General features: G+C 67.4%; 120 protein-coding genes, 1 tRNA gene and 2 riboswitches (2 of these 123 only partly in view). Of the genes, 67 read left to right on the forward strand and 54 right to left on the reverse strand.

Features of this window, described 5'->3' with window-relative positions; genetic code table 11:
- Positions 1–523 carry the 3' portion of an SGNH/GDSL hydrolase family protein gene (locus ACYVG2_RS01500; RefSeq protein WP_460779365.1) on the forward strand. It extends 287 nt beyond the left edge of the window, so 523 of the gene's 810 nt are visible here — the last part of the coding sequence; its start codon lies off the left edge, out of view; the stop codon is at positions 521–523.
- Here ACYVG2_RS01500 and ACYVG2_RS01505 read toward each other — a convergent pair.
- Entirely contained in the window at positions 498–1,010 is a 513-nt protein-coding gene (locus tag ACYVG2_RS01505) for a VOC family protein (RefSeq protein ID WP_460779366.1), read from the reverse strand. The two genes, ACYVG2_RS01500 and ACYVG2_RS01505, sit on opposite strands and share 26 nt — an antisense overlap.
- An 81-nt stretch (positions 1,011–1,091) precedes the next feature.
- On the opposite strand from ACYVG2_RS01505, the gene ACYVG2_RS01510 reads away from it, so the two are divergent.
- The gene (locus ACYVG2_RS01510) at positions 1,092–1,865 is read left to right on the forward strand and encodes an AraC family transcriptional regulator (protein WP_460779367.1); all 774 of its coding nucleotides are present in this window, start codon (positions 1,092–1,094) and stop codon (positions 1,863–1,865) included.
- Between the two features lie 19 nt (positions 1,866–1,884).
- Here ACYVG2_RS01510 and ACYVG2_RS01515 read toward each other — a convergent pair whose 3' ends face one another.
- Complete coding sequence (locus ACYVG2_RS01515) at positions 1,885–3,114, reverse strand: APC family permease (RefSeq protein WP_460779368.1); 1,230 nt, start codon at positions 3,112–3,114, stop codon at positions 1,885–1,887.
- Between the two features lie 37 nt (positions 3,115–3,151).
- On the reverse strand, positions 3,152–3,625 hold the full coding sequence (locus ACYVG2_RS01520; protein ID WP_460779369.1) for a DUF4442 domain-containing protein: 474 nt from the start codon (positions 3,623–3,625) through the stop codon (positions 3,152–3,154).
- A gap of 106 nt (positions 3,626–3,731) precedes the next feature.
- On the opposite strand from ACYVG2_RS01520, the gene ACYVG2_RS01525 reads away from it, so the two are divergent.
- The 9 genes from ACYVG2_RS01525 to ACYVG2_RS01565 all read left to right on the forward strand — a co-directional run bounded on the left by ACYVG2_RS01525 (position 3,732) and on the right by ACYVG2_RS01565 (position 12,003).
- Positions 3,732–4,082, forward strand: coding sequence for a GntR family transcriptional regulator (locus tag ACYVG2_RS01525; RefSeq protein ID WP_460779370.1), 351 nt, complete (start codon positions 3,732–3,734; stop codon positions 4,080–4,082).
- Complete coding sequence (locus tag ACYVG2_RS01530; protein WP_460779371.1) at positions 4,079–5,083, forward strand: DUF1648 domain-containing protein; 1,005 nt, start codon at positions 4,079–4,081, stop codon at positions 5,081–5,083. The genes ACYVG2_RS01525 and ACYVG2_RS01530 overlap by 4 nt, the downstream gene beginning before the upstream one ends.
- Positions 5,080–6,036, forward strand: a complete 957-nt coding sequence (locus ACYVG2_RS01535; protein ID WP_460779372.1) for a lysostaphin resistance A-like protein — start codon at positions 5,080–5,082, stop codon at positions 6,034–6,036. The genes ACYVG2_RS01530 and ACYVG2_RS01535 overlap by 4 nt, the downstream gene beginning before the upstream one ends.
- 60 nt (positions 6,037–6,096) lie before the next feature.
- The gene (locus ACYVG2_RS01540) at positions 6,097–6,765 is read left to right on the forward strand and encodes an O-methyltransferase (RefSeq protein ID WP_460779373.1); all 669 of its coding nucleotides are present in this window, start codon (positions 6,097–6,099) and stop codon (positions 6,763–6,765) included.
- 158 nt (positions 6,766–6,923) lie between these two features.
- Positions 6,924–7,952, forward strand: coding sequence for an NAD(P)-dependent alcohol dehydrogenase (locus tag ACYVG2_RS01545; RefSeq protein WP_460779374.1), 1,029 nt, complete (start codon positions 6,924–6,926; stop codon positions 7,950–7,952).
- 41 nt (positions 7,953–7,993) lie between these two features.
- The gene (locus tag ACYVG2_RS01550) at positions 7,994–8,899 is read left to right on the forward strand and encodes a carbohydrate ABC transporter permease (RefSeq protein ID WP_441896674.1); all 906 of its coding nucleotides are present in this window, start codon (positions 7,994–7,996) and stop codon (positions 8,897–8,899) included.
- Positions 8,900–8,910: 11 nt separating this feature from the next.
- A complete protein-coding gene (locus tag ACYVG2_RS01555; RefSeq protein ID WP_460779375.1) occupies positions 8,911–9,828 on the forward strand; it encodes a carbohydrate ABC transporter permease in 918 nt (305 codons plus the stop codon).
- Positions 9,829–9,871: 43 nt separating this feature from the next.
- Positions 9,872–11,257, forward strand: a complete 1,386-nt coding sequence (locus tag ACYVG2_RS01560) for an ABC transporter substrate-binding protein (RefSeq protein ID WP_460779376.1) — start codon at positions 9,872–9,874, stop codon at positions 11,255–11,257.
- On the forward strand, positions 11,257–12,003 hold the full coding sequence (locus ACYVG2_RS01565) for a glycerophosphodiester phosphodiesterase (protein WP_460779378.1): 747 nt from the start codon (positions 11,257–11,259) through the stop codon (positions 12,001–12,003). The genes ACYVG2_RS01560 and ACYVG2_RS01565 overlap by 1 nt, the downstream gene beginning before the upstream one ends.
- Before the next feature lie 51 nt (positions 12,004–12,054).
- Here ACYVG2_RS01565 and ACYVG2_RS01570 read toward each other — a convergent pair whose 3' ends face one another.
- Both ACYVG2_RS01570 and ACYVG2_RS01575 read right to left on the reverse strand, forming a co-directional pair.
- Positions 12,055–12,753, reverse strand: a complete 699-nt coding sequence (locus ACYVG2_RS01570; RefSeq protein WP_460779379.1) for an MgtC/SapB family protein — start codon at positions 12,751–12,753, stop codon at positions 12,055–12,057.
- A 9-nt stretch (positions 12,754–12,762) separates the two neighbouring features.
- Positions 12,763–13,455 (reverse strand): HAD-IA family hydrolase, encoded by a 693-nt coding sequence (locus tag ACYVG2_RS01575; RefSeq protein WP_460779380.1) that lies wholly within the window; start codon positions 13,453–13,455, stop codon positions 12,763–12,765.
- An 89-nt stretch (positions 13,456–13,544) separates the two neighbouring features.
- Between ACYVG2_RS01575 and ACYVG2_RS01580 the strand changes: the two genes are divergently transcribed.
- The 6 genes from ACYVG2_RS01580 to ACYVG2_RS01605 all read left to right on the forward strand — a co-directional run bounded on the left by ACYVG2_RS01580 (position 13,545) and on the right by ACYVG2_RS01605 (position 19,843).
- Positions 13,545–14,474, forward strand: coding sequence for a sugar-binding transcriptional regulator (locus ACYVG2_RS01580; RefSeq protein WP_460779381.1), 930 nt, complete (start codon positions 13,545–13,547; stop codon positions 14,472–14,474).
- 92 nt (positions 14,475–14,566) lie between these two features.
- Positions 14,567–15,847: a phosphopyruvate hydratase gene (eno, locus tag ACYVG2_RS01585; protein WP_448965100.1), complete on the forward strand. Its 1,281-nt coding sequence runs from the start codon at positions 14,567–14,569 to the stop codon at positions 15,845–15,847.
- Positions 15,848–15,895: 48 nt separating this feature from the next.
- Positions 15,896–16,432 (forward strand): FtsB family cell division protein, encoded by a 537-nt coding sequence (locus ACYVG2_RS01590; protein WP_460779382.1) that lies wholly within the window; start codon positions 15,896–15,898, stop codon positions 16,430–16,432.
- Positions 16,433–16,494: 62 nt separating this feature from the next.
- Positions 16,495–17,013, forward strand: a complete 519-nt coding sequence (locus tag ACYVG2_RS01595; RefSeq protein ID WP_460779383.1) for a DUF501 domain-containing protein — start codon at positions 16,495–16,497, stop codon at positions 17,011–17,013.
- The gene (locus ACYVG2_RS01600) at positions 17,010–18,323 is read left to right on the forward strand and encodes a S8 family serine peptidase (RefSeq protein ID WP_460779384.1); all 1,314 of its coding nucleotides are present in this window, start codon (positions 17,010–17,012) and stop codon (positions 18,321–18,323) included. Before ACYVG2_RS01595 ends, ACYVG2_RS01600 begins: the two co-directional genes overlap by 4 nt.
- Before the next feature lie 35 nt (positions 18,324–18,358).
- The gene (locus ACYVG2_RS01605; protein WP_460779385.1) at positions 18,359–19,843 is read left to right on the forward strand and encodes an NAD(P)/FAD-dependent oxidoreductase; all 1,485 of its coding nucleotides are present in this window, start codon (positions 18,359–18,361) and stop codon (positions 19,841–19,843) included.
- Between the two features lie 121 nt (positions 19,844–19,964).
- Here ACYVG2_RS01605 and ACYVG2_RS01610 read toward each other — a convergent pair.
- Positions 19,965–20,037: transfer RNA gene (locus tag ACYVG2_RS01610), tRNA-Leu, on the reverse strand.
- A gap of 57 nt (positions 20,038–20,094) precedes the next feature.
- Here ACYVG2_RS01610 and ACYVG2_RS01615 point away from each other — a divergent pair.
- The 3 genes from ACYVG2_RS01615 to ACYVG2_RS01625 all read left to right on the forward strand — a co-directional run bounded on the left by ACYVG2_RS01615 (position 20,095) and on the right by ACYVG2_RS01625 (position 23,276).
- A complete protein-coding gene (locus ACYVG2_RS01615; protein ID WP_460779386.1) occupies positions 20,095–21,330 on the forward strand; it encodes an alanine racemase in 1,236 nt (411 codons plus the stop codon).
- A complete protein-coding gene (locus ACYVG2_RS01620; protein ID WP_460779387.1) occupies positions 21,327–22,640 on the forward strand; it encodes a D-arabinono-1,4-lactone oxidase in 1,314 nt (437 codons plus the stop codon). Before ACYVG2_RS01615 ends, ACYVG2_RS01620 begins: the two co-directional genes overlap by 4 nt.
- Positions 22,641–22,709: 69 nt before the next feature.
- Positions 22,710–23,276 carry a LemA family protein gene (locus ACYVG2_RS01625; protein ID WP_206476778.1) on the forward strand — a complete coding sequence of 189 codons (567 nt, stop codon included), beginning with the start codon at positions 22,710–22,712 and terminating at the stop codon, positions 23,274–23,276.
- 4 nt (positions 23,277–23,280) lie between these two features.
- Here the strand turns inward: ACYVG2_RS01625 and ACYVG2_RS01630 are convergent, their stop codons facing one another.
- The gene (locus tag ACYVG2_RS01630; protein WP_460779388.1) at positions 23,281–24,168 is read right to left on the reverse strand and encodes a hypothetical protein; all 888 of its coding nucleotides are present in this window, start codon (positions 24,166–24,168) and stop codon (positions 23,281–23,283) included.
- Positions 24,169–24,178: 10 nt separating this feature from the next.
- Complete coding sequence (locus ACYVG2_RS01635; RefSeq protein ID WP_460779389.1) at positions 24,179–25,441, reverse strand: winged helix-turn-helix domain-containing protein; 1,263 nt, start codon at positions 25,439–25,441, stop codon at positions 24,179–24,181.
- An 80-nt stretch (positions 25,442–25,521) separates the two neighbouring features.
- Here ACYVG2_RS01635 and ACYVG2_RS01640 point away from each other — a divergent pair, with 80 nt between their 5' ends.
- Both ACYVG2_RS01640 and ilvA read left to right on the forward strand, forming a co-directional pair.
- Complete coding sequence (locus ACYVG2_RS01640; RefSeq protein ID WP_460779390.1) at positions 25,522–26,715, forward strand: AI-2E family transporter; 1,194 nt, start codon at positions 25,522–25,524, stop codon at positions 26,713–26,715.
- Positions 26,712–27,941 (forward strand): threonine ammonia-lyase, encoded by a 1,230-nt coding sequence (ilvA, locus tag ACYVG2_RS01645; RefSeq protein WP_460779391.1) that lies wholly within the window; start codon positions 26,712–26,714, stop codon positions 27,939–27,941. The genes ACYVG2_RS01640 and ilvA overlap by 4 nt, the downstream gene beginning before the upstream one ends.
- A 21-nt stretch (positions 27,942–27,962) precedes the next feature.
- Here ilvA and greA read toward each other — a convergent pair whose 3' ends face one another.
- Positions 27,963–28,454 carry a transcription elongation factor GreA gene (gene greA / locus ACYVG2_RS01650; protein WP_448965087.1) on the reverse strand — a complete coding sequence of 164 codons (492 nt, stop codon included), beginning with the start codon at positions 28,452–28,454 and terminating at the stop codon, positions 27,963–27,965.
- 117 nt (positions 28,455–28,571) lie between these two features.
- Positions 28,572–28,958 carry a DUF4307 domain-containing protein gene (locus ACYVG2_RS01655; RefSeq protein WP_460779392.1) on the reverse strand — a complete coding sequence of 129 codons (387 nt, stop codon included), beginning with the start codon at positions 28,956–28,958 and terminating at the stop codon, positions 28,572–28,574.
- 68 nt (positions 28,959–29,026) lie between these two features.
- Here ACYVG2_RS01655 and ACYVG2_RS01660 point away from each other — a divergent pair, with 68 nt between their 5' ends.
- Complete coding sequence (locus tag ACYVG2_RS01660; protein ID WP_460779393.1) at positions 29,027–29,329, forward strand: hypothetical protein; 303 nt, start codon at positions 29,027–29,029, stop codon at positions 29,327–29,329.
- A 7-nt stretch (positions 29,330–29,336) separates the two neighbouring features.
- Here the strand turns inward: ACYVG2_RS01660 and ACYVG2_RS01665 are convergent, their stop codons facing one another.
- From ACYVG2_RS01665 to trhA, 3 genes are read right to left on the reverse strand one after another with little or no spacing between them, the layout of a single operon-like run.
- Positions 29,337–30,104 (reverse strand): SDR family NAD(P)-dependent oxidoreductase, encoded by a 768-nt coding sequence (locus tag ACYVG2_RS01665; protein WP_460779394.1) that lies wholly within the window; start codon positions 30,102–30,104, stop codon positions 29,337–29,339.
- Positions 30,104–30,577 (reverse strand): S-ribosylhomocysteine lyase, encoded by a 474-nt coding sequence (locus ACYVG2_RS01670; RefSeq protein WP_448965083.1) that lies wholly within the window; start codon positions 30,575–30,577, stop codon positions 30,104–30,106. The genes ACYVG2_RS01665 and ACYVG2_RS01670 overlap by 1 nt, the downstream gene beginning before the upstream one ends.
- Positions 30,578–30,635: 58 nt before the next feature.
- Entirely contained in the window at positions 30,636–31,370 is a 735-nt protein-coding gene (trhA, locus tag ACYVG2_RS01675; protein ID WP_460779395.1) for a PAQR family membrane homeostasis protein TrhA, read from the reverse strand.
- 99 nt (positions 31,371–31,469) lie between these two features.
- Between trhA and ACYVG2_RS01680 the strand changes: the two genes are divergently transcribed.
- The 3 genes from ACYVG2_RS01680 to ACYVG2_RS01690 all read left to right on the forward strand — a co-directional run bounded on the left by ACYVG2_RS01680 (position 31,470) and on the right by ACYVG2_RS01690 (position 35,003).
- Positions 31,470–32,252: an isoprenyl transferase gene (locus tag ACYVG2_RS01680; RefSeq protein WP_448965081.1), complete on the forward strand. Its 783-nt coding sequence runs from the start codon at positions 31,470–31,472 to the stop codon at positions 32,250–32,252.
- Positions 32,253–32,346: 94 nt separating this feature from the next.
- A complete protein-coding gene (locus ACYVG2_RS01685; RefSeq protein ID WP_460779396.1) occupies positions 32,347–33,456 on the forward strand; it encodes an aminotransferase class V-fold PLP-dependent enzyme in 1,110 nt (369 codons plus the stop codon).
- A 185-nt stretch (positions 33,457–33,641) separates the two neighbouring features.
- Positions 33,642–35,003 (forward strand): PhoH family protein, encoded by a 1,362-nt coding sequence (locus ACYVG2_RS01690; RefSeq protein WP_448965079.1) that lies wholly within the window; start codon positions 33,642–33,644, stop codon positions 35,001–35,003.
- A gap of 186 nt (positions 35,004–35,189) precedes the next feature.
- On the opposite strand, the gene ACYVG2_RS01695 is transcribed toward ACYVG2_RS01690, so the two are convergent.
- From ACYVG2_RS01695 to xseA, 6 genes are all read right to left on the reverse strand, one after another.
- Entirely contained in the window at positions 35,190–36,023 is an 834-nt protein-coding gene (locus tag ACYVG2_RS01695; RefSeq protein ID WP_460779397.1) for a DUF559 domain-containing protein, read from the reverse strand.
- A 213-nt stretch (positions 36,024–36,236) separates the two neighbouring features.
- Positions 36,237–37,658 (reverse strand): class II fumarate hydratase, encoded by a 1,422-nt coding sequence (locus ACYVG2_RS01700; protein WP_460779398.1) that lies wholly within the window; start codon positions 37,656–37,658, stop codon positions 36,237–36,239.
- Positions 37,655–38,329, reverse strand: a complete 675-nt coding sequence (locus ACYVG2_RS01705) for a carbonic anhydrase (RefSeq protein ID WP_234000530.1) — start codon at positions 38,327–38,329, stop codon at positions 37,655–37,657. The genes ACYVG2_RS01700 and ACYVG2_RS01705 overlap by 4 nt, the downstream gene beginning before the upstream one ends.
- Entirely contained in the window at positions 38,326–38,967 is a 642-nt protein-coding gene (locus tag ACYVG2_RS01710) for a DUF4245 family protein (RefSeq protein WP_460779399.1), read from the reverse strand. Before ACYVG2_RS01710 ends, ACYVG2_RS01705 begins: the two co-directional genes overlap by 4 nt.
- The gene (locus ACYVG2_RS01715) at positions 38,964–39,221 is read right to left on the reverse strand and encodes an exodeoxyribonuclease VII small subunit (protein WP_460779400.1); all 258 of its coding nucleotides are present in this window, start codon (positions 39,219–39,221) and stop codon (positions 38,964–38,966) included. The genes ACYVG2_RS01710 and ACYVG2_RS01715 overlap by 4 nt, the downstream gene beginning before the upstream one ends.
- A 19-nt stretch (positions 39,222–39,240) precedes the next feature.
- On the reverse strand, positions 39,241–40,518 hold the full coding sequence (xseA, locus tag ACYVG2_RS01720) for an exodeoxyribonuclease VII large subunit (RefSeq protein WP_460779401.1): 1,278 nt from the start codon (positions 40,516–40,518) through the stop codon (positions 39,241–39,243).
- A 149-nt stretch (positions 40,519–40,667) separates the two neighbouring features.
- Between xseA and ACYVG2_RS01725 the strand changes: the two genes are divergently transcribed.
- Genes ACYVG2_RS01725 through ACYVG2_RS01735 form a run of 3 tightly spaced genes read left to right on the forward strand, consistent with a single transcriptional unit; the run spans position 40,668 to position 42,807 of the window.
- A complete protein-coding gene (locus ACYVG2_RS01725; protein WP_460779919.1) occupies positions 40,668–41,672 on the forward strand; it encodes a 4-hydroxy-3-methylbut-2-enyl diphosphate reductase in 1,005 nt (334 codons plus the stop codon).
- A 50-nt stretch (positions 41,673–41,722) separates the two neighbouring features.
- Positions 41,723–42,256, forward strand: a complete 534-nt coding sequence (locus tag ACYVG2_RS01730; protein WP_460779402.1) for a DUF6264 family protein — start codon at positions 41,723–41,725, stop codon at positions 42,254–42,256.
- On the forward strand, positions 42,253–42,807 hold the full coding sequence (locus ACYVG2_RS01735; protein ID WP_460779403.1) for an MOSC domain-containing protein: 555 nt from the start codon (positions 42,253–42,255) through the stop codon (positions 42,805–42,807). The genes ACYVG2_RS01730 and ACYVG2_RS01735 overlap by 4 nt, the downstream gene beginning before the upstream one ends.
- Before the next feature lie 12 nt (positions 42,808–42,819).
- On the opposite strand, the gene ACYVG2_RS01740 is transcribed toward ACYVG2_RS01735, so the two are convergent.
- Positions 42,820–43,041 carry a DUF1918 domain-containing protein gene (locus ACYVG2_RS01740; RefSeq protein ID WP_460779404.1) on the reverse strand — a complete coding sequence of 74 codons (222 nt, stop codon included), beginning with the start codon at positions 43,039–43,041 and terminating at the stop codon, positions 42,820–42,822.
- Between the two features lie 107 nt (positions 43,042–43,148).
- Positions 43,149–44,177, reverse strand: a complete 1,029-nt coding sequence (gene fbaA / locus ACYVG2_RS01745; RefSeq protein WP_460779405.1) for a class II fructose-bisphosphate aldolase — start codon at positions 44,175–44,177, stop codon at positions 43,149–43,151.
- Positions 44,178–44,364: 187 nt separating this feature from the next.
- On the opposite strand from fbaA, the gene glpX reads away from it, so the two are divergent.
- Together glpX and ACYVG2_RS01755 are read left to right on the forward strand one after the other, a co-directional pair.
- A complete protein-coding gene (gene glpX / locus ACYVG2_RS01750; RefSeq protein WP_206476759.1) occupies positions 44,365–45,351 on the forward strand; it encodes a class II fructose-bisphosphatase in 987 nt (328 codons plus the stop codon).
- 156 nt (positions 45,352–45,507) lie between these two features.
- Positions 45,508–45,798 carry a hypothetical protein gene (locus ACYVG2_RS01755; RefSeq protein ID WP_206476758.1) on the forward strand — a complete coding sequence of 97 codons (291 nt, stop codon included), beginning with the start codon at positions 45,508–45,510 and terminating at the stop codon, positions 45,796–45,798.
- Here the strand turns inward: ACYVG2_RS01755 and ACYVG2_RS01760 are convergent.
- The 3 genes from ACYVG2_RS01760 to ACYVG2_RS01770 form a co-directional block, all read right to left on the reverse strand.
- Entirely contained in the window at positions 45,795–47,090 is a 1,296-nt protein-coding gene (locus tag ACYVG2_RS01760) for a DNA recombination protein RmuC (RefSeq protein ID WP_460779406.1), read from the reverse strand. The genes ACYVG2_RS01755 and ACYVG2_RS01760 overlap by 4 nt on opposite strands.
- A 65-nt stretch (positions 47,091–47,155) precedes the next feature.
- A complete protein-coding gene (locus tag ACYVG2_RS01765) occupies positions 47,156–47,563 on the reverse strand; it encodes an ankyrin repeat domain-containing protein (RefSeq protein WP_206476756.1) in 408 nt (135 codons plus the stop codon).
- Positions 47,564–47,601: 38 nt separating this feature from the next.
- Positions 47,602–48,195 carry a 3'-5' exonuclease gene (locus tag ACYVG2_RS01770; RefSeq protein WP_460779407.1) on the reverse strand — a complete coding sequence of 198 codons (594 nt, stop codon included), beginning with the start codon at positions 48,193–48,195 and terminating at the stop codon, positions 47,602–47,604.
- Between the two features lie 59 nt (positions 48,196–48,254).
- Here ACYVG2_RS01770 and ACYVG2_RS01775 point away from each other — a divergent pair, with 59 nt between their 5' ends.
- Together ACYVG2_RS01775 and ychF are read left to right on the forward strand one after the other, a co-directional pair.
- Positions 48,255–48,995, forward strand: coding sequence for a class I SAM-dependent methyltransferase (locus ACYVG2_RS01775; RefSeq protein WP_460779408.1), 741 nt, complete (start codon positions 48,255–48,257; stop codon positions 48,993–48,995).
- A 34-nt stretch (positions 48,996–49,029) separates the two neighbouring features.
- Positions 49,030–50,103: a redox-regulated ATPase YchF gene (gene ychF, locus ACYVG2_RS01780; RefSeq protein WP_460779409.1), complete on the forward strand. Its 1,074-nt coding sequence runs from the start codon at positions 49,030–49,032 to the stop codon at positions 50,101–50,103.
- A 12-nt stretch (positions 50,104–50,115) separates the two neighbouring features.
- On the opposite strand, the gene ACYVG2_RS01785 is transcribed toward ychF, so the two are convergent.
- The 4 genes from ACYVG2_RS01785 to ACYVG2_RS01800 form a co-directional block, all read right to left on the reverse strand.
- Complete coding sequence (locus tag ACYVG2_RS01785; RefSeq protein WP_460779411.1) at positions 50,116–50,883, reverse strand: MerR family transcriptional regulator; 768 nt, start codon at positions 50,881–50,883, stop codon at positions 50,116–50,118.
- 39 nt (positions 50,884–50,922) lie between these two features.
- Complete coding sequence (locus ACYVG2_RS01790; protein WP_460779412.1) at positions 50,923–51,831, reverse strand: DUF2268 domain-containing putative Zn-dependent protease; 909 nt, start codon at positions 51,829–51,831, stop codon at positions 50,923–50,925.
- A gap of 238 nt (positions 51,832–52,069) precedes the next feature.
- On the reverse strand, positions 52,070–52,672 hold the full coding sequence (locus ACYVG2_RS01795; RefSeq protein WP_460779413.1) for a GNAT family N-acetyltransferase: 603 nt from the start codon (positions 52,670–52,672) through the stop codon (positions 52,070–52,072).
- Positions 52,669–53,274 carry a TetR/AcrR family transcriptional regulator gene (locus tag ACYVG2_RS01800; RefSeq protein ID WP_460779414.1) on the reverse strand — a complete coding sequence of 202 codons (606 nt, stop codon included), beginning with the start codon at positions 53,272–53,274 and terminating at the stop codon, positions 52,669–52,671. Before ACYVG2_RS01800 ends, ACYVG2_RS01795 begins: the two co-directional genes overlap by 4 nt.
- A 474-nt stretch (positions 53,275–53,748) precedes the next feature.
- Here ACYVG2_RS01800 and ACYVG2_RS01805 point away from each other — a divergent pair, with 474 nt between their 5' ends.
- Positions 53,749–54,102 carry a DUF1801 domain-containing protein gene (locus ACYVG2_RS01805; protein ID WP_460779415.1) on the forward strand — a complete coding sequence of 118 codons (354 nt, stop codon included), beginning with the start codon at positions 53,749–53,751 and terminating at the stop codon, positions 54,100–54,102.
- 25 nt (positions 54,103–54,127) lie between these two features.
- Here the strand turns inward: ACYVG2_RS01805 and ACYVG2_RS01810 are convergent, their stop codons facing one another.
- On the reverse strand, positions 54,128–54,787 hold the full coding sequence (locus ACYVG2_RS01810) for a hypothetical protein (protein WP_460779417.1): 660 nt from the start codon (positions 54,785–54,787) through the stop codon (positions 54,128–54,130).
- A gap of 182 nt (positions 54,788–54,969) precedes the next feature.
- Between ACYVG2_RS01810 and ACYVG2_RS01815 the strand changes: the two genes are divergently transcribed.
- The gene (locus ACYVG2_RS01815) at positions 54,970–55,884 is read left to right on the forward strand and encodes a hypothetical protein (protein ID WP_460779418.1); all 915 of its coding nucleotides are present in this window, start codon (positions 54,970–54,972) and stop codon (positions 55,882–55,884) included.
- A complete protein-coding gene (locus ACYVG2_RS01820; RefSeq protein ID WP_460779419.1) occupies positions 55,881–56,702 on the forward strand; it encodes a hypothetical protein in 822 nt (273 codons plus the stop codon). Before ACYVG2_RS01815 ends, ACYVG2_RS01820 begins: the two co-directional genes overlap by 4 nt.
- Before the next feature lie 10 nt (positions 56,703–56,712).
- Here ACYVG2_RS01820 and ACYVG2_RS01825 read toward each other — a convergent pair whose 3' ends face one another.
- Together ACYVG2_RS01825 and ACYVG2_RS01830 are read right to left on the reverse strand one after the other, a co-directional pair.
- Positions 56,713–57,660, reverse strand: coding sequence for a hypothetical protein (locus tag ACYVG2_RS01825; protein WP_460779420.1), 948 nt, complete (start codon positions 57,658–57,660; stop codon positions 56,713–56,715).
- A 200-nt stretch (positions 57,661–57,860) separates the two neighbouring features.
- The gene (locus ACYVG2_RS01830) at positions 57,861–58,295 is read right to left on the reverse strand and encodes a hypothetical protein (protein WP_448965058.1); all 435 of its coding nucleotides are present in this window, start codon (positions 58,293–58,295) and stop codon (positions 57,861–57,863) included.
- Positions 58,296–58,500: 205 nt separating this feature from the next.
- Here ACYVG2_RS01830 and ACYVG2_RS01835 point away from each other — a divergent pair, with 205 nt between their 5' ends.
- Complete coding sequence (locus tag ACYVG2_RS01835) at positions 58,501–59,082, forward strand: alpha/beta fold hydrolase (RefSeq protein ID WP_460779421.1); 582 nt, start codon at positions 58,501–58,503, stop codon at positions 59,080–59,082.
- 41 nt (positions 59,083–59,123) lie between these two features.
- Positions 59,124–59,690: a HEAT repeat domain-containing protein gene (locus tag ACYVG2_RS01840; protein ID WP_460779422.1), complete on the forward strand. Its 567-nt coding sequence runs from the start codon at positions 59,124–59,126 to the stop codon at positions 59,688–59,690.
- A gap of 13 nt (positions 59,691–59,703) precedes the next feature.
- Here the strand turns inward: ACYVG2_RS01840 and arfB are convergent, their stop codons facing one another.
- The gene (gene arfB / locus ACYVG2_RS01845) at positions 59,704–60,147 is read right to left on the reverse strand and encodes an alternative ribosome rescue aminoacyl-tRNA hydrolase ArfB (protein WP_460779423.1); all 444 of its coding nucleotides are present in this window, start codon (positions 60,145–60,147) and stop codon (positions 59,704–59,706) included.
- Positions 60,148–60,206: 59 nt separating this feature from the next.
- On the opposite strand from arfB, the gene ACYVG2_RS01850 reads away from it, so the two are divergent.
- Positions 60,207–61,871, forward strand: coding sequence for an ABC-F family ATP-binding cassette domain-containing protein (locus ACYVG2_RS01850; protein WP_460779424.1), 1,665 nt, complete (start codon positions 60,207–60,209; stop codon positions 61,869–61,871).
- Positions 61,872–61,875: 4 nt separating this feature from the next.
- Here the strand turns inward: ACYVG2_RS01850 and ACYVG2_RS01855 are convergent, their stop codons facing one another.
- From ACYVG2_RS01855 to ACYVG2_RS01865, 3 genes are all read right to left on the reverse strand, one after another.
- The gene (locus tag ACYVG2_RS01855; protein WP_448965053.1) at positions 61,876–62,217 is read right to left on the reverse strand and encodes a LysR family transcriptional regulator; all 342 of its coding nucleotides are present in this window, start codon (positions 62,215–62,217) and stop codon (positions 61,876–61,878) included.
- A gap of 73 nt (positions 62,218–62,290) precedes the next feature.
- Positions 62,291–62,857 carry a carboxymuconolactone decarboxylase family protein gene (locus tag ACYVG2_RS01860; protein ID WP_460779425.1) on the reverse strand — a complete coding sequence of 189 codons (567 nt, stop codon included), beginning with the start codon at positions 62,855–62,857 and terminating at the stop codon, positions 62,291–62,293.
- 135 nt (positions 62,858–62,992) lie between these two features.
- Positions 62,993–63,292: a Fe-S cluster assembly protein HesB gene (locus tag ACYVG2_RS01865; RefSeq protein WP_206476727.1), complete on the reverse strand. Its 300-nt coding sequence runs from the start codon at positions 63,290–63,292 to the stop codon at positions 62,993–62,995.
- Between the two features lie 188 nt (positions 63,293–63,480).
- Between ACYVG2_RS01865 and ACYVG2_RS01870 the strand changes: the two genes are divergently transcribed.
- A complete protein-coding gene (locus ACYVG2_RS01870) occupies positions 63,481–63,900 on the forward strand; it encodes a pyridoxamine 5'-phosphate oxidase family protein (protein WP_460779426.1) in 420 nt (139 codons plus the stop codon).
- Positions 63,901–63,932: 32 nt separating this feature from the next.
- Here the strand turns inward: ACYVG2_RS01870 and ACYVG2_RS01875 are convergent, their stop codons facing one another.
- Both ACYVG2_RS01875 and ACYVG2_RS01880 read right to left on the reverse strand, forming a co-directional pair.
- Positions 63,933–64,508, reverse strand: a complete 576-nt coding sequence (locus tag ACYVG2_RS01875) for a 1-acyl-sn-glycerol-3-phosphate acyltransferase (RefSeq protein ID WP_460779427.1) — start codon at positions 64,506–64,508, stop codon at positions 63,933–63,935.
- A gap of 18 nt (positions 64,509–64,526) precedes the next feature.
- Positions 64,527–65,042, reverse strand: coding sequence for a DUF6328 family protein (locus ACYVG2_RS01880; RefSeq protein ID WP_460779428.1), 516 nt, complete (start codon positions 65,040–65,042; stop codon positions 64,527–64,529).
- A gap of 80 nt (positions 65,043–65,122) precedes the next feature.
- Between ACYVG2_RS01880 and ACYVG2_RS01885 the strand changes: the two genes are divergently transcribed.
- The gene (locus tag ACYVG2_RS01885) at positions 65,123–65,254 is read left to right on the forward strand and encodes a hypothetical protein (RefSeq protein WP_448965048.1); all 132 of its coding nucleotides are present in this window, start codon (positions 65,123–65,125) and stop codon (positions 65,252–65,254) included.
- A 16-nt stretch (positions 65,255–65,270) separates the two neighbouring features.
- On the opposite strand, the gene ACYVG2_RS01890 is transcribed toward ACYVG2_RS01885, so the two are convergent.
- Positions 65,271–66,680 (reverse strand): DHA2 family efflux MFS transporter permease subunit, encoded by a 1,410-nt coding sequence (locus ACYVG2_RS01890; RefSeq protein WP_448965251.1) that lies wholly within the window; start codon positions 66,678–66,680, stop codon positions 65,271–65,273.
- Between the two features lie 241 nt (positions 66,681–66,921).
- Here ACYVG2_RS01890 and ACYVG2_RS01895 point away from each other — a divergent pair, with 241 nt between their 5' ends.
- Complete coding sequence (locus tag ACYVG2_RS01895; RefSeq protein ID WP_460779920.1) at positions 66,922–68,970, forward strand: ABC transporter ATP-binding protein; 2,049 nt, start codon at positions 66,922–66,924, stop codon at positions 68,968–68,970.
- 8 nt (positions 68,971–68,978) lie between these two features.
- Here ACYVG2_RS01895 and ACYVG2_RS01900 read toward each other — a convergent pair whose 3' ends face one another.
- From ACYVG2_RS01900 to ACYVG2_RS01930, 7 genes are all read right to left on the reverse strand, one after another.
- A complete protein-coding gene (locus ACYVG2_RS01900) occupies positions 68,979–69,752 on the reverse strand; it encodes an SDR family NAD(P)-dependent oxidoreductase (RefSeq protein ID WP_460779429.1) in 774 nt (257 codons plus the stop codon).
- A 31-nt stretch (positions 69,753–69,783) separates the two neighbouring features.
- Positions 69,784–70,731: a glycosyltransferase family 2 protein gene (locus ACYVG2_RS01905; RefSeq protein ID WP_460779430.1), complete on the reverse strand. Its 948-nt coding sequence runs from the start codon at positions 70,729–70,731 to the stop codon at positions 69,784–69,786.
- Between the two features lie 45 nt (positions 70,732–70,776).
- Positions 70,777–71,916, reverse strand: a complete 1,140-nt coding sequence (locus ACYVG2_RS01910) for a cysteine desulfurase family protein (RefSeq protein WP_460779431.1) — start codon at positions 71,914–71,916, stop codon at positions 70,777–70,779.
- Between the two features lie 16 nt (positions 71,917–71,932).
- Positions 71,933–72,784: a carboxylating nicotinate-nucleotide diphosphorylase gene (nadC, locus tag ACYVG2_RS01915; RefSeq protein WP_460779432.1), complete on the reverse strand. Its 852-nt coding sequence runs from the start codon at positions 72,782–72,784 to the stop codon at positions 71,933–71,935.
- Complete coding sequence (nadB, locus tag ACYVG2_RS01920) at positions 72,784–74,271, reverse strand: L-aspartate oxidase (RefSeq protein WP_460779433.1); 1,488 nt, start codon at positions 74,269–74,271, stop codon at positions 72,784–72,786. Before nadB ends, nadC begins: the two co-directional genes overlap by 1 nt.
- A 131-nt stretch (positions 74,272–74,402) precedes the next feature.
- Positions 74,403–75,713 (reverse strand): quinolinate synthase NadA, encoded by a 1,311-nt coding sequence (gene nadA, locus ACYVG2_RS01925; RefSeq protein ID WP_460779434.1) that lies wholly within the window; start codon positions 75,711–75,713, stop codon positions 74,403–74,405.
- Positions 75,710–76,450 carry an NUDIX hydrolase gene (locus ACYVG2_RS01930; RefSeq protein ID WP_460779435.1) on the reverse strand — a complete coding sequence of 247 codons (741 nt, stop codon included), beginning with the start codon at positions 76,448–76,450 and terminating at the stop codon, positions 75,710–75,712. The genes nadA and ACYVG2_RS01930 overlap by 4 nt, the downstream gene beginning before the upstream one ends.
- A 214-nt stretch (positions 76,451–76,664) precedes the next feature.
- Between ACYVG2_RS01930 and ACYVG2_RS01935 the strand changes: the two genes are divergently transcribed.
- From ACYVG2_RS01935 to ACYVG2_RS02000, 14 genes are all read left to right on the forward strand, one after another.
- Positions 76,665–78,359 carry an ABC transporter substrate-binding protein gene (locus tag ACYVG2_RS01935; RefSeq protein WP_460779436.1) on the forward strand — a complete coding sequence of 565 codons (1,695 nt, stop codon included), beginning with the start codon at positions 76,665–76,667 and terminating at the stop codon, positions 78,357–78,359.
- A gap of 45 nt (positions 78,360–78,404) precedes the next feature.
- Positions 78,405–79,400, forward strand: a complete 996-nt coding sequence (locus ACYVG2_RS01940) for an ABC transporter permease (protein WP_448965040.1) — start codon at positions 78,405–78,407, stop codon at positions 79,398–79,400.
- Positions 79,393–80,379, forward strand: a complete 987-nt coding sequence (locus ACYVG2_RS01945; protein ID WP_460779437.1) for an ABC transporter permease — start codon at positions 79,393–79,395, stop codon at positions 80,377–80,379. The genes ACYVG2_RS01940 and ACYVG2_RS01945 overlap by 8 nt, the downstream gene beginning before the upstream one ends.
- Complete coding sequence (locus ACYVG2_RS01950) at positions 80,376–81,245, forward strand: ABC transporter ATP-binding protein (protein WP_460779438.1); 870 nt, start codon at positions 80,376–80,378, stop codon at positions 81,243–81,245. Before ACYVG2_RS01945 ends, ACYVG2_RS01950 begins: the two co-directional genes overlap by 4 nt.
- Positions 81,246–81,247: 2 nt before the next feature.
- On the forward strand, positions 81,248–82,075 hold the full coding sequence (locus ACYVG2_RS01955; RefSeq protein WP_448965248.1) for an ABC transporter ATP-binding protein: 828 nt from the start codon (positions 81,248–81,250) through the stop codon (positions 82,073–82,075).
- Between the two features lie 28 nt (positions 82,076–82,103).
- Positions 82,104–82,199: riboswitch (glycine riboswitch) on the forward strand.
- Positions 82,200–82,296: riboswitch (glycine riboswitch) on the forward strand.
- A 54-nt stretch (positions 82,297–82,350) separates the two neighbouring features.
- Positions 82,351–83,457, forward strand: a complete 1,107-nt coding sequence (gene gcvT, locus ACYVG2_RS01960; RefSeq protein WP_460779439.1) for a glycine cleavage system aminomethyltransferase GcvT — start codon at positions 82,351–82,353, stop codon at positions 83,455–83,457.
- A complete protein-coding gene (gene gcvH, locus ACYVG2_RS01965) occupies positions 83,454–83,831 on the forward strand; it encodes a glycine cleavage system protein GcvH (RefSeq protein WP_460779440.1) in 378 nt (125 codons plus the stop codon). Before gcvT ends, gcvH begins: the two co-directional genes overlap by 4 nt.
- Before the next feature lie 61 nt (positions 83,832–83,892).
- The gene (gene gcvP / locus ACYVG2_RS01970) at positions 83,893–86,709 is read left to right on the forward strand and encodes an aminomethyl-transferring glycine dehydrogenase (protein WP_460779922.1); all 2,817 of its coding nucleotides are present in this window, start codon (positions 83,893–83,895) and stop codon (positions 86,707–86,709) included.
- 144 nt (positions 86,710–86,853) lie between these two features.
- Positions 86,854–88,485, forward strand: coding sequence for a peptide ABC transporter substrate-binding protein (locus tag ACYVG2_RS01975; protein ID WP_460779441.1), 1,632 nt, complete (start codon positions 86,854–86,856; stop codon positions 88,483–88,485).
- 79 nt (positions 88,486–88,564) lie between these two features.
- Positions 88,565–89,497, forward strand: coding sequence for an ABC transporter permease (locus ACYVG2_RS01980; protein ID WP_448965034.1), 933 nt, complete (start codon positions 88,565–88,567; stop codon positions 89,495–89,497).
- Positions 89,484–90,428, forward strand: a complete 945-nt coding sequence (locus tag ACYVG2_RS01985) for an ABC transporter permease (protein WP_305686658.1) — start codon at positions 89,484–89,486, stop codon at positions 90,426–90,428. Before ACYVG2_RS01980 ends, ACYVG2_RS01985 begins: the two co-directional genes overlap by 14 nt.
- Entirely contained in the window at positions 90,425–92,071 is a 1,647-nt protein-coding gene (locus tag ACYVG2_RS01990; protein ID WP_460779442.1) for a dipeptide ABC transporter ATP-binding protein, read from the forward strand. The genes ACYVG2_RS01985 and ACYVG2_RS01990 overlap by 4 nt, the downstream gene beginning before the upstream one ends.
- Positions 92,071–92,628, forward strand: a complete 558-nt coding sequence (locus ACYVG2_RS01995; RefSeq protein WP_460779443.1) for a PH domain-containing protein — start codon at positions 92,071–92,073, stop codon at positions 92,626–92,628. The genes ACYVG2_RS01990 and ACYVG2_RS01995 overlap by 1 nt, the downstream gene beginning before the upstream one ends.
- 22 nt (positions 92,629–92,650) lie before the next feature.
- Positions 92,651–92,959, forward strand: a complete 309-nt coding sequence (locus ACYVG2_RS02000) for a TFIIB-type zinc ribbon-containing protein (RefSeq protein WP_460779444.1) — start codon at positions 92,651–92,653, stop codon at positions 92,957–92,959.
- A gap of 2 nt (positions 92,960–92,961) precedes the next feature.
- Here ACYVG2_RS02000 and ACYVG2_RS02005 read toward each other — a convergent pair whose 3' ends face one another.
- The gene (locus ACYVG2_RS02005; RefSeq protein ID WP_460779445.1) at positions 92,962–93,768 is read right to left on the reverse strand and encodes a CPBP family intramembrane glutamic endopeptidase; all 807 of its coding nucleotides are present in this window, start codon (positions 93,766–93,768) and stop codon (positions 92,962–92,964) included.
- Between the two features lie 111 nt (positions 93,769–93,879).
- Here ACYVG2_RS02005 and typA point away from each other — a divergent pair, with 111 nt between their 5' ends.
- Positions 93,880–95,793: a translational GTPase TypA gene (gene typA, locus ACYVG2_RS02010; protein ID WP_460779446.1), complete on the forward strand. Its 1,914-nt coding sequence runs from the start codon at positions 93,880–93,882 to the stop codon at positions 95,791–95,793.
- Between the two features lie 122 nt (positions 95,794–95,915).
- Here the strand turns inward: typA and ACYVG2_RS02015 are convergent, their stop codons facing one another.
- Positions 95,916–96,461 carry a helix-turn-helix domain-containing protein gene (locus ACYVG2_RS02015; protein WP_448965026.1) on the reverse strand — a complete coding sequence of 182 codons (546 nt, stop codon included), beginning with the start codon at positions 96,459–96,461 and terminating at the stop codon, positions 95,916–95,918.
- Between the two features lie 95 nt (positions 96,462–96,556).
- Between ACYVG2_RS02015 and ACYVG2_RS02020 the strand changes: the two genes are divergently transcribed.
- The 6 genes from ACYVG2_RS02020 to ACYVG2_RS02045 all read left to right on the forward strand — a co-directional run bounded on the left by ACYVG2_RS02020 (position 96,557) and on the right by ACYVG2_RS02045 (position 100,917).
- Positions 96,557–97,270, forward strand: a complete 714-nt coding sequence (locus ACYVG2_RS02020; RefSeq protein WP_460779447.1) for an AzlC family ABC transporter permease — start codon at positions 96,557–96,559, stop codon at positions 97,268–97,270.
- The gene (locus ACYVG2_RS02025; RefSeq protein ID WP_448965024.1) at positions 97,267–97,581 is read left to right on the forward strand and encodes an AzlD domain-containing protein; all 315 of its coding nucleotides are present in this window, start codon (positions 97,267–97,269) and stop codon (positions 97,579–97,581) included. Before ACYVG2_RS02020 ends, ACYVG2_RS02025 begins: the two co-directional genes overlap by 4 nt.
- Positions 97,582–97,621: 40 nt before the next feature.
- A complete protein-coding gene (locus tag ACYVG2_RS02030; RefSeq protein ID WP_448965023.1) occupies positions 97,622–98,005 on the forward strand; it encodes a histidinol dehydrogenase in 384 nt (127 codons plus the stop codon).
- Between the two features lie 9 nt (positions 98,006–98,014).
- Positions 98,015–98,335, forward strand: coding sequence for a ferredoxin (gene fdxA / locus ACYVG2_RS02035; protein ID WP_188435959.1), 321 nt, complete (start codon positions 98,015–98,017; stop codon positions 98,333–98,335).
- A 6-nt stretch (positions 98,336–98,341) separates the two neighbouring features.
- Positions 98,342–99,454, forward strand: a complete 1,113-nt coding sequence (gene dapC / locus ACYVG2_RS02040; RefSeq protein WP_460779448.1) for a succinyldiaminopimelate transaminase — start codon at positions 98,342–98,344, stop codon at positions 99,452–99,454.
- Positions 99,455–99,621: 167 nt separating this feature from the next.
- Complete coding sequence (locus ACYVG2_RS02045; RefSeq protein ID WP_448965021.1) at positions 99,622–100,917, forward strand: citrate synthase; 1,296 nt, start codon at positions 99,622–99,624, stop codon at positions 100,915–100,917.
- Positions 100,918–100,977: 60 nt separating this feature from the next.
- Here the strand turns inward: ACYVG2_RS02045 and ACYVG2_RS02050 are convergent, their stop codons facing one another.
- Together ACYVG2_RS02050 and dapD are read right to left on the reverse strand one after the other, a co-directional pair.
- Entirely contained in the window at positions 100,978–102,417 is a 1,440-nt protein-coding gene (locus tag ACYVG2_RS02050; protein ID WP_460779449.1) for a DEAD/DEAH box helicase, read from the reverse strand.
- Positions 102,418–102,681: 264 nt separating this feature from the next.
- Entirely contained in the window at positions 102,682–103,635 is a 954-nt protein-coding gene (dapD, locus tag ACYVG2_RS02055) for a 2,3,4,5-tetrahydropyridine-2,6-dicarboxylate N-succinyltransferase (RefSeq protein ID WP_460779450.1), read from the reverse strand.
- A gap of 56 nt (positions 103,636–103,691) precedes the next feature.
- Between dapD and dapE the strand changes: the two genes are divergently transcribed.
- The 3 genes from dapE (at position 103,692) to ACYVG2_RS02070 (ending at position 106,225) form a co-directional block, all read left to right on the forward strand.
- Positions 103,692–104,765: a succinyl-diaminopimelate desuccinylase gene (dapE, locus tag ACYVG2_RS02060; protein ID WP_460779451.1), complete on the forward strand. Its 1,074-nt coding sequence runs from the start codon at positions 103,692–103,694 to the stop codon at positions 104,763–104,765.
- Positions 104,747–105,964, forward strand: coding sequence for a hypothetical protein (locus ACYVG2_RS02065; RefSeq protein ID WP_460779452.1), 1,218 nt, complete (start codon positions 104,747–104,749; stop codon positions 105,962–105,964). The genes dapE and ACYVG2_RS02065 overlap by 19 nt, the downstream gene beginning before the upstream one ends.
- 93 nt (positions 105,965–106,057) lie before the next feature.
- Entirely contained in the window at positions 106,058–106,225 is a 168-nt protein-coding gene (locus ACYVG2_RS02070) for a DUF3117 domain-containing protein (RefSeq protein WP_084595462.1), read from the forward strand.
- Positions 106,226–106,291: 66 nt separating this feature from the next.
- On the opposite strand, the gene ACYVG2_RS02075 is transcribed toward ACYVG2_RS02070, so the two are convergent.
- On the reverse strand, positions 106,292–106,927 hold the full coding sequence (locus ACYVG2_RS02075; protein WP_460779453.1) for an O-methyltransferase: 636 nt from the start codon (positions 106,925–106,927) through the stop codon (positions 106,292–106,294).
- 89 nt (positions 106,928–107,016) lie between these two features.
- On the opposite strand from ACYVG2_RS02075, the gene ACYVG2_RS02080 reads away from it, so the two are divergent.
- Positions 107,017–107,421, forward strand: a complete 405-nt coding sequence (locus ACYVG2_RS02080; RefSeq protein WP_460779454.1) for a Sec-independent protein translocase family protein — start codon at positions 107,017–107,019, stop codon at positions 107,419–107,421.
- Between the two features lies 1 nt (position 107,422).
- Here ACYVG2_RS02080 and ACYVG2_RS02085 read toward each other — a convergent pair whose 3' ends face one another.
- The 4 genes in view from ACYVG2_RS02085 to ACYVG2_RS02100 are tightly spaced (at most 31 nt apart) and all read right to left on the reverse strand, a layout consistent with a single transcriptional unit that may run on beyond the window.
- Positions 107,423–107,926, reverse strand: a complete 504-nt coding sequence (locus ACYVG2_RS02085; protein ID WP_448965014.1) for a YcxB family protein — start codon at positions 107,924–107,926, stop codon at positions 107,423–107,425.
- Positions 107,927–107,957: 31 nt separating this feature from the next.
- On the reverse strand, positions 107,958–109,097 hold the full coding sequence (locus ACYVG2_RS02090) for an Mrp/NBP35 family ATP-binding protein (RefSeq protein ID WP_460779455.1): 1,140 nt from the start codon (positions 109,095–109,097) through the stop codon (positions 107,958–107,960).
- Positions 109,094–109,648 (reverse strand): DUF1003 domain-containing protein, encoded by a 555-nt coding sequence (locus ACYVG2_RS02095; protein WP_448965246.1) that lies wholly within the window; start codon positions 109,646–109,648, stop codon positions 109,094–109,096. The genes ACYVG2_RS02090 and ACYVG2_RS02095 overlap by 4 nt, the downstream gene beginning before the upstream one ends.
- Positions 109,648–110,596: the 3' portion of a magnesium transporter MgtE N-terminal domain-containing protein gene (locus ACYVG2_RS02100; RefSeq protein WP_460779456.1), read on the reverse strand. The gene runs 314 nt beyond the window's last position; the window shows 949 of its 1,263 coding nt (coding positions 315–1,263); the start codon falls outside the window, past its right edge — the gene reads right to left on this strand; the stop codon is at positions 109,648–109,650. Before ACYVG2_RS02100 ends, ACYVG2_RS02095 begins: the two co-directional genes overlap by 1 nt.

Raw genomic sequence — 110,596 nt, forward strand, 5'->3', positions numbered from 1 at the left:
GTCGCCCGTGCGGCTGCGCACGGGTGCGGTCGTCGGCTCGGAGTCGTCCGCGCTCTCCGGTCAGCTCGACGCCCTCCCCGAGGGGTACCGTGCCGACGTCGCGGTGATCGTGGTGGGTGGCAACGACGTCACGCATACGATCTCGCCGTCTGCGGCGGGCGAACGGCTGGAGCAGGCGATACTCCGGCTCAGGGCTGCGGGCACAGCCGTCGTCGTCGGCACCTGCCCCGATCTCGGCACGCTCCAGCCGGTGCCGCAGCCCCTGCGCGCTCTGCTGTCGAGGATGTCGCGCCGCCTCGCGCTGGAGCAGACCAAGGTCGCGTGGCGCACCGGCGCCGTCCCCGTCGATCTGCGACAGGTGCTGGGCCCGACCTTCCACGAGCAGTCGGAGGAGATGTTCAGCCTCGACCGGTTCCACCCCAGTGCCGCGGGCTACCGCGCCACTGCCGACGCGCTGCTGCCGGCGGTGGTCACGGCACTCGTCGCCGGAGCGGAACTCACCCCGCAGGCTGCTCCGCACTGAATGAGGCCGCCCACTCCTCGACGCGCCTGGCGCTCTCTTCGGGACTGAGGTCCTCGACGCGGCTCATCAGTGACCAGCGCACGCCGAAGGGATCGCGGATGCTCGCGAAGCGATCGCCCGAGACGAAATCGGACGGCGCCTCCCTCACGGTCGCTCCCGCGGCCTCCGCGCTCTCGCATACCGCGTCGACGTCGGATACGTACAGGCCGAGCGAATAGCAGTCGCCTTCACCCGCAGGCGGAGGTACGAGGTGGTAGTCCGGGCTGGGCTCGCCGAGCTGGAGCAGACCGAACCCGAAGTCGAGATCCGCATGGACGACGACTCCGCCCATCTCGGTGACGTCGATGACCGTCGCACCGAAGACATCGCGGTAGAACTCGATCGCGCCGGCTGCCCCGGGGATCGCGAGGAACGGGGTGAGGGAACTCGCGTTGTTCGGACGGCCGTTCGTGGTGTGAGTGCCTGTGAGGCCTGATGTGATGTTCATGCTTTCACGCTACGAAGCATGCCGGGGACGGCGCTTGGAGATTCACGACACGTTGTCGGATGCTGCGACTACGGTCAGAACATGATCGACGCTCGGCGGGGGATTCTGTATCCGGCGCGGATGCCGGAGTTCCACCGGCTCCCGCCGCCGGCAGAAGCCGCAGACCTCGTCGAATGGTTCTGGATCCCTGAGTGGAGCATCGAACCGGGTCGCACATCGCGCCAGCATGTCGTCGCCTATCCTGCACTCAATCTCGTCGTGGAGCCGGGCGGCGTCGAGCTCGTCGGCGCCTCCACTGTGGCGACGCATCGCGATCTGGTGGGCCGAGGATGGGCCGTGGGAGCGCTGCTGAAGCCGGCGTCCGTGGCAGCCCTCGTCGACGATCCGTCGGCGCTCCGTGACGATTCGACGACGTTCGAAGCTCCCGATCTGCTCGCCGCGGTGACGCAGGCGATGGAGACCGGCGATGGCCTGCATCGCGAGCGCGCGGCGCAGGTGTTCGCCGACTGGCTCGTCGAGCAGATCGGCCAGGTCGCACCGGCTGCTCATCAGGCGAACGAGATGGCGAGATTGCTGATGGCGGATGCCGCGATCACCAGCGCCGAGGACGCAGCGGCGCGCCTGTCGATGTCGTTGCGGACGCTGCAGCGCCTCGCGCACCGGCACGTGGGCCTGCCGCCCTCAGCGATGATCCGACGTCGACGGCTGCAGGAGGCAGCCCAGCGGGTGCGGGAACAGCCGGAGATCGACCTGTCCACGCTCGCCGCTGACCTCGGCTATGCCGATCACTCGCATCTCACGAACGACTTCCGCGCGGTGCTGGGTATGGCGCCGAGTGCTTACCGCTCGTCCTGAGCGCGCGCACGCGTGTCACTCAGCGACGCAGTGAGCGCAGCCGCAGCATCCGATACGCCACCCCGATGAGAACGACTCCCGTGCCGATCAACGATGCGAGGATCGGCAGCGTGTTGACGAGGACCAGGCAGCCGAGCACGCCGATCACCTGCAGCGCACGCGGGTAGCGCCGGGCCGCTCCCTTCTGCCGGAATGCCGAGGCGTTCGCGATCAGATAGTACAGCAGAACGCCGAACGACGAGAAGCCGATTGCGCCTCGCAGGTCGGCGAACAGCACGATGACGATCACGATCAGGGCGATCGCGATCTCGGCGCGCTGCGGCACCTTCCACCGCGGATGGACGGCGGCGAGGAAGCGCGGCAGGTCGGATTCCCTGGCCATCGCGAGGGTCGTGCGGCCGATTCCGGTGATCAGCGCCAGCAACGCGCCGAGGGATGCCGCCGCCGCGGCCACGCGCACGACAGGGGCGAGTGCCGTCCAACCGGCGGCATCGACCACCGCGGCGAGCGGCGCGGACGTGGAACCGGCATCCGCCCCGAGGGTGAGCATCACGACCACGGCGACGAGCGCGTAGACGACGACCGCACCGGACAGCGCGATCGCGATCGCGCGCGGGATGGTGCGCGCGGGATCGACGACCTCTTCGCCCATCGTGGCGATCCGTGCGTAGCCGGCGAATGCGAAGAACAGGAGCCCCGCGCCCTGCAGTACGCCGTAGGCGGTGAGGTCGGGGAGGGGAGCGGGAGCTGCGGTCGGCGATGCGGCGAAACCGCCGGCGACCACCACGGCCAGTCCGATCAGCGAGACGATCACGAGGATGCGGGTGAGCGCCGCTGTCCGTGTCACACCGAAGCAGTTCACCGTGGCGAGGCCGGCGACCGCGATGATCGCCACCGGCACCTGCCAGCCCTCCGGTGCGGCGTATGCCGCGAACGTCAACGCCATCGCGGCGCAGCTGGCGATCTTGCCGATCACGAAGCACCAGCCGGCGACGAAACCCCACCACGGGCCGATCTCCGCCCTGGCGTAGGCGTAGGTGCCGCCCGAGACGGGATGCACCGCCGCGAGCTGCGCGGACGAGGTCGCATTGCAGAACGCGACGACCGCGGCGATCGCGAGAGCCGCGAGCAGCCCCGAGCCGGCGACGTCGATCGCGGGTCCCCACACGGAGAACACACCTGCACCGATCATCGATCCCAGGCCGATGGCGACGGCATCGGTGAGCGTCAGGCGACGTGCGAGTTCCACTCGGTCATCGTGGCACGCGATGGTGAACGGATGGGGTTCAGGCCTGGCGCGCCGCCGTGACGCGCTTCTTCTCGCGGATATAGACCTCGCGGCGCACCCGCGCGACGACGTCGCCGTCACGGTCGGTGATCACGGTCTCGAACCACTCGAGAACCTTCGCGCCGCCCTCAGCGCGTTCGCGGAGTTCGGCCACCTTCTCCGGAGAGACGTGGAACTCCGCCGTCAGAACGCCGCGGCCCGGCTTCACGAACTCGATCTCCCCGCGGGTGTCCCAGACGACGTAGTCGCGCCCGAGCTGATGCATCACGAGCATGAAGAAGTACGGGTCGGTCATTGCCGACATCGAACCGCCGAACGCCGTCTTGACGTAGTTGCGGGTGATGACGTTCACGTGCAGCTCGACGGTGGCGTGCGTCCAGTCCTCGCTGAAGCGACGGATGCGGATGCCACTGAACAGATTCGGAGCCCACAGGCTCATGCCGGTGGCGAGGCGACGGGGAGTGATGCGCATGACGCCAGTGTCGCCCAGCCTGCTGCGGCGGACGAAGAGTCATGGAGGGTTGCGACAATTGTTCTATTTTGACTAGAATTAGGCTAATTGAACGAGAGGGTCGGATGTGCTGATCAGAATCGATGCGGAGAGTTCGAGACCGTTGTTCGAACAGGTCGCGTCCTCGGTGCGCGGCGACATCCTCGCCGGGCGCCTCGTCCCCGGTGATCGGCTGCCGTCGGCGCGAGAAGTGGCGGACGCCCTGGACATCAATCTGCACACTGTGCTGCGCGCGTACCAGCAGCTGCGCGACGAAGCGCTGATAGATCTGCGCCGTGGGAGAGGAGCGGTCGTGTCCGCTTCGGCCGCGCCGCTCGCCGAGCTGGCCGACGAGGTCGCCGCGCTCGTGCGCCGCGCCTCTTCCCTCGGGGTCTCACCCGCCACCCTCGCCGCCCTCGTCACGGAGATCGAATCATGAACACCACCGCCATCGCTCAAGACATCCGTCGCGCTCGTCGCGCGTTCCTTCTCGTCGGACTCGTGCTTCCGGTCGTGCTGACGGCGATCGCCGTGGGGTTCATCGTCGCCTGGTTGCCCGACCTTCCAGAGACGATCGTCACCCACTGGGGTCCGGAGGGCCCCAACGGCTACTCCAGCGCCGTGCTGTACGTCTGGGTCCAGGTCCTGCTGGGGCTGGGGATCCCTCTGCTGTTGACGCTGCCCATCCTGACGCTGATGAAGAACTCCTGGGGCGTCACGTGCCGGTTGCTCGCCGCGATCTCGGCGGGCACGTCGGCGCTGCTCTGCGTCGTCTTCGTCGGTTCCGTGGCGATGCAGCGCGAATCGATCAGCACCGGGCTGAGCATCGGGGCAGTGCTGGCGCTCGGGTTCGGGGCTCTCCTCGTGCTCGGGTTCATCGGCTGGTTCGTGCAACCGAGTGTGATCAGGTCGACGACGCAGGCGTCCGACGCGGCTTCGCCCGATCTGCGGCTCGCGCCGGGCGAGAAGGTCGCCTGGTTCGGGACGGCGGCGATGGGCAGGCCCGGCATCATCAGCCTTGTGGTGTCGGTGCTCATCCTCTGCGCCACCACGGTCTGGGTGTTCATGATCGGCGACGGCTCCTGGTGGATCCTCGCGATCGTCACGCTGCTGCTCGTCGCACTCATCGCGGTGACCCTCGTCTTCCGCGTGCGCGTCAACGCGGCGGGCCTGCGCGTGCGCTCCATCATCGGCTGGCCTCGGTGGAACGTCGCCGCATCGGAGATCACCGACATCCAGGTCGTGCAGGTCGATCCGATGGCGGAGTTCGGCGGATGGGGACTGCGCATCGCCGTCGACGGGCGCATGGGCATCGTGCTGCGCACCGGTGAGGCACTGCAGGTCACACGCAGCAGCGGGCGCGTGTTCGTCGTCACGATCGATGATGCCCGCACCGCGGCATCCGTTCTCACCACCGCCATGAAGGAGGCCCACTCATGACCCGCATCCGTCCCTCCGCCACGATCGCGTTCGTGCTGCTCGCCTGCACGCTGGCGTGGCTCGTCGCCCTGCCGATGTGGGTCGATCGCGGCCTCGCGCATCCGCTCTCGTCAGTGCTGATCTCCGTGATGATGTTCACGCCCGCGCTCGCTGTCGTGATCGTGATGCTCGTGATGAGGCCAGTGCCCGCGGGTGAGCGGTTGCGGTTCCTCGGCATATGGCCGCTGCGTCCGGCGAAGCGCGTGATCTGGATGACGGTGCTCGGCCTGTTCGGACCCATACTGCTCGTGGCGCTCAGTGTCGTCGTCGCCGCGCTGCTCGGGTGGGTTTCGGTTGACCTCGTCCATTTCTCGGGGTTCGCGGCGCAGCTCGAGGCGTCCCTTCCCGTCGGGGTGCCCGCTCCTCCCGTGATCGTCGTGATCCTGTCGCAGCTGGCGCTGCTCCCGATCGCCGCCGCCACGATCAATGCCGTGCTCGCGTTCGGCGAGGAGCTCGGTTGGCGGGGGTTCCTCGTGCCCGCCCTGCGCCAGTACGGCACCTGGCCGGCCCTGCTCGTCAGCGGTGCGATCTGGGGGCTGTGGCACGCGCCCGTGATCCTGCTGGGATACAACTTCGGCCGCACGGACATCACGGGGCTGCTCCTGATGACGGCAGGGTGCGTCGCGTGGGGTGTGCTGCTCGGGTGGCTGCGCTTGCGGTCGGCGTCGCTGTGGCCGGCAGTGTTCGCGCACGGTGCGATGAACGCCGCAGGCGGGATGATCATCTGGTTCCACGCGGCGGGGACGACCATCGACCCTGCGCTCGCCGGAATCCTGGGTGCCGCGGGCTGGATCACCTGTGCACTCGTCGTGGCGGTGCTGATCGTCACCGGTCAGTTCCGCAGGCAGCCCGAACTCGAGGGCGCCGTGGGGCGGATGCTGTCGGCACCCCGACGCGAGGTCGACTCGCGGTGACGCCCCACCGCGCGGCATCCGGCTATTGACGCCACCGGAGCGGGGGAGTTGGGTGGAGCCATGGCTGAATCGAACGCCGACAACTGGCGCCGCACCGACGAATACCTCGCCGAGACCCTCGTGGGGCATGACTCCGCGCTGGAGGCCGCGCTCGCCGCGCAGCGCGCCGCCGGGCTGCCGGACATCGAGGTGGCCCCGGTCAGCGGCAAGCTCCTGAACCTCGTCACGCGGATGTGCGGCGCGCGCAGAGTGCTCGAGATCGGCACTCTGGGCGGCTACTCCACGATCTGGCTCGCGAGGGCCGTCGGCGAGGACGGCACGGTGACGACGATCGAGGCGGAGCCGGGCAACGCGGCGATCGCTCGCGCCAGCATCGACGCTGCGGGAGTGGGCGAGCGCGTGGCGATCCGCATCGGTCGTGGCGCGGATGTGCTGCCGACGCTCGAGGGCTCCGAGCCGTTCGATCTCGTCTTCATCGACGCCGACAAGGAGTCGAACACGATCTATCTCGACTGGGCGGCCCGGCTCGGCCGTGCAGGCACCGTGATCGTTCTCGACAACATCGGGCGAGAAGGGGAGATCGTCCGAGACGACACCACCGACCCGCGTGTGATCGGCACCCGAGATGCGCTGCGGATGCTGGGGGAGGATCCCCGCTTCGATGCGACGGCGCTGCAGACCGTCGGTCTCAAGGGCTGGGATGGCGTCGCCCTTGCCGTCGTCGTCTGAACGACAGGTGTACTGACGCTTCATCGGACGTGAATATTCGCTCCTATGTGATCGAGGAGCGCTCCTTTGAGCAGAGCGGTTTCTCGTGTACGTCATCCGGTTAGCGTGACTTCTGATCACGAACGGGCGCATCAGCGCCTGACGGAAGGACACCAACGATGGCGAATCTCGCGGCGGTCATGCCCACGCTCGGAGCGATCGAGCTGCAGGAGGTGCCGCTTCCTGATCCGCTTCCCGGTCAAGCGATCGTCAGAGTCGAAGCCGTGGGCATCTGCGGCTCGGACACGGCGTACTACCGGGTCGGCTACATCGGTGACTGGAAGGTGACGGGACCGATCATCCTCGGTCACGAGGCATCCGGAACGGTTGTCGCGACCGGTGACGGCGTGACGAATGTCGCGACCGGCGACCGTGTCGCCATCGAACCGGGCACGCCGTGCCGCAACTGCGAGGAGTGCCTGGCCGGCAGGTATCACCTGTGCCCGGACTTCATCTTCCTCGCCACTCCGCCGTATGACGGCGCGCTCGTGCAGAATCTCGCGATCGATGCGCGCAATCTGTTCGCGATCCCCGACTCGATGTCTTTCGAGGCCGCGGCGCTGTGCGAGCCGCTCTCCGTCGGCCTCTGGGCGTGCCGGCGCGCCGGGCTCCTCCCCGGTGATCGCGTGCGTGTGACGGGGGCCGGCCCGGTCGGCATCCTCGCAGCTCAGGTCGCGCGCGCCGAAGGCGCAGCCGACGTCGTCGTCTCCGACATCTCCGACTTCCGTCTCAGCGTCGCCGAGAAGCTCGGCTTCCGCACAGAGAGGGCAGGAGCTCTGCCGGAGGGTCCAGGTCATGAGGACGCCGATGTTCTCCTCGAGTGCTCCGGTGCGCCCGGCGCTCTCGCTGCAGGACTCTGGCGCCTGCGCAACGGCGGGAGGGCAGCGATGGTGGGACTGCCGAAGCAGGACGTCGCACTGGCATTGTCCCGACTGAACGTCAAGGAGATCTCGATCTCCCTCGTGAATCGCTATGCGCATACCTGGCCGACCGCCATTGCGTTCGTGGCGAGCGGACGAGTCGATGTGGAATCACTCGTCACGCACCGTTTCGAGCTCGCCGACGCCGAGGCAGCGCTCACTCTGGCCGCAGACGTACCCGATTCGCTGAAAGCGGTCGTCTACCCCAACGGCATCCCGACTCGCTGATGTCCTCCGCAACCGTCACGCCTCCCGAGGCGCCGCTTCGCGTGTCTTCGAAGCGGAGTTCGCCCGCCATCCGGCGCCGCCGGCGCCGTGGGTACGCCCTCTTCGCGCTGTTCGCATTCCCCAACCTCGCTCTGATCGCGGTGTTCGCCTATTGGCCGATCATCGAGAACCTCTATCTCAGCCTCACCAGCTGGGACTTCATCTCACCGGAGCCGTTCTTCGTCGGCTTCTCGAACTACACGGCGCTGTTCGCCTCGGAGTCCTTCCAGCACGTGCTGTGGATCACCGTCGTGTGGGTCGTGGTCGTGGTCGGGGTCAGTCTGGTGCTCGGCCTCGGCCTGGCCGCGTTGTTCTCCATGAAGCTGCCGGGCACGACGGCGGTGACAGGCATCGTCTTCGCACCTCACGTGATCTCCGGCGCCGCGATCGCTGCGGTGTGGCTGTTCATCTTCGATCAGAACTACGGCCTCGCCAGAGTCGCCTTCAACATGTTCGGGCTGGACTCCCCGGCCTGGACGACGGATGCGAACTGGGCGCTGGCTGCGCTGCTCATCGTGTCGATCTGGAAGGGCGTCGGCTTCGTCGCGATCGTCTACCTCGCCGCCATGCAGGGGCTCCCGTCCGAAGTCCTCGAGGCCGCGCGTATCGACGGGGCGAACCGGTGGCAGACGTTCTGCAGGATCACGCTGCCCCTGCTCTCGCCGACGACGTTCTTCCTGGTCATCACCCAGACGATCAGCGCGTTCCAGGCGTTCGACATCATCGCGGTGATGACGGGCGGCGGCCCGGCATCCGCGACCACGACGCTCAGCTGGTTCATCTACGACCAGGCGTTCCAACGGTCGAACGTCGGGTACTCGGCAGCAGCGGGAACAGTCATGTTCGTGATCCTCATGGTCATCACTGCGCTGCAATTCAAGTTCATCGAGAAGAAGGTGCACTACTGATGGCCGCGATCATGACTGCACTTCGGGACCAGCCCGCCAAGGACGACACCGTGCCTGCGGACGCTATGACGACCCGTGATCGCAGGCGGCATCGCAGGAAGGCGAATCTGGCGCGAACGTGGTGGGGGTACCTGCTGCTGATCGCCGCGGGTCTGGCCTTCGTCCTCCCTCTCTACATCCTCGTCACGACGGCCTTCAAGACCAACGGCGAGATCTACACCTGGCCCATGAAGTGGCTGCCCACCCAGTTCACCTGGGACAACCTCGTCGCCGCGTGGGAGCTCGCGCCGTTCGACGCCTTCATCACGAACTCGGTGGTCGTCACGGTCATCGGTGCGACCGCGAAGATCGTGCTCGCGGCGTTCACGGCGTACGCCTTCGCGTATCTGCCGTTCCCCGGCAAGAATGTGCTGTTCCTCGTGATGCTCGGCGCCCTGATGGTTCCCGGACACGTCACGCTGCTGGTGAACTACATCACCATCGGGAACATGGGGCTGATCAACACCTACGCAGGGTTGATCCTGCCCGGAGTGGCATCCGCATTCGGAACCTTCCTGCTGCGCCAGCACTTCCTGTCGCTGCCGAAGGAGGTGTTCGAGGCCGCGGAAGTCGACGGAGCAGGACACCTGCGAAAACTGTTCTCCTTCGCACTTCCGATGTCGATCCCGGCCGTGGCGACGGTCGGACTGATCGCGGTGATCGATGAGTGGAACAACTTCGTGTGGCCGCTCATCATCACCAACTCGGTCAATATGCGCACTCTCCCGATCGGCCTCATGTATCTGAAGGCGAACGACGGCCTCACCTCGTGGGGCGTGCTGATGTCGGGCACGCTCGTGGTCGTGCTGCCCATGCTCGTGGTCTTCCTCTTCGCGCAGCGCTTCATCGTCACCGGACTCACGGGCGCAGCAGCCGGAAGCGGCCGCTGACGCCCCACGCCTGCAACCTTCCCCACCCCATATAAGGAGAATCATGCACCTGTTCGATCGGCAGCCTGCGCCGCGCAGCGGACTCGCCTCTCTCAACGTCACTCGGCGTCAAGTGCTCGCCGGGGGCCTGCTCGCGGCGAGCGCGCCCCTGCTGGCAGGGTGCTTCAACGGCGGCGGCGGCGGAACCGTGTACGGTCAGCCCAGCGGTGACACGCCCAAGCAGTACAAGGATCGTCAGCGCGTCGTGATGTGGAGTCCGTTCACAGCGCACAACGCCGAGATCCTTCAGGCGAACATCGACGCCTTCAACGAGTCGCAGGAAGCGATCTTCTGCGAGGTGCAGATCTTCGAGGGCTACGACAAGGTCGAATCGAAGCTCGCGGCGAGTCTTCAGGCCAAGCAGGTGCCGGATCTGTCGGTGATGAGCGACATCGTCTGGAACCGCTTCTACCTCAACGACGCCCTCGAGCCGCTCTCCGGCTATTTCGACGACTCGTTCGGGACGGATTCCTTCCATGAGCAGTTCCTCAAGGAGGGCACGCTCAAGGACAAGATCTGGTGGGTGCCGTTCGGGCGCTCGACACCGCTGTTCTACTTCAACCGCGACATCTTCGCCGAGGTGGGGCTGCCCGACCGTTCCCCCAAGACGTACTCCGAGTACCGGGAGTGGGGCAAGGCACTCGCCGGATACTCGCGCAACGGGACGAAGGTGGCGATGCGCGGGTACACCGGGAACGACGACTGGTACTTCCAGGGCTCGTCATGGGCGTTCGGCGGGGGCTACTCGGACGGGCTGGACATGAGGTTCACATCGGAGGGGACGGTCAACGCCCTGGAGTTCGACCGCGCGTTCATCCACGACGACAAATCCGGATACCTCTCGGCGGACCCCGGTGGCGACTTCATCGCCGGCGCGACCGCGTCGATCACCGAGTCGACCGGGGCTCTGACCGGAATCGCAGCATCGGCCGATTTCGAGTTCGGTTGCGGCTTCCTCCCCAAGGAGGACGGCACCGGCGTTCCGACGGGCGGGGGAGGGCTGTCGATTCTCGGCTACGCCTCGGATGACCGGAAGAAGGCGGCCTGGGAGGTGCTGAAGTTCCTCTCCTCGGGCGATGCGGCGATCGAATGGACGCTCGGCACCGGCTACATGCCCACCACGAAGGCGGCGTTGGAGTCGGAGAAGGTCAAGGCCAAGGCGGATGAGAACCCGAACTATCAGGTCGCGATCGACCAGTTGGAGATCGCTCAGGGCCCGGACGTCGTGCGCAAGTTCGTGCCGGAGGCTGTGCCGGAGATGAAGGGAGCGATCCAGGCGGTCTACTCAGGGAACGCCGACGCGGAGAAGACGCTCAAGACGGTGCAGGCAAACCTCGAGCCCGCACTCGAGAAGGTCCGCGCGAAGTACGACGCGAAGGTGGGTGCCTGATGAGCCTGCTCGTCGTCGGACATCGCGGTGCGATGGCCCATCTGCCGGAGAACAGCCTGGCGTCATACGCGCTCGCCGAGGAGATCGGCGTCGACGAGATCGAGCTCGACGTGCGCCTCAGCAAGGACGAGCAGCTGTTCCTGCTTCATGATGCGACGCTGGACCGCACGGCCGGCGATGACTCGGCACGGCGCCTCGGGCCGGCGGCAGAGCTCACGCTCGAGCAATTGCAGCGGGCCACGCTCGATTCGGGCAGGGGAGTGGTGACGCTCGCAGAGATGTATGACGCGACGCGCACGTTCATCCAGCTCGAGATCAAGGATCCGGCCGTCGTGCCTCATCTCGCCCGATTCTTCGAAGAACGTCCTGAGGATGCTGCGCGCACGGTGCTCACGGGATTCGATGCGGATGCCGTGCGTCACGCCGCCGAGGCGATGCCGCACATCGGTCGACAGATCATCGTCACCGAGCTGGTCAAGGCGGAGGAGTACGAGGGCGGACTCTGGGCGCTCCTCGATCATGCGAAGGTCACGCGCTTCGCGAGCGGATTCGCCGGGCTCACACGCGAACTCGTCGAGCAGCTTCATGCGCGCGACATCGAGGTGCACGTGTGGCCGATGCGAACGATCGAGCAGATGCGCGAGGCACTCCGCCTGGGCGTCGACGGCGCCACGTCGGATGATCCGGCGCAGGCCATCGCATGGCGCGACCAGGTGCTCGCTGAGGAGGGTGCGACCGCGCGTTGAGGTGGATGAATGGGGTGGGCGCCGGGCGGCTCCCGCCCCATTCGCATCGAGTCAGTCGTCGTCGTCCGTGCCGGAGATCACTGATTCGACCCCGTCGATCTCGGAGAGCTGACCGACCAACGCAGGAAACTCGGAGAGGTCGCCGGTGAAGCGGAGCGTCAGCTCACGCAGCTTCGACTCGTCGTCGCTGCTCGCCTCCTCCAGTGCCGAGTGGTATCCCTGACGAGCCGACATCTCCAGCACCTGCCTCAGGACGTTGTTACCGCGGCGATAACGGATCGTGAGGACGGGATCGGGAATGTCGGGGCTGATGAGCCTTCCGACGAACGTGAGCACGCCGACCGTCAGCAGATGCAGCGCCGTGGCCGCTACGGCGATGATCGGCATACCTGCACCGCATGCCATGCCGATCGCGGCGGTCACCCAGATCGACGCCGCAGTCGTCAGGCCGCTGACCGCGCCCCGTCGCACGAAGATCACGCCGGCGCCGAGGAATCCGATGCCGGAGACTATCTGCGCGGCGATGCGCGACGGATCGAGGATCACTTCAGCGCCGACGACGTTGCTGAAGCCGTACGCCGAGACGAGTGTGAAGACTGCAGAGCCGAGTCCGACCAGAGTGTGCGTGCGCAAACCGGCGCTCTTCAGCTTGCGTTGACGCTCGACGCCGATGATCGCCGAGAGCACGAAGGCGACGGCCAGCAATGCGATCTCAGTGAGCGTGGTCTCGGAGTACAGCTCGATGAGCATGAAGAACCTTCAGTCGAGTCGCACGAGCAGTCGATCGCCCGTGCTTTCGATGCGGACGGCCTCCAGAGTGTCCACGACGACGTGTGCGCATTCCTCCAGCTGCTCGCGCGTGTCGGTGCCGAGTATGCCGATCACCAGACATCCGGCGGCCGCCGCCGAGGTCGCACCGGCCACGGTGTCCTCGAACGCGACCACGACGCCGACGTGCCCCCGCTGGGCGAGCTGCTGGATGCCGAGCAGGAACGGTTCTGCCGCTGGTTTGCTCTGCGTGACGTCGTCGCCGGTCACTCTGAACGCCGGCGCGGTGAGCTCGGTGGCTCCGAGACGGGCCACGGCCACATCTCGCGCCGCAGAGGTCACGACGCCCCAGCGCCCGTCGGGCAGGGCAGCGAGCAGCCGCTGCGCCCCGGGGAGGGAGGTGAGCTTCTGCCCGGGTCGCGCCTCGATCGCTGCGAGCCGTGCCACTGCCCGTTCATGTGCGGAGCCGGAGATCCCGGATGCCAGGACGACGGCCCCCGCGGTCTTGCCGTGCATGGTCGAAGACGGGACGGGGACGCCGTGCTCCGCTGCCCAGATCCGCCAGGCACTCTCGACGGCGGCGATCGAATCGACGATCGTGCCGTCCATATCGAACAGCGCGCCACCGATCAGGATCGGTTCTCCCCGCTTCAAAGCGGCAGCGAGAGTGGTGAGGCGATTCATGCAGCATCCGTTCCTGTCGTGGCCGACGTGGTGCCGACAACGTCACCAGGCTATGGTGAAACGCTCATAAGTCGTCCTAGAGTGCACTTATGAGCAAGTCGCTGCCCCTGGATCAGCAGGTACTCCACGTCTATGTCGCGCTGCAGAACCTCGCGCACGGGCGCGCCGTCAACGACATCGCCGACGAGATCGGACGCTCCCGATTCGCGACCGCGCGCATGGTGCGCAGGGCACGCGAACTCGGCCTGGTCGAAGTGCGCGCGACGGTCGCAGACCCTGTCGATGTGGAGCTCTCAGCGCGACTCGCGCAGCGGTTCGGTCTGCGGTCCGCACTCGTCGTGGCGACCTATTCGACCAACGAGCTGAAGGTGCGCGAGGCGATCGCCGCGGTCACGGCCCGTGTCATCGTCGAGACCATCGAGGAGGACGATGTCGTGGGCTTCACGCCTGGGCGGACCCTCGTGCTCGCTTCTCGTGCGATCGCGCAGCTTCCCTGCGCCGACGTCGTGCAGCTCACCGGCATCGGACTGCCCCGACTCGAAGACGGCGTCGAGGTGATCTCCAACGTCGGCCGCGCAGCCGGCGGCGCGACCTATCCGCTCTACGCGCCGATCCTGATCGAGCCCGAGGCCCGCGCGATCCTCAAGCATCCGGTGATACAGCACACGCTCGCCCGTTTCGACCACGTGACGAAGGCGTTCCTCACCATCGGCGGATGGCCGAGCGCCTCACTGCTGGCGCAGCACCTCACCGAGACGGGGGAGCTGGACGGCCTCGCGGAGAAGGGGGTCATCGCCGAGTACGGGACATCATTGCTCGATGAGACCGGTCGCACAGTACCCGGGCTGGAGGGCCGATTCGTCGGCATCGCGGAGGAGCAGCTGCGTGACATCGGTCTGAAGGTCGCGATCGGCGGTGGCGAGGGTAAAGAACGCGCTGTCAGCGCCGTGCTGCGCTCCGGAATGGCGGACATCATCATCACGGACGTGCGCTCAGCGCAGCTCGCCCTCCAGGACTGACCCGCATGTGAACGACGGATGCCGCGCACTAGACTGACGGTGGATCGACGACGCTCCACCACAAACCCTTTCCCTGAGCAAGGAGCACATACGTGGCACTCATCGAGGCTGTAGGCGCACGCGAGATTCTGGATTCACGCGGCAACCCGACCGTCGAGGTGGAGGTGCTCCTCGACGACGGAATCGTCCAGCGTGCAGCCGTCCCCTCCGGCGCATCCACCGGCGCATTCGAGGCATATGAACTGCGCGACGGCGACAAGAGCCGTTACGGCGGCAAGGGCGTGCTGAAGGCCGTCGACGCCATCATCGACGAGCTCGGCCCGGCACTGGAGGGCGTCGAGGCGAGCGAGCAGCGCATCGTCGACGAGATCCTCAACGAGACCGACGGTACAGAGAACAAGCAGCGCACCGGCGCCAACGCCATCCTCGGCGTCAGCCTGGCCGTCGCGAAGGCCGCGGCCGACAGCGCCGACCTCCCGCTGTTCCGCTACCTCGGCGGTTCGAACGCGCACGTTCTGCCCGTCCCGCTGTTCAACGTCATCAACGGCGGCTCGCACGCCGACAACGGCATCGACATGCAGGAGTTCTTCCTCGCCCCGATCGGCGCGGAGACCTACAGCGAGGCGCTGCGCTGGGGCGTGGAGACCTACCACGTGCTCAAGGGCGAGCTGAAGGCGGCGGGCTTCGCCACCGGACTCGGCGACGAGGGCGGCTTCGCCCCCGATCTGCCCAGCAACCGTGACGGCCTCGAGTTCCTCATCAAGGCGATCGAGAAGGCCGGATTCACCCCCGGCACCGACATCGCCCTTGGCCTGGATGCTGCAGCCACCGAGTTCTACAACGACGGCGTCTACCGCCTCGACAACAAGGACTGGGACGCCGCGGCACTCACCGAGTACTACGTGGGCCTCGTGAACGACTTCCCGATCATCACGATCGAGGACGGCCTCGCCGAGGACGACTGGGACGGCTGGAAGGGTCTCACCGACGCGCTGGGCTCGAAGCTGCAGCTCGTCGGCGACGACCTGTTCGTCACCAACCCGGCCCGCCTGGCCGACGGCATCAAGCGCGGCGTCGCGAACTCGCTGCTCGTGAAGGTCAACCAGATCGGCACGCTGACCGAGACGTTCGATGCCGTCAGCCTCGCCCACCGCTCGGGGTACACCGCGATGCTCTCGCACCGCTCAGGAGAGACCGAGGACACGACGATCGCCGACCTCGTGGTGGCGACGAACTCCGGTCAGATCAAGGCTGGTGCGCCTGCTCGCAGCGAGCGCGTCGCGAAGTACAATCAGCTTCTGCGCATCGAAGAGGAGCTCGGCGACGCCGCGGTGTTCGCGGGTCGCTCGGCGTTCCCGCGTCTGCAGGGCTGATCGCCTGAGGGCTGAGCGCGACTGAGACGGAATCACGGAGGGGGAGTCATGGCGAGACGTCCGACTCCCCCTTCCGCATCCCGACCGAACGCGCGGCCCGTCCCGAGCGCGGCGAAACCGCGCTCGTCCCGAACATCCCGGACGGCAGCCCGTGAGGTCGACGTACGCGAGTGGGCGTCCGGCATCCGTCTGTCCGGATTCATGGTCATCATGCTCTCGCTCGTCGTGCTCGGCGCTTGGGTGCTGGTGCCGACGCTCGGCACGTACATCGATCAGCGGCAGAAGATCGCTGCGCTCGAGGCCTCGGTGAAGGTGAGCGCGGAAGAGATCGAGGCGCTCGAGCAGGAGCAGGAGCGCTGGGAGGACCCGGCCTACATCACCACCCAGGCACGCGAGCGCCTCTACTACGTCAAGCCGGGCGAGGTCGTCTACCTCGTGGACAACGACCTCGACCCCGCGTCCCTGCCACAGGAGCAGACGCCGGTGAGCGACGAGCTCGAGAAGACACCCGCCGATTGGATGCCGCAGCTTCTGCGCACGATCGCGGGGGCAGGGCTCGCTCAGAACGCCACGTCCGGCGAATGACAGACCCGCCAACGGGCGGTCACTGAGGGATCGCTCAGGCTCTCCTCCCGTAGGCTGGGCAGGTGCCGACTCCGCCCTTCGCTCCGCCCACACCTGCCGAGATCGACGTCGTATCCGCGCAGCTGGGTCGTCCTGCACGCGGCGTGGTCGGTGTCGCGGCGCGGTGCGTGTGCGGAAACCCCACCGTGGTGGCGACGAGCCCGCGTCTGCCGGACGGCTCACCGTTCCCGACCTTCTACTATCTGACCCATCCCGCGGCGACCGCGGCGATGTCGACGCTCGAGGCCACCCAGGTGATGCCGGAGCTCGCAGCGCTGCTGGAGGACGAGGACGTCGCAGCGTCGTACTCGGCAGCGCACGAGGCGTATATCGCCGACCGCGCGCAGTTCGGTGACGTCGCAGAGATCGCCGGCATCTCAGCAGGCGGCATGCCCACGCGGGTGAAGTGCCTGCATGCCCTGGCCGGTCATGCGCTCGCAGCCGGTCCCGGCGTCAATCCGATCGGAGACGTCGCACTCGCACGTTCCTCCTGGTCTCCCGAGCGGTGCCAGTGCGAAGTCCCCGGAGCTGCGACCGCATGAAGGTGAAGACGATGCTGCGCAGCACCGTCGCACTCGCGGCGGTGGCGGCATCCGTTCTGCTCACCGGCGCGACGGCGACTCCGACCCCGACGCCGACTCCAGGGCCCGTTCCGGACAATCCGAGCGATCCGGTACGGGCCTCGGAGTACTGGCTGGACGGGGCAGGCATCCGCGAGGCGTGGAAGACCACGCGCGGTGAAGGAGTGACGATCGCGATCATCGACACCGGCATCGGCAAGGTGCCCTCGGTGTTCGGCGACGCCGTCGTGGACGGCACCGACGTCTCGGGCAGCGGCACTCCTGACGGGCGAACCCCCGTCGGAGCCATCGACAGCGATCACGGCTCCTGGGTCGCGTCGCTCGCTGCCGGTCGTGGCAAGGCAGACGGCACCGGAATGATCGGCGTGGCGCCGGAGGCGGAGCTGCTGTCGGTCTCGGTCGGATTCGGCGCCGCAGCGGCGGTGCCGTTCGTCGAGCAGGTGCCGGAGGCCATCCGATGGTCGGTCGACCACGGCGCCGACATCATCAACATGTCCTTCACGACGAACACCCTCGATTGGGACAAGAGCTGGGACGATGCCTTCCTCTATGCCTTCGAGCACGACGTCGTCGTCGTGGTCGCCGCAGGCAACCGGGGCAGCGGCACCGATGTCATCGGAGCGCCGGCCACCATCCCCGGGGTGCTCACGGTCGGCGGCGTGGATCAGACGGGCACTGCCAGCATCGAGGCATCGACGCAGGGGATCACGATCGGCATCTCGGCACCCAGCGAGGGACTGCGCGGCGTCTCCGCCGACGGCGAGGTGATCCAGTGGCGCGGCACGAGCGGCGCGTCACCCATCGTCGCCGGAGCTGCTGCGCTGATCCGCGCGGCGCACCCCGATCTGGATGCCGCGAACGTGATCAACCGGATCATCCAGACGGCGCTGCCGGTGCCGGGAGTGACGGAGGCGCCCGACCCGCAGTACGGGTACGGGCTTCTGGACGCGTCTGCGGCGATCGCAGCATCCGTGCCCCTCGTCGATGAGAACCCCATGGGCGATCTTGCGGAGTGGGTGCGTCTTTATCGTCGTGCCGATGCGGAGCCGGCTCCCGAGCCCGAGGTCACGCCGGTCGAGATCGCCCCGCTGCCTGCGGCGGATCCGCCGACCGAACCGGGTTCTCCGCTGCTTCCGAGCGCCGATTCACTGCGATACGGCACGCTGCCGCTCATCGCACTCACCGTCCCTGGTATTCTTATCGCGCTAGGCGTCACCGCTGCTGCCCGGCGCATCCGATCGGCGCGCAAGCAAAGCACGCCAGCACCCTGACTAGGAGTTGTCCCTCTGTGCCTGAGAACAGCACTGTGCCCAAGATTCTGATCGTCGGTGGCGGCTACGCGGGCTTCTATACGGCTTGGAAGCTCGAGAAGCACCTCCGTAAGAACGAAGCCGATGTGACCATGGTCGATCCGCTGCCGTACATGACGTACCAGCCGTTCCTTCCAGAGGTCGCGGCCGGCTCGATCGAAGCACGTCACGCGGTCGTCGCGCACCGTCGCCACCTGAAGCGGACCCATGTCCTCACCGCGAAGGTGACGGGCATCGACCACGCGAACAAGGTCGCGACCATCACTCCTCCGGTCGGTGACCCCTACGAGTTCGCGTACGACCAGATCGTGGTCACCGCTGGTGCGGTCTCGCGCACGTTCCCGATTCCGGGGATCGCCGACAACGCGATCGGCCTGAAGACGATCGAAGAGGCCGTCGCAGTGCGCGACAAGCTGATGTCGAACTTCGACAAGGCTGCTGCGCTGCCGGCCGGTCCCGAACGCGACCGCCTGCTCACCACCGTCGTCGTCGGCGGTGGCTTCGCCGGCATCGAGGTGTTCGCCGAGCTTCGTTCGCTCGCCTCGTCGCTGCTGTCGAAGTATCCGCAGCTGCGCTTCGAGGACACCCACTTCCACCTCATCGAGGCCATGGGGCGCATCATGCCCGAGGTCTCGCTGAAGACGAGCGAATGGGTGCTGAAGGACCTCGCCAAGCGCGGGGCCAACGTGCACCTCGACACGCAGGTGCAGGGAGCAGTCGACGGCAACGTCGCCATCTCCACCGGCGAGGTCATCCCGACCGACCTGATCGTCTGGACCGCCGGTGTCATGGCCAACCCGACGGTGGTGCGCGGTGGCGACCTCCCCGTGGAGGAGCGCGGACGCATTCAGACCCGCGCAGACCTGCGCGTCGGCACGGCGGAGGAGTTCGTCGAAGGCGCATGGGCCGCCGGTGACGTCTCGGCCGTCCCCGACCTGTCCGGCGGTGGAGTCGGCGGTTACTGCGTGCCGAACGCTCAGCACGCGGTGCGTCAGGCGAAGCTGCTCGCGAAGAACCTCACTGCCGTCCTGCGCGGCGAGGAGACCAAGGACTACTTCCACAAGAACCTGGGTGCGGTCGCCGGCCTCGGCCTCTACAACGGCGTGTTCCAGTCGGGCAATCTCGCGCTCAAGGGCTTCGTGGCGTGGATCGCGCACCGCGGCTACCACGGGCTCGCTATGCCCACGTGGGAGCGCAAGTGGCGTGTGCTGTGGGACTGGTGGAACAACCTGTGGCTGGGCCGTGACCTGGTGAACCTGCAGACCGTGCAGAACCCTCGTTACGTCTTCGAGGAGTTCGCCGCACGTCCGCGTCCCGCGGCGGATGCTGCGCCCGCTGCTGCTGCGAAGCCTGCTGCTGCTGCGAAGCCTGCCGATGCGAAGCCCGCTGCCGAGCCCGCAGACGACAAGACCGAGAAGGCGGCTCCTGCGAAGAAGCCCGCTGCGAAGAAGCCCGCCACGACCAAGGCGTCGGCGAAGTAACGGGCGACTGCCGCTTCCGCATCCGGCCCATGCCGCGCATCACGCCGCGACATGGGTCGGTTGCGTTTCCATCCCGCGGCGGCCGTGCACGCGGGGTGTCGCGACCTGAGCCGCTGAGAAGTGCCCCCACTGGGACTCGAACCCAGACTGAAGCGATTTTAAGTCGCCTGCCTCTGCCATTGGGCTATGGGGGCCCGCATTCACAGCCTAGCTTCGCGGTCACGGGCGAGACGACGTCATAGGGTGGGGGAGTGCTCGACCTCACTGCTGACCTGAGCCGTACCGCCCCGCGCCCTCGCGACTGGGAGAACCCGGCGTCGTGGTGGCCCAGGCTGTCGGAAGCGACCTCGGATCTTCCGGCACCCGTCGCCGTGATCGACCTCGACGCGCTGCGCCACAATGCGATGGATCTGCTCGTGCGCGCCGGGGGGATCCCGATCCGTGTCGCCTCGAAATCAGTGCGCGTGCGCGCCGTGCTCGACGCGGTGCTGCGCATCCCCGGGTTCCGCGGCATCCTCGCCTTCACGCTCGCAGAAGCGCTGTGGCTCGCAGAGACCCACGATGACATCGTGCTCGGCTATCCGAGCGTCGACCGGGCGAGCCTCGAGAAGCTGGTGCACGACGACGAGGCCGCTTCGCGCATCACGATCATGGTGGACGACCTCGCCCATCTCGACCTGATCGACGCCATCGCGCCGCCGGGGAGGCGCGCGACGGTGCGGGTGGCGATAGACGCCGACGCCTCGTGGCGGTCGGCCGCCCTCGGACACATCGGCGTGCGACGCTCCCCGCTGTTCACCGCGGCCGATGTGGCCGGGGTCGCCCGAGCGATCTCTCGTCGACCGGGGTTCCGCGTCGTCGGGCTGCAGATGTACGAGGCGCAGATCGCGGGCCAGGGGGACAACGGCTCGGATGCGCCGTTGATACGGATGGTGCAGGCGCGCTCGCGCGCCGATCTCCGCACCCGACGTGCGGAGATCGCAGACGCCCTCACCTCCATCGCACCGCTCGAGTTCATCAACGGCGGCGGGACAGGGTCGCTGGAGTTCACCGGCAGTGATGAGTCGGTGACCGAGGCATCGGCCGGCAGCGGGCTGCTCGCGGGGCATCTGTTCGACGGGTACCGCTCCTTCCGCCCTGCGCCCGCGAGCGCGTTCGCCTTCGACGTCGTCCGTCGACCGGCTGCCGACATCGCCACGGTGCTCGGCGGCGGCTGGATAGCGTCCGGCCCTGCCATCGGTTCGCGCCAACCGCGTGCGGTCTGGCCGCAGGGCCTGCGGACGATGCCGCGCGAGGCCGCAGGGGAGGTGCAGACCCCTCTGCAGGGGACAGCGGCGCGAACGCTCGAGATCGGTGACCGCGTCTGGTTCCGCCATGCGAAGAGCGGTGAGCCGGCCGAGCGCATCGACGCGTACCATCTGGTCGCCGGGACAGAGGTGACCGATGAGCTGCTCACGTACCGCGGTGAGGGAAAGGCGTTCCTATGACCCGCCCCGGCGGCACGTGGCAGAACTGGGCGCGCTCGGCGAAGGTCAGACCGGCCAGCGTCGAGCGTCCTCGCACTCCGGAGGGCGTGCAGCGCGCCGTGCAGGCGGCGATGGCCCACCGACTCCCGATCAAGGCCGTCGGCGCCGGTCACAGCTTCACCGGAATCGCGGTCGCTCCCGGGGTGCTCCTCGAACTCGACGACATGCAGGGACTGGTGTCGGTCGACAGCGATCGCGCACGCGTGACGCTGCTCGCCGGCACCCGGCTGCACCGGATCCCTCGTCTGCTCGCTCCGCTCGGACTCGCCATGGAGAACCTCGGCGACATCGACCGTCAGTCGATCGCCGGGGCGATCTCGTCCGGCACTCATGGCACGGGGGCGCGATTCGGCGGACTCGCGACGCAGGTCGTCGGCGCGACGCTGATCACCGCTGACGGCGAGTTCCTCAGGGTGAGCGACACCGAGAACGCAGAGCTGCTTCCGGCTGTCGCTCTCGGACTGGGCGCGCTCGGCATCCTCGTCGATGTGACGCTGCAGTGCGTCCCCGCGTTCGTGATGCATGCCGTCGACGAGCCGGCTCCGCTCGAGGAGGTGCTGTCGACGCTCGATGAGCGGGTCTCGGCATCCGATCATTTCGAGTTCTACTGGTTCCCGCACACGGAGGTCGCTCTCACGAAGCGGCAGACCCGGTTGCCGGAGTCGACGCCGCGCAGGCCGCTGCCTGCAGCGGGCAGGTGGGTCGACGAGACCCTGCTCTCCAACGGCGTGTACCGGATGGTGTGCGCCGCCGGTCAGGTCGTCCCGGTCATCACCCCGCCGTTCAACCGCCTCGCGGTGAAGTTGACGGGAGACAGGGAGTACATCGACAGATCGCATCGCGTGCTCACTCAGAGCCGGAAGGTGCGATTCCGTGAGATGGAGTACGCACTGCCGGTCGAGAACGTCCTTCCCGCCTTCCAGGCGCTTCGACGGCTGATCGCGGACCGCCGCTGGAGGATCGAGTTCCCCGTCGAGGTGCGCTTCGCCGCCGCCGACGATCGCTGGCTCTCCACCGCCTACGAGCGTGCGAGCGGATACATCGCGGTGCACCGCTATTGGCGCGCCGAGCCCACCGCGTACTTCGAGGCGGTCGAACGCATCTGCCTCGAGTACGGCGGACGGCCGCACTGGGGGAAACTGCACACGCTGGACGCGGCGCGCCTGCGCGAGCGCTACCCGCGATTCGACGACTTCGTCGCGCTGCGCGATCGACTGGATCCGGAGCGGCGGTTCGCGAACAGATATCTCGACCGCGTGCTCGGACAGTGACGCGTCGCCCAGTTCACGCGCAGGCGCCGTGGTTAGTATGAATAAAACTCATGAAGGGGGTCATGTGCCATGGAATGGCTCATTCCAGTTCTGATCGTCGTCGCCGTACTGGTGCTCATCGGCATCTACTTCTGGGCGACCTACAACTCCCTCGTGCAACTGAACGTCCGCGTCGACGAGGCGTGGAGCGGCATCACGGTGCAGCTCAAGAGACGCGCCGATCTGATCCCCAACCTCATCGAGACGGTCAAGGGGTACGCGTCGCATGAGAAGGCCGTCTTCGAGAACGTCACCCGTGCGCGGGCGGAGACCCTGTCCGCGACGAGCCCCGGTGAGGCCGGAATCGCCGAGGGCCATCTGCAGCAGGCGCTGAAGAGCCTGTTCGCGGTCGCTGAGGCGTACCCGCAGCTGCAGGCGAGCCAGAACTTCCTTCAGGTGCAGCACGCCCTCGTCGACACCGAGGACAAGATCCAGGCGGCCAGACGCTTCTACAACGGCGGCGTGCGCGAACTGAACACCAAGATCAAGGTGTTCCCGAACAACCTGTTCGCACGAGGCCTCGGCTTCACCGAGCGGGAGTTCTTCGAGGTCGCCGACAACGCGGCGATCTCCGAGCCTCCGCGCGTGCAGTTCTGACGCGTCACCAGACGCTCAGCACGATGTCGTCGCCGGTGAATGTCACGTCGCCGCGCACGCTCCAGTCAGTCGTCCGATAGGTCAGCGACTTCGCCGATCCGTCGGGAGCGGTTCCTGCGACGGTGGCGACGAGGACGCCGCCGTCGGCATGGAACTCCGTCGGGGAGAGCACGATCTCCGGTGACTTCTCGATGCGATAGCGGATCCCGCTCACCGCGGCGAGATCGGCCGCCCAGGGGATCACGATGCCGCACGACGACGGAGTGCGCGCAGCGGGCGCGGTGCAGGTCTCGAGATGGTCGTCGAGCTGCGCCTGAGCGGATGCGGTGGCCGCCGGGCGGAGGGCGGCCTCGATGTCGACCTCCTGCGCGCTGCCTGGGTGCACCTCGATCGTCGCGCCCCCGTCGAGGAACTCCGCAGGCGCCGCCGCCACCTCGTACGCAGCGGGGAGCAGTGCGGCCCCTTCGGCCGGCAGCATGATGTCGCCGATGCTGACCGGCACGGCGAATCGCACCGAGCCGAGACCGGTCGCGGCGTCGGGCACCCAGCGTCCGTCGCGCTGCGCGAACTTCAGAGTGCTCTCCTGCCGCGTCCCTGCGAGTTCGTAGGACACGATTACGACCGCGGTGTGCTCGTCCGCGGTCGATGACTCGATCGCGCCGGCCGAGAGATGCTCGTCCGCGTCGACGAACGCGGCTGCCGCCGTCTCCGGCACGTCGAGTCCGGTGGCCTCCACCGCCGCGACATCGCCGTCGGCCAATGCGTGCAGGTACGCCAGCGCCTGATCGTGGGCGCTGGCTCGCGGCGCCAGCACCCACAGGAGAACGACTGCGGCCACGACCGCGACTGCCGCGACCGCCCCGATCGTGATCCACAGCGCGCGCCTGCTCACACCCGCTGCCTCACGCCGACTCCTGACGCGCGTGCACATGACGCAGGATGCCGCCGCGTTCGACGTGCAGGGCGCCCGCGACGGCATCTGCGGCATCACCCCAGCCGGAGACCGAGACGTTCTCCAGGCCCTGCCACGACGCGGCCAGCGCGAGTTCACGGGCGATCGGCTCTGCGTCTTCTGCGCGTGCCTGCGGCTCCCACCACGCCGACTGCACCTGCAGCGTGGACGATGCCCTGTCGGCCTTCAGATCGACGCGCGCGACGATGCGGTCGCCCACCAGCACTGGCAGCGAATAGTAGCCGTAGCGCCGTTTGTGCGCGGGCACGTAGATCTCGATGCGATAGTCGAGGTCGAATGCGCGCAGCGCGCGCTCACGGAACCAGACCACCGGATCGAACGGGGTCAGGATGGCCGCCGCATCGATCCGGCGGGGGAGCACGGTGTCGCGGTGCAGCCATGCGGGCACCGGACGGCCGCCGCGTTCCCATCCGCGCACCTGCACGGGCCGCAGTTCACCGCCGTCGACGAGATCGTCGATCGCCCGCCGGATGGCCGCACGATCGCGGATGCGGTAATAGTCGGCGAGATCGGATTCGGTCGCCACACCGGAGGAGGCCGCGGCGCGTCGGACGAGCTCATGGATCGCGTCCTCGCGCGGCACGACCCGCTCTCGCACCTCGGTCGGGATCACCTGCTCTTCCAGTGCGTATTGCCGCTCGAACCCGCGACGACCGCTGATGGCGACATCTCCGGTGCGCCACAGATGCTCGAGAGCGAGCTTCACATCGTCCCAGTCCCACCATGTGCCGCGCTCGCGCGGTGCATCCGCTCGCAACTGCGCCGGTCGCAACGGACCTCGAGTGCGCAGCTCGTCCTTCACCCACGCGATCGTGCGGGCGTTCTGACTCAGCCACGAGTCGGGATCGCGCTCCCAGCGGTTACGGAACGTTTCCATACGGAACCGCCACAGCGACCAGTCGTCGACCGGCACGAACGTCGCCTCATGCGCGAGGTACTCGACGTAGTGGGTGGTGCGCGAGAAGCAGACCCGATCGAGCAATGCCGGATCATAGGAGCCGAGCCGGGAGAACAGCGGCAGGTAGTGGCTGCGCGCGAACACGTTGACTGAATCTATCTGCAGCACCCCGAGCTGCTGCATCGTGCGATGCACGTGACGGGCCGAGACGACCGCAGTCGGGCGGCGCCGGGTGAACCCCTGAGCAGCCAGGGCGATGCGTCGAGCCTGGACGGCGCTGAGAGTCTCGGTCACGTCGTCAGCGTATCGTCCGCCTCCGACATGGACGACGACCCCTCGCAGCATCCGCCCAGCCCCGCAACTAGACTTACGCCATGACGGATGAGCAGCGCCCTCGCAAGCGTGATCTTCTGTGGGGTCGCATGCCGACAGACCGCACGGTGACGACGGAGGCAGACAACGCCGTACCGCTCTCGTTGCGCGTCGCGGCCGGTTACGCGTGGAGACTGCTGCTGATCGCGGCGGCCGCCGGCGTGATCATCTGGCTCGTGATCCAGCTCAAGCTGCTCGTGATCCCGCTGCTGATCGGCATCCTCATCACGGCACTGCTGTGGCCGGTGTTCGAGCTCATGCTGCGCAACCGCTTCCCACGGTGGCTCGCGATCACCATCGTGCTCATCGGCACCCTCGCGATCGTCGCCGGACTGCTGTGGCTGGTCGGATGGCAGGTGGCGCGCGAGTGGCCGTCGGTTCAGAAGAGCACCGTGCAGGCTCTCGAGGAGTTCCAGCAATACCTGATGGAAGGGCCTCTGCACCTGTCCGCGGGCCAGATCCAGGACTACATCGATCAGGGCTTCGCGCTGATCCAGGAGCAGGCGCAACTGCTCTGGTCGGGTGCCCTGGCCATCGGGTCGACGGCAGGCCACGTGGTAGTCGGCATGCTGCTGACGATCTTCATCCTGATCTGCCTGCTCGCCGACGGCGCGGGCATCTGGCGCTGGACGACGAAGCTCTTCCCTCGCGACGCTCGACCGGCCGTCGACGCGGCGGCCCGCAACGGGTGGCGCACGGTCGTCAGCTACGCCAAGACGCAGCTGCTGGTCGCCACGATCGACTCGATCGGCATCGGCATCGGCGCCTTCCTGCTCGGGGTTCCCCTGGCGATCCCGGTGGCCGTGCTCGTCTTCCTCGGCGCATTCATCCCGATCGTCGGTGCGGTTGCCACCGGCGCCGTCGCCGTCTTCCTCGCGCTGGTCTACAACGACCCGCTCAACGCGTTCTGGATGCTGGTCGTCGTGATCGGCGTGCAGCAGGTCGAAGGACACATCCTGCAGCCGATCCTGATGGGATCCGCCGTCAAGGTGCACCCGCTCGCCGTCGTCCTCGTGGTCGCCGGCGGCTCGATGATCGCGGGCATCCCCGGCGCTCTGTTCGCGGTGCCGCTCGCGGCGTTCGTGAACGTCGTGGCGGTGACGCTCAGCAGCGGTTCGTGGAAGACCGGCAGGCAGCCTGCCGGTGACCTGATCTGGAGTACAGTGCCGCGCGAGCGGCGACGGAGGAATACATGAGTGCAGTCCCCAGTCTGGCCGAGTTCGAGGAAGCCGCACGGGGGCTGGAGCGAGTGATCTCGCACACGCCGACGCTGCCGTCCAGGGCACTGTCCGACATCCTCGGTGAGCCCGTGGTGCTGAAGATGGAGAACCTCCAGCGCACCGGCTCGTTCAAGATCCGCGGTGCTGCGTACCGGCTCTCGCGCCTCACCGCGGAAGAACGCGCGCGGGGGGTGGTCGCGGCATCCGCGGGGAACCACGCTCAGGGCGTCGCGCTCGCCGCTCAGGCCCTCGGCATCCCGGCCACCATCTTCATGCCGCTCGGGGTTCCGGTCCCGAAGCTGCTCGCGACGCGCGGCTACGGCGCCGAGGTCGTGCTGGAAGGCGAGACCGTCGCGACGTCGCTGCGCCTTGCCGCCGAGTTCGCGGAGCGCACCGGTGCGGTGATGATCCACCCCTTCGACCACCGCGACGTCGTGGTCGGCCAGGGAACGCTGGGCCTCGAGCTGATCGCCGACGCCCCCGACGTCGACACGATCCTCGTGGGGATCGGCGGCGGCGGCCTGATCGCCGGTGTGGCGGCTGCGGCGAAGGCGGCCGCAGCGCAGGCGGGGCGCACTCTTCGAGTGATCGGTGTGCAGGCCGAGAACGCCGCAGCGATGCCTCCCTCGCTCGCCGAAGGGCATCCTGTCGAGATCGAGACGCATCCGACCATCGCGGACGGCATCCTGGTCGCCAAGCCAGGGGTCGTGCCTTTCGAGATCATCCAGGATCTCGTCGACGAGGTCGTCACGGTCACCGACGATGACATCGCCCGCGCGATCCTCGTGCTGCTGGAGCAGGCGAAGGTCGTCGTGGAACCGGCGGGTGCGGTCGGCGTGGCGGCCATCCTCGCCGGCAAGGTCTCCGGCACGGGCAAGACCATGGCCGTGCTGTCCGGCGGAAACATCGACCCGCTGCTGCTGCAGCGCGTCGTGTCGCACGGGCTCGCGGCATCCGGCCGTTATCTGACCATCCGCATCCCGTTGCCCGATCGCCCAGGTCAGCTCGCCAGAGTGTCAGAGCTCGTCTCGCAGGCCGGCGCGAACGTCATGGAGGTCATGCACACCCGCCACGGCCAGGGCCTGCAGATCAGCGAGGTGATCCTGCAGATGAGCATCGAGACCAGGGGAGCCGAGCACACCGAGCTCACCCTCGACACGCTGCGTCAGGCCGGCTACGACCCGATGGTCGTGCCGGACTGATCGCGAGCGGGGGCGCCGGGCTCAGCCTGCGTAGGTCTCGACGTTCGTGATCTCCACCGAGATCGACTTGCCGTTAGGAGCTTCGTAGCTGGTCTTCTCGCCGACCTTCAGGCCGAGGATCGCCTGACCGAGCGGGCTGGCCTCGCTGTATACGTCGACATCGCTTCCGGATGCCGCGATCTCGCGGCTGCCGAGCAGGAAGACCTCTTCGCCACCGGCGACGAGCGCCGTCACGACGGTTCCGGGCTCGACGATGCCGCGGCTGACCACGGCCTCGCCGACCTTCGCCGTCTTCAGAAGCTGCTCGAGCGTGCGGATGCGCGCCTCCTGCTTGCCCTGCTCGTCCTTCGCGGCGTGGTAGCCGCCGTTCTCCTTGAGGTCGCCCTCTTCACGGGCGGCTTCGATGCGCTTCGCGATCTCGTCGCGGCCGGTCGTGGACAGCATCTCGAGCTCAGCGACGAGCCGATCGTAGGCCTCTTGCGTGAGGAAGGGTACCTGAGCGTCTGTGGACACAGCGTGCTCCTTAGTCGAACGCCCTTCAGGGCGGTGTTGTCGAACGCCCTCGAGGGCGCGGGGGATATGCCAAGACGCCCCGGCAATTGGCCAGGGCGTCGGTCGTCTCACGGGAGTCTATGCGACCCAGCAGGAGTTCACCAAACCTGTCGTGGCTTCCGCGACGGTGGGCATGGTGGCTGTCAGCTGCTGCATGTGGCCGCCCGAGGCGGGGATCTCGACGATCTTCCAGCCGACCACACCGAACTCCTCGTCGAGCGCTTCGACGGCGCAGGCGAGGTCTCGTCCCTGCGGTGCGGTGACCTGGAAACGCACGGTGACGGTGTGCTCGTCGACGAGTTCGAAGCTCAGATCATCGGCGTCCACGGAGTTCATCGACTGCGCGATGGTCATCCATGACGCGACGATCACGACCACGAGAGCGATCGCCCCGCCGATGATCCACGACGTCCGCGTGCGGCGTCCGCGGCCGTATCGTTCGTCGAGCTCGAGTGCAGTCGTCACGGGTGGGGGCTTTCGGTCGTTAGGCTTGTGGTTCCAGGTTATGCGACCTGCGCAGGAAAGGCGGACACATGATCGTGCTGTTCGGAACTGAGACTCCGATTCCGACGCCGACGATGACCGTCGACCCCAATTCCGTCACGCCGGGACCCGCCGGATTCCTCGTGATCGTGCTGGTCGTGGTCGCGGTCGTGCTGCTGATCTGGGACATGAATCGCCGCATCCGCCGCGTGCGCTATCGCGAAGAGGTGCGCGAGGAGCTCGACGCCGAGGAGGCCGCGGCCAAGGATGCGCCCGCCTCGGATGCCGGCACCGCCGCGGATGCGGACGATGACGGCGACTCGGCATCAGGGAAGCACGAGCCCGGGCGCTGAGACCTGCTCAGTGCATGGTCATGCCGCCGGTGACATTGAGTCCCTGCCCGGTCATGTAGCCCGCCAGATCACTGGCGAGGAAGAGCGCGACGCCTGCGACGTCGTGCACGGTGCCGGTGCGCCCGAGCGGCACCTGCGAGCGGTCCTCGGCGGCCACTTCTTCGGCGGTCATGCCGCGGATCGCACCGCCCTCGATGCGCTCACGGTGCTTCATCGGCGTCTCGATGATGCCGGGGCAGATCGCGTTCACCGTGATACCGCGCGGTGCGAGCTCGACGGCCATGGTCTTCGTGACGCCCAGCACCGCGTGCTTGGAGGCGACGTACGCCGTCATGCCGCGATAGCCGTTCTTGCCGGCCTGCGAGGAGATGAAGATGATCCGGCCGGAGGTGCGGGCCTCGACGAGCCTGCGCGCGACGCCGCGGGCGACGAGGAACGACCCCTTCGCGTTGACGTCGATGTTGCGGTCCCATTCGGCGCTCGTGGTCTCGACGGCGAAACCGATGGTCGAGGTGCCCGCCGCCGTCACGACGACGTCGATCGTTCCCACCGCGGCGGCGACGGCATCCAGAACGCTCTCCACGGCGCTCTCATCGCTGACGTCGAGCCGGACGGACCACGCGCGCTCACCGGTCTGATTGAGACCTTCAGGCGCACTCAGGTCGGCGCTGACCACCGTCGCGCCCTCGCCGAGGAACGCGTCGACGATGCCTGCGCCGATGCCGCTGCCCCCACCGGTGACGAACACCACTCGCGAGCGGAGCTCGTCGAACATCACACTCCCACGCGCTCGAACGCGTCGAGGCTGATGCCCTGTTCGAGGATGTGCTTGGACCACTCCCGTGCGCTGTGCAGACTGTGGTCGCGGTAGTTGCCGCAGCTGACCGCGTCGACACCGGGCACGTCGTCCCACGTGATGTCCTCGGCGATCGCCGTGAGGCCGACACGAACGGCCGCGACGACCGCCGCGACGCTCGGCTCGCCCCATGTGATCAGGTGGAAGCCCGTGCGGCAGCCGAACGGCGAGATGTCGATGACGCCCTCGAGGTGGTCGCGCAGCAGACCGGCGAGCACATGCTCGATGGTGTGCAGACCAGCCGTGGGGATCTCGCCCTCGTTCGGCTGCACGAAGCGCACGTCGAAGTTCGAGATCGCATCGCCCTTGGGGCCGTGCTCGGTCTGGATCAGACGCACGTACGGGGCGCGGACAGCGGTGTGATCGAGTGTGAAGCTCTCGACCTCGGCCATGGGATCTCCTTCGTCGTTGCGGTGTTCAGTACTACTTCTATCAGCCGGGAAGGTGCTGTCAGCCGGGAAGGCCGAGCGACGGCGAGTACGGCGCGATCGAGATCAGCAGGCACGCCGCCCAGTGGCACAGGAAGGCCAGCACGGTGCACAGGTGGAAGATCTCGTGGAATCCGAAATGGCCCGGCCACGGGTTGGGCTTCTTCAGCGCGTACACGATGGCTCCACCGGTGTAGAGCAGACCGCCCACGCACACCAGCACCATCATCGCGACGTTCGCGTTCAGCAGGTCGACCATGTACATCACGGCCGCCCATCCGAGCACGAGGTACAGCGCGACGTACAGCCACCGCGGGGCGTTGATCCAGAACACCCGGAAGAGGATGCCGAGCAGCGCCCCGCTCCACACCAGGATCAGCAGGAGGGCGCCCTTCTCCGGCAGCAGGGCGTTCACGGCGAGCGGAGTGTAGGTTCCCGCGATCAGGAGCAGGATGTTCGCATGGTCGATGCGCTTGAGCACCAGTTTGGTCTTCGGACCCCAGTTGATGCGGTGATACAGCGCGGAGTTGCCGAACAGCAGCAGAGAACTCGCCATGAAGACGGCGGAGGCCCACTTCGCGGGGGCGCCTTCCGACAGCACGATCAGGACGATGCCGGCGGCGATCGCGACAGGGAACGTCCCGGCGTGCAGCCATCCACGCCAGGTCGGTTTGATCTCGACGACGGCGTCTTCGGTGGCGGCCTTCAGCAGGGGAAGCTTTGGGACCGGGACGGCGTTCGTCTCTGGGTTGGTCACGTGCTCACTCTAAGCCGCGGCGCATTCCGTTGGCTGTACATATCGGCGTCCACGGCCTGCTCACACGGTGAGCACGGACGCTCGCGATAACGTAGGCGAGTGAATGCACGTTCGAGTGAGGGCCGGGGGCCGCTGTACCGGCTGTACGGCAAGAGGCTCCGGCGACAGCTGGATCCGGCATCCGTCCCGCATCACGTCGCCATGATGATCGACGGCAACCGGCGCTGGGCACGGCAGCTCGGTCTTGAATCCCCCGCCGACGGCCATCGCGCAGGTGCGGAGAAGATGCGGGAGTTCCTGGGCTGGTGCGATGACATCGGAGTGCGTGTCGTGTCGCTGTACCTGCTCTCCAGCGACAACCTGCGAAAGCGCGACTCGAGGGAGATCGCCGACCTCATCGAGATCATCGCGGAGCTCGCCGAGTCGCTCGCGGCGAACGGCGACTGGCGGGTCAAGCACGTCGGTCGCTCCGACATCCTGCCCGACGAGCTCGCCCGCGTGCTGCGCGACGCGGAGGAGCGGACCACCGGCCATTCCGGACTGCACGTCAACCTCGCTGTGGGCTACGGCGGACGCAACGAGATCGTCGATGCCGTGCGCTCCATCATCGCCGAGCACGACGCCTCCGGCGGCACGATGGAAGACCTCGCGGCCCACCTCACGCCCGAGATGATCGGCGAGCATCTGTACACCGGCGGCCAGCCCGATCCCGACCTCGTCATCCGCACCAGCGGTGAGCAGCGGCTCAGCGATTTCCTGCTGTGGCAGAGCGCCCACAGCGAGTTCTATTTCGTGGAAGCCCTCGGGCCCGATCTGCGGCAGGTCGACTTCCTCCGGGCGATCCGCGACTACGTCGACCGTGATCGGCGCTTCGGGCGCTGAGCGACCGCTTCCGCAACTTCACGCGCTGAGCCGTCGCTTCCGCAACTTCACGCGCTGAGCCGTCGAAGGGGCGCCCGCGTGGGAGAATCCTTGCGTGAGCACTTTCGACGAGTACGTCGCGACATTCGACGGCGATCCCGGGTATCTGAACTGGGCGGCGTTCGGGCCGATATCTCCGACCGTCCGCGCAGAGGTGTTCGCCGACGCCGATCTGCTGGGCAGCGGCCGGCCGTCGTCGCTGGCGCTGGTCAGCGAACGGTTCGACGAAGCGCGTGATCTCGCGGCTGAGTTGCTCGACGTCGACGCCGAGACGGTGACGTTGCAGCCCTCGTCGACGCACGGACTCATGCACGCGCTCTACGGCCTCAAGGGGACGGTCATCGCCTCGTCGGCAGAGTTCCCGAGCATCAGCATGACGCTCGAACGCGCTTCGCAGGCGTCGGCCGGTGAGTTGGCTCCGCGCTGGATCGAGCCGGAGCACACCTTCGTGACACCGGATGCCGTTGCCGACGCTCTCGATGATGACGTGACCGCGCTCGCCGTCAGTCACGTCGACTTCCGCACCGGATATCGGGTCGATCTGGCCGCTCTGCGCGAGGTTCTGGGGCCGGATCGTCTCCTGATCGTCGATGCCGTGCAGTCGTTCGGCGTCGTCGACGACGACTACGCCGTGGCGGATGTCGTCGCGGGCCACGGCTACAAGTGGCTGCGCGCTGCGCGCGGCACTGGCTTCACCTCGTTCTCGGCGAAGGCCCGCGAGCGCATCGCACCGGTGCTGTCGGGTTTCGCCGGCGTGGAGGGCGGGCTGCCCGTCGACGAGCTGCCGGCGCCGGCGGCATCCGCGCGCGCCTACGCGGTGAACAACCCCGATCAGCTCGCCGTGGCCCGACTGGCCGTCGGCCTGCGCGACGTGCGCGACGCAGGAGTCGCGGAGATCGAGGCCGCCATCGGCGACCGCGTCGACCGTGCGTTCGAGATCGCGGATCGTCACGGCATCCCCGTGATCACGCCGCGCACGAGGGATCGACGTGCCGGCATCATCACGCTCGCACCCGAGGAACCGGCAGCGCTGTCGGCCGCGCTCACGAACGCGGGGGTCGTGGCGACCACCCGCGGCACCACCGTGCGGCTCGGAATCCACGCCGGCACGAGCGACGAGACGCTGCGCATGCTCGACGAAGCGATCAGGACGATCGGCGCCTGAGCCCGCCGAGAGTTCATCTGCGCTTAACATGCCCGCAGGGCGTGTCGCGTGCGCGGGGCGTCAGGGCGGTCGTACGTTCTAGGCATCGGGCACGGTGCCCGTTCGAGTCGGCCTTCGGATCACGACTCGTGGCCCCTGGTCGACTCGTGGCATAGCCGGGAAACATCCCGGGTCGGGAGTGGGTCGTGACCACACGTACAGCACAGCAGTCCACCCGTCAGTCCTCGCGTCGGGCGTCCTCAGGGGCGCCGGATCAGGACCTTCGCACCTATGTGCTCGACACTTCGGTGCTGCTGTCGGATCCGCAGGCGTTCTTCCGCTTCGCCGAGCACTCGATCGTCCTTCCGGTCGTGGTGATCACGGAGCTCGAGGGCAAACGTCACGATCCGGAGATCGGTTATTTCGCGCGGCAGGCGCTTCGGCATCTGGATGAGTTGCGCATCGAGCACGGACGACTCGACTTCCCTGTGCCGATCGGCGAGGGTGGGACGCTGCGTGTCGAGCTGAACAACACCGACGGCTCGGTACTGCCCAGCGGCATCCGTCTCGGCGACAACGACAGCCGTATCCTCGCGGTGGCCATGCATCTCGCAGAGGACGGGCAGGACGTCACGATCGTCTCGAAGGACCTCCCGATGCGCGTCAAGGCGGCGTCTCTCGGCTTGTCCGCTGAGGAGTACCTCGCCGAGCAGGCCGTGGACTCCGGCTGGACCGGCATCGCGAACCTCGACCTCTCCGGCGACGAGATCAGCGACCTGTACGAGAGCGAGGTCGGAATAAGCGAGGATGCGCGCGGGCTCCCGGTCAACACGGGCCTCATCATCCACTCGGAGCGCGGGTCGGCGCTCGGGAGGATCAGCGGCGACGGCGAGTACAAGCTGGTGCGCGGTGATCGCGAGCTGTTCGGGATGCACGGCCGCTCCGCGGAGCAGCGCATCGCGATCGACCTGCTCACCGACCCGGATGTCGGCATCGTCTCGCTCGGCGGTCGTGCCGGCACCGGCAAGTCCGCCCTCGCGCTCTGCGCCGGACTGGAAGCGGTGCTGGAGCGGCAGCAGCAGAAGAAGATCATCGTGTTCCGGCCGCTGTTCGCGGTGGGCGGTCAGGAGCTCGGCTACCTCCCCGGTGACCAGGGCGAGAAGATGGGCCCGTGGGGTCAGGCGGTCTTCGACACGCTCGGTTCGGTGGTCTCCGGGAACGTCATGGAGGAGGTCGTCGAACGCGGCATCCTCGAGGTGCTTCCGCTGACGCACATCCGCGGCCGTTCGCTGCACGACGCGTTCGTGATCGTGGATGAGGCGCAGTCGCTGGAGCGCAACGTGCTGCTGACGGTGCTGAGCCGGATGGGGCAGAACTCGCGCGTGGTGCTCACCCACGACGTCGGACAGCGCGACAACCTGCGCGTCGGCCGCCACGACGGCATCGCCTCGGTGATCGAGACGCTGAAGGGCCACGACCTGTTCGCGCACGTGACGCTGATGCGTTCGGAGCGCTCGGCGATCGCCGCCCTCGTGACGGAGCTGCTGGAGGGCGGGGAGCTCAACTGAGCTGGTGAGTCCGGTTGAGCCGGATGGGTGTTGCGCCTGTCGGCCGGGCCCGGCTTGGCGGACTGGCCAGTCCCGATCAGCTGACTTAGTCCCGATCTGCTGACGAATTCGTCGACAACATCCGCAGATCGGGACCGGGTCCGCAGATCGGGACTGGCCGGGCGGGCAGATCACGAGCTGTGGACGTCAGGAGTAGGCCTTCAGTCGCCGCAACGCGGCGATGATGGCAGCCTGCACAGTTGGCCACTCATGGAGGATCTGCGCGTAATCGAAGCGCAGAGTCTCGTAGCCGCGCGCAGAGGCGGCGGCATCCCGAACCAGATCCTTGTGCCGCATGACGCCGTCGTGATTGACCTTGCCATCGGCCTCCAAGATGAGGCGCCCACCGATCACGAAATCGACCTTTCCGACATCGTCGATGACGACTTGGCAGTCGAGTCGGATGCCGAGAACGTGAAGGCGAAGCCGCAGAAGAGACTCGAGACCGCTGTCGGCGTCACTGCGTGCGATATCGATGAGCCAACGAGCGGATGCCGGCATCGCGGCACGGAGACGCGCTCGCGCCGCCTTCGTCAACATTTTCAGCCGAAGCGCAGACTCGTATGCCGCGAAGAATGCTTCGTCGCCAGCGCAGCGCAAGAAGTGCAGCAACGCGGTCACCAGCGGCGCACGGCCCAATGGCGGCCGTCCGCGATAGTAATGCGACACGCACATGCAACTGTCGTGCGGGTGGGCGTGTCGGTCGAAGCCAAGCCATACGTGCGGCACGATCACGGGCACGAGCACCCAGATCTTGAACATCTGCAGCACGCTTGCGCACGTGAGAGCACCACCGTGTGCTGTCGCCGAACGGATGCCGTCGGGGATGGGCGGCACGGCGAACACGCCGTCGCGGATCCGCTGGATGTCTCCTCGTTGCACAGCTCGGGACAGCGCGCGCCGGGTGAAGCCGAGCTCCTGGAGGTGGGTGCCGCGGGCGAGACCGCCCAGTCGTCTGATCGTGTCGGGTGCTGACAGCATGCGTATCAGGATGCTCCAGCACGGGGCATCCGGTCGGCCGAGATCCCGGCATCCGGGGATGACCGCCTACCCGCAATGTCGGTGCAGGAAGACAAAGATGTCCCGATCTGCGGACGGCGTCCCGATCTGCTGACCATTTCGTAGAGAACGTCAGCAAATCGGGACCGGGTCCGCAGATCGGGACAAGTACAACCGGAGGTGGATGAACCGGGCTCAGCCCGGGTGGGTCATGCTCAGCAGGTCGAGCTTCTCGTCGAGCTGCTCCAGCGTCAGCTCGCCGCGCTCGACGTAGCCGAGGTCGATCACGGCGTCGCGCACAGTGACGCCCTGGGCGACGGCGTGCTTGGCGATCTTCGCGGCTTCCTCGTAGCCGATGAGCTTGTTCAGCGGAGTCACGATCGACGGGCTCATACCCGCGAACGCCGCCGCACGCTCGGTGTTCGCGACCAGACCGTCGATCGTCTTGTCGGCGAGCACGCGCGACGCGTTCGCGATCAGGCGGATCGACTCCAGCAGCGCCGTGCCCATGACGGGGATCGCGACATTCAGCTCGAACGCGCCGGATGCGCCGGCCCAGGCCACGGTCGCGTCGTTGCCGATCACGCGGGCGCAGACCATCAGGACGGCCTCTGGCACGACAGGGTTCACCTTGCCGGGCATGATCGACGAGCCGGGCTGCAGGTCGGGGATGTGCAGCTCGCCGAGTCCGGTGTTGGGCCCGGACCCCATCCAGCGCAGATCGTTGTTGATCTTCGTGAGCGAGACCGCGATGGTGCGCAGTGCACCGGATGCCTCGACCAGACCGTCACGGTTGGCCTGAGCCTCGAAGTGGTCCTTCGCCTCGGTGATGGGCAGCTCGGTCTCCTCCGCGAGCAGCGCGATGACCTTCTGCGGGAAGCCGAGCGGCGTGTTGATGCCGGTGCCGACGGCCGTTCCGCCCAGCGGCACCTCGGCGACGCGGGGGAGAGCGGACTGCACGCGCTCGATGCCGAGGCGGATCTGGCGGGCGTAGCCGCCGAACTCCTGGCCGAGGGTGACGGGCGTCGCGTCCATGAGGTGCGTGCGGCCCGACTTGACGGCATCCTTCCACAGCTCCGCCTTCGCCTCGAGGGCGACGGCGAGGTGGTCGAGCGACGGGATCAGCGTGTCGATGAGGGCCTGGGTGACCGCGATGTGCACGGAGGTCGGGAACACGTCGTTCGACGACTGCGAGGCGTTCACGTGGTCGTTCGGGTGCACTGCCGAGCCGAGGATGCTGGATGCGATGGACGCGAGCACCTCGTTCATGTTCATGTTCGACGAGGTGCCGGAGCCGGTCTGGTAGGTGTCGACCGGGAACTCGCCGTCGTGCGCGCCCGAGGCCACACGATCGGCGGCAGCGGCGATGGCATCTGCGATCGCGCCGTCGAGGGTGCCGAGTTCCTTGTTCGCGAGCGCCGCGGCCTTCTTGATGCGCGCGAGGGCAGCGATCTGCGCGGACTCGAGGCCCTTGCCGGAGATCGGGAAGTTCTCCACGGCACGCTGCGTCTGTGCACCGTACAGTGCATTGACGGGCACACGGACCTCGCCCATGGTGTCGTGCTCGATGCGGTAGCCCTGCGACTCTTCGCCGCTGCGCTGGTGAGTGTCGGTCACTGCGATCCCTCCTGGGTTGCGGGGACGTCCTCGACCCCGGTGTTGATTCCTACTGAGATGGCGGGCACGGCCGTGCCCTCGGCAAGACGGTAGTTGGCGCCCACGATGCCCAGGCGCCCCTCGGCGACCGCGTCGCTGATCAGCTCTGACGACTGCAGCAGGTTGGCGACCGTGTTGCGCAGGTGCTCACGCCCGACCTGCTCGGCATCGATGTCGGCGGGTGATGTGCCACCGTTCTGAGCCAGCACCTTGCGGGCGGCGGGGATGATCGGCGCGATGAGCTTCCAGATGTGCGGCGGGAGCGGGTCGGCGTCGATCGCGGTGCCGTCGATCGCGGCGCGCACGGCACCGCACTCGTCGTGCGCGAGGACGACGATCAGCGGCACCTTGAGGATCTCGACGGCGTACTCCAGGCTCCCGACGATCGACTCGCCGATCACCTGTCCGGCATTGCGCACCACGAACAGGTCGCCGAGGCCGAGATCGAAGATGATCTCTGCGGCCAGGCGCGAGTCCGAGCACCCGAACAATGTGGCGACCGGATTCTGCTGATGGGCCAGGTCGTGACGTCGCTCGACATCCTGGTTCGGATGCCGCGGCTCACCGTTCACGAATCGACGGTTGCCGTCGAGCATCTGCTGCCAGGCTGCTGTGGGGGTGAGCGTCGTCATGAGGCCTCCGCGATGACGTTGATCTGGGGGATGAGGGACTCCGCGAGCTCGGCCGTCGAATCGGCCGAACGCGAGCCGTACAGCAGGATGTAGTCGTCGCCGGCCTGGGTGCCGATGGCGTACGACACGTTGTCGTCGGTGTCGCCGCCGAGTTCGTACACGTCCCAGTCCAGCCCGCCGATCCGCGTGGTGTCGGTGGCGGCGGTGCCGCTCAGCATCTGCGGCGCCCACGAGGCATCGTCATCGAACGCCTGTGCGACGCGGATGAAACCGCGCTCGTCCTCGGCGGCGGGTGCCAGCGTGATGTTCCACACGACGGTCGCGCCGCCCTGCAGCTCGGCCGCGTTCACTCGCCAGAAGTCGTCCGGCTCTGGCACGAGGGCAGGGCTGCCCATGGTCGTCTCGACATCAGCGGCGATCGCGGCGACGTCCACCGTCGGCTCTGACGCCCGTTCTCCGCGCGGAACCGCGAAGATGACGACCGCGACCACGGCAAGGGTGATGAGGAGTGCAGCGACGAGGTTGCGGAAGTTCTGGCTCGCGCGGTAGCTCTTGCTGAACTCCGCCTTGCGGGCCGCGGTCTCCTCCGGCGTCTCGGGACGTCCGAGCTCGGCGACGATCGGAGGGTTCTTGCTCACGACTCGGCCTTGCCGGATGCGTCGGAAGAGTCGGATGCTGCGGCACGAGCCTCATCGAGGCGGCGCTTCGCGCCGAGGAGCCACTCCTCGCAGCGGGCCGCGAGAGCCTCGCCGCGCTCCCAGAGGGCGAGCGAGTGCTCGAGAGTCGGGGCGCCCTGTTCGAGTTCGGCGACCACCCGCACCAGTTCATCGCGAGCGGCCTCGAACGACAGGGTCTCGACAGGGGAGTCGGTCGGCGCAGTCACGGTTCCCATCCTACGTCCCGCACGCGCGTCACTCCGTCTCGGCGATCTCGCCCTCCGAGCGCGCGGCGAGCGAGCCGCGGTCGACCGTGATCGTCAACGCGGCACCGGCCGGAGCATCCGCCGCGTCGCGCAGGATCACGCCGCCGTCGAGGTGCGCGATCGCATAGCCACGTGCCAGCGTCGCTGCAGGTGAGAGCGCACGCAGTGACGCCCGCAGCTCTGTGGTCTTGCGCGCGGCGATGTCGAGGCGTCGCGTGATGGTGTCGCGTCCGCGTGAGACCTGCAGCCAGATATCCTGCGCACGGCCTTCGATGATCGGATCGGGGGAGCGCAGCACCGGGCGGCTGCGCAGCTGTTCGAGCTGCTGGATGTCGTGAGATATGCGTTGCGTCAGCCGCATGGTCGCGCGCGAGCGCAGCTGACCGATCAGTGCACGCTGCTCGCCGACGTCGGGAACCACCCGCTTGGCGGCATCGGTCGGCGTCGAGGCGCGGAGATCGGCGACGTCATCCAGAAGAGGATGGTCGTTCTCATGCCCGATCGCGGAGACGATCGGAGTGGATGCCGCGGCCACCGCGCGTACGAGGCGCTCGTCGCTGAACCCGAGCAGGGTCTGGGGATCACCGCCGCCGCGGGCGATGATGATGACGTCGACGTCGGGATCGGCATCGAGTTTCTTCAGGGCGGCCAGGGTGTCGGGTACGCAGCGATCGCCCTGCACCGCGGCGTACTCGGTGCGGAACCGCACCTGCGGCCAGCGCAGCTCAGAGTTGCGATGCACGTCCTTCTCGGCATCCGACCGCTCGCCGGTGATGAGGCCGATGACGTGGGGGAGGAAGGGCAGGGGCTTCTTGCGCGACGGATCGAACAGCCCCTCCTGACGCAGCTGGACGCGGAGCTTCTCGAGGCGCTCGAGCTGGTCTCCGAGCCCGACGTGCTTCATGGCCGACACGGTGAAGCTGAAATCTCCGGCCTTGACGAAGTAGTCGGCCTTCACCGCCGCGACGACATGATCGCCGATGCCGAGATCAGCGGGGATGCGTCCACGGACGCTCGACCAGATGCGGATGGAGATCTGCGCGTCGGAGAGGGTGTCCTTCAGCCGGGCGAACACGTTGCCGCCTCGCACGTTCCATGAGGTGATCTCGCCCTCCACCCAGACGACGTTCCACCGCGCGATGAAGTCGCGGATCGTGCCGTTGAGTCGGGCGACGGAGGTCGGGGCGTCTGCGGTCGAGTCGCGCGGAGCCACGGCATCCGCCGGGGGCGCCTCGCCCCGCGCCGGTGTCGCTTCGAAGACCGTCATCTGGCCCCTTCCGTGCTCGTGCGCCTGAGTGCCCGTCCAGGCCCGGCATGACCGTTCGAAGGTAGGATCGAAGGGTGAGCCAGGCCACCGTGCATCTTCCCGTTCCCCGCATCCCTCGATCGCGGGCGGCGCGGCTTCAGGATAACCCGGTGGACGGACACAAGCGGGTTCTGCTCGCCGCACCCCGCGGTTACTGCGCGGGCGTCGACCGTGCTGTCGTCGCCGTCGAGAAGGCGCTCGAGCGCTACGGCGCCCCCGTCTACGTGCGCAAGCAGATCGTGCACAACATCCACGTGGTCACCGAGCTCGAGGAGAAGGGTGCGATCTTCGTCGAAGAGGTCGACGAGGTCCCCTCCGGCGCGCACGTCGTTTTCAGCGCGCACGGCGTCTCCCCGGCGGTCGTGAACGCGGCATCCGAGCGAGGACTGCAAGCGATCGATGCGACCTGCCCGCTGGTGACCAAGGTGCACCGGGAGGCCGTGCGCTTTGCCCGCGACGATTTCGAGATCCTGCTCATCGGCCACGAAGGGCATGAAGAGGTCGAGGGCACGGCCGGCCACGCACCGGAGCGCGTGACCATCGTGAATTCGCCGGAGGAGGCTGACACCGTCGTGGTCAAGGACCCGTCGAAGGTCGTCTGGCTGTCGCAGACCACGCTCTCGGTCGACGAGACCATGGAGACCGTCAACCGGCTGCGTCTGCGCTTCCCCGAACTGCAGGCGCCGCCGTCCGACGACATCTGCTACGCCACCCAGAACCGCCAGGTCGCGATCAAGAAGGTCGCCGTCGACGCCGAGCTCGTGATCGTCGTCGGCTCGTCGAACTCGTCCAACAGCGTGCGCCTGGTCGAGGTCGCGCTGGAGTACGGTGCCAAGGCCGCATACCGGGTCGACTACGCCGACGAGATCAAGCAGGAATGGCTCGACGGCGTCGCCACGGTCGGCGTGACGAGCGGGGCATCCGTCCCCGAGGTGCTCGTGCGCGAAGTGCTCGAGACTCTTGCTGCCGCCGGATACGGCGATGTCGAGGAGGTCCGCACCGCTGAGGAAGATCTCATCTTCTCGCTCCCCAAGGAGCTGCGCCAGGATTCCTCCGGACAGCGCGATGCGCGTGCTCTCGGTGGCCGTACCGCGGGTGTGAGCGCGACGAACTGACCTGGCGCTGTCTGCGGTCGGTTCAAAGTGCGCCCCGCTAGCATTGCGGGATGACCGATCAGCGGCCCCAGTACGGCGAGTATGCGACCCCGGATGAACAGCGACGGCTGGCAGGCCTCCCGCCGCTGGATGCTGCGCCCGAGGCTCCCGCTGCCGCCCCGGTGATCGAGCAGACGGTGCAGGCGGAGCCGGCCCGTTCGATCACGCGGGCACGCCCGTGGGACCGGATCATCACGATCGCTCTGCTGGCCTACGGCCTCGTCAACGTCGTCATGACCGGGCTGTCGTACCTGGACCTGCCGACGGTCATGAACGAGAGCATGAGAATCCTCGGCGTCGAGGGCGAGTTCACGAACTTCGCCCAGGGCAAGCTGTGGGGCACGACCGCGGCCGTCCTCCTCGTCTTGGGCTGGGTCATCACGGCCTGGTTGTCGCTGCGGCGCCTGCGCACCGGGAAGCTCACCTGGTGGGTGCCTCTCGTCGGGGCGGCCGCGACCATGGTGATCGTGTCGATCTGCATCATGATCCCGATGATGGGCGACCCCGCCTTCATGACGTACGTCGACGGGATGGCAGGCCGTTGAACGCCGCGAGCGTGCTCGCCGTGTGCGCGGTGCACGCGCTGCGCCCGGATATCGGGAGCGTGGGCATCACCGCCATCGACAAGCGTCCGGTGTCGGGCCCGGTGCGCGTCGGCGCGTACGGGGTGTATGCGGATGTGCAGGCCGACCGCAAGAACCACGGGGGACTCGACCAGGCTGTGTACGCATACTCCCAGGAGGATGCCGCCTACTGGGAGCGCGAACTCGGGCGAGAGCTGCCTTCCGGCTGGTTCGGCGAGAACCTGCGCGTCGACGGCATCGACCTCAGCGGGGCCAAGGTCGGCGAACGCTGGCAGATCGGCAGGAGTCTGACGGTCGAGGTGACCACTGCGCGCAATCCGTGTCAGACGTTCGCGCGCTGGGTGGGCGGAGATGACGAGCGAGGCTGGGTCAAGCGCTTCGCCCAGGCTGGTCGCCTCGGTGCGTACCTGCGTGTCGTCGCGACGGGGCGCATCGAGGCCGGAGATGAGATCACCGTCCTGGAGCGGCCGGATGACGCCCCGACGATACTCGAGGTGTACCGGGCCAGGTAGGCGCCGGTCGCCTCAGCTCTCGGCGACGTGCGCGTCTGGTCCGGGATAGACCGTGCCCTCGTGCCCGTCGTCCCACCGCACCAGATACGGCGGTGAGCCTTCGTCGCCGTGCACTTCGACGATCTCGCCCTCTCGCCTGTGAGCGGTGTCCGTGCGTCCTTCGACGATCAATCGGTCACCGGGTTTCGCCTGCATCGTCATCACACCCTTCCCTCGCGGATCGGATGCTTCCACGATGCTCCTCGCGACGCCGTGTGGCAAGCACCTGCTGCATCGACCGCGCACGGGAACGAGAATGCCCCGACCCGAAAACGGGTCGAGGCATCCTCAGGATCTGCAGGTCAGCTCTTGGACTGGCCGTACGAGCCGAGCTGGCGGGTCGACCCGACCACTCGGGCGGCCATCGCCGACTCGGCGACCTTGCCCCAGGCGCGGGGGTCGTACAGCTTCTTGTTGCCGACCTCGCCGTCGACCTTCAGCACGCCGTCGTAGTTCTTGAACATGTAGTCGGCGATCGCACGCGTGTACGCGTACTGCGTGTCGGTGTCGATGTTCATCTTGATGACGCCGTTGGCGACCGCGAGGGCGATCTCCTCATCCGTCGAGCCGCTGCCGCCGTGGAAGACGAGGTCGAGCGGCTTGGCGCCGGTGCCGAACTTCGCCGCGATGCCTTCCTGGATCTCACCGAGCAGTTCAGGGCGCAGCTTCACGCCGCCCGGCTTGTAGACGCCGTGCACGTTGCCGAAGGTCAGAGCGGCGATGTAGCGTCCCTGCTCGCCGAGGCCGAGGGCCTCGACGGCCTGCGTGACATCGGCGATCGTCGTGTAGAGGGCCTCGTTCGAGCCCTCGTGCTGCACGCCGTCCTCTTCACCGCCGACGACGCCGATCTCGACCTCGAGGATCGCGTTGATCGCCTTCATGCGGGGGAGCAGGTCCTTCGCGATCTCGATGTTCTCGTCGAGCGGCACGGCCGAGCCGTCCCACATGTGCGACTGGAAGATCGGGTTGCGGCCGGCCTTCACCTCTTCCTCGGATGCCGCGATCAGCGGCTCGACGAAGCCCGCGAGGGCGTCCTTCGGGCAGTGGTCGGTGTGCAGGGCGACCGTGACGGGGTAGTTCTTCGCGACCTCGGTGGCGTAGCGCGCGAAGGCGAGAGCGCCCGTGGCGCGGGCCTCCACGGTGTGACCGGCGAAGTAGTCGGCACCGCCCGTGGTGACCTGGATGATGCCGTCGGATCCGGCCTCGGTCAGTCCCTGGAGGACGGAGTTGATGGTCTGCGAGCTGGAGACGTTGAACGCGGGATACGCGAAGCCACCGGCCTTCGCGCGGTCGAGCATTTCTGCGTACTGATCCGGAGTGGCGACGGGCATGAGGAACTCCTGCGATAGATGAAGCCGGGACAGCTTTCACTCTATCGGTGCAGGCGGGCGGATGCCGCGGGCCCGCGGGCCCGCATTGGCCCTGCGCTCTTCCTCATTGTTAAGAACTGCGATTCCTTCGCGTGAATTCGCGCGAAACACCCGCGATTCCACGCAGTTGCCTGGATAGGCTGACCACATGGTGAGTCTGACGGCCGATATGAGCCCCCTGCGTCCCGATCGAAACCTCGCACTCGAACTGGTGCGTGCGACCGAGGCCGCATCCATCCGGGCCGTGCCGTTCATCGGCCGTGGAGACAAAGAGGCAGCAGACGGTGCGGCGGTCGACGCCATGCGCGCGTTCCTCGGCACCGTGAACTTCCAGGGACGGGTCGTCATCGGCGAGGGCGAGAAGGACAACGCGCCGATGCTGTTCAACGGCGAGGAGGTCGGCGCTGGTCGCGGTCCCGAGTGCGACATCGCCGTCGATCCGATCGACGGCACCTCGCTCACCGCTGCAGGACGTCAGAACGCCCTCTCCGTGATCGCCGTCTCCGATCGGGGCACGATGCTCGACGCATCCAGCGTCTTCTACATGGACAAGCTCGTCACCGGACCTGCTGGCGTCGGCGTCGTCGACATCCGCCTGCCGATCGGGGAGAACATCCGATTGCTCGCCGGGGCGCTCGGCAAGCCCGTCGATGAGCTCGTCGTGTCCGTGCTTAATCGTCCGCGGCACGAGAAGCTCATCGAAGAGATCCGTGCGGCCGGCGCAGGGACGCGCCTGATGAGCGACGGCGACGTCGCCGGCGGCATCAACGCCGCGCGTCACGGTGCGCGCACCGACATGTGCGTCGGCGTCGGGGGGAGCCCTGAGGGAATCGTCACGGCGTGCGCGATCAAGGCGCTCGGCGGACACATCCAGGGGCGGCTCTGGCCCAGGGACGATGACGAGCGTCAGCGCGGCATCGACGCCGGACTCGAGATGGACCGCGTGTACGAGGCCGACGACCTGGTCAAGGGCGACAACACCATCTTCGTCGCGACCGGCGTGACCGACGGCCAGCTGGTCGCCGGCGTGCGCCGCGAAGGAAACTACGTGTACACGGAATCGGTCGTGCTGCGCGGCGCGTCCGGGACGCTTCGTCGCATCGCCTCAGAGCACCTCGTCTCCAAGTGGCTCTAAGGCCAGACGCCCCGTTTCCGCATTTCGCGCCGCGCTGATCGTTACCCAGCCGGTATACCAGCGCGGTGCTGCTACCGGTCTTACTCAGCCTTTGCTGGCACAATAGGCCCTGGGTTCGCCGCCGTCACAGTTCGTGACGGCATCCAGGAGGGTGAGATGACCACGGAGCAGACACGGGACGCGAAGTCACGGGCGACGGCTACGGTCACCACGAACACCGGCCGCATCCTTCGGATCACTCCCGAAGACGAGGCTGCGCGTGTCGCCGCTGCAGCGGCCGCGACAGTGGCGCCCCCGAACGTCGATCCTGCACGCCGTGCAGACGTGCTCTTCCGCGTGCGGCGGCCCGAGGGGCACGAACTCAGTTCGTGGTGGATGATCGGCGCGTTCGTCGTGAGCTCCGGCCTCGTGATCGCCCTGCTCAGCTGGGTGCCCGGTAACGCCTAACTCTCGTCCACACGGTGCCGCACGGCGTCGAGGTCGGCCTGGATCCCGTCCAGCTGTGCGTTCTCGAACAGTTCTGCGCGCTCCGCAGGTTCGGCGTTGCCGACCAGCTCCGGCGCGGTGAATCGGCGCGGTGTGGTCGTGATCGGCTGCGGAGCCGCCTCCAGCGCCGACGCGTCGATCCCGGGGAACTGGCGGGCGGTGACCAGCACGCGGCTCTCCAGCGAGCCGGCGAAGCGGTTGTAGCTCTCCACCGTGCGCTCCAGCGCTCGTCTCATGTCATCGGCGTGCCCGGCGACGACGCCGAGGCGGTCGAACAGCTGCGTTCCGAGGTTGAGCAGTGTGCGCGCCTCGGTCGAGACCTCCTGCTGGGTCCAGGTGAACGCGACGGTCTTCAGCACGGCCCACAGGTTCACAGGAGAGGCGAGCGCGACGCGCTTGCTGAACGCGTAGTCGAGCAGCGTCGGGTCTTCGTCGATCGCGGATGCGAGCAACGACTCGCTGGGCAGGAAGCAGATCACGAACTCCGGGCTCGCATCGAGGCCCGACCAGTACGCCTTCTTCGCCAGTGCGTCGATGTGCGCACGGACGGCCTTGACGTGCTTCTGCATGAACTGGCGGCGTTGCACTTCCTGCGCGTCACCGCCCGTCAGCGCACTCGCTTCGAGATACGCGTCGAGGGGCACCTTGGCATCGACGGCGATCGAGCTTCCTCCGGCGAGGCGGATCACCATGTCGGGGCGGCCCTGGCCGCGATCCGACGAGATCGTGGACTGCAGGTCGAAGTCGACGTGACGTGTGAGACCCGCCGCTTCGACCACACGGCGCAGTTGCGTCTCGCCCCACACTCCGCGGGTCGATGTCGAACGGAGCGCACCCGCGAGTGACTCGGTCGTCGCACGCAGCGCCTCATCAGACTCCTGCGCCCTGCGCAGCTGTTCCGTGAGGGTGCCGAACTGCGCATGCCGCTCCTGCTCGAGCGATGCGACCTTGCTCTGCATCTGCTGCAACGACTCGCGCACCGGAGCCAGCGCCGTCAGAACGGCGTTCTGCTGCTGCACGCGCTGCGCCTCCGCGCGCTGCTCGGTGCGGGAGTGCTCGACGGCGTCACGATACAGGTCGTACTGCCGGTCGCGATCGTCTCGGGCGGCGGCGAGCTCGGCCTGGGTTCGAGCGAGTTCGGTGGTGTCGCGAGTGTGCTCGGCGGCGTCACGCGCCGCACGTGCGAACCAGCCCACGACGAGGCCGATCGCGAGTGCGACTGCGGCGATGAGAGCGATCAGCGGAGCATCCATGGCTCCAGGGTGCACCCGGCCACCGACATCGTACGCACGCCGCTCCGCTCACGGCGCCGCTGGTGTCAGCGGCTCGCGTACTCGTCGAGGATCGCGCGCATCTCGGGCAGCGCGAACTGCTCGGTGATCGCGACGGCCGACAGAGGCCCGGCATCCGGATCGGCGCCCGCGTCGAGCAGCATGCGCAGCAGGGTCTCGTTCTTGCGGAACACCGCGCAGGAGATCGCGGTCTGACCCGCGGCGTTCAGCGCGTTCAGGTCGGCGCCGCGACGCACGAGATCTGCGACGGTGTGCTCCTGCTCGGCGTACGTCGCCACGATCAGCACGGTGTCGCCGCGCGGATTGCGCACGTCGATCGGCACACCGGCGTCGATCATCTCGCCGAGCGGGCCGGTCCGGCCCTGACGCGCGAGATCGAAAGTGCCCTCGATGACCTCGAGGCTGACGGGGGAGTCGCCGGTGGGATTCGTCATGCACTCATTGTGCCCTGGTGGGGCAGCGGCGCGCTGCGTCAGGCTACGGCGCGCTCCAGCACGCGCACGGGCGGTTCTGCGATGCGCAGGCCCAGGGCCAGGGCGAGCTCGTCGACGTCCGCGGCACCGGCGCGCGCGGCAGCGTCGATGACGATCTGGGCGCAGGCCCGAGCATCCGCCAACGCGTCGTGGTGGGAGAACTCGGCGAACCCTGCGGCAGCGGCGGCGACAGGCAGGCGGTACGAGTCGAGGTCGTAGATCTTGCGTGCGACCTGCAGGCTGCACAGTGAACGGTACGGCGGGCATTCGAGACCGGTGACGTCGGATGCCGTGCGCAGCACCTTCGTGTCGAAACCGGCATTGTGCGCGACGAGCACGTCGGCGCCGGCGAACGAGCACAGGCGGTCGAACTGCTCTTCCCAGGTCGCGGCCGTGCGCACCTGGTGAGGGTGGATGCCGTGGATCTTGATGTTCCAGTCCTGGAACTCGTCGTGCCCTTTCGGAGGACGTATGAGCCAGCTCGCGGTGGCGACGGCGCGGCCGTCGCGAACGCGGACGAGTCCGACGGAGCATGCCGAGGCGGGACTGGAATTCGCCGTCTCGAAGTCGATTGCGGTGAAGTCCAGGGGCACCTGACCACCTTCTCTCCGGGGTCATGCGCGATGCCGCAGACTCGCCGTAGGCTGGCGATATGAGCGATACGCGGGCGACTTCCTTCGGTGCGGCGGCCGACCACTACGAGGCTGCGCGGCCGGAGTATCCGTTCGATGCGGTCGCCTGGATGCTCGAGAACCTGCCGCACGGATCGCGCCGGATCGCCGACGTCGGCGCCGGCACGGGCAAGCTCACGCGCGTGCTCGTCGCGGCGCCGGATGCCGAGGTCGTCGCGATCGATCCTGACCCGGTGATGCTTGCGAAGCTGCGGGAGAGCGTCCCCGGCGTGCCGACCTTCACGGGCACTGCCGAGCACCTGCCGCTGCCGGATTCCGGTCTCGATGCCGTGGTGCTCGGCCAGGCATGGCATTGGGTGGATCCTGTCGCAGCGTCCGCTGAGATCGGGCGCGTCGTGCGCGACGGCGGCACGCTGGGGCTGATCTGGAACACGCGCGATGGCCGTGTGGAGTGGGTGCGTCGACTGACCGCGGCGATGCACCCGAGCGTCGCCGAGGAACTCCTCGAGGACGAGGGGCCCGTGGTGGCGGCGCCGTTCGGCGAACTGGAGTCTCAGCGATGGGAATGGATCCGACCGATGACCCGCGCGCAATTGCACCGCATGGCGGCATCGCGCAGTTACGTCATCACGGCGTCGGAGGACGAGAAGCGGCTCATCAGGCGCGCAATGGACACGTTGTTCGATGAGATCGGCCTCGACGGATCGGGAACGATCGACGTGCCCTATGTGACGCGAGCATTCCGCGCCTTGCGCGGCTGAGCCGCGGCATCCGCGCCGGGTAGACTCGTATCCCGTGGCTCTTACTATCGGGATCGTGGGCTTGCCCAACGTCGGCAAGTCGACTCTTTTCAACGCACTCACCAAGAACGACGTGCTCGCGGCGAACTATCCGTTCGCGACGATCGAGCCGAACGTCGGTGTGGTGAACCTTCCCGATTCGCGTCTCGATGTGCTGGCGGAGATCTTCGGCAGTGAGCGCATCCTTCCCGCGGCGGTGTCGTTCGTCGACATCGCCGGTATCGTGCGCGGTGCGAGCGAGGGTGAAGGGCTGGGGAACCAGTTCCTCGCGAACATCCGGGAGGCGGATGCGATCGCGCAGGTCGTCCGCGGCTTCGCCGACGACGACGTCGTGCACGTCGACGGTGCGATCAACCCCAAGGGCGATCTCGAGACGATCAACGCCGAGCTGATGCTCGCCGACCTGCAGACCGTCGAGAAGGCGATTCCTCGCCTCGAGAAGGAAGTGCGCGGCAAGAAGGCCGATCCTTCGGTGCTCGAAGCGGCGAACGCCGCGAAGGATGCTCTGGAACGCGGCATCCTGCTTTCGGTGAGCGGCATCGACCTCGCTCCGATCAAGGAACTCGGCCTGCTCACCTCGAAGCCCGTGATCTTCGTCTTCAACGTCGACGAGGCAGTGTTGACGGATGCTGCGCGCAAGGCGGAGCTCGAAGCTCTGGTCGCGCCGGCCAAGGCCATCTTCCTCGACGCGAAGATCGAATCCGAGCTCATCGATCTGGATCCCGAGGATGCCGCCGAACTGCTCGCATCGACCGGGCAGGACGAGTCGGGGCTCGACCAGCTCGCCCGTGTCGGCTTCGACACTCTCGGACTTCAGACGTACCTGACTGCCGGACCGAAAGAGGCTCGCGCCTGGACGATCCCCAAGGGGTCGAAGGCTCCGCAGGCTGCGGGTGTCATCCACACCGACTTCGAAAAGGGCTTCATCAAGGCCGAGGTCATCTCGTTCGACGACCTCGTCGCGACCGGATCGGTCGCCGAGGCCCGCGCGAAGGGCAAGGCCCGCCTCGAGGGCAAGGACTACGTCATGCAGGACGGCGACGTGGTTGAATTTAGGTTTTCAAACTAGCCTGATCGGCGATCAGCGCGAAGAAGCTTTCACGTTTCGAACGTGAAGTCTTAGTGCGCTGGCTGCGAATCCGGCGGCATCCGCTGTGCCGAAGGCAACGTGGAATTCGGTGTTCGTCTCGTACTGATCTGCGAGCCCACGGATCATGTCGAGAGATTTCGCGGTGTCGCCGGCGTGGGTGGGGGTTCCCGGAATCTCCTTGAACCACTGCGCGTGGACGGATGCGTGCGCTTGCGCGGCTTCGGAATCCGCGTCGTGTCCTTCTTCTTGGATCTGACGCCACCGCGCGAGCAGTGCCTCCGACCGTGTCTTCCACTCTCTCTGCTGGTGCAGGGACTTGCGATGCCACCACTGGTTGGAGGCCTCGAAAGCGTCCCGGCCCCAACGGGTCACAACTTCGGCCTCGTATCGATCGTTGAAGCCCTCGAGCATGACGTCTATGCGTGGCTGGCCTCCCTGACGCCGCATCTCCAGGGTGTGCTGCACCGCGTTGATACGTCGATCCAGGGTCTCGCGTTCTTTGGCGAGTTGATCCAAGTGTCCGGTGAGCGCTTCAATCTCCGTCTCCGGAGTGGCGCTCATCTCGAGTGCGGCCGCGATCTCGGTGAGGGGCATGCCTGTGTCGCGCAGAAGGAGAATCCTCTGCAATCGGGCAACCGCGTCGGGCCCGTAGTAGCGATAGCCGTTGGACCCGACGCGGTCTGGGAGGAGCAAACCGATCTGGTGGTAGTGGCGTATCGTTCGGCCGCTGATCCCAGCACGCTCTGCGATCTCGTTCACCGTCCACTCCACGGTTTACCTCCCTGTCCTGTGGTGTTCTCAGTCTTTTCCATCGAGGCTCAGGCCAAGTCGCGTCGCGGCGACGCGCAGAATCTCGTCTGTAGGCGATGTAACGGCCTGCGCCGCAGTGATTCCGGTGGCATCCAGGTACGCGCGCACGAGCCGGGTACCCGCCGCGTATCCTGCTCCGGTCGGCAGGCCAACAGGCTCTGCGCCAAGAAGCTGGGCGCTCGCGTCGCCATGAACCCACGCAGTGAAGTTCTGCATGCCGGTCACGCTGAGACCTCTTGCAACTTTCGCAAGGACTTCGTCATCGCCTCGGGTCTGATCACTGACGAAATGAGTGTAGCCACGGTCGCCGTACAGCTCGGCGGCGAACTCGTCGGCGAGACCTTCTGAGGTCACCTGTTCGCCGACAGTCACCGTCATCGGATCCCAGATGACGCCGCCGGGGGAGTAGCGCACGTTGTGGTGTAGTTCATGCACGGCAATCGCTTCGAGTCGGTTGAGTACCTGAGGGGTCGGCCAGACCGTGATGGGGATGTAGCCGCTGATGCCTCCAAACGCGGACAGCCCCTGAACCTCGTTCACGAAGTGCTCGTTGGCAGGATCACCTAGGACGAGAAGAACCTGAAGGTCCGGCACATCGATGGCAGGATTGGCCGCCTTCAACGCCGCAACGCCGCGCTGGAGTGCCACGGTGATGCGACGCCAAGCATCCGCTTCGATGAGCTTCTCAATGCCCTGCTCGACCAACGGGGTGGGGTTCTCCCAATCGAAGCCGAAGTTCTGCCGATGCACGGCGGCCATATCCACGCCTCCCGGGACGAAGTGGTACATCCCCGCGAGCGGGGACCACATTTCACGGACGAGGTCGGGGCGCGCGTCCGATGCTGCTTTGAGAACCTCACTCATGGCCGCGGCGCTGTCAATCACTGAAATGGTCATGGAACAGGACGCTAAACCTTGCCGTCGCGTCAAGGTCAAACCGGTGCGACTAGCGGCGGACGGGCAACGTCCGTCGCGAGGTGCGGGCATTGCCGGGCCCGCGTTGCGGCAAATGAACGGGCTGGGTCCGAGCGGTTGGTATGCACCGGAATGCGTCGAGTTTAGATCAGCGCTCCAGAACCCGGAGTCGAGGACAGCCCAGAAGCGAGCTTCCGGACCTGTCGAGTTCGAATGCTCTTCAAGCATCAGCTTTCGCGCGGCTGAGGCCCATCGAGACATACGCGGAGAACCCAGCTCGTTTCGCGAATTTGATGCGCCGTCGCTGCGTTTCGGTGAATCCGAGTTTGGCGTACAGTCTGAGGGCGGGGGTGTTGGTGTCCTTGATGTCGCGCAGCACGAAATCGTCGGAGGGCAGCTCCAGGAGTCGACGCATCAGCGCAGTGGCTATGCCTTTTCCCTGATACTGCGGCGCTGTCGTGACGAATGCAATCTCCGTCAGACCGGCGCGGGCACTGTCATAAGCCCCCATGAATTGACTTCGGATGATCCGATAGCTGATGATCCCGTGTATTCGCCCGAGCACGCGCTGGAGCTTGTGCCGATCCGGCTCGAAGCATTCCTGCTCGCCTTCGGTGACGACCGCGACCGCGGCGGGCTCGCCGTCGACGAGCGCGATATGGAAGCGCTCCAGGATGAGCATCGGGGCGAACGCGTCGGCACGCACACCGGGGTCTTTGGAAAAGAACGCGAAATCCTCGGCGAACCCTTGCGTGAGAACTTCCGCGATCCTGTGCCGATACCCCTCACCCAGTTCGTCTGCGCGCGCGACTTCGATCTTCATCGGGGTCCTCCTGTGAACATTCGTAGGATCAGGTCGACATCGGGCTCCGCAGATCCCTCCCGAAGAGCAACGTGCATCGTCGTCATACCGGCAAGCATGGCGAAGTAGTGAGCGGCCATTCGGGTTGGGTCTCCCGCAGTGATCTGGCCTGCGGCCTGGCCTCGACCGATGAGCAAGGCGAAGGCCCGCCAGAGCGCCCCCTGCGTTGCGGCCAGCCGCGCCGCAGTCCCCTCAGGAGTGTCCGTCGTAAAACCCTGGTTGATCACCATGTAGAACTCGGCCGCGCCGTTGTTCGCTGCGAGGTCCGCCACGTATACCTCGGTGAAGGATCGGATCATAGAGAGCGGGTCCCCTTCGGTCGAGAGCTGCGCGGTGACAGCCACGAGCCCGCGCGAGGCCTGTTCGATCAGTTCATCGAACAGCTCTTCCTTGCTCGCGTAGTGCCGGTAGATCGACCCGGTGCTGACCCCCGCTTCGGCGGCGATCTGGCGCATGTTCGTGGCCGCGAAACCGCGGTGCGCGAACACTCGGACGGCAGCCGTCTCCACAGCAGAGCGCGTGGCTGAGCGCAACGCTTCGTTCTGCTCCGTCGTCCGCGGCACGATGATCCTTTCAATGAACTTGTGTTCATTTTATGCAGCGATCGCACCGGGCGCAACTGGGTGCCCGACTAGGGTTGCTACGAGGTGCCTGGTGGGCAGTGGAATGATGCGCGGCCATGGGTCGACACTCAAAGGTTGGTACGTGTGGCGACGTGGTGGAGTTCAGGTTCAACGTCTAGAGCGTGGAGCCAACCGACGCGGGGCGTGCGGTGAACCGACGATCCATTGGCATCGAGGGTGATACCTCGTCTCTGGGCGGGGCGGTATTTCAGTCTGTTGCCCATCGAAATCCGTCTGAGTATCGGTTAGCCTGATCCCGGTGGTACGCCACCGACTGCGCTTCCACGTGGCGATCCACGTGAATCATCGCGGAGAGGCCTGAGAAGCTCAGGACATGTCCGGATGGGGTGCGGCGCACAGATGCGCCGACTTCATTGCGCCGATGCCATGCACCGGCTGACGAGAGGACAAGACATGTCATCGAAGGACGAGAAGAACCTGGCCCAGGTGCTCGAGAAGATCTCGAAGATGGAGGAGCCGAGGCGTTCTGTCATGCAGCGCGTGCATGACGTGATCGTGGCTGCGGCACCCGACCTCAAACCGCGGATCTGGTACGGGATGCCCGCCTATGCGAAGTCTGCGAGCGCTCCCGCACTCGTGACACTGCGCAACGACGAACGGTTGAATCTCGCGCTCACCGAGAAGGTGGATTTCCGAGCTGCAGGCGGCACGGAAGGGGACCTGATGCCGGCCGCGTGGTACTTCGAGACCGTGGATGAGAGCACGGAGAAGCGCATCGCCGAGATCGTCCGCTCAGTGCTCGACTGAGAACGTCCGTTCCTGCGGGTTCCTGTCATCGTCGATCGCCCGGGCGCTTGTTCCCCCAGCCGTCGAAGCGCACGTCGTAGAGATTGTCGGGATCGAGCGTGTTGTGGCGGAAACGGATCCGGCGACCTGTCCAGCGCTCCGGTGGGGGCCATCCGTCGTCCTCGCCCCAGTAGAGTCTCCGGTGCAGAACCACCGGGCCGGGGAGCTCAGCGGTGATCAGGAACTCGTAGGTGGTCTGGTCGTCGCCGCCGCCGGGGTGGGTGATCACCTCGGTCAGCCGGCCCTCGGATGCCTGACCATCGGCGTAGAGCGCGGTCATTCTGCGTTCCTTCGCACGCGAGCCGAGGATCGAGCCGATGATCATGAGTACGGCGGCGACTCCGACTAGTCCGAAGAGCGTCCACATCCCCGACGGCGCACGGTCGTCGAACGCGCCCCAGATCGCGGTGGCGAGCGCGAGAACAGGCGCTGCGAACGCGGCCGCGACTGCGCCCATCATCACCCAGAAGCTGAACGTCTCCCACCTCGACCACCGGCGGATCTCGGCTCTGGTCGCGGCAGTGCGCGCCCGGCTCTCCCATTCCGCGCGTTGCCGTGCGGCGACCGATCGTGCGCGCCGGCCGGGGTGCACAGGCTGCGCACTGCCGTGATCCCGCCACCATCCCTCGCTCTGCGGCCCGGTCACATCTCTCCCTGCTGAGGGGGCCAGCGCCAGCGCCCCTCGGCTTCCACAGTGCCCCATGAGCGCGCTCCCGATCACAGGAAGAGGCATTCTGCCGGGCGCCGGCGCCTGTGATCGGGAGGAGCGGAGCCCGCTGCATCATGAGAGCGCACAAGGGCGTGACACGCCAGACGAAGGAGGACACGATGCATCCCCTGAACTCGGTGTGGATTGCCGTGGCGAACGCGGGCGCATCGACCGATGGGACCTACCCGTCGGCCTGGGAGAGCGCGCTGGCGGTGCGTTTCCGCCGAGTCGGCGGTCGGAGCGACCCGCCGCGACCGGAGTCGGTGGAGGAGGTCGCACTATGGGAGGGCATCGGATCCCGTCGTGTCGATCTCATCTACGTTCCGGCGTTCAAGCTGCTGTTGCCGCTCGTCGCCCTCGGCTACCTCATCTGGGGCACGCTCACCAATCCCGGTGAGGCCTGGACGGGAAGTCTCTTCCATGACGACTCCGGTGATCTCTGGGTGTTCTGGGAGGCGTGGATCGGCGTCGGGATCTGGCTGCTGATCGCTGCCGGTGACCTCGCCCTGCGGCTGAGCGCCTATCCAGACCTTCGCGTCGAGGATCAGTGGATCTTCGAACACGGCGTCGCGCACTCACTCCACCGCACCTCCGTCGATTACGACGACAGCGAGGTCGGGATGCGCCCGACGTACATCGCCCTCGATCATCGTCTCGACAACCGGACGGCGGCGCAGATCTACGAGGCATTCGAGATCTGGTTGCGTGCCGGGCACATGCCGCCGTCGGGTTCGGAACCGATTTCGTCGACGACTCTGTTCGGCGCACAGGCAGAGGGTGGCTACTTCTTCCTCCATGTTCCCTTCAACGAATTTCCTGACGGGAGCGCGCAACATCGATGGATGCTCATCACCAAACCACGCGACGGTGGGGAGAGCATGATCGTGACGACGGTTCCTGACCGGACGGATTTTCAGAAGACACGCGACAGGGCACGTCATCTCAGCGAGAAGGCCCGGCTGAGAGCCGCGCGAAGAGCCCGGCGTGATCCGAACCTCTCGACATCGACCGAGCTGGTGAAGCGGGAACCATGAACAAGAAGATCAGGATCACGATGCGCGGGCGCGCCGTCGTCGTTCGAGAGGACGAGAACCGGCCGTTCTGGCTCGCGCACATCGTCCCCATCGTGTGCGTCGCCATCGCCGTGCTGATCGCGGGCATCGTGCTGCTCTCGTTCACGGATCGGGGCCGTGCCACCATGGTGTGGATCGGGCTCGGTCTCGGCATCATCCTCACCGTGTACCTTCTCATCGCCCCCGTTCGCGGCATCAGGCAGGGTGCGCACGTAGTCAGCTGGGCGGGCGGAATGCTCGTTGCGTTCGGATGCGGCGGCATCACCATCTCGCTGCTGGCAGGGATACCCTTCGTCGCCTGGGCAGGCTTGGGCGATGATCTGGACGGAGGGGCTTTCATACCAGGCGTGGGGTCGACGGTCTTCACCGCGGTCATGGGCATCGGAATGTGGATGCTGACGAGGGGGCCGCTGCCGGCGCTCGACCGGACGGCGCGCTCCGCGCGAGTGATGTTCAACACCGACGACGCGGAGGGAGCGCAGAGCATCACCGTGCAATACTGCGGCGCCGACGGTGAGGAGCACGAAGCGGAACTCGCCGACCTGATCGACGACTCCTGGCGGGATCGCTTCGCCCCGGGGACGATGTGGAAGATCTACGCCTTCCAAGATCCGGATCTCGCGGATGCCGTAGTTCTCCTCACCGAAGAGCATGAGGAAGTGTGGCGTGACGGCTACAAACTCAACGGGATACGGCTGGGCGGAGAGAGCGGGCCCGTGAAACCGGGGCCGGGGTCTCCGTTCCTGCGCGAGGGCGGGAAGTGGAGCTTCGAAGCATGACCTGACTCGGTCATGCTCTCGCCTTCCTCGTGGCCCTCCTGCGCAGCTTCACCCGGATCTTGCGCAGTTGCTTCGTCGCCGGCACCGGTGTCACGATGATGTCGCCTTCGTCGTCGCGCGGCTCGGTGATCAGCAACCACCGGTGTTCCGTGGTGACGCCGGACGTCTGCGACACCGGGAGATGGAGGAAGAGGTAACCGCCCTTCGCCTGCGCGCCGAACAGCGTCGTCGAGGAGATCGGGTCCGATCCCGATGGTGGCAGCCCTGTCGACGACAGCCACTGCTCGAATGCCTCATGGATCCTTGCCGCCTGCTGATCATCGAGCCGGCGGTCGAGAGCGATGTACGTCGGCCAGCTGGCCTCACCATCGTCATAATCGACGGACGTTCGGTGGATCGAGTGCGCGACGCCGTGTTCATAGATCCGCTGGTTCTCGAGCCGGAGGTCCGCATAGACGCTCAACCGCAGGGCAAGGACGCCGACGGCGATGAGCAGCCAGATCGCGACGCCGACCCAGACCTGCCAGAAATTCCACGGTTGACCGGTGCTTTCGTCGTCGAAGATGTTCCCCGTCCAGCCGTCGCCCGGATCGGTGATCGAACCCCAGATCAGGAAGCCGAGGGCGGCGAGGGGGAGCACCACCCAGAACACCGGGGCGGACACGAGCACGGTGCGGCGAAAGTCTTCGCTAGCGGACCACACCGAGACTTCCTCGACCGATTCCGGTCGTGGCACATCGACGGGACGCGCCAGCTCGGGGGTACGACCTTCCATGGCGTGCGCCCAGACCTCCGGGTAGGTCGGCGAGCCTGGCCCGGCAGTCGCCTGCGCAGGCGTGTCGGCCTGGCGGAACCCGCCGCGCCTCCACACCCAGATGATCCGGACGATGAGCCCGAGCACGAGGGCGACGGGGAAGAGCCAGGCCCACCAGGGCATATCGCCGCTGCTCGGATACACGTCGGCCACCTTTCGGTTCGTCTCGGAAGCGCCACGGTGCAGAACCGGTCACTTCCTCCACGATGAACCAGGAGCGGCGCTCCCGATCACAGGTGAGGGCTGAGCGTGCATCACGGCGTCGGGCGAAGCCGTCGCGCGCGAAGACCGCCGTCGGAACTCTGCCGCTCCGGATTCCCGTCGGCGCAACTTCGCGAATGCCCTCAGCCGGCGGCCCTGCGGATGTGCTCGGCGATCGTCTTCTCCGTCTCCGGAGTCAGTTTCAGCAGTGCGAACGACGTCACCCACATGTCGCCGTCGTCGAGTTGCGCCGATTCCTCGAACCCGAGCGTCGCGTAGCGGGTCGTGAATTTGGATGCCGCCTTGAAGAAGACGACGATCTTCCCATCCGCGTCGGCGTACGACGGGAAGCCGTACCAGGTCTTCGGCACCAGCTGAGGAGCGACCTCGCCGACGATGCGGTCGATGCCCTCAGCCAGTGCACGGTCCTCGTCCGGCAGTGCGGCGATCGCCTCGCGTACGGCTTTCTCGCCCGCCGCACGGGTCTTGCCGGCCTTCTCCTCGGCGCGCAGTTCGGCGGCGCGCTGCTTGACCGCGTCGCGCTCTTCCTTGGACAGTCCCGCAGTCTTCTCAGCCATGACGGCCCCTTCTCTCGTTCTGGTGCGACGTGCACCTGTGACCAAACTAGGACGAGGCGGCGTCCGCCGCTTCTCGATTCCTGATCGATCATGAGCGGGCGACAGCGACCGGGACAGGTCGGCGCGAGCTGCGGACAGTATCGTGGATGTCTGTGACGAATGCGGCCCCCGCCGGCCGCCACCAGCATCAGAGGGAAGACGACACATGACGCAGCAGAGCATTCATGACGCGGACGGTCGCGCGGTTCCGTACATCGAGGAGGGTGAAGGCCCGGTTCCCCTGGTGCTGATCTCTGGCCGTGCCCTCAGCGGAGACGGACTCGGAGTCGTCGCGCACTATCTCGCCGAAGAGGCGGGCTTCCATGTCGTTCGCGTCGGCCCGCGTGCGGAATCAGGCGGTCAGGATCGTGCAGCGACCCTGCAGGAGCGCGTCGAAGACGCCCTCGCAGTGATCGATCACCTCGGACTCGATCACACCTGGATCGGCGGTCACGCCTTCGGCGGTACCGCTGCACGCATCTTCGCCGCAGAGCACACCGACCGTGTCAACGGCCTGCTGCTGCTCGGCGTCGAGGACGATAAGATTCCGCTCGCCCCCGCGATCCCGGTGCTCATCGTGCAGGCCACCGAAGACCAGGTCACGCCCGCAGCAGCGGCAGAGGCACTGCAGTCCACCGCGCCGGAGCGGGCGAGCATCAAGATCGTCGACGGCGCCGATCACCTGTTCCCGGCCACGCATCCGATCGAGACCGCCGTGATCATCGAGGAGTACCTCGACTGGGACTAGGGATCGTCTCGCCGCGCTCCGAGAGAACCTATGGTTGAAGTGTGTCCCGAAACTCACCCGCATCCCCGGCTCCTGTTCCCGTCGACCTTCCTCTTGAGCGTCGTCTGGCGGTAGCCGTCGAGCGCTACGGCGAGCAGGCGGTCGTCTCGCGCTCCCTCTCCCTGCTCGCCGGGAACAACGAGGGCGCCGACTTCCTGCTGTTCGTCGGCGGCGAGCATGCACGTGGCATCATCGACGGCGCTCCTGTTCTGTACTGGCCGGAGCTCTGGGGTGCGCGTGCGCTGCTGCATGTCTGGGACGAGTCCGTCGTGGATGAATCCGCGATCGCGCTCCTCATCAGCACGCTGGCCAATCCCGCGTGGCGGGTGCGCGAGATGGGAGCCAGGCTCGCCGCCGCGCGCGACCTCGATGCCGCACCCGCGCTTGCCGACCTTCTCGGCGACGAGGTGCCTCGCGTGCGTGCTGCCGCGGCCAGGGCGCTGAGCGCCATCGGCACCGCTGCGGACATCGACCGGGTCCGGGCCCTGCTCAAGGATCCCGAGGTCGAAGTCCGTCGCGCGGCGCAGCAGAGCCTCGACACGCTGCGGTCGCGGACTCGGAAGGACTGAGGACGATCCGTCGCTAATCCTGACCGTTGGGTCGCCGGCGGCTCGATTTGGTCTGCGACCGCCGACTCTTCTCGTCCAACCGACGCCGCTGCGAACCCCTTGTGGGCTTGGTCGAGCGGCGGATGCTGCGCGGAGCGATCGCGTCGCGGATGAGCATTGCGAGCCGTTCACGCGCGGCGATGCGGTTCTGCCGTTGAGCGCGGTGCTCGCTGGCACTGATCGTGAGCACGGATCCGACCAGCCGCGAAGAGAGCCGTTCGACGACGCGCGCACGTTGCGTCTCGTTCAACGCGGTCGTCGTGCCGAGATCGAGGCTGAGCTGGACGCGCGAATCGGCGGTGTTCACACCCTGGCCGCCAGGCCCCGAGGAGCGAGAGAACTGCTCGAGCAGTTCGCTCGCAGGAATCACGAGTCCATGCGGCGCGCCCGGCCCGGGAAGCACACGCAGATCATCCACTCCACCATTGTCGCGCAGCGCGATGAACGATGTGATGCCGTCGATGGGAGAATCGTCTGATGACCGCAACTCTCGTGGCCCGAGGCGTCGCCGGGGGCTACGGCCACCGCACGCTGTTCGACGACCTCGACCTCACCGTCGCGCCCGGCGACGTCATCGGCGTCGTCGGCGCCAACGGCGCCGGCAAGTCCACGCTGCTGCGGCTGCTCGCCGGGATCGACGAACCGCAGGCGGGCTCGATCACCCTGGCGCCCTCCGATGCGTTCGTCGGGTGGCTCCCGCAGGAGCACGAGCGCGTCATAGGGGAGACCGTGATCGAGTACATCGGCCGCCGCACCGGCTGCGCCGCCGCGACAAGGGAGATGGATGCTGCGGCAGCGGCGCTCGGCGACCCTTCGCTCGCTGCGGACGGCGCCGACCCGGCCGATGCGTACTCGGCGGCACTCGAACGTTGGCTCGCGAGCGGCGCCGCCGATCTCGAGGAGCGCACCCCGGCGGTGCTCGCCGACCTCGGCCTCGTCTTCGAAGGCGCGCGCGCCGAGGATGCGCTGATGACGTCGCTCTCCGGCGGACAGGCCGCACGCGTCGGGCTGGCCGCGCTTCTGCTCTCGCGATTCGACATCGCACTGCTCGACGAGCCGACGAACGATCTCGATCTCGACGGGCTGGAACGGTTGGAAGCGTTCGTCCGTGGGCTCCGCGGCGGCGTCGTGCTCGTCAGCCACGACCGCGAGTTCCTCGCACGCAGCGTGACGCGCGTGCTGGAGCTCGACCACGCACAGCACTCGAACCGCGTATACGGCGGTGGCTACGACGCCTATCTCGAGGAGCGCGCCACGATCCGCCGTCATGCGCGCGAGAAGTACGACGAGTTCGCCGACAAGAAGGCCGACCTCGTCTCGCGGGCGAGAGTGCAGCGGGAGTGGTCGAGCCAGGGCGTGCGCAACGCGATGAAGAAGTCGCCCGACAATGACAAGATCAGGCGCAAGGCGTCCGTCGAGTCGAGCGAGAAGCAGGCGCAGAAGGTGCGCCAGATGGAGAGCCGGATCGCGCAGCTCGACGAGGTGGAGGAGCCGCGCAAGGAATGGCAGCTCGAGTTCACCATCGGCTCTGCGCCGCGCTCCAGCTCGGTGGTATCGACGCTCAGCAACGCCGTGCTCCGGCAGGGAGCCTTCACCCTGGGCCCGGTCTCGCTGCAGGTGAATGCGGGGGAGCGCATCGGCATCACCGGGCCCAACGGCGCGGGAAAATCGACGCTGCTTCGCGCGCTGCTCGGTCAGCAGCATCCGGATGAGGGCACGGCGAGCCTCGGCGCCAGCATCCGGATCGGCGAGATCGATCAGGCGCGATCGCTGCTGACCGGCGCCCGGCCGCTCGCCGAGGCTTTCGAAGCGCTGGTCCCGGAGCTCGCCTCAGGCGAGGTGCGCACACTGCTGGCCAAATTCGGTCTCAGGGCCGACCACGTGGGGCGCCCCGTCGACGAACTGTCGCCGGGGGAGCGCACGCGGGCGGCGCTCGCGCTGCTGCAAGCCCGTGGCATCAATCTGCTGGTGCTGGATGAGCCGACGAACCACCTCGATCTGCCGGCCATCGAGCAACTGGAGCAGGCACTTGAGTCGTATCGGGGAACGCTGCTGCTGGTCACGCACGACCGGCGGATGCTCGACACCGTGCAGACCGATCGGCGCTGGCGTGTCGAGGCCGGCCAGGTCGTGGAACTGTGAGCTCTCAGCGCCCCTGACGCTTCTTGTACGGCTTCGGCTGACCCTTCACGACGGGCGCGCGTCCTTTGCCCTTCGACGCCTTCGCCTTGCCACCGGCCTTCACCGGCTTCTTCTCCTCGGGCGGTGCCGCGGCGACTTCGCGCTGCGCCTCTGGCAGCAGGAGCAGACCAACGGATGTCAGCCTGGTCTCGCCCTCGCGGGCGACGAGGGGCTGGCCGACCTCCTCCTCGAGCTTGTCGATCGACGAGTACAGCGAAGCCAAGGGGATGCCGAGTTTCTGAGCAGCACGCGGGAAGTGCAGCTCCTCGGCGACGGCGACGAAACGTCGGAGCAGCGTGATGTTCACTGGGGGCCTTCCTGTCCGCGTCGATCGCGGCCGCTACTCAGCGTACGCGCTGTCCGCGATCGCGCGGACAGGCTCAGCGGGTCGTCAGCGCTGCGGCGGTCACGGGGTCGAGACCGGGCATGACGTCGACGGGGACGTCGAGGGCGAGCAGAGCACGGCTGAAGAAGTTGCGGGCGGCGGCGGCCAACGTGATGTCGACGATCTGACGGTCCGAGAACCCGACGTCGCGCAGGGCCTGAGCATCAGCATCCGTCATCGCGGAAGCATTCGTCGACAGCTGCTCCGCATATCGGATCACCGCCTGCTCCGCCGCGCTGAAACCGGAATCGTCACGGCCGGCGAACGCGCGCAGCCCTGCGTCATCGAGGATTCCCGCGCGCATCGCTCTGCGCCCGTGTGCGAGGAGGCAGTGCGGCGAGCCGATGGCGCGAGCCGCGCCGAGTGTCGCGGCCTCATAGACCTCGATGCCGATCGACGGAACGACCGCCTTGATCAGACGTTCGAAAGCCTCGTGCGCCGCGGGGTTGATCGCCATGACCTGGGTGTGGGCGAACACGAAGCCGTCGTCCTGGGTGTCGCTGTCGTACATCGACGCTGCGTGCCCTGTGACCTCCTCGGCAGACGGTGGGGTGATGATCATGATGCGTTCCTCTCCATTCGGCCGTGTCGGTCGGATGGACGCACGCTACTCCCTTGTCGTCGAACAGAGAAGGGCGCACGCATCGGGGGTGGGATGCGAGCCGCATCCCACCCCCGAGAATCCTCTGCCCGCGCGTCAGGCCGGTTGCGGCAGAATCGTGAAGCTGACCGCTCCCTCTTCATCGACACCGGCGTCGAGCACCTTGTCGGAGAGCGCCTCGGCGGCGTTCTCCTCGAGGAACACGCGGCTGCCGACCCCGTCGATCACGACGTCGGCGGGTTCCGGGGAGGGGACGACGTGAACGGCGAAACGTGATTCGCCGTTCGGGCCCTGTCCTTCCGCGGTCTGGATGCGAAGCCCCGCGTCTGCGCTGGCATCCTCGCGGCCGACGATCGTGGTGACGACGGCATCTGCATTTTCGGTCAGGGTGAGCACAGCGCTCTCCTTCCGGTTGCGGACATGCTCCGGTCAGAACATGTCCGGGCCACGATTCCGCACTCGAACGACACGTTCAACCTGAGCGGGATGATTCGGAGGGTCCTCACATGTTCGACGCAGCACGCCACTACGCTGGCCGCTCGGGCCCGTCGTGGACGGGGCCCATCGCTTCACGAGGAGAACTGATGAACGCCGAGATGATCGAACACGTGCGCTCCCATCCTGGCGGCGTCGTCGCCACCGTGAATGCCCACGGCACTCCGCAGGCGGCATACGTCGCCATCGCGATCACGGACCGCGGCGAACTGATCTTCGACGCGAAGCGGGACTCCCGAAAGATCGCGAATCTGCTCGGTGACCCGCGCATCGCGATCGTCATCGGCGGCGAGGACTCCACGACGCTGCAGTGCGAGGGCACCGCCGACATGCCGGACGGCGACGTGCTCGAGCGAGCTGCGAGCGCGTATCTGGAGGCGTTCCCGCAATTCGCCGAATCCCTTCGCAGCGGGGAGATCGTCGTGGTGAGGGTGCGCCCGACGTGGGTGAGATTGAGTGACTACCGCAGGGACCCTCCGGCCATCACCGAGACGCACGTGCGGGAGTGATCGGCGCAGCAAGGTTCGGCTCAGGTGAGCGGCTAAAGCCCGGCGCCGCCCTCTTCCCTCAGCCGAGGTTCGGTGCGCAAGCTCGGTCGGACCCCTGCCTTGTCGGCATAGAACGCGCGGATCCGGTCCATGTCGGCGGCCACGTCGCCGGTCAGCTCGAACGTCGGCCCCAGGCCGGTGGTCATGGTCGTGCGATCGACGTAGCCCAGAGTCACCGGCATCCCCGTCTGCAGCGCGATCCGGTAGAAGCCCGATTTCCAGTACGCGTTGTCACCGCGTGTGCCGTCCGGTGTCACTACGAGGGCGAACACCTCGCCGGAGTGCACCTGGGAGATCACGTCCGAGACGACCCGGCCGGGATTCTCCCTGTCGACAGGCACGCCGCCGATGCGCCGCATGATCGGGCCGCGCCAGCCGGCGAACAGGCTCTTCTTGCCGAGCCAGTGCACGTCGATGCCGAGTCGCCAGGCGATCGCGAGCATGAGTACGAAATCCCAGTTCGAGGTGTGCGGCGCCCCGATGAGAATCGTGGGGCGAGTCGGGACCTCGTCGCCCTTGAGCGTCCACCGACTGAATGTCCAGAAGACACGGGCGAGGAATCGTTTCACCTCATAACCGTAGGCCATTCACCTTCTGTCTATCAGCCGTGGCAGCAGCACCCACAGCGCGAGCACGACGATGGATGCGACGACCAGCACGACGGTCGCGGTCGTGCGATCGACGGTGAAGTCCACGATCAGCGTCGTGACCCCGATGCTCAGCAGACCGATCACGACCAGGTCGGCCTGCACCATGCGCGAGGCGAACCTGACGAGATCGGGTTTGCGATGACGTCCGAACAGGGATCGGTGCATCCCCACTGGCGCCAGCGCGAGCACAGTCGCGAGAGCTGCGAGGCCGACGAGCACGATGTAGAGCGTGCGCTGCAGATCATCGAGTTCGGTGAAACGCGGCTGAAAGGCCACGGCGAGCAGGAAACCGGAGAGCACCTGCGTGCCCGTCTGCATCACACGCAGCTCCTGCATGAGCTCGTCCCAGTTGCGATCCGCGCGCTCGTCGCGCGTCTCATCGCGACCGTCGCGTTTCGCGTCGGCTTTCGCATCCGTCGCGGTGCGGCTCCTCGCATCAGGAGAATCGTTCATACCCCCGAGTGTTGGCCACGCGCGACCCGGCTGTCCAGCCCCTTGACGCCATGATGCGCGTTCCGGCGTAGCATGGAGCCATGACCACTCGCGAGACCTCGGAATCGGCCCCGGCCGTCGACACGCTTGCCGCACCCGCAGGGCTGAATCTGCTGGGTGACGCGAGCGCCGGCGCGTGCTGCGCCGGCGACTCGTGCACCATTGCGGAGTAGTCGTTCCGCCGGTCGGTCAGTGACCGCCGTGGAAACCGTCGCCCACGTCATCCGCAGGCTTGCGGATGAATGCGCTCAACGCCACTGATCCCAACGAGATGATGGCCGCGATCAGGAACGCCATGCGTGCTCCGGGAGCGCCGGCGACGGCTGTCGTCAGTCCTTCGCTCTCACCGGCGTGCAGGATCGACGAGTAGGTCACTGTCAGCACAGCGACGCCGGCCGCGCCGGCGACCTGCTGGATCGTGTTCAGCACTGCGGAACCGTGCGAGTACAGATGACGCTGCAGCGATCCGAGCGACGCGGAGAACAGTGGTGTGAACGACATCGCGAGACCCACGGACATGAACGTCTGCGAGATCACGAGCAGCCACCACGGGGTGTGCTCGCCGACCGTCGAGTAGAAGAACAGCGCTGCGGACACCATGATCGTGCCGGGGATGAGCAGTGTGCGGGTGCCACGGGCGTCGTAGATGCGACCCATGATCGGGCCGAGAAGACCCATCAGGATGGATCCGGGAAGAAGGATCAGGCCGGACTGCAGCGCGTCCAGTCCCGCCACGTTCTGCAAGTACTGCGGCAGGAGCGTGAGTGTTCCGAACATCGACAGGGCGAGGATGCCCATCACGATGACGGCGATCGTGTAGTTGCCGGAGCGGAACACGCGCAGGTCGAGCAGAGCATCGTCGATGCGCTGCAGCACGAGCTGACGCCAGACGAAGAACCCGAGGGCGAGACCGCCGATCACGAGCGAGATGATGCCGATGGTCGCGCCGTTGGACTCGCCTTCGCCGCCGAACTGGCTGAGACCGTACACGACCCCGCCGAAGCCGAAGGCGGAGAGCACGATCGACAGCACGTCGACCGGAGCTTTCTTCGTCTCGCCGAGGTTGGTCATCCACTTCGCGCCCATGGCGAGGGAGACGAGGGCGATCGGCAGGACGATCGCGAACAACCAGCGCCAGCTCAGCGTCTCGAGCACGGCGCCGGCGAGCGTCGGTCCGATCGCCGGAGCGAGGGAGATGACGAGGCCGACACGGCCCATCATCCGGCCGCGCGACTGCGGCGGGACGACGTTCATCATCGTGGTCATCAGCAGCGGCATCATGATGCCGGTACCGCCGGCCTGGATCACGCGTCCGACCAGCAGCACCTCGAAGCCGGGCGCGATGAGGGCCACGAGGGTGCCGAGGGAGAACGCCGACATCGCGGCGATGAAGACCTGACGCGTCGTGAAGCGCTGCAGAAGGAAGCCCGTCGTGGGAATGACGATCGCCATCGTGAGCATGAACGCGCTGGTGAGCCACTGTCCGAGCTCCGGCGGGATGCCCAGGTCGGCGTTCAGATGCGGGATCGCGATCCCCATCGTCGTCTCATTCAGGATCGCGACGAAAGCGGCCACGAGCAGCAGCCAGATGACGCGCATGTCCGAGCGCGGGATGAACGGTTCTGCTTTCACGGTGGGAACCGAACCGGTGGAAAGAGTGGCCAAAGCGTCTCCTCAGTGGATGGGGGTGGCGGAAGGCCTACGACGGAGCCGGAGATGCGGCACCCACTCGTGGACAACGAATCATGGTAACGCAGCCTTACGTCCGGGCATTCCCGCTCCGACGAGATTCTCTCGAAGAGCCCGGAATTCCTCCCGAGGCTAGGCTGACCGCATGAGCATGGGCGGCGGACGAGGCGGTGGCGGCGGGTTCCGCGGGGTCGACGAGGCGGCGCAGAAACGACTGAACGCCGAGGCGCCGCGGATCTCCGGACTCGGACAGCGGGTCGTGGGCTTGTTCCGTCCCTATCTCGGGCGCATCATCATCACCGGCATCCTCGTCATCGTCGGGGCGGGCATCGCGGTCATCCCGCCGCTGATCGTGCAGCGCATCTTCGACGACGCGCTGTTCCCCGTCGACGGCGGCAGCCCGGAGATCGGCCTTTTGATCCGCCTGGTCCTGATCATGGTGGGTCTCTTCCTCCTGTCCGCGGTGCTCGGCGTCGGCCAGACCTGGCTCACCTCGACCGTCGGCAACAGCGTCACCGGTGACCTGCGCGTGCGGCTGTTCGAACACCTTCAGGCGATGGAGCTCGGCTTCTTCACCCGCACCAAGACCGGCGTCATTCAGTCGCGCCTGCAGAACGACGTCGGCGGCGTCTCCGGCGTGCTCACCAACACGGTCACCAGCATCCTCGGCAACGTCGTCACGGTGATCGCCTCGCTGGTCGCGATGATCCTCATCGACTGGCGTCTCACGCTCATCGCGGTCGTGCTGATGCCGTTCCTGATCATCGTGCAGCGCCGCGTCGGGCAGGTGCGGGCGCGCATCGCGGGCGAGACGCAGGAGTCGCTGAGCGAGCTCACCTCGATCACGCAGGAGACCCTGAGCGTCTCGGGCATGCTGCTGTCGAAGTCGTTCAACCGTCAGCGTGCCGAGTCGCAGCGGTATCAGCGGGAGAACCGCAACCAGGTCAAGCTGCAGGTGCGGCGTGCGATGAGCGGCCAGGGCTTCTTCGCGGTCGTGCAGGTGCTGATGGCGTCGGTTCCGGCCGTGATCTATCTCGTCTCCGGCTACCTGATCGCAGGAGGAGCGGGCGCGATCACCGCGGGCACCGTGGTCGCGTTCACGACCGTGCAGGCGCGACTGCTGCAGCCGCTGATGGGTCTCATGCGCGTCTCGCTCGACCTGCAGACCTCGCAGGCGCTGTTCGCGCGCATCTTCGAGTACCTCGATCTGGTCCCCGAGATCGAGGATGCTGAGGACGCGATCCCGGTGCAGCAGGCACCGGGACCCATGGGACGGGTGGCGTTCGACGAGGTCGTCTTCCGGTATCCGGATGCCGCGCCAGACGCGCGTCCCACCCTGCAGGGCGTGTCGTTCGTGGCGGAGCCCGGACAGCACGTCGCGTTCGTGGGGCCGTCCGGAGCGGGCAAGACGACGATCCTCTACCTCGCGCCGCGACTGTACGAGGCGCACGGCGGCGCGGTGCTGTTCGCCGGGGCGGATGTGCGCACGCTCACGCAGGAGTCGATCATCGACAACGTCGGCATCGTGTCGCAGGAGACGTATCTGTTCCACGCGACGATCCGCGAGAACCTCATGTACGCGAAGCCGGATGCCACGGAGGACGAGGTCATCGCGGCCTGCACCGCCGCGAACATCCACCACATCATCGCCGGCTTCGAACACGGCTACGACACCGTCGTCGGGGAGCGCGGCTACCGGCTCTCCGGTGGCGAGAAGCAGCGCATCGCCATCGCCAGGGTGCTGCTGAAGGATCCGCCGGTGCTGCTTCTGGACGAGGCGACCTCCGCCCTCGACACGGTGTCGGAACGGGTCGTGCAGGAAGCCCTCGACGAGGCCGCTCGCGGGCGGACGACGATCTCCATCGCGCACCGGCTCTCGACCGTCATGGGCGCCGATGTCATCCACGTGCTCGAGGCGGGGCAGATCGTCGAGTCGGGCACGCACGGCGAACTGCTGGCTCAGGGCGGACTGTATGCGGAGCTCGCAGCGCAGCAGGTCGCGGCATCCCGTGTGCTCGAGACCGAGACCGTCGTCGAGAACACGATCGGCGGCGGGGTCGCAGCCGCGTTCGCGAACCGTCGCGCCGACCGCGCGCCGGATGATTCCGCCGGAGCGGACGCCGTGGACGCGCTCACCTCGCCCGTGCCGCTGCTCGACGGCGCAGGCACGGATCAGCGCGTGTATCCGGCCGAGGGGTAGCGGCGCGCTCAGTGCGCCGACATACCGCCGTCGACGAACAACGAGTGGCCCGTCACGTAGGCGGAGCCCGCGCCGGCGAGGAAGACCGCGGCGGCGGCGAAATCCTCTGGCAGCCCGTTGCGACCGATCATCGTCCGCGCGGCGAGGGCGGCGATCTGCTCCGGGTCCTCCTGAAGACGGGCGTTCAGCGGGGTGAGCACGAAGCCGGGGACGAGCGTGTTGCTGGTGACTCCGTGCGCACCCCATGCCTCGGCCTCTGAGCGCATCAGCGATTCGATCGCGCCCTTGGAGGCGCCGTAGACACCGCTGCCCACGAAGGCGCGATGCGCCTGCTGCGAGCTGATGTGGATGATGCGTCCGAATCCTCGCTCGGCCATTCCCCGCGCGTAGCGCTGTCCGAGCAGGAACGGCGCGAGCGCGTTCACTGTCATCGTGGCGTCCCAGTCGGCCTCGGTGATCTCCGCATAGGGCGGGCGGATGTTGATGCCGGCGGAGTTGACGAGGATGTCCGGCTCTCCGAACGGTTCAGCCGCGGCCTCGGCGACCGTGCGGATGCCGTCGCGGGTGCCGAGGTCGCCGACGACGCCGGCTGCGCGGCATCCGGCATCCGTCAGCTCGCGCACCGTGTCATCGATGCGCTCGCCGCCACGGGCGACGATGACGACGGAAGCTCCTGCACGGGCGAGCGCGGTCGCGATGCCGCGGCCGATGCCGGAGCTGCCACCCGTCACGACAGCGGTGCGGCTTTCGAGCGAGAACAGGTCGGCGATGTAGTCGTTCACTGGGCGGATCCTCCGTCTGGGGCATGCACGCTCACCACGCGAGGGCGGCGGCGAGCTGAGGGTCGGGGTGGACGCCGGAGAACTCCGGCAGTGCGCGCAGCTCGTTCAGGAACGCCGTCACCTCGGATGCGTACGCGGGGTCGGGGTGGCTGCTGGCGATCTCGTGGAGCGGAGGCAGATCCATGGCGAGGATGAGATCGAGTCTGGCCGTGACCGCAGCCTCCGCACCGGCGGCATGCAGTACGCGGATGCCGCCGCGCAGGGCAGCGAGGTAGTCGCGCAGCACCGGCAGGCTCGACTTGCCCTGGGTGATCGAGGTGCCGTCGGCACGGAGGCGCCAGCGCACGACGACGTCGGGGATCACATCGAACGCCGTCGCGCGGGTGAGCATCTGCTGCGCGACGATCTGATCCTCGTATGCCACGCCCTCGGGGAAGCGCAGATCGTTCCAGAAGTCCGTCCGGCTGATCTTCGACCACGCGACGATGTTGCCCGAGGCCCGAGGGTGGTCGAAGATCGTCGTTCGCAGCCGCTGCGGATCGGTCGCGGCTGCCGTCCAGGGCTGCACGCGTCCGGGGACGTAGACATCACCGCGCAGCCGTGAGCGCACGTAGGCGCCGGCGACGAAATCACTGCCGGTCTCGCCCAGCGTGCCTGTCATCCGCGCGAGGGCGGTCGGGGTGAGTTCGTCGTCGCCGTCGAGGAATCCGAGGTACTCGGTCTCGACGAGCCCGAGTCCGACGTTCCTGGCCGCTCCCAGTCCACGGGATGCCTCGTGGCGGAGGAAGGTGAATCGCGGATCCGATGCTGCAGCATCCGCGAAGATGCCGGCGGTGGCGTCCCTGGATCCGTCATCGATCAGGATGGCGCGCCAGCGGGGCTCCGTCTGCACCAGTAACGACGCGACCGCGGCCGGGGCGAACGACTCGATGTCGCGACCGGGGACGATCAGCGTCACGATCGGGTCGGCGGCGTTCATCCCGATGATTCTATTGCTCGCAACGCGAAGACGATCCGTGAGGAGTCATGAACCGGAGACGGCCGACACCGCCGCAGCGACGAGCGCGGCGAGTCGCTCGGACGTATCGTCCGGCATCGGGGTCCTGCCGAACGTGAAGCGCACCGACGTCTGCGCCACCTCGGGCGGCACGCCGCAGGCGAGCAGCACGTGCGACGGCTCGTCGCTGCCGGCTGCGCACGCCGACCCGCTGGAGGAGATCACACCGCGCCGCTCCAGTTCCAGCAGCACCGCCTCACCACTCGTCCCGGCGAACGTGAAGCTCGCGGTGCCGGGAAGCCGGTTCTCGCGATCTCCGGTCAACGCGGCCTGCGGTACGGCAGCGAGAACGCCGTCGATGAACCGCGCGGTCTGCGTGCCGACGCGAGCGGCGACCGACTCGCGCTCCGCCTCGGCCAGCTCCAGCGCCACGGCCAGAGCGACCGCCCCCGCGACGTTCTCGGTGCCCGAGCGTCGACCGCGTTCCTGTCCACCGCCGTGCAGCAGCGGCTCGAGCGGAACGCGTCCGCGCACAGCGAGGGCGCCGATGCCCTTCGGCGCGCCGAGCTTGTGCCCGGCGATCGAAATCGCATCCGCTCCGAGTCCGGCGAGCGGCAGCCACCCTGCCGACTGCACGGCGTCGAGGTGCAGGGGTACCCCGGCGGCTGCGCTCACCGTCGCGATGGCCGCGGCATCCTGCACGGTGCCTATCTCGTTGTTGGCATGCCCGAGCGAGACCAGCGCGGTGTCGTCACGGAGAGCCTCGGCCACGGCATCCGGGTCGACTCGCCCGTCACGACCGACCGGGACATGCGTGACCTCGACCCCGTGGAAGCGTCGCAGGAAGTCCGCGGACTCGAGGATCGACTCGTGCTCGACCGGCGTGGTCACCAGATGGCGACGACCTCGTTCGAGGGCCGCGAGCACGATGCCCTTCACTGCGAGGTTGTTCGCCTCAGTGCCGCCGGCGGTGAAGATCACATCTCCCGTGCGCATGCCCAGAATCCTGGCGACGCGCGCCCTCGCGTCGTCCAGCGCGCTCGCCGCAGCCTCACCCGCCGTGTGGTGACTCGACGGGTTGCCGAACACCCCCGTCAGATAGGGGCGCATGGCCTCGAGCACCTCCGGACGCACCGGAGAGGTCGCGGCATGGTCGAGATAGAGCATCAGTCGAGGTCCTGCATCAGGCGATCCGCACATCCAGTCCGAGATCGAGCGCGCGGACGGAGTGCGTGAGCGCGCCGACGGAGATGACATCGACGCCGGTCTCGGCGATCGCGCGGACGGTGTCGAGATTCACGCCGCCGGATGCCTCGACCGTGGCCCGATCGCCGATCATGGCGACGCCTGCCCGCAGGTCGTCGAGCGAGAAGTTGTCGAGCAGCACGGTGTGTGCGCCGCCGGAGAGCACGGCCTCGATCTGGTCCAGCCGGTCGACCTCCACGACGACGTGGGCGGTGTGCGGCAGCCGCGACAGCGCGTCGCGCAGCGCCGTCGCGAGGTCGGCGCCTTCGCGCTGCAGCACCGCCAGGTGGTTGTCCTTGGCCATCACGGCATCCGACAGCGAATAGCGATGATTGCTGCCGCCGCCGGACACGACCGCGTGCCGCTCGAACGCGCGAAGTCCAGGCGTCGTCTTGCGGGTGTCGGCGATGCGCGCACCGGTGCCCTCGACCGCTGCGACGTACTGCGCGGTCAGGGTCGCGATGCCGCTCATCCGCTGCGTGAAGTTGAGCGCGACGCGTTCGGCGGTGAGGATGCTGCGCGCCGATCCGGACACGGATGCGAGCACGTCGCCCGGTGCGAACTCGTCGCCGTCGCCGACGTGCACATCGATCGTGACAGACGGGTCGGTGAGGGTGAACGCGGTCGCGAAGACGTCGCCGCCGCTGAGCACGCCGTGCTCGCGAGCGGTGAGGTCGGCGGTCGCTGTCGCGTCGATCGGCAGCAGCGTTGAGCTGGTGAGGTCGCCCCATGGCGCGTCCTCTTCCAGGGCGGCTCCGACGATGCGGGTGAGTGTGGCAGCGGTGAGCATCAGGCTCCGATCAGAGCTCGGGAGGCGGTGAGGTGGTGGGCGCCGACCGAGTCGGTGCGGGCGAGAGCGGCGGATGCCGTGGCTTCGGCGAGCAGCAGCAGACCGGCGTCTTCGTGCTCGGCGCGAGTGCGGGGTGCGGGGACTGCGGCGCGCCAGGCGCGGATCGTGTCGAGGGCCCCGGCCAGGCCCTCCTCTGTACGCAGCAGGCCGACGTGGTCCCACATCAGCTGCTGCAGTCGTTCGCGGGAGAAATCGTCTTTCAGGTCGCACTTCTCGTCGGCGCCACTCGCTGAAAGCGACGAGAAGTGCGACCTGAACGGGAAGGCGGTGGGTGCGGGAGCGCGCAGGGCCGCGGCGGCGCGAGCGCCGAACACGGCACCCTCCAGCAGAGAGTTCGACGCCAGGCGGTTCGCACCGTGCACACCGGTGCGGGCCACCTCGCCGACCGCGAGGAGTCCAGGCATCGAGGTGCGCCCGTCGAGGTCGGTGACGATCCCGCCCATCAGATAGTGCGCGGCCGGTGTCACGGGAACGGGCTCGCGCGCCCAGTCGAACCCCCGCTCGCGGGTGATCCTGTCGATGGTCGGGAATCGCTCGGCCAGGCGTGCAGCGCCGAGCATCGTCGCGTCGAGCAGCACCGGACCCTCCTGCACAGCGGCCTGCCTCGCGATCGCACGGGACACGACATCCCGAGGAGCGAGCTCGCCGTCGGGATGCGTGTCGAACACGAATCGCCGGCCCTCATCATCGAGCAGCGTGGCACCTTCGCCGCGCAGGGCTTCGGAGACGAGGAAGGCGGATCCTGCGGCGAGCACCGTGGGGTGGAACTGCACGAACTCCAGATCGCCGACCGCTGCTCCTGCCCTCATCGCTGCGGCGATCCCGTCGCCGGTCGCACCGATCGGGTTGGTGGTGCGGGCGTACAACTGCCCTGCGCCGCCGGTCGCCAGGATCACGGCCTCCGCCTCGATGTCGACGAGAGCATCGTGCCGCAGCATCCGAACGCCGCGAACCGCTCCGTCCTCGACCAGGAGGTCGACCACGAGGGCGTGCTGGATGACCTCGACCGGAGACTTTCGCACCTGCGCGATCAGCGCGCGGGAGATCTCCGCACCTGTCGCGTCGCCGCCCGCATGCACGATGCGCGCATGGCTGTGGGCGGCCTCGCGTCCGAGCAGCAGCGTGCCGTCGGGCGACCTGTCGAATGCGACACCGCGAGCGATCAGCTCGGCGATTCGGGCCGCACCGTCGGACACCAGCACGTCCACGGCGGCAGAGTCCGAGAGCCCGGCGCCCGCGCTCAGCGTGTCGGCGGCGTGCAGCTCGGGGGAGTCGCCGGGGCCGTAAATGCCCGCGACTCCGCCCTGCGCGAGCGGCGTGCATCCGTCTCCGAGCGCCCCCTTCGTCACGAGCGTCACCGCATGCCCCGCCTCGGATGCGTGCAGCGCTGCGGTGAGACCCGCGATGCCGGAGCCGACGACGATCACGCTCGCGTGTCCCGGTACAGATGTCAGTCGATCCGCACACTTGTCAGTGCGAAACACGGGATTCGCACTGACATCCGTGATCTGAGCCGACAAGTGTGACGGCGGCGGCGTGTGCGTCGGGGCCGGCTCGTTCATGACCGCGGCTTCGCTGCCAGCATCCGCTCCAGCGCGACGCGCGCCGGGGCCGCCACGTCGCCGGCGACCCGGATGCGGTTGGGCGTGCGTCCGGCGACGAGTTCCTCGAGCACCCAGGCGAGGTAGCCGGGGTGAATGCGGTACATCGTCGAACACGGGCAGACAACGGGATCCAGGCAGAAGATCTCGTGCTGCGGGTACTGGGCGGCGAGCCGCCTGACCAGGTTGATCTCGGTGCCGATGGCGAACGTCGTCGGCTCCGTGGCGCCGTCGATCGCGCGGCGGATGTAGTCGGTGGAACCGGCCTCATCGGCCGCGTCGACGACCTCCATCGGGCACTCCGGGTGCACAATCACGCGCACGCCGGGATGTTCAGCTCGTGCCTGCTCGATCTGCCCGACGGTGAACCGGCGGTGCACGGAGCAGAACCCGTGCCACAGGATGACCCGCGAGTCGACGAGCTGCTCGGCCGACGAGCCGCCGAGCGCTCGCCGCGGATTCCACATCGGCATCCGCTCGAGCGGCACGCCCATGGCCTTGGCGGTGTTGCGACCGAGGTGCTGATCGGGGAAGAACAGCACGCGGTGTCCGCGCTCGAACGCCCATTCCAGCACCGTCTCGGCGTTCGACGACGTGCAGACGATCCCGCCGTGGCGGCCCACGAACCCTTTGATCGCGGCGGAGGAGTTCATGTACGTCACCGGGATCACCGGAACGCGCCCGGTCTCGTCGGCGACGTCGAGCGGCCCGAGCACGCCCTCGAGCTGCTCCCAGCAGTCCTCGACCTGGTCGATGTCGGCCATGTCGGCCATCGAGCACCCGGCGGCGAGGTTCGGGAGGATCACCGACTGCTCAGGCCGGGAGAGCAGATCTGCCGTCTCGGCCATGAAGTGCACGCCGCAGAACACGATCGCCTCGGCATTCGGGCGCTCGAGCGCCGCGTTCGCGAGCTGGAACGAGTCGCCGACGTAGTCGGCGTGCTGCACCACCTCTTCGCGCTGGTAGAAATGGCCGAGCACGACGACACGGTCACCGAGCGTCTCTTTCGCGGCGCGGATGCGCGCGTCGAGATCCGGCTCGCTCGCCTCGCGGTACTCGGTCGGCAGCTCGCCCTGACGAGGGGAGCCGGTCGGGATCACATCGCCCATGGACGATCCAGGCCCGTAGCCGGGACGGCTGTCGAACGTCCACGGCCCTTCGGCGAGGTCGGTGCTGCACGTGGCATCGGTCGAGGCGCCGCCGACGATCGCCTGGATGGCGTGGTCGACGGAGGGATCGGCGAGTTCGGGGAACGGCAGGAGGGTCATCGGGTCCTCTTCTCCTTGACATCTTTCTCGGGTGCGAGTGGGCCGCGGTCAGCCAGCTCGACGGCGTCGTCGTATCGGTACAGGCGGGCGGGCCGGTGGTTGCCCGTGCGGAACTCGTCTGTCGGCAGCAGTGCGGCTGAGGTCTCGACCTGGCGACGGAAGTTCGCCGGATCCAGGCGTCTGCCGAGGATCGCCTCATAGGCCTCCCGCAGATCGGCGAGTGTGAACATCGGGGGCAGGAAACCGTGCGCCACACGGCTGTAGCCGACCTTGTTCCGCAGTCGCCACAGCGCGTAGTCGATGATCTGGCTGTGGTCGAAGGCCAGGGGAGGGAGGCCGGCGGCGCCGAACCACTGCACGTTCTCGGGCGCCAGGCCCGACGCCACATGCGCGGCGCTCTGTGCATCGACCTCGTCGGAGCGGAGGAGCGCCCAGTACACGATCGACACGACGCGCCCGGGAGAACGGTCAACGGCCCCGAACGCGTACAGCTGCTCTAGGTAGCTGGGGGACAGGCCGGTGGTCTCGTGCAGGGTGCGGGCCGCGGCATCCTCCAGACTCTCGTCGGGTTCGAGCCAGCCGCCCGGCAGCGCCCAATCGCCCTGATGGGGGTCTCTCGTGCGCAGCACCAGGGGCAGAGCCAGCGAGGGCTGATCGACGGCGGGTGCACGCCGCAGCGTCAGGATCACCGTCGACACCGCGACGCGGATCTCGTTCCCACTGGTTTTGGTCACCATGACTTTAACCTCCGTGAACGATCTTAGTGTCGTGGTGACCTGAAGGGCAACCGCATGCCGCCATATGACGCGCGCCCAAACGTTACGCGGCCGTGATCGAGGCTCTTGTCTGTTCCGTAGGGGTTTGTTAGGTTACTGTCCTAACAAACCCCTACGGGTGCTCGACGACGAGCGACATCCCTCAAGCAACGCAGCATCGAGAGGAACACCACACATGATCCGCAATGGCAGACGCCGTGCAGCAGTCACGGCGATCGCGGGGGCATCCGTCCTCGCATTGGGCCTCACCGCCTGTTCCGGCGGCGGGGGAGAAGAAGGTGACGGCGACGGCGCAGCGAGTTCGCTGCGGGTGTGGGCGGGAAGCCAGACACCCATCACGGCGAACTTCAACCCGTTCGCCCCGACCGTCCTCCACGGCGCGCTCGGCCCGATCCTCGAGCCGCTGTTCTTCTTCAACAAGCTGGCGGACGAGCCGGCAGACGGCATGATCGGCGAATCGTACGAGTTCAATGAGGACGGCACGGTCATCACCGTGAAGATCAAACCCGACCTCACCTGGAGCGACGGCGAACCCCTGACCGCAGAGGACGTCGCCTTCACCTTCAACTACGAGGGCAACAACCCCGAGGGGCAGGGGCTCGTCTCCGCCGAGGCGACGGACGACACGACGGTGGTGCTGACCTACGGCAGCCCGCAGTTCACCACGGAGTGGCAGCGCATGGGCGGCACCTGGATCCTGCCGGCGCACGTCTGGAGCGAGGTCGACGACTTCGCCAACTTCACGAACGAGGAGCCCGTCGGCTCAGGGGCGTACGTGGTCGACAGCGTCACGAGCGAGTCCTACACCCTCGTCGCGAACGAGAACTTCCGCGACGCGGCCGATCTCGGCGTCAAGACCGTGCAATACATCGCGATCGACGCCAATCAGTCGGCGCAGGACCTGCTCGCCGCAGGAGAGCTCGACTGGGCAGGCATGTTCATCCCCAATCCCGACTCCGTCACCGCGAACGGTCAGGTCGACTGGGTCAACACCCCGCAGGACCCGACGGTGCTCTACACCTGCTCGAACGCCGAGCTCGGTTGCACCGGGGAGCAGACCGACGTCGCAGTGCGGCAGGCGCTGAACCTGGCGATCGACCGCGAGACGATCAAGGAGAAGGCGTTCGTCGGCCTCACCGGCGACATCTCCCCGACGTACGCCCTGCTGCCGCGCGACGAGAAGTGGGTCGCCGATTCCGCCAACGAGGTCAGCCCGCAGACGGCGGATGCCGCGGCGGCCGGTGCGATCCTCGAAGCGGCCGGCTACACCAAGGACGCCGACGGCTTCTACGGCAAGGACGGCGCGCCCATCGAGCTCGACCTCACCTCGGTCGACGGCTGGACCGACTACAACGACGCCGCGAAGCTCATCGCCGAGCAGGCCGCAGCGGCAGGCATCAAGATCAACGCGTCGACGGTGCAGTGGCAGGAGTTCTCCGACTCTCGTCAGACCGGCCAGTACGAGCTGATCATGGGCGGCATGATCGGCACGTCCGTGGCCGATCCGTTCCAGATCTACCGCGACTGGGTGGGCGGCACGGCCACGCAGTCGACGAACCCCGTGGGTGAGGAGGTTCCTGCCGGACGCTGGAACTTCAGCCGCTACGACAACCCGACCGTCGACGCCGCCATCGCCGCGGCAGAGGCGACGGACGACGAAGCGGCGAAGATGGCCGCCTACACGACGATCCAGACCGAGATCGTGCGCGACCTGCCCTACATCCCCCTGGTCATCAACGCCACGCAGACCTTCTACAACACGAAGGACTTCACCGGCTGGCCGACCGAGGAGGACCTGTACGCCTTCCCGCCCTCCTGGGGCTCGGTGGCGTCCGGGTACATCCTGCAGCAGCTGAAGCCGGCCGGCTGAACGCCGGCTGACGGCAGCGGAGGAGCAGGAGATTGAGGATCTGACATGAAGTTCTACGCCCGCAGGATCGGGTTCTACATCATCACGCTGTGGACGACGATCTCCCTCAATTTCCTGCTCCCCAGACTCATGCCGGGTGACCCGGCCGACATCATGATCGCCAAGCTCCAGCGCAACGGGGGCGAGATCTCGGAGACGACGATCCGCAACATCAAGCTGCTGCTGGGCTCCGACGAATCCTCGATGTGGGAGCAGTACCTCGGATACTGGGGTCGGATGCTGCAAGGAGACCTGGGCATCTCGGTCACCAAGTATCCGACCCCCGTGTCCGAGCTGATCGGGCAGGCGCTGCCCTGGACGATCATCCTCGTCGGCGTCGCGACGGTCATCTCGTTCATCCTCGGCATCGCCCTGGGGGCTTGGGCGGGATGGAAGCGCGGCACCTGGGTCGATCACCTCATCCCGGCCACGACGATCCTGCAGTCCATCCCGTACTTCTGGCTGGCCCTCGTGCTCGTCGCGGTGTTCGCGGTGGGGCTCGGAGCGTTCCCGATCATCGGCGGGTACAGCGTGTTCGACTTCCCTCGCGGCCCTGAGTGGACGTGGGCGTTCTTCACGGATGCCGTCGCCCATGCCTTCCTCCCCGCGCTCACCATCGTGCTGAGCTCGGTCGGCGGCTGGCTGTTCGGGATGCGCAACATGATGGTGTCGACGATGGCCGAGGACTACGTCACCACGGCGGAGGCGAAGGGACTGCGGCCGCGTCGCATCCTCACCATGTACGCCGCGCGCAACGCGGCGATCCCCTCCATCGCCGGCTTCGCGATCACCCTCGGCTTCGTGGTCGCCGGCTCCATCGTGATGGAGCAGGTGTTCACATATCCGGGGATCGGCAAGCTCATGTTCCAAGCAGTGCAGAACAGCGACTACGCCCTCATGCAGGGCGTGTTCCTGGTCATCACGATCACCGTCCTCGCGGCGAACTTCGTGATGGACCTCGTCTACGGCTACATCGACCCGAGGGCGCGTCACAATGTCTGAGACCACGGCCACCGCCACTGCACCGCACACGGCGCCGACAGCCCTGCCGCCCGACACCGTCGCGCTCGTCACCCAGAGACGGGCCAGGGGCGGGTTCCGCGCGATGCTGCCGCGGCCGTCGGCCAAACTCGTCATCGGGCTCATGCTGGTGAGCGCGATCGTGCTGTTCGGCATCCTCGGGCCGCTCATGACGCAGAATCCGCGCGACTCGCAGAACGCCGCGTTGGAACCGCCCAGTGCCGAACACCTGCTGGGCACGAGCAAGCTCGGCTACGACGTTCTCGCCCAGCTCGCGCACGGGACTCAGGGCTCGCTCCTCGTGGGAATCGTCGCCGGCGGCATCGCCGTCGTGCTGTCGCTCTTCTTCGGCATCCTCGCCGGTTACCTCGGAGGGTGGCGAGACGAAGTCCTCTCCCTCGTGACCAACATCATGCTCGTGATTCCCGGCCTCCCTCTCGCGATGGTGATCGCGACGTACTTCAGCAGCCGCAGCTGGCTGCTGGTCGCCATCGTGCTCGGCATCACGTGCTGGGCCGGTTCCGCCGTCGTGCTGCGCACCCAGGCGCGATCGCTGCGCAGCCGCGACTACGTGTACGCCGCGAAGGTCGCGGGGGAGAAGTCGTTCCGCGTGATCCTCGTGGAGATCATGCCCAACCTGCTTCCCCTGCTGGCCGCGCAGTTCCTGTTCGCCATCATCTTCGCGATCCTCGGCGAGGCAGGCCTGTCGTACCTCGGACTCGGTGCGACCGACTCGATCACCTGGGGCACCATCCTCAACGACGCGCAGTCCGGTCAGGCTCTCGGCACCGGCGCCTGGTGGTGGTTCGTGCCGCCCGGCGTGCTGATCGCGCTTCTGGGCTGCGGCCTGTCGTTGATCAACTTCTCGATCGACGAGATCATCAACCCGAAGCTGCGGGTCGCACCGGAGGCCGCCCGCCGTGTGCGCAGGGCCGCCAGATCGAAGGGAGTCCTCGCGTGATCGCATCAGACGCCGTGCGCACATCGGAGGCGGTGCTGACCGCCAGCGGCGTGTCCATCGAGTACGAGGTGGATCCGCCGGTCAAGGCTGTGCGCAACGTGTCGCTCACTCTGCACCGCGGAGAGATCCTCGGACTCGCGGGCGAGTCCGGCTGCGGCAAGACGACCCTCGCCTACGGCCTCAACCGGCTGCTCAAGGCGCCGGCGCTCATGACTTCGGGTGAGATCACGTTCCACGATCGTGGCGGCGACGACATCGACATCGTCGGGCTGCGCAGCGAGCAGCTGCGCGCGTTCCGATGGGACAAGATCTCGATGGTGTTCCAGGGGGCCATGAACTCGCTGAACCCCGTGATCAGCGTGAAGGCGCAGATCTTCGATGTGTTCGACACGCATCGCCCGGGTATGAGCCGACGTGACAAGACCGCGCGTGCAGAGGAGCTGCTGGGCCTCGTGGGCGTCGACCCCGCGCGCCTGTCCAGCTTCCCGCACGAGCTGTCGGGCGGCATGCGTCAGCGGGTGATGATCGCGATGGCCCTCGCCCTGGATCCCCAGGTCATGATCATGGACGAGCCCACCACTGCTCTGGATGTGGTCGTGCAGCGCGGCATCATCCGCGAGATCATGCGCTTGCGCGAGCGGCTGGGCTTCGCTGTCATCTTCATCACGCACGACCTGCCGATGCTGATCGAGATCAGCGACCGCATCGCGGTGATGCTGCAGGGCGAGATCGTCGAGCAGGGGACCGCGGAGGAGATCTATCGCACGCCTCAGCACGAGTACACGAAGAAGCTGCTCTCGAGCTTCCCCAGTCTGCGCGGCGAACGCGGCGGTTTCGTCCGCAGCGGAGCGGAGGTCGCCCGATGAGCGTGCGCACGCTCGAGGCGCGGAACCTCGTCAAGGACTTCCGGCTGCGTTCGGGGCTGAAGACCACGATCCTGCACGCGGTGAAGGACGTCTCGTTCACCCTCGAGCCGGGTAAGACGGTCGCGCTGGTGGGCGAGTCAGGCAGCGGGAAGTCGACGATCGCCCGGATGCTGATGAAGCTGGAGACCCCGACGTCGGGTGAGATCCTCATCGACGGTGCACGCAGCGGCGACGGCGGCAGAGCGCTGGAGCGGTACCGGTCGGATGTGCAGATGGTGTTCCAGGATCCGTTCGCCTCACTCAATCCGTTCCACACGATCATCCATCACCTCGAACGGCCTCTGCGGATCCATCACCGCGGCCTCTCCGCGGCGCAGGTGCGGGAGAAGGCGCTCGATCTGCTGGAGCGGGTGCGTCTGTCCCCGGCCGAGAGCTTCGCCGAGCGCCGACCGCACGAGCTGTCGGGCGGGCAGCGTCAACGCGTCGCGATCGCACGAGCACTCGCACCGGGGGCGCGGTTCATCGTGGCGGACGAACCGGTGTCGATGCTCGACGTCTCCATCAGGCTCGGCGTGCTGAACCTGCTCGCGGAGCTGCAGAGGGAGGAGCAGCTCGGCGTGCTCTACATCACCCACGACCTGGCGACCGCACGCCACTTCAGCGACGAGATCCTCGTGATGTACCGAGGGGACATCGTCGAACGAGGGGCGGCGGATGACGTCATCCTCAACCCTCAGCACGACTACACGAGGACGTTGCTGGCCGCGGCGCCGGAACCGGAGAACTTCGGGAGACTGCGAGACGAGGTGCGGGCCGAGCTCGCAGGCTAAGCTGTCCCCATAATTGAAGACAGGCCTCACGACCAGTGCGGGAGAGCCCCGGTGCATGCGACCGGGCACCGAAGGAGCAAGCCTCCCCGCCAATCTCTCAGGTACCGCGTACCGCGCAGGTCAGGCCACTCTGAAAAGCGATGCTCCGGCATCCGCCGACGGTGAAAGCCCTCCGCCATGCGCGAGGGCGAAACTCTCAGGCCCATGACAGAGGGGGAGTTCTCGGATACCGTGCATTCCGTACGGCATCCTTCCGATCATCACGGGAGAGCTCCATGACCCAGGCCCGCTTCACACCGCTGCGCGAGCGGCACGAGTCGCTCGGTGCGTCCTTCACCGACTTCGGCGGCTGGCAGATGCCGGTGCGCTACACCTCCGACCTCGCCGAGCACCACGCGGTGCGCCAGGCCGCAGGGCTCTTCGACATCTCGCACATGGCCGAGTTCACGATCGAGGGCGGGGACGCGGCGGCGTACCTGGACTTCGCGCTGGCAGGGCGGCTGTCGACCATGACGGTCGGGAAGGCCAAGTATTCACTGCTGCTCGCCGAGGACGGCGGCATCATCGACGACGTCATCGTCTACCGCCTCTCCGACGACCGGTACCTGATCATCTCGAATGCAGGCAACCGGGATGCCGTCGGCACGGCTCTGCGCGAGCGTGCGAGCGGCTTCGGCGCCGAGGTCGAGGACGTCTCCGACGCCTACGCCCTGGTGGCCGTACAGGGCCCCGCATCCGCGGCGATCGCGGCGTCGACCGAGGGCATCGCCGATGTCGCCGTTGCGTGGTCCGAGCAGAAGTACTACGCATGGGCGGACGCCTCCTTCCTCGGCGAACCGCTGCTGATCGCACGCACCGGCTACACCGGCGAGGACGGCTTCGAACTGCTCGTCCGCAGCGAGGACGCGGTCGCCCTGTGGGACGCGCTCCTCGTCGCCGGCGCGCCGCACGGCATCGTCCCCGCGGGTCTCGCGGCCCGCGACACGCTCCGCCTCGAGGCGGGGATGCCGCTGTACGGCCACGAGCTCTCACTCTCGACGAAACCGGCGCAGGCGGGCCTCGGGAGGGTCGTCGCCGCTGACAAGGAGACCTTCGTCGGCAAGGACTCCGTGGCCCCCGCTGAGGGGTCACGGGTGCTCGTGGGGCTCACCGCCGACGGCAAGCGCGCGGGACGCGCGGGCTATGCCGTCGTGGACGAGGACGGCACCGCGCTCGGCGAGATCACCAGCGGTGCGCTCAGCCCGACACTCGGCCATCCGATCGCGATGGCCTACATCGATCCCGCTTCGGCCGAAGCGGGCACATCCGTATTCCTTGACGTGCGGGGCACGAAGATCCCCGCGACCGTGACCGCACTGCCTTTCTACCGGAGGACGAAATGACCGATCTGAACGCACTCGCCTACACCGAAGAGCACGAGTGGCTCGCCATCGCCGATGGTGTCGCCACGATCGGTGTGACGGACTTCGCCGCCGAGAAGCTCGGTGACGTCGTCTTCCTCGAACTCCCCGCCGTCGGCACCGAGATCGCGGCCGGCGCCGTGGTCGGCGAGATCGAGTCGACCAAGTCGGTGGGCGAGCTCTACGCCCCCGTCTCCGGCACCGTGGTCGAGATCAACGAGGCCGCGGTCGATGACCCGTCGCTCGTCAACGCCGAGCCCTTCGAGAGCGGCTGGCTGATCAAGGTCTCCGTCGCAGAAGATGCGGCAGACGGACTGCTCGACCGCGACGCGTACGTCGCTCTGACCGAGGGCTGATCTCGCAGTGACCACTTTCTCCGAACGTCATATCGGCACGACCGCCGAGACCCGGCGCGTGATGCTGGAAGCTCTCGGCATCTCCGATGCTGAATCGTCGATCGACACACTCATGCACGCCGCGGTGCCGGCCTCGATCCTCACGGACGCATCCGGCGCGTCGGTGATCCCGGCGGCGGCCACAGAGGCCGAGGCGCTCGCCGAGCTGCGTGCGTTCGCGTCGCTCAACCGTGTGCACCGGTCGATGATCGGTCTCGGCTACTACGGCACGCTCACGCCCAGCGTGATCCAGCGCAACGTTCTGGAGAACCCGTCCTGGTACACGGCGTACACGCCCTACCAGCCGGAGATCTCGCAGGGCCGGCTCGAGGCGCTGATCAACTTCCAGACGATGGTCGCCGACCTCACCGGTCTGTCGACCGCGAACGCCTCGATGCTGGACGAGTCCACGGCGGTCGCCGAGGGGATGCTGCTGGCCCGGCGCGCCTCGAAGGCGAAGTCCGCGGTGTTCGTCGTCGACGCCGGTGCGTTCCCCCAGACCAAGGCGCTGCTCTCCACGCGCGCGGAAGCGCTCGACATCGAACTGGTCGAACGCGATCTCGCCGGAGGGGAGGCCCTGCCCGACGAGCTGTTCGGCGTGTTCGTGCAGTACCCCGCGGCATCCGGTCGTGTGTGGGATCCGAGTGCTGTGATCGACGCCGCGCACATCGCGGGCGGTCTCGCGGTCGTCGCCGCCGATCTGCTGGCGATGACACTGGTCTCGTCGCCCGGTTCGCTCGGCGCCGATGTCGCGGTCGGCACCACCCAGCGCTTCGGCGTGCCGATGGGCTTCGGTGGCCCGCACGCCGGCTACATGGCCGTGCGTCAGGGACTCGAGCGACAGCTGCCAGGGCGCCTGGTCGGCGTATCCGTGGATGCCGACGGCAAGCCGGCGTACCGGCTCTCCCTGCAGACGCGCGAGCAGCACATCCGTCGCGAGAAGGCGACGAGCAACATCTGCACCGCACAGGTGCTGCTCGCCGTCATGGCAGCGATGTACGCGGTCTATCACGGTCCCGACGGCCTGCGGCAGATCGCCGGGGACGTCGCCTCGAAGGCCGCGGTGCTGGGCGACCGATTGGCAGAATCCGGCGCAGAGGTCGTGCACGAGACCTTCTTCGACACTCTGACCGTGCGCACGACGGACGCCGCCGGGCTGGTGGCGCGCGCGCATGACGAGCTCGGCATCCTGCTGCACCTGGTGGACGAGCGCACGGTGAGCATCGCCGTTGACGAGACGACGACGCACGCCGAACTCGACGCCGTCGCCTCGCTGTTCGGTGTTCCAGCGCGGGTGATCAACCCGCGTGGCGACGGCACGCGCGCTCGCATCCCGAACGCTCTCCACCGCACGGACGAATACCTCACCCACCCGGTCTTCCACGTGCATCACAGCGAGACGGCGATGATGCGGTACCTGAAGAGCCTCGCCGATCGCGACTACGCCCTGGATCGCGGCATGATCCCGCTGGGCTCGTGCACCATGAAGCTCAACGCCGCGACCGAGATGGCCTCGATCACCTGGCCCGAGTTCGCCGGGATCCACCCGTTCGCCCCGGCATCGGACGTCGAGGGCTACCTCGAGATGATCGACCAGCTGGAGGGCTGGCTGGCTGAGGTCACCGGTTATGACGCCGTCTCCCTGCAGCCGAACGCGGGCTCGCAGGGCGAACTCGCCGGACTCCTCGCGATCCGCGGCTACCACCTCGCGAACGGCGACGACCACCGCACGGTGTGCCTGATCCCGTCGTCCGCGCACGGCACGAACGCGGCGTCCGCCGTGCTCGCCGGTATGAAGGTCGTCGTCGTCGCCTGCGACGAACTCGGCAACGTCGATCTCGACGACCTGCGTGCGAAGATCGCGTCGCACGCGGACGAGATCGCAGCGCTCATGATCACGTACCCGTCCACGCACGGTGTGTACGAGCAGGACGTCGTGGCGATCACCTCGGCCGTTCACGAGGCAGGCGGACAGGTGTACGTCGACGGTGCGAACCTCAACGCGCTGCTCGGCTACGCGCGCTTCGGTGACCTCGGCGGCGACGTCTCGCACCTGAATCTGCACAAGACTTTCGCGATCCCGCACGGCGGCGGCGGCCCTGGCATCGGCCCGGTGGCGGCCAAGGCGCATCTCGCACCTCACCTGCCCTCGCACCCGCTCGCGCAGCGCTCCACGCATGCCGGCGGGCACGAGTTCGCCGGGGGAGCAGTGTCGGCGGCGCCATACGGATCTGCCGGGATCCTGCCGATCTCATGGTCGTACGTGCGCATGATGGGCGCCGACGGACTGCGGGACGCGACGGCAGCGGCCGTGCTGTCGGCGAACTACATCGCCGCGCGCCTGCGCGATCACTACCCCGTGCTCTACACGGGCGAGAACGATCGGGTCGCGCACGAATGCATCCTCGACCTGCGTCCGCTGAAGGAGGCCACCGGCATCACCGTCGACGACGTCGCCAAGCGCCTGATCGACTACGGATTCCACGCGCCGACCATGTCGTTCCCCGTGCCGGGAACCCTCATGGTCGAGCCGACCGAGTCGGAGGACCTCGCAGAGATCGATCGGTTCATCGAGGCGATGATCATGATCAAGTCCGAGGCGGATGCCGTGGCATCCGGCCGCTGGCCCGCCGATGACAACCCGCTCATGCATGCGCCGCACACCGCCGTCTCGCTGATCGCGGGGGAGTGGAACCACGCCTACACGCGCGAGGACGCCGCATATCCGGTGCATTCGCTCGTCGCGGGGAAGTACTGGCCGCCCGTGCGCCGCATCGATCAGGCGTACGGCGACCGCAACCTCGTCTGCGCGTGCCCGCCCGTCGAGGCGTTCGCATAGCACGTCTGCGTATTTCGACAAGGTCACCACTCAGTAACGGTTGATTAACACAGGGCCTCAAAAGCCGTGTGCGAGGTTAGTCTCAACTCATCTGCGACCCGAACACGGGACGCATTTGCACCCTGTCCACAGGAGGACATAGACATGAAGCGAAACAAGATCACCCTGGCCGGGGTCGGTCTGCTCTCCGCCAGCGCGCTCGTGCTGGCCGGTTGCGCAGGTTCGGACACCGGCAACGGCGACGGAGGCGAAGGCAACGAGGGCGACACCACCGCGATCATCACGGTCAACGGCTCCGAGCCGCAGAACCCGCTGATCCCGACCAACACCAACGAGGTCGGTGGAGGCAAGATCCTCGACGCGATGTTCGCAGGGCTCATCGGCTACGCGGCCGACGGCTCGGTGTTCAACGACGTCGCCGAGGAGATCACGGTCGAGGACCCGCAGAACCTGACCGTCAAGATCCGCGAGGGGCTCACCTTCAGCGACGGTGAAGAGGTCACTGCCGACAACTTCATCAAGGCGTGGAACTACGGTGCACTCGCCTCGAACGAGCAGCTCTCCAGCTACTTCTTCGAGGACATCGAAGGCTTCAGCTACGACGCTGACTCCGAGCTCACCGGCCTCGAGGAGGTCGACGAGTACACCTTCACGATCGCGCTGAACAAGCCGGCATCCGACTTCGCACAGCGACTGGGCTACTCGGCGTACTACCCGCTGCCCGACGTGGCCTTCGACGACATCGAGGCCTTCGGCGAGAACCCGATCGGCAACGGCCCGTACATGCTCGAGGGCGAAGGCGCGTGGCAGCACGACGTCGGAATCAACCTCGTCGTGAACCCTGAGTACGACGGACCTCGCACCCCGGCCAACGGCGGTCTGGACATCAAGTTCTACGCATCGCAGGACTCGGCGTACGCCGACCTCCTCGCGGGTGAGCTCGACGTCCTCGACGCGATCCCGGACTCGGCTTTCGAGACCTTCGAGTCCGACCTCGGCGACCGCGCGGTGAACCAGCCGGCAGCGATCTTCCAGTCGTTCACGATCCCGGAGCGCCTCGAGCACTTCGGCGGCGAAGAAGGCGTGCTGCGTCGTCAGGCGATCTCGATGTCGATCAACCGCGAGGAGATCACCGACGTGATCTTCCAGGGCACCCGCACCCCGGCCAGCGACTTCACGTCGCCGGTGATCGACGGCTGGTCCGACTCGCTCGAGGGCGCTGAGGTCCTGGCGTACGACCCCGAGAAGGCCAAGGAGCTGTGGGCCGAGGCTGACGCCATCAGCCCGTGGAGCGGCGAGTTCCAGATCGCCTACAACGCCGACGGCGGCCACCAGGCATGGGTCGACGCGACGGCCAACTCCATCAAGAACACGCTCGGCATCGAGGCATCGGGTGCGCCGTACCCGACCTTCGCCGAGTTGCGCGGTGAGGTCACCGAGCGCACGATCCAGTCCGCGTTCCGTACCGGATGGCAGGCCGACTACCCGGGTCTGTACAACTTCCTCGGCCCGCTCTACGCGACCAACGCCGGCTCCAACGATGGCGACTACTCGAACCCCGAGTTCGACGAGCTGCTCTCGGAAGGCATCTCGGCCACGGACGCCGAAGAGGCGAACGGCCTGTTCCAGAAGGCCCAGGAAGTGCTTCTGAAGGACCTCCCGGCAACGCCGCTGTGGTACTCGAACGTGGTCGGTGGCTACGGCGAGACCGTGGACAACGTTGAGTTCGGTTGGAACTCGGTGCCGCTCTTCGAGCAGATCACCAAGGTCAGCTGACAAACGACAAGCGACGAGGCGGTGGTTTTCACCATCGCCTCGTCGCATGTGCGTCCGCGCACTCGAAGGGAGGTCGAGGGTGGCTCTTTACATCCTCAAACGGATCCTGCAGGCGATCCCGGTGTTCTTCGGCGCCACCCTGCTGATCTACTTCATGGTCTTCGCGATGCCCGGCGATCCCATCGCCGCGCTGTTCGGAGACCGCCAACCGAACCCGGCTCTTCTCGAGAGGCTGCGCGCGCAGTACCACCTCGATCAGCCGTTCGTCGTGCAGTACTTCTATTACATCGCCGGCATCTTCCGACTCGATTTCGGCATCAGCTTCTCCGGTCAGCCGGTCGCCGACATCCTGGCAAGGACGTTCCCGGTCACGCTGCGCCTCGCAGTGATGGCTGTCGGGATCGCGTTCGCGCTGGCGATCGTGATCGGCCTGTTCTCCGCGCTCGGCAAGGGCGGGATCTTCGACAACTCGATGCTCGTCATCGCGCTCATCTTCGTCGCGGTGCCGATCTTCGTGCTGTCTTTCCTCGCACAGTACTTCCTCGCCGTCCAACTCGGCTGGTTCAGACCCACGGTCGGCGCCCGTAACGACTGGGGTGATCTGTGGCTCCCGGCGATCGTGCTGGGCCTGAGCGTGTATGCGACGAGCATGCGCCTCACCAGAGCCTCGACGATCGAGACGCTCAATCAGGACTGGGTGCGCACCGCCTACAGCAAGGGCCTGTCACGAGGACGAGTGATCCCCGTGCACGTACTCCGCAACTCGCTGATCCCGATGGTCACCGACCTCGGCACGGTGTTCGGCATCCTGATGGTCGGCGCCACCGTGACGGAGGGCATCTTCAACGTGCCCGGCGTCGGCAACACCCTGTACCAGGCGATCATCCGCGGTGAGAATCCGACGGTCGTGTCGTTCGTCACGGTGTTCGTCGTCGTCTACGTGTTAATCAATATCGTCGTAGACCTCGTCTACGGCCTGCTCGATCCGAGGATCCGCTATGTCCCGTCCTGACGCGCACGCAGAGCACTTTGTGGCTCCCGTCGACACGACCTCGGTGCCGGTCGACGTCGTCCGCATCAACCCGAAGCGCAGCAACCTCTGGCTCGACGCCTGGCGCGATCTCCGTCGTCGGCCGCTGTTCTGGATCTCATCCGCAGTCGTGCTGCTCGTGATCATCGTCTCGCTCGGGCCGGGGCTCTTCACGAGTGTGGCGCCCAACAACGGCTGTGAGCTCGCGAACAGCAACGGAGGACCCGCAGCGGGGCATCCGCTCGGATTCACCCGTCAGGGGTGCGATGTGTACTCGCGCATCATCTGGGGCACTCGTACCTCGGTGGTCGTCGGCGTTCTGGCGACGCTCATCAGCACCATCCTCGGGATGGCGATGGGAGCCTTCGCGGGCTTCTACGGCGGGTGGCTCGACTCGCTGCTGTCGCGCGTCGGTGACATCTTCTTCACCATCCCGTACATCATCGCGGCGATCGTCGTGATGTCGGTGATGCCGGTGCGCAACGAGATCGTGCTCGCGTTCGCCATCGGCGGCTTCGCGTGGGCATCCACGGCGAGGATCATGCGCGCCGAGGTGCTGCGCGTGAAACAGGCCGACTTCGTGATGGGCGCGGAAGCCGTCGGGCTCTCCCGATTCCGGACCCTCATCTCGCACGTGCTGCCGAACGCGATGGCCCCGGTCATCGTCGTTGCCACGTTGAGCCTCGCCGCGGCGATCGTCGCGGAGGCGACGCTGTCGTTCCTCGGCGTCGGCCTCGGCGGCAGCACGATGTCGTGGGGCAACGACATCAGCCAGGCGCAGACGAGTATCCGCACTGCACCGATGGCGCTGTTCTGGCCGTCACTGGCGTTGACATTCACCGTGTTGGCATTCATCACACTCGGCGAGCTGCTTCGCGACGCCGTCGACCCGAAGGCGAGGGCACAGCGATGAACGAGCCACTGCTCAGCATCCGCGATCTCAAGGTCGCATTCCGCAGCGGCAGGCAGTCCCGTGAGGTGCTGCACGGCGTGAGCTTCGACATCCTCGAGGGCGAGACGCTCGCCATCGTGGGGGAGTCGGGGTCCGGCAAGTCGACCACCGCCGCGGCGATCATCGATCTGCTGCCCGGCACGGGTGAGGTGACCGGCGGAAGCATCATGCTCACCGGCAGGGACCTCACGAAGGCGAGCCGTGGGGAGATGGAGCGGATCCGCGGTCGTGAGATCGGCTACGTGCCGCAGGATCCGATGTCGAACCTCAATCCCGTGTGGTCGATCGGTTTCCAGGTCAAGGAGGCGGTCCGCGCCAACGGGCTGGCGCAGGGTCGACGAGAGGTGAGCGACCGTGCCGTGGAGGTGCTGGTCCAAGCCGGCCTCAGCGATGCGGCACGGCGCATGCACCAGTTCCCCCATCAGTTCTCCGGGGGAATGCGTCAGCGTGCGCTCATCGGAATCGGCCTCGCGGCCGACCCGAAGCTGCTGATCGCCGACGAACCCACCAGCGCGCTCGATGTGACGGTGCAGCGAGTGATCCTGGATCACCTCGCCTCCCTCACGAGCGATCGGGGCACGTCGGTACTGCTGATCACGCACGACCTCGGTCTTGCCGCAGAGCGTGCTGACCGTATCCTCGTGATGAATCAGGGTGAGATCGTCGAGGCGGGACCCAGCGCCGAGATCCTCACCAACCCGCAGCATCCCTACACGCAGCGACTCGTCGCCGCGGCTCCGAGCCTGGCCTCGAAGCGCATCGGCATCACGGCCGATGCGCATACCGCGCCGGTCGAGACGGTTGCTCCGGTCGTCGAGGTGCGCGGTCTCGTGAAGGACTACTCGATCCGCACCGGCGGACTGCGTCACGAGCGGTTCCGCGCCGTCGACGAGGTCTCGTTCTCCATCCCGCGAGGCAAGACGCTCGCGCTGGTGGGGGAGTCGGGGTCGGGGAAGTCGACCGTGGCGAAGATGCTGCTGCAGTTGGAGAAGCCGACCGACGGCGAGATCTTCATCGACGGCGAAGCCACTAGCACGATGTCGCGCGCTGAAGTGTTCCGACTGCGTCGGCGCATGCAGCCGGTGTTCCAGGACCCGTACGGGTCGCTCGACCCGCTGCGCAGCATCGGGAACCTGATCTCCGAGCCCCTGCACGTGCACGGGCTGGGCACGAGGGAAGAGCAGCACCAGCGTTCGCTCGAACTGCTGGAGCAGGTCGCCTTGCCGCAGGAGCTCGCGTGGCGCTACCCGAACGAGTTGTCCGGGGGGCAGCGGCAGCGCGTCGCGATCGCGCGTGCGCTGGCGCTCAAGCCGGACATCGTCGTGCTGGACGAGGCGGTCTCCGCCCTCGACGTGCTGGTGCAGGATCAGATCCTGAATCTGCTCTCCGACCTCCAGCGCGACCTCGGACTGACGTATCTGTTCATCACCCATGACCTCGCCGTCGTCCGCGTCGCCGCTGACCTCGTGTGCGTCATGGAGAAGGGACGCATCGTCGAGCAGGGTACGGTCGACGAGATCTTCAGCAACCCGCAGCAGGAGTACACCAGCCGGCTGCTGGATGCCATTCCCGGAGCCTCGCTTCCGCTGGGGGGCCGCGGCTGATGCCGGCGGCCAGGCCGCCACGGGTCTTTCGGGTCACCGGGGCCGCCTGGCTGCTGGGCATCACCGCTGTCATGTCAGCGGCGCTGCTGATCGAAGCGGCCGTACGAACCGGGGTCGGCGAGGCGCTCCTGCTCGCCCCATGGCTCCTGCTCGTGCTCTGGGTCATCTACGTCGTGGGCATCGCATCGGACGTGCGCGCCGATGGCAGCGGGGTCGGGGTGCAGAATCTGCTCCGCCGCACCTGGCTGCCGTGGAGCAGAGTGAAGCGGATCGCCATGCGATGGCAGATCGAGCTGACGCTCGATCAGGGCGGTGTCGTGAAGTGCTTCGGCGGTCCGTCGCGATCCAGGCCGCGCCGCCTGGGCCCTGAGCGCACCAGGGAAGACGGGAACGAAGCGGCCGAGGACGGCATCGCGAAGCTTCAGCGCCTGCGCCTGGAGACGTCGTCTTCTCGCGATGCGCCTGTCGTGCGCACGTGGGACTGGAGTGCGATCATCGTGTTCGCAGTGCTGGTCGTCTGGGCGGCGACCGCGGTCGTCATCACACGGTTCTCATAGCGACGTCTGCTTGGCTCGGCGCATGCAATGCCCCACTGATGGTTCCACGCTCGTCATGTCCGACCGGAGCGGTATCGAGATCGATTACTGCCCGCAGTGCCGTGGTGTCTGGCTCGATCGCGGCGAACTCGACAAGATCATCGAGCGTTCGGTGACCGCACCGCAGCCCCAGTCCTACGCACCGCCGACGCCGCAGTACGGCGATCGGGAACAGCATTTCACTCCTCCCGCGTACGAGCAGCCGCGCTACGACGACCGTCGCCGTGACGATCGTGACGGTCGCGGTCGCCCGCGCAAGCGCGAGAGCTGGCTCAGCGACCTCTTCGACTGAGCTCAGCCGGTCAGGCCGAGAAGCGCGGGGAACGTCGCCGCTGCCCACGGGTATCCGACGAAGGCGGCGGCGTCGATCACGAAGTGCGCCACCAGGAACGGCAGCAGCCGGCCAGTGCGGGCGAACAGCCAGCCGAACAGCAGGCCCATCGCGAGATTGCCGATGAAGGCGCCCGGTCCCTGATAGAGGTGATAGCTCGCCCGCAGCACCGAGGTCGCGATGATGATCGGCAAGATGCCCCAGCCGAGCTGCTTCAGCCGGAAGAACAGGTAGCCGAGCACCACGAACTCCTCCATGAGCGACGCTCGTGCGGCGGAGAGCAGCAGGACCGGCACCGTCCACCAGTGGTTGTCGAGGCTTCCCGGATTCACGAGGACGAAGAGTCCCAGCATCCGCCCTCCCGCATACAGTGCGAGCCCGGGGATCCCGATGGCCAGCACCAGGAGGATGCCGTGGCCGGTGTCGCGGCCCACGCGGGTGCCGTCGAGCCCGAGCCTGCTCAGATGCGGTCGTGCGTGATTCCACAGCAGGAAGCACACCAGCAGTACGGGGACGACAGAGAAGGCGATCCCCAGCACCTGGTAGATGAGGTCGAAGATCTCTCGGTCGCTGCGTGACGGATTCAGAGCCGTGGTCTGGTCTGCGAGGGGGATGGAGTCGGTGAGCCGGTAGGCGAGCTGCACGATCGCGTACACGGCGGACTCGCCGAGCCCGAGCGCCAGCACGATGGCGATCTCCCACCGGATGCGTGCACGCGAGACGTCAGGGGCGAGGGTCGTCGTCGGTCCCTGAGCGCGTGGAAGGGTCACAGCCCGATGCTACGACAGCGAAGATATGCGCGTTCAGAGAGCGACCAGCCATCGTGCGATATCCTGTACCGTCGGCATCCCGGCATTTCCCCTCCCTTTTAGGAAACTTGCATGGCGCACGCCCTTCGCTCTGACCTCCGCAATGTCGCTATCGTCGCGCACGTCGACCACGGCAAGACCACGCTCGTGGACGCCATGCTGCGCCAGACGGGCTCGTTCGGCGAGCACGCGCATGTGGACGAACGCGCCATGGACTCGAACGACCTCGAGCGCGAAAAGGGCATCACGATCCTCGCGAAGAACACCGCGATCACCTACAAGGGTGCCCATTCCAACGGCCAGGACATCACGATCAACGTGATCGACACCCCGGGCCACGCCGACTTCGGTGGCGAGGTCGAGCGCGGTCTGTCCATGGTCGACGGCGTCGTGCTGCTCGTCGACGCGTCCGAAGGTCCGCTGCCGCAGACCCGCTTCGTGTTGCGCAAGGCGCTCGAGGCGAAGCTGCCGGTGATCCTCCTCGTCAACAAGACAGATCGTCCCGACGCGCGCATTCCCGAGGTCGAGGAGGAAGCGCACGACCTGCTGCTGGGCCTCGCATCCGACCTCGTGGACGACGTGCCCGACCTCGACGTCGACGCGCTGCTCGACGTGCCGGTCGTCTACGCCTCCGGCCGCGCCGGTGCGGCGTCGCGCAACCGTCCGGAGAACGGCTCGCTCCCGGACAACGACGACCTCGAGCCCCTGTTCGAGGCGATCCTCGAGCACATCCCCGCGCCGTCGTACGACGACGAGGCTCCGCTGCAGGCCTGGGTCACGAACCTCGACTCCAGCCCGTTCCTCGGCCGCCTCGCGCTGCTGCGCGTCTTCAACGGCACCCTGAAGAAGGGTCAGACCGTGGCCTGGGTGCGCGCCGACGGCACCACCAGCAACGCGCGCATCACCGAGCTGCTCAAGACCCGTGCGCTCGAGCGCTACCCTGCCGAGAGCGCGGCCCCCGGCGACATCGTCGCGATCGCCGGCTTCGAGGACATCACGATCGGTGAGACCATCGCCGACCCCGAGGATGTGCGCCCGCTGCCCCAGATCCACGTCGACGACCCCGCGATCTCGATGACGATCGGCACCAACACCTCGCCGCTGATGGGCAAGGTCAAGGGCCACAAGCTCACCGCCCGCATGGTGAAGGACCGCCTCGACCGCGAGCTCATCGGCAATGTCTCGCTCAAGGTCGTCGACATCGGACGTCCCGACGCATGGGAGGTGCAGGGCCGCGGCGAGCTGGCCCTCGCCATCCTCGTCGAGAACATGCGTCGCGAGGGCTTCGAGCTCACCGTCGGCAAGCCGCAGGTGGTCACGAAGAAGGTCGACGGCAAGACGTACGAGCCGTTCGAGCACCTCACGATCGATGCTCCCGAGGAGTACCTCGGCGCGATCACGCAGCTGCTGGCGGCCCGCAAGGGGCGCATGGACAACATGATCAACCACGGCACCGGCTGGGTGCGCATGGAGTTCATCGTGCCTTCGCGCGGCCTGATCGGCTTCCGCACCGAGTTCCTCACCACGACGCGCGGCACCGGCATCGCCAACGCCATCTCGCACGGCTACGAGCCGTGGGCGGGTCACATCACCACGCGTCAGAACGGCTCGATCGTCGCCGACCGTCAGGGCGTCGTCACCCCGTTCGCCATGATCGCCCTGCAGGAGCGCATGTCGTTCTTCGTCCAGCCCACGCAGGAGGTCTACGAGGGCATGGTCATCGGCGAGAACTCGCGCGCCGATGACATGGACGTGAACATCACCAAGGAGAAGAAGCTCACCAACATGCGTGCGGCGAGCTCCGACACCTTCGAGTCGATGACGCCCCCGCGCCAGCTGACCCTCGAGGAGAGCCTCGAGTTCGCCCGTGACGACGAATGCGTCGAGGTCACTCCCGAGGTCGTGCGCATCCGCAAGGTCAACCTCGACGCGACCGTGCGCGGTCGCGAGGCTTCGCGTCTGAAGCGTCAGGACGCCAACGCGTAACAGCCTCCGCGCTGACGCCCCCTCTGGCCGCCGACGCCCCCTCTCAGACGTGTTCGGCGGAGGGGGCGTCGATGCGTGGAGGGGGCGTCGACGTGCGTGGCGGAGGTAACAGCGGATGCTGCTCAGCGGAGCTCGGAGATGAGCACCGCACTCGTGCCGGGCTCCAGCGCCTCGAACACGTGCGGGGCATCGCCCGCATATGACAGGTAGTCGCCAGGGGAGAGTCGGACCGGCGAGCCCGCAGGGCCGATGTCCGCGGCACCCGCCATGAGGATGACGTGCTCGGTCGTGCCGCTGTGGTGCGGCATCGAGCGCCGGGGCTCGCCCGGCTCCGCGCGGATCACGTAGAGGTCGCGGCGCGCGCCGGGCGGGCTCGCAGAGAGCAGCGTCGCACTGTACGGCGCGGCCGCAGACGGCACACCGTCGAGCTCGTCTGCACGGATCAGCGTCGGGGCGTTCGCCGGCTGATCCACCAGCACGGCGAACGGGATGCCGAGCGCATCTCCGAGCGCCCAGAGCGTCTCGACACTGGGGTTGCCAGTGCCGGTCTCCAGCTGCGACACCGTGGCTTTGGAGACGCCGGCGCGACGTGCGAGTTCGGAGATGCTGATGCCGGCGGATTCGCGCTCGCGGCGCAGCGCGCGACCGATCCGGGAGGCGAGTTCCATCCGTTCAGTATGTCAAACGATCGTTCGCTTTGACTAGCGGCGCCGAAGTGTTCAGAATGGTCGACAGGTGTTCACCGAAGCGAACGGGAAGCGGCATGTCACAGCGGCGCGAAGTCTGGCGCGAAGGGCTCGGCGTCGCCGTGGCCACGAGCGCCTACGGCATCTCGTTCGGCGCGCTTGCGGTGGCGTCCGGCCTCGACATCTGGCAGACCAGTGTGCTGAGCCTGCTGATGTTCACCGGCGGATCGCAGTTCGCGTTCATCGGCGTCTTCGGGGCGGGAGGGATCGCCGCACTGCCGTCGGCGATCGCCTCGGCCGCACTGCTGGGTGTGCGCAACCTGGCATACGGCATGCGCATGTCCCCGATCATCGGAAGCGGATTCTGGCGCCGCACTGCCGCAGCGCAGATCACGATCGACGAATCGACCGCCGTCGCCATCTCGCAGGGCACTCCAGCGCTGAGCCGGCTGGGTTTCTGGGTCACAGGACTCGGCGTCTTCATCGGCTGGAACATCACGACGCTCCTCGGTGCACTCCTGGGCGATGTGCTGGGCGACCCCAAGTCGTGGGGTCTGGATGCCGCGGCAGCAGCCGCCTTCCTCGCACTGCTCTGGCCACGGCTCAAGCAGCGGCAGGCGATCGCCGTGGGCGTGGCCGCGGCGGTCATCGCCGCGTCGCTCACCCCCGTCATGATGCCGGGGCTGCCAGTGCTCGTGGCGGCCGTGGTCGCGATAGTGGGGGGCTGGTTCAACTGGCTGGGCCGCGACGACATCAGAACGACGAGCCCTGCGCCGGAGGCGAGCGCATGAGCGTCTGGAGCGCGGTGCTGCTGGCCGCCTGCATCTGCGTCGCCTTGAAGGCGTTCGGCTACCTGATCCCTTCGCATCTGCTCGAGGCGCCTCGTCCCGCCCGCATCTCCGACCTGTTGACGGTGGCGCTGCTCGCTGCGCTCGTCGCCGTGCAGACGTTGGGCGACGGACAGGCGGTCGTGGTCGATGCGCGCATCCCCGCCGTGCTGGTCGCCGCGGGGCTCCTGTACATGCGACAGTCGTTCCTCGTCGTCGTCATCGCCGCTGCGGCCGTGGCAGCGCTGCTGCGCCTGGTCGGCTGGGCGGTCTGAGGGTACGCGGATCGGCGGCACTGGCGCGTAAAGTGGGGGAGTGCCGAACTGGATCTCCCGTGGACTGTCCTGGCTTGCCGCCGCGCTGGTGGGCGTCGTATACGGAACGGCGGGAACCATCGCGCACAGCCTCATGTGGGGCGTGATCCCGCTCGGGATGATCGTCGCCGCCATCGCCTGTGCCGCACTCCTGGTGGCGGTGCGTGCTCTGACGCATGATCGCGGTGCGACCGTCGCCACGGCGCTGGGGATGCTGGGCATGGTGATGCTCATCTCCGGTCCTGGACCCGGTGGTTCGGTGATCGTCCCGAACACGCCGATCGGCCAGATCTGGATCTATCTCGTCGCCGGTATCGCGCTGCTCGTGATCGCCTGGCCGAACCTGAAGCGCCTGCCGAGGCAGACCACAGCCGACGGGTCGTAGACTGGAGCGGTGACGTATGTGATCGCTCTCCCGTGCGTCGATGTCAAGGATCGTGCCTGCATCGACGAGTGCCCCGTTGACTGCATCTACGAGGGCGAGCGCTCGTTGTACATCCACCCGGACGAATGCGTCGACTGCGGTGCGTGCGAACCGGTGTGCCCCGTCGAGGCGATCTACTACGAGGATGACCTGCCCGAGGAATGGGCGGACTACTACAAGGCGAACGTCGAGTTCTTCGACGAGGTCGGATCGCCCGGTGGTGCGGCCAAGGTGGGCGTCATCAAGTACGACCACCCGATCATCGCCGCTCTTCCCCCGCAGGGAGAGTAAGCCGCTGTGGGCGTCCACGATCTGGCCGAGTACCCCTGGGACGCGGTCGTCCCTTACCGTGAGCGCGCCGCGCAGCATCCGGATGGTCTCGTCGATCTGTCGATCGGATCGCCCGTCGATCCGACGCCGGAGGTCATCCGCCGCGCGCTGGCGGAGGCGACCGACGCGCACTCGTACCCGCAGACCGTAGGCACGCCCGCTCTGCGCGAGGCGATCGTCGACTGGTACGCACGGCGACGGGGCGTGCCGGATCTGAGGGTCGACAACGTGATGCCCACGATCGGCTCCAAGGAGCTGGTAGCTCTGCTGCCCACTCTGCTCGGCCTCGGCGACGGCGACATCGTGGTCTTCCCACGGGTGGCCTATCCGACCTATGAGGTCGGCGCCCGCGTCGCCGGCGCGACACCCGTGGCGGAAGACGATCCTGCACGCTGGCCCGAAGGCGCCCGGCTCATCTGGATCAACACGCCGGGAAACCCGGACGGGCGTACCTGGACCGTCGACGAGCTCTCCGCCGCCGTGCAGCGGGCCCGAGAACTGGGCGCAGTCCTCGCGAGCGATGAGTGCTACGCCGAACTGGGCTGGGATGGTCGATGGGCAGAGGAGCCGGTGCCGTCAGTGCTCGACCCCCGCGTGACGGGTGGCACCCGCAGCGGGCTGCTCAGCGTGTACTCGCTCAGCAAGCAGTCGAACCTCGCCGGCTACCGCGCCGCCTTCGTGGCCGGATGCGCGCGCGTCGTCGGCGATCTGCTCACGGCGCGCAAGCATCTCGGCCTCATGCCCCCGGCTCCCGTCCAGCAAGCCATGACAGCGGCACTCGGGGACGACGCGCATGTCGTCGCTCAGAAGGAGCTGTACCGGGCGCGGCGGGAGCTGCTCCGCCCTGCGCTGCAGGCTGCGGGATTCCGCATCGACGGCTCGGAGGCAGGGCTGTACCTGTGGTCGTCCGAGGGCAAGGACGCCTGGGAATCGATGGGTCGCCTGGCCGATCTCGGCATCCTGGCGGGTCCCGGCCCGTTCTACGGTGCGGACTCCGACCAGCACGTGAGGCTGTCGCTGACGGCGCCGATCGAGCGCGTCGAAGCAGCGGCGCGACGGTTGCACGCGGCCGCACTGTAGATTCCCACGGTGAACTGCCGCCATCTCTTGGTGGATGTCACAGTAGGCCGATACGACGACTAGGCTGTAAAGGCGATTCGGTCGAGATCCGACCAGGCGCTCAGCGCCATGCATCGCCCTCGACGAATCAGACCGACAGGTCGAGCAAGACGTACAAGGAGGACCGCGTGAGTGCAGCGGGAGATCAGCAGGCGAAGGCGACTCTCACGATCGGTGGAACCACAGCGGAATTCCCAGTACTTCGTGGCACGGCGGGCAACGACAGCATCGACTTCTCGACGCTGACGAAGCAGACCGGTTACACCGGCCTCGACTACGGCTTCGTGAACACGGCATCCACGAAGTCCGAGATCACGTTCATCGACGGCGACAAGGGCATCCTGCGCTATCGCGGCTACCCGATCGAGCAGATCGCGAAGAACTGCAGCTACCTCGAGGTCGCGTGGCTGCTCATCTACGGAGAGCTTCCGTCGGCCGATGAGCTCGCGAGCTTCGACGACCGCATCCGTCGCCACACGCTCCTGCACGAAGACCTGAAGCACTTCTTCTCGGCGCTGCCCCACACCGCGCACCCGATGTCGGTGCTCTCCTCGGCCGTCGCCGCGCTCTCGACCTACTACGAGGGCCAGACCGACCCGAACAACCCCGAGCACGTCGAACTCAACATGGTGCGCATGCTGGCGAAGCTGCCGGTGATCGCCGCCTACGCTCACAAGAAGAGCGTCGGGCAGGCCTTCCTCTACCCTGACAACTCGTTGAGCTTCGTCGACAACTTCCTCAAGCTCAACTTCGGTGTGCACTCGGAGCCCTACGAGGTCAATCCGGTCATGTCGAAGGCTCTCGAGCTCCTGCTGATCCTGCACGAGGACCACGAGCAGAACGCCTCCACCTCGACGGTGCGCCTGGTCGGCTCGACCGGAGCGAACCAGTTCGCATCGATCTCCGCCGGCATCCAGGCCCTCTCCGGTCCGCTGCACGGCGGCGCGAACGAGGCCGTCCTCACGATGCTCGGACAGATCCGCGACTCGGGTCAGAGCGTCTCTCGCTTCGTGGAGAGCGTGAAGAACAAGGAAGACGGCGTGAAGCTGATGGGCTTCGGGCACCGCGTCTACAAGAACTACGACCCGCGCGCCAAGCTGGTCAAGGAAGCGGCCGACGAGGTGCTCCGTGAGCTCGGTGTCACCGACCCGCTGCTCGACGTCGCCAAGGAGCTGGAAGAGCTCGCCCTCGCGGACGACTACTTCAAGGAACGCCGCCTGTACCCGAACGTCGACTTCTACACCGGCGTGATCTACAAGGCCATGGGCTTCCCGACGCGCATGTTCACGGTCCTGTTCGCGATCGGCCGCCTGCCGGGCTGGCTCGCGCAGTGGCGCGAGCTGAACCTCGACACGCAGACCAAGATCGGCCGCCCGCAGCAGCTGTACACCGGGTCCCCCGAGCGTCAGTTCCCGACGCGCTGAGCGGATGCAGAAAAGCCCCGGATGCTCCTGAAGAAGGAGCATCCGGGGCTTTCTCGATTCTCAGCGACCCTGGAATCCGCCGCCCTGCGCACGGCGCGAGCCGCGCGTGTCGACGCGCTGGCCGACCTGCAGGCCGCGCGAGCGCTGACCCTGCTGTCCGGAGCGCTGGCTGTCGCCCTGAGCCGCGGACTGGCCCTGGCCGCCCTGGCCCTGCGGACGCCGGCGACGGCGCGCCGGTGAACCTGAGGCAGGTCCGCCGCTCTGCTGCGGCTGCCTGGCCTTCTTCGGCTGCTGCTGCTGGACCGGCTGCGGGGGAGCAGGACGCACGTGTGCGGCGCGCTCTCCGACCAGCTCGGTCACGATTCCCGCGTTGACGTCTTCCAGCGCTGCGGTGATCTGGGCCTTGCGGAGGAGATCCTTCACATCGCGGCGCTGCTCGGGCAGCACGACGGTGACCACGGTTCCCGCAGCGCCGGCGCGTGCGGTACGACCGGAACGGTGCAGGTACGCCTTGTGCTCCATGGGCGGGTCGACGTGCACGACCAGATCGACATTGTCGACGTGCACGCCGCGTGCCGCGACATCGGTTGCCACGAGCACGCGCACGCCGCCGTCGGCCGGGTCGGCGGAGAACGCGCTGAGGTTGCGCTCGCGGGCATTCTGCGACAGGTTGCCGTGCAGGTCGACGGCGGGGATGCCGGCAGCGGTGAGCTGCTTCGCGAGCTTCTTCGCCTGGTGCTTGGTGCGGGTGAAGAGGATGCGGCGACCGGTGCCGGACGCGAGATCGCGGACGAGGCCGGTCTTGTGCTCGGTGGAGGTCGTGACGAGCACGCGGTGCGTCATCTCGCCGACGGGCACGCTGGACTCGTCGACCTCGTGGCTGACCGGGTTCGAGAGGAAGCGCTTGGCGAGCGAGTCGATGCCGCGATCGAGCGTCGCACTGAAGAGCAGACGCTGACCGCCGGCGGGAGTCGCCGTGAGGATGCGGGTGACGCCGGGCAGGAACCCGAGGTCGGCCATGTGGTCCGCCTCGTCGAGTACGGCGACCTCGACGGAGTCGAGCGAGACGACCTTCTGCTTCATGAGGTCTTCGAGGCGGCCGGGGCACGCCACGACGATGTCGACGCCGCTGCGCAGCGCCTGCTCCTGCGGACGCTGGCTGACGCCGCCGAAGACGGTGGTCACGCGAAGGCCGACGGCCTCCGCGAGCGGCGCGACGACAGCCGCGATCTGGGTGGCGAGTTCGCGGGTCGGTGCGAGCACCAGTCCGCGGGGGTGACCGGGGCGGCTCTTGCGGCCGGCGGAGATCAGGCTGGAGACCAGCGGGATGGCGAAGGCGATCGTCTTGCCGCTGCCGGTGCGGCCGCGACCGAGGAGGTCGCGTCCGGCGAGGGAGTCGGGCAGCGTGTCGCGCTGGATCGCGAACGCCTCGGTCTTGCCGTCAGCGGCGAGGACCGAAGCGAGGGGCGCGGGCACGCCGAGTTCGAGGAAGGTAGGCATAGATGTACTCCATGAGCGCGCGTCAGCGCGTCTGATTCGTGTGATGGGCGACCGCGCACAGGAAGTGCGCAGAGGTTCGCCGTTCGAAACGCCAACTGGTGGAGGAGCTGTTGTGCTCGCTACGGTCTGGGAAGACCCCGTGACGACGACGCAGTTGTCTCAAAACGATCTGGACAACTCCTCAACCTTAGCAGGCGTGCATGCCTCGAGCTGCATGCGCGCTGTGCCGCCCGGTCGATCACCGAGCCGCTGAGGCGTCAGACGTCAGGCGTGCAGCGCTTCGTTGAGCGTGACGCCGACGCCCGCCCGCTGCTTCGCCTCGATCGCTCCGGTGACCGAGTTGCGCCAGAACAGCAGACCGTCGCGCCCGGAGAGCTCGGCGGCCTTCACGACGGTCTTGCCGCCGTCGGCCGTGTTCGGACCGTCGACCAGTACGACCTTGGAGCCCGCGGTGAGATAGACGCCGGCTTCGAGGATGCAGTCGTCGCCGAGCGCGATGCCGAGACCCGCGTTCGCGCCGAGAAGGGTGCGTTCGCCGATCGAGACGCGCACGGTGCCGCCGCCGGAGAGGGTGCCCATGATCGAGGCGCCACCGCCGATGTCGCTGCCTTCGCCGACCACCACGCCCTGCGAGATGCGTCCCTCGACCATCGATGCGCCGAGCGTGCCGGCGTTGAAGTTCACGAAGCCCTCGTGCATGACCGTGGTGCCGGGGGAGAGGTGCGCGCCGAGCCGCACACGCGAGGCATCGGCGATGCGCACGCCCGCGGGCTGGACGTAGTCGGTGAGGCGCGGGAACTTGTCCAGCCCCTGCACCTGGATGCTGTGGCGCTGCAGCAGCGGACGCAGCCGCGCCGCATCAGAGGGAAGCATGGGCCCTGCCGTGGTCCAGGCGACGTTCGGCAGATGCGCGAAGATGCCGTCCAGGTTCAGGTCGTTCGGGCGCACGACGAGGTGCGACAGCGCGTGCAGCCTGAGGTACGCGTCCGCCGTGGAGGCGGGGGCATCGTCGAGGTCGATCTGCACCTGCACGAGTTCGGTGCGGACGTTGCGCCGGTCGTCGACGTCGGCCAGCGCCGTCAGCGTCTCCGCGGCGGCCGCGGCATCGGCCGCGACGAGTTCGCCCTCGGCGACCTCAGGGAACCAGGCATCCAGGACGGTGCCGTCCCCGGCGATGGTGGACAGTCCGACACCCCATACTGCGCGCGCGTTGCTCATGGCTCAACGCTACCGAACTTCCGAAAGCCGACGCGCCCGAAGACTACGCTGGAGGAATGCAGCTCGATCTGACCGCGTCTTCCGCCGACCTCACCCGCGCGATCTGCGACATTCCCAGCGTCTCCGGAGAAGAGGCGCCGCTCGCCGACGCGATCGAGGCGGCTGTGGCACCGCTCGCGCACCTCGAGGTGATCAGGCACGGCAACACCATCGTGGCGCGCACGAATCTGGGCCGGGCGCAGCGCGTCGTGATCGCCGGGCATATCGACACCGTGCCCATCAACGACAACGTTCCGACGCGCGACATCGCGGTCGACGGCGAGCCGTATCTCTGGGGCCGCGGCACGGTGGACATGAAGGCGGGCGTGGCGGTGCAGCTCAAGCTCGCCGCAGAACTCACCGCACCCGTGGTCGACATCACGTGGATGTGGTACGACAACGAAGAGGTCGCCGCCGCCCTCAACGGTCTGAACCTGCTCGCCGCGGATCGTCCCGATCTCTTCGCCGCCGACTTCGCCATCCTCGGCGAACCGTCCAACGGCCAGGTCGAAGGCGGATGCAACGGCACGCTCCGCGCGATCGTGCGCACCCACGGCGTCCGCGCGCACAGCGCACGCGCCTGGATCGGCGAGAACGCCATCCACCGCGTGGCACCCATCCTCTCCCGCCTCTCCGAGTACCGCGCCAAAGAGGTCATGGTCGAGGGTCTCGCCTATCGGGAGAGCCTCAGCGCCGTCCGCATCGTCGGCGGTGTCGCGGGCAACGTGATCCCCGACCTGTGCGAGGTCGAGATCAACTACCGGTTCGCTCCGAGCAAGACCGCAGCCGATGCGGCGGCGCACGTGCGCGGCGTACTCGAAGGATTCGAGGTGGAGATCACGGATGCGGCCGACGGGGCGCGACCCGGTCTCGACGCCCCGATCGCCCAGCAGTTCGTCGCGGCTGTCGGCGCCGAACCGCGCCCCAAGTACGGCTGGACCGACGTCGCGCGCTTCTCGGCCCTCGGCGTCCCCGCCGTGAACTACGGACCGGGCGATCCGCATCTCGCGCACCATGACGAGGAGCGGGTGCCGCTCGCTCAGATCGACGCGGTGGAGCAGGGCCTGCGGGCGTGGCTCACCGCGCCGTGATCTCCGCCGCGCGGCGATGGGCGAGCGTGCCCGTCATCGCGCGCATCGGGGTGATCTACGTCCTCGGGCGGCTGGTCACCACGGGTTTCCTCGGCCTTGCCGCGGCGCTGTCAGGACCGACGTCGCGCTTCGGCGCCGATGCGAGCATCGGGAGCTTCATCCTCGGCTGGGACGCGCAGTGGTATTGGCTGGTCGCGTGGGAAGGGTACCCCTCCGTCCTCCCGTTGACGGAATCGGGCCAGGTGGCCGAGAACGCGTGGGCGTTCATGCCGCTCTACGCATACGCGGCGCAGGTGATCGGCTTGCCGTTCGGATCCTGGGGAGCGGGCGCCCTCCTCATCTCGCTCGTCGCGGGATTCTTCGCATGCGTTGCGCTGCACAGATTGCTGCGCGGGCGGATCGGCGGCTCAGCGGCACTGTGGGCGGTGACGTTCTTCGCGTGGGGACCGCTCGCGGCGCTGTTCCAGGTCGGCTACGCGGAGGTGCTCTTCGTGCTGCTGCTGCTGATCGCCCTCGACCTCGTCGCGCGTCGCCGATTCGCGTGGCTCTATCCCCTGACCGTGCTCATGGCGTTCACCCGACCCGGTGTGCTCGCGTTCGCGCTGTATCTCGGCCTGTACGGCATCCTCCGCTGGGCGCGGCGGCGCGCCGATCCGCTGCCCGCACGCGAGATCATCCACATCGTCGCGCTCGGCGCGCTCGCGACCGCGACCGGTTTCGCCTGGCAGGCGATCGCCGGCATCGTGACCGGAGACCCCGGCGCGTACCTCGCGACCGAGCTCTCGTGGCGGCGCAACTGGGGGATCGACAGCGGAGGGTTCGTCCCGTTCGACGGATGGTGGCAGGCCGCGCAGTTCTGGTTCGGGCAATGGGGGCTGCCCGTGTGGTGGGGACCGGTCGCGCTTGTACTACTCGTGGGCGGCGCTGCCGGCGCGCTGCTGTTCGCCCCGCAGGTGCGCAGGCTCGGCGTGGATCTGCGTCTGTGGAGCGCGAGCTATCTGCTCTACCTGCTCGCGGTCTTCTTCCCGCAGTCGAGCACGTTCCGCCTGCTCATGCCGCTCACCCCGCTCTGGGGTGCGGTCGCGGTGCCGAGGTCACGCGTGTACCGCTTCGGGGTGCTGGCATTCTGCCTTCTCGGACAGTGGGTCTGGATCCATCACATGTATGCGCTCGGCAACACGTTCTGGCAGGTGCCGTGACCGGGCGTTCATGACGTATTCGCCCTCTGTGCGCACCGAGGCGGAAGCATACCGATAAACTTGGGGCATACCACCGGAGGAAAAGGAGCCACGATGGCAGCGATGAAGCCCAGGACCGGGGACGGACCCATGGAGGCCGTGAAGGAGGGACGACTCATCATCGTGCGCGTTCCCCTCGAAGGCGGCGGCCGACTGGTCGTCTCCGTGAACGACGCCGAAGCGAAGGAGCTGCACGATGTGCTGGCAGGCGTCGTGAGCTGACTCACGATCTCACTTCGAAGGGGCGACGGATCATCGATCCGTCGCCCCTTCTTCGTCTGCGGTCGGTCAGTCCCTGTGGACGCTGACGAGCTGCAGCAGCCCTTCGCCGACCGCGGAGATCGCCGCGAGCACCGCGGGTGACTCCTGGGTCTCCTGCACGAGCGAGCGGTAGGCGCTGGTGACGGCATCGCGTTGCACGGGGTCGGCGGCCCTGCCGCCGGCGAGAACGCGGGGGACGAGCACGAGGCCGCCGGTGCGGGCGAGCCGCAGTCCGTGCTCGACGTACTCGATGACGTTCTCGGGATCCGCGTCGATCAGCACGATGTCGTAGGAGGCCTCGTTCATGCGCGGCAGGACGTCGGCGGCACGACCCGTGATGAATCGCGCCTTGGTCGGCGGCACCTTCGCCTCGCTGAAGCTGCGCCGGGCGGCCGCGAGGTGCTCCGGCTCGTTGTCGATCGATGTGAGCACGGCTTGCGGTGCCCCTCGCAGCAGCCAGAGCCCTGACACTCCTGCGCCCGTGCCGACCTCGACGATGGAGCGTGCGGCGGAGGCTGCGGCCAGTACGGCCAGCTGCGCGCCAACGGCGGCGCTGACCGGCGCCGCTCCCAGCTCGACCGCGTGGGTCCGCGCGCGTGCGATGGCGGTGGGCTCGATGATGGCCTCGCGGATGTAGCGTGCGTTCGCGTCGTTCTCGCTCATGACCTTGCTCCCGTGGATTGCTGCTTGACTCAGAGTATTCGCAAGCGGGGGCAGACAGAGGCAGGCGCGGCGGGTAGTAGCCTGTGTACATGGATTTCGGTCTGACCTTCGAGAAGCTGCTGCTCATCGGTGTGCTCGCGGCGGTCATCATCGGTCCCGAGCGCCTGCCGAAGGCCGCCGAGACGTTCGCGCGCTTCGTCCGCAGAGCCGGTGAGTACCTCCGCGACACCAAGAGCAAGATGCGCGACGAGATCGGCCCTGAGATCGACGACGTCGACTGGCGCAAGCTCGACCCGCGTCAGTACGATCCCCGCCGGATCATCCGCGACGCGCTGATGGACGACGCGCCTGCGGCCGCGACGTCCGCCGCCGTCGCGGGCGGTGGGGCAGTGGCGAGTGCGGCGACGCCCGTGCTCGATCCTCCGCGATCCCCGCTGGTGCGTCCGGCGTTCACCAGCGAGACGCCTCCGCCTTTCGACCCCGAGGCGACCTGACTCAGATCTTCGATTTCAGCCGGGCGATGTCGTCATCGCTCAGCAGGGCTCGAGGGACGGCCGTCACGACCGATGCGCCGCGAAGCTGCAGGATCGCCGCGTGGCGGCCCACCCGCACGGCACGGAAGGTCGAATAGGCCATGTCGGAGACCCCGTTCTTGGCGAAGAGTCTGATCGACTGCTCCCCGACGCTCACCGCTACCGAGGAACCCGATGGCATCGCCGCCGAGATCGCGCGTCGCACCTGCGCCCTGGTGAAGACGATCGACGCGACGGCGAATGCCGCGATCGCCACCAGCGTCCACGTCAGAGTCGTCGTCTGCTCCTCGTCCGCGCCGCCGATGGCCGAGAGCACGATCGCGTTGAGGACGAACGCGGCGAGCAGCGCCGTGTACGCGATCAGCGCGAGCGGTCTGGTCAGGGAGTAGAGCGTCGCGTCAGCCGTCATGCCGCGCACCAGCTCAGGGTCGACGGTCATGGAGCGCGGAGGGGAATCGCTGGTCACCCCACGAGTCTTTCACGACGATGCCTGGCCGTCATGACAGGGACATCGGCAGGGACCTGCCCGCGAGCCCTCTGCCCTGATGGGCGAGCGCGTCCGCGAGGCCGCTGATGGCCTGTGCCGCGGCATCCGAAGGCTCACCGAGGACGACCGGCACGCCGCTGTCGCCGCCCGTGCGCAGCGCTGGGCTCAGGGGGATGGAGGCGAGCAGCGGTACGTGGGGGACCGGCGCTGCGTCTTCCTGGTTCTCCGAGAGCGCGGCGGCGACCTCCGCCCCTCCACCCGAACCGAACAGGTCGACCACTGTGCCGTCCGCGAGCGTCAAAGCCGCCATGTTCTCGACGACCCCGATCACGCGCTGACCGGTCTGCCTCGCCACGAGCCCGCTGCGGATCGCGACGTCGGATGCCGCGGTCTGCGGCGTCGTGACGACGAGCACCTCGGCGTGGGGGAGGATCTGACCGATCGAGATCGCGATGTCGCCCGTGCCGGGCGGCATGTCGATGAGCAGGACGTCGAGGTCTCCGAAGAACACGTCCGTGAGGAACTGCTGCACGGTGCGGTGCAGCATCGGTCCACGCCAGGCGACGACCGCTTCGCCGTCGCGCAGGAACATGCCGATCGAGATCGTCTTCACGCCGTGGGCGACCGGCGGCAGCATCAGGTCGTCGATGCGCGTCGGCTGCGTGCCCGCCGGGATCCCGAGCAGACCGGGGATGGAGAACCCGTGCACATCGGCGTCGACCAGACCGACGGCGAGGCCCCGCGCAGCCAGGGCGACCGCGAGATTCGCCGTGACGGTCGACTTGCCGACACCGCCCTTGCCGCTGGAGACGAGGATCACGCGCGTCAGGGAATCCGGGCCGAACGGCATCTGCCGTGCCGGCCTGCCGTCGCGGAGCTTCTCGGTGAGCGCCTTGCGCTCCGACGGCGTCATCACCCCGACGTCGACCGTCACGTCGGCGATGCCGGCGACGGATGCCGCGGCGCGGCGGACATCGCTCTCGATGCGGTCAGCGGCAGGACATCCCACGATCGTCAGGGCGATGCCGACGCGTGCGTGTTCACCGTCGACGGTGATCTCGCGCAGCATGTCGAGATCGCCGATCGGACGGCGCAGTTCGGGATCCGACACCGCGCCGACCGCCTGACGGACCCGGTCGACGAGCGTCATCTGCGTGGACTGTTCCGGCTCGGAGCGGTGCCGCCTGCCGCATCGGTGGCGTCGTCATCGCGCTCGTCGTCGAGATCGGCCAGCAGCGACTTGAGCTCCTGCCGGAGCACGTCCCTGGTCACCGCCTGGTTGTTGCGCTCCTCCAGGGCCATGCGCAGCGCGACGATCTCACGCGCGAGGTACTCGGTGTCTGCGAGGTTGCGCTCCGACCGCTGGCGGTCCTGCTCGATCTGCACCCTGTCGCGGTCATCCTGACGGTTCTGCGCGAGCAGGATCAGGGGAGCGGCGTAGGAGGCCTGCAACGAGAGCATCAGGGTCAGAGCGGTGAATCCGAGCGCGGCGTCGTCGAAGCGCACCGGTTCGGGCAGCAGCGTGTTCCAGCTGATCCACGCCACGCAGAACAACGTGAGGATGAGCAGGAACGCGGGTGTGCCCATGGCCCTCGCGACCCATTCGGTGAACCGTCCGAACCGGTCGCGCGAGGTGGGACGCTGGCGCGAGGATCCGCGCCCGAGCGGAGCATCGAGTCCGGTGCGGTCGGCCTTGGCCATCATCGCGCACCCCCCTCGGGCACGGCATCGGCATCCTGGGTGCGCCAGTCATCCGGCAGCAGATAATCGAGCACGTCGTCGATGCTCACGACGCCGACGAGACGATTCGCGGCATCCACCACCGGCAGCGACACGAGGTCGTAGCTGGCGAGAAGCCGCGCGGTGTCGATCGCGGATGCCGTCACGGAGATCGGCTCCATCGTCTCGTCGACGATCGCGCCGAGACGCTCGTGGGGCGGATAGCGCAGCATCCGCTGGAAGTGCACGACTCCCAGCAGCCGGCCGGTCGGGGTCTCGAAAGGCGGAAGGGTGACGAACACCGCTGCGGCGAGAGCCGGATGCAGCTCGTGGCGACGGATGAGGGCGAGGGCCTCGGCGACCGTCGCATCCGCTGACAGGATGATGGGCTCGGTCGTCATCAGACCGCCGGCGGTGTCGGGGCCGTAGCGCAGCAGCGTGCGCACGTCCTCGGCCTCCTCCGGTTCCATGAGCCCGAGCAGTTGCTCGAGGCGCGTCTTCGGCAGCTGCGCCAGCAGGTCGGCCGCGTCGTCGGGCTCCATCTGGTCGAGGATGTCTGCGGCGCGCTCGTCGCCGAGACCGTCGAGGATGTGCACCTGTTCGTCCTCGGGCATCTCCTCCAGGGCATCGGCGAGGCGATCGTCGGAGAGCTCGCCGGCGACTTCGATCATCCGCTGCTGCGGCAGATCGAGCAGCGTGGTCGCGAGGTCGGCGGCGTGCAGTTCGGAGTACGACGCGACGAGCTGCTCCGCGGACTGCGATTCGCCAGGAGCACGCTTCTCGGCGACCTCGTTCCATGCCGCGAACGTCGTCGGGCCCTTGGCGAACGGAGAGGCGCTCGTCTTCGGCTTGCGCAGGAAGAGCTGGCTGACGCTCCATTCGCCGAGCCGGTTCGGCTCGATCGCGACGTCCTCGATGACCGCCCCTCCT

This window comes from Microbacterium shaanxiense (genome assembly GCF_054779995.1).

Coding starts and splice junctions, on each gene's coding strand:
- ACYVG2_RS01870 (WP_460779426.1), top strand. CDS start 63,481: ATGAACGCCGAGATGATCGAACACGTGCGCTCCCATCCTGGCGGCGTC.
- typA (WP_460779446.1), top strand. CDS start 93,880: ATGGCGCACGCCCTTCGCTCTGACCTCCGCAATGTCGCTATCGTCGCG.
- ACYVG2_RS01895 (WP_460779920.1), top strand. CDS start 66,922: ATGGGCGGCGGACGAGGCGGTGGCGGCGGGTTCCGCGGGGTCGACGAG.
- gcvP (WP_460779922.1), top strand. CDS start 83,893: ATGCTGGAAGCTCTCGGCATCTCCGATGCTGAATCGTCGATCGACACA.
- ACYVG2_RS02080 (WP_460779454.1), top strand. CDS start 107,017: ATGGATTTCGGTCTGACCTTCGAGAAGCTGCTGCTCATCGGTGTGCTC.
- ACYVG2_RS01790 (WP_460779412.1), bottom strand. CDS start 51,831: ATGACCATTTCAGTGATTGACAGCGCCGCGGCCATGAGTGAGGTTCTC.
- ACYVG2_RS01670 (WP_448965083.1), bottom strand. CDS start 30,577: ATGGCCGAGGTCGAGAGCTTCACACTCGATCACACCGCTGTCCGCGCC.
- gcvH (WP_460779440.1), top strand. CDS start 83,454: ATGACCGATCTGAACGCACTCGCCTACACCGAAGAGCACGAGTGGCTC.
- ACYVG2_RS01570 (WP_460779379.1), bottom strand. CDS start 12,753: ATGCTCATCGAGCTGTACTCCGAGACCACGCTCACTGAGATCGCATTG.
- ACYVG2_RS02090 (WP_460779455.1), bottom strand. CDS start 109,097: ATGACGCTCGTCGACCGGGTCCGTCAGGCGGTCGGCGCGGTGTCGGAT.
- ACYVG2_RS01830 (WP_448965058.1), bottom strand. CDS start 58,295: ATGGCTGAGAAGACTGCGGGACTGTCCAAGGAAGAGCGCGACGCGGTC.
- ACYVG2_RS01620 (WP_460779387.1), top strand. CDS start 21,327: ATGACCCGCCCCGGCGGCACGTGGCAGAACTGGGCGCGCTCGGCGAAG.
- ACYVG2_RS01695 (WP_460779397.1), bottom strand. CDS start 36,023: ATGCTGTCAGCACCCGACACGATCAGACGACTGGGCGGTCTCGCCCGC.
- ACYVG2_RS01910 (WP_460779431.1), bottom strand. CDS start 71,916: ATGCTCTATCTCGACCATGCCGCGACCTCTCCGGTGCGTCCGGAGGTG.
- ACYVG2_RS01755 (WP_206476758.1), top strand. CDS start 45,508: ATGACCACGGAGCAGACACGGGACGCGAAGTCACGGGCGACGGCTACG.
- ACYVG2_RS01820 (WP_460779419.1), top strand. CDS start 55,881: ATGAACAAGAAGATCAGGATCACGATGCGCGGGCGCGCCGTCGTCGTT.
- ACYVG2_RS01530 (WP_460779371.1), top strand. CDS start 4,079: ATGAACACCACCGCCATCGCTCAAGACATCCGTCGCGCTCGTCGCGCG.
- ACYVG2_RS01660 (WP_460779393.1), top strand. CDS start 29,027: ATGATCGTGCTGTTCGGAACTGAGACTCCGATTCCGACGCCGACGATG.
- glpX (WP_206476759.1), top strand. CDS start 44,365: ATGGTGAGTCTGACGGCCGATATGAGCCCCCTGCGTCCCGATCGAAAC.
- ACYVG2_RS01850 (WP_460779424.1), top strand. CDS start 60,207: ATGACCGCAACTCTCGTGGCCCGAGGCGTCGCCGGGGGCTACGGCCAC.
- ACYVG2_RS01505 (WP_460779366.1), bottom strand. CDS start 1,010: ATGAACATCACATCAGGCCTCACAGGCACTCACACCACGAACGGCCGT.
- xseA (WP_460779401.1), bottom strand. CDS start 40,518: ATGACGGTCTTCGAAGCGACACCGGCGCGGGGCGAGGCGCCCCCGGCG.
- ACYVG2_RS02075 (WP_460779453.1), bottom strand. CDS start 106,927: ATGAGCGAGAACGACGCGAACGCACGCTACATCCGCGAGGCCATCATC.
- ACYVG2_RS01545 (WP_460779374.1), top strand. CDS start 6,924: ATGGCGAATCTCGCGGCGGTCATGCCCACGCTCGGAGCGATCGAGCTG.
- ACYVG2_RS01575 (WP_460779380.1), bottom strand. CDS start 13,455: ATGAATCGCCTCACCACTCTCGCTGCCGCTTTGAAGCGGGGAGAACCG.
- ACYVG2_RS01705 (WP_234000530.1), bottom strand. CDS start 38,329: ATGACGACGCTCACCCCCACAGCAGCCTGGCAGCAGATGCTCGACGGC.
- ACYVG2_RS02050 (WP_460779449.1), bottom strand. CDS start 102,417: ATGCCTACCTTCCTCGAACTCGGCGTGCCCGCGCCCCTCGCTTCGGTC.
- ACYVG2_RS01760 (WP_460779406.1), bottom strand. CDS start 47,090: ATGGATGCTCCGCTGATCGCTCTCATCGCCGCAGTCGCACTCGCGATC.
- ACYVG2_RS01890 (WP_448965251.1), bottom strand. CDS start 66,680: ATGCGCGTCATCTGGCTGCTGCTCGTGGCCGCTTTCGTCGCGATCCTG.
- nadC (WP_460779432.1), bottom strand. CDS start 72,784: ATGCTCACCGCTGCCACACTCACCCGCATCGTCGGAGCCGCCCTGGAA.
- ACYVG2_RS01540 (WP_460779373.1), top strand. CDS start 6,097: ATGGCTGAATCGAACGCCGACAACTGGCGCCGCACCGACGAATACCTC.
- ACYVG2_RS01985 (WP_305686658.1), top strand. CDS start 89,484: ATGTCCCGTCCTGACGCGCACGCAGAGCACTTTGTGGCTCCCGTCGAC.
- ACYVG2_RS01935 (WP_460779436.1), top strand. CDS start 76,665: ATGATCCGCAATGGCAGACGCCGTGCAGCAGTCACGGCGATCGCGGGG.
- ACYVG2_RS01860 (WP_460779425.1), bottom strand. CDS start 62,857: ATGATCATCACCCCACCGTCTGCCGAGGAGGTCACAGGGCACGCAGCG.
- ACYVG2_RS01520 (WP_460779369.1), bottom strand. CDS start 3,625: ATGCGCATCACTCCCCGTCGCCTCGCCACCGGCATGAGCCTGTGGGCT.
- ACYVG2_RS01995 (WP_460779443.1), top strand. CDS start 92,071: ATGCCGGCGGCCAGGCCGCCACGGGTCTTTCGGGTCACCGGGGCCGCC.
- ACYVG2_RS01665 (WP_460779394.1), bottom strand. CDS start 30,104: ATGTTCGACGAGCTCCGCTCGCGAGTGGTGTTCGTCACCGGTGGGGGC.
- ACYVG2_RS01555 (WP_460779375.1), top strand. CDS start 8,911: ATGACTGCACTTCGGGACCAGCCCGCCAAGGACGACACCGTGCCTGCG.
- ACYVG2_RS01930 (WP_460779435.1), bottom strand. CDS start 76,450: ATGGTGACCAAAACCAGTGGGAACGAGATCCGCGTCGCGGTGTCGACG.
- dapD (WP_460779450.1), bottom strand. CDS start 103,635: ATGAGCAACGCGCGCGCAGTATGGGGTGTCGGACTGTCCACCATCGCC.
- ACYVG2_RS01795 (WP_460779413.1), bottom strand. CDS start 52,672: ATGAAGATCGAAGTCGCGCGCGCAGACGAACTGGGTGAGGGGTATCGG.
- ACYVG2_RS01510 (WP_460779367.1), top strand. CDS start 1,092: ATGATCGACGCTCGGCGGGGGATTCTGTATCCGGCGCGGATGCCGGAG.
- ACYVG2_RS02025 (WP_448965024.1), top strand. CDS start 97,267: ATGAGCGTCTGGAGCGCGGTGCTGCTGGCCGCCTGCATCTGCGTCGCC.
- ACYVG2_RS01625 (WP_206476778.1), top strand. CDS start 22,710: ATGGAATGGCTCATTCCAGTTCTGATCGTCGTCGCCGTACTGGTGCTC.
- nadA (WP_460779434.1), bottom strand. CDS start 75,713: ATGACCCTCCTGCCGTTCCCCGAACTCGCCGATCCCTCCGTCGACCAC.
- ACYVG2_RS02020 (WP_460779447.1), top strand. CDS start 96,557: ATGTCACAGCGGCGCGAAGTCTGGCGCGAAGGGCTCGGCGTCGCCGTG.
- ACYVG2_RS01565 (WP_460779378.1), top strand. CDS start 11,257: ATGAGCCTGCTCGTCGTCGGACATCGCGGTGCGATGGCCCATCTGCCG.
- ACYVG2_RS02070 (WP_084595462.1), top strand. CDS start 106,058: ATGGCAGCGATGAAGCCCAGGACCGGGGACGGACCCATGGAGGCCGTG.
- ACYVG2_RS01990 (WP_460779442.1), top strand. CDS start 90,425: ATGAACGAGCCACTGCTCAGCATCCGCGATCTCAAGGTCGCATTCCGC.
- ACYVG2_RS01815 (WP_460779418.1), top strand. CDS start 54,970: ATGCATCCCCTGAACTCGGTGTGGATTGCCGTGGCGAACGCGGGCGCA.
- ACYVG2_RS01765 (WP_206476756.1), bottom strand. CDS start 47,563: ATGACGAATCCCACCGGCGACTCCCCCGTCAGCCTCGAGGTCATCGAG.
- ACYVG2_RS01535 (WP_460779372.1), top strand. CDS start 5,080: ATGACCCGCATCCGTCCCTCCGCCACGATCGCGTTCGTGCTGCTCGCC.
- ACYVG2_RS01560 (WP_460779376.1), top strand. CDS start 9,872: ATGCACCTGTTCGATCGGCAGCCTGCGCCGCGCAGCGGACTCGCCTCT.
- dapE (WP_460779451.1), top strand. CDS start 103,692: ATGCAGCTCGATCTGACCGCGTCTTCCGCCGACCTCACCCGCGCGATC.
- ACYVG2_RS01590 (WP_460779382.1), top strand. CDS start 15,896: ATGGCGAGACGTCCGACTCCCCCTTCCGCATCCCGACCGAACGCGCGG.
- ACYVG2_RS01940 (WP_448965040.1), top strand. CDS start 78,405: ATGAAGTTCTACGCCCGCAGGATCGGGTTCTACATCATCACGCTGTGG.
- ACYVG2_RS01945 (WP_460779437.1), top strand. CDS start 79,393: ATGTCTGAGACCACGGCCACCGCCACTGCACCGCACACGGCGCCGACA.
- ACYVG2_RS01580 (WP_460779381.1), top strand. CDS start 13,545: ATGAGCAAGTCGCTGCCCCTGGATCAGCAGGTACTCCACGTCTATGTC.
- ACYVG2_RS01905 (WP_460779430.1), bottom strand. CDS start 70,731: ATGAACGCCGCCGACCCGATCGTGACGCTGATCGTCCCCGGTCGCGAC.
- ACYVG2_RS01600 (WP_460779384.1), top strand. CDS start 17,010: ATGAAGGTGAAGACGATGCTGCGCAGCACCGTCGCACTCGCGGCGGTG.
- ACYVG2_RS02015 (WP_448965026.1), bottom strand. CDS start 96,461: ATGGAACTCGCCTCCCGGATCGGTCGCGCGCTGCGCCGCGAGCGCGAA.
- ACYVG2_RS01730 (WP_460779402.1), top strand. CDS start 41,723: ATGACCGATCAGCGGCCCCAGTACGGCGAGTATGCGACCCCGGATGAA.
- ACYVG2_RS01885 (WP_448965048.1), top strand. CDS start 65,123: ATGACCACTCGCGAGACCTCGGAATCGGCCCCGGCCGTCGACACGCTT.
- gcvT (WP_460779439.1), top strand. CDS start 82,351: ATGACCCAGGCCCGCTTCACACCGCTGCGCGAGCGGCACGAGTCGCTC.
- ACYVG2_RS01975 (WP_460779441.1), top strand. CDS start 86,854: ATGAAGCGAAACAAGATCACCCTGGCCGGGGTCGGTCTGCTCTCCGCC.
- ilvA (WP_460779391.1), top strand. CDS start 26,712: ATGAGTGCAGTCCCCAGTCTGGCCGAGTTCGAGGAAGCCGCACGGGGG.
- ACYVG2_RS01805 (WP_460779415.1), top strand. CDS start 53,749: ATGTCATCGAAGGACGAGAAGAACCTGGCCCAGGTGCTCGAGAAGATC.
- fbaA (WP_460779405.1), bottom strand. CDS start 44,177: ATGCCCGTCGCCACTCCGGATCAGTACGCAGAAATGCTCGACCGCGCG.
- ACYVG2_RS01835 (WP_460779421.1), top strand. CDS start 58,501: ATGACGCAGCAGAGCATTCATGACGCGGACGGTCGCGCGGTTCCGTAC.
- ACYVG2_RS01640 (WP_460779390.1), top strand. CDS start 25,522: ATGACGGATGAGCAGCGCCCTCGCAAGCGTGATCTTCTGTGGGGTCGC.
- ACYVG2_RS01715 (WP_460779400.1), bottom strand. CDS start 39,221: ATGGGAACCGTGACTGCGCCGACCGACTCCCCTGTCGAGACCCTGTCG.
- ACYVG2_RS01775 (WP_460779408.1), top strand. CDS start 48,255: ATGAGCGATACGCGGGCGACTTCCTTCGGTGCGGCGGCCGACCACTAC.
- ACYVG2_RS02000 (WP_460779444.1), top strand. CDS start 92,651: ATGCAATGCCCCACTGATGGTTCCACGCTCGTCATGTCCGACCGGAGC.
- ACYVG2_RS01880 (WP_460779428.1), bottom strand. CDS start 65,042: ATGAACGATTCTCCTGATGCGAGGAGCCGCACCGCGACGGATGCGAAA.
- ACYVG2_RS02095 (WP_448965246.1), bottom strand. CDS start 109,648: ATGGCCAAGGCCGACCGCACCGGACTCGATGCTCCGCTCGGGCGCGGA.